This window comes from Streptomyces sp. NPDC019531 (genome assembly GCF_044903305.1).
In the GTDB taxonomy this organism is placed as follows: Bacteria; Actinomycetota; Actinomycetes; order Streptomycetales; family Streptomycetaceae; genus Streptomyces.
Window position 1 is genome coordinate 1 of the sequence record NZ_JBJDQL010000017.1, and the last position, 115,108, is coordinate 115,108.

General features: G+C 70.2%; 98 protein-coding genes, 4 pseudogenes and 1 riboswitch (1 of these 103 cut by a window edge). Of the genes and pseudogenes, 31 read left to right on the plus strand and 71 right to left on the minus strand.

The annotated features are described in order from the left end of the window. Positions 1-156 precede the first annotated feature (156 nt). Together ACI2L1_RS20815 and ACI2L1_RS20820 are read left to right on the plus strand one after the other, a co-directional pair. Positions 157-447, plus strand: a complete 291-nt coding sequence (locus ACI2L1_RS20815) for a hypothetical protein (RefSeq protein ID WP_404740815.1) — start codon at positions 157-159, stop codon at positions 445-447. A gap of 486 nt (positions 448-933) precedes the next feature. Further along, a complete protein-coding gene (locus ACI2L1_RS20820) occupies positions 934-2,346 on the plus strand; it encodes a hypothetical protein (protein WP_404740816.1) in 1,413 nt (470 codons plus the stop codon). A 17-nt stretch (positions 2,347-2,363) separates the two neighbouring features. On the opposite strand, the gene ACI2L1_RS20825 is transcribed toward ACI2L1_RS20820, so the two are convergent. The 6 genes and pseudogenes from ACI2L1_RS20825 to ACI2L1_RS20850 form a co-directional block, all read right to left on the minus strand. After that, a complete protein-coding gene (locus tag ACI2L1_RS20825; RefSeq protein ID WP_404740817.1) occupies positions 2,364-2,732 on the minus strand; it encodes a hypothetical protein in 369 nt (122 codons plus the stop codon). Beyond that, positions 2,732-3,978: pseudogene (locus ACI2L1_RS20830) on the minus strand (IS256 family transposase). The gene ACI2L1_RS20825 and the pseudogene ACI2L1_RS20830 overlap by 1 nt, the downstream one beginning before the upstream one ends. A gap of 245 nt (positions 3,979-4,223) precedes the next feature. Beyond that, complete coding sequence (locus ACI2L1_RS20835) at positions 4,224-5,312, minus strand: tyrosine-type recombinase/integrase (RefSeq protein ID WP_404740818.1); 1,089 nt, start codon at positions 5,310-5,312, stop codon at positions 4,224-4,226. A gap of 66 nt (positions 5,313-5,378) precedes the next feature. Next, the gene (locus tag ACI2L1_RS20840; protein WP_389983356.1) at positions 5,379-5,585 is read right to left on the minus strand and encodes a helix-turn-helix domain-containing protein; all 207 of its coding nucleotides are present in this window, start codon (positions 5,583-5,585) and stop codon (positions 5,379-5,381) included. A 228-nt stretch (positions 5,586-5,813) separates the two neighbouring features. Then, on the minus strand, positions 5,814-6,317 hold the full coding sequence (locus ACI2L1_RS20845; RefSeq protein ID WP_404740819.1) for a tyrosine-type recombinase/integrase: 504 nt from the start codon (positions 6,315-6,317) through the stop codon (positions 5,814-5,816). A 455-nt stretch (positions 6,318-6,772) separates the two neighbouring features. Then, positions 6,773-7,070: pseudogene (locus ACI2L1_RS20850) on the minus strand (transposase family protein); the annotation flags it as partial. 600 nt (positions 7,071-7,670) lie between these two features. On the opposite strand from ACI2L1_RS20850, the gene map reads away from it, so the two are divergent. Next, a complete protein-coding gene (gene map, locus ACI2L1_RS20855) occupies positions 7,671-8,486 on the plus strand; it encodes a type I methionyl aminopeptidase (protein WP_404740820.1) in 816 nt (271 codons plus the stop codon). 117 nt (positions 8,487-8,603) lie between these two features. Here map and ACI2L1_RS20860 read toward each other — a convergent pair whose 3' ends face one another. The 3 genes from ACI2L1_RS20860 to ACI2L1_RS20870 all read right to left on the minus strand — a co-directional run bounded on the left by ACI2L1_RS20860 (position 8,604) and on the right by ACI2L1_RS20870 (position 11,067). Further along, positions 8,604-9,158 (minus strand): helix-turn-helix domain-containing protein, encoded by a 555-nt coding sequence (locus ACI2L1_RS20860; protein ID WP_404740821.1) that lies wholly within the window; start codon positions 9,156-9,158, stop codon positions 8,604-8,606. Beyond that, positions 9,155-9,709, minus strand: a complete 555-nt coding sequence (locus ACI2L1_RS20865; RefSeq protein ID WP_404740822.1) for a cupin domain-containing protein — start codon at positions 9,707-9,709, stop codon at positions 9,155-9,157. Before ACI2L1_RS20865 ends, ACI2L1_RS20860 begins: the two co-directional genes overlap by 4 nt. 152 nt (positions 9,710-9,861) lie before the next feature. After that, entirely contained in the window at positions 9,862-11,067 is a 1,206-nt protein-coding gene (locus ACI2L1_RS20870) for an aminopeptidase (RefSeq protein ID WP_404740823.1), read from the minus strand. Positions 11,068-11,111: 44 nt separating this feature from the next. Between ACI2L1_RS20870 and ACI2L1_RS20875 the strand changes: the two genes are divergently transcribed. After that, positions 11,112-12,443, plus strand: a complete 1,332-nt coding sequence (locus tag ACI2L1_RS20875) for an MFS transporter (RefSeq protein ID WP_404740824.1) — start codon at positions 11,112-11,114, stop codon at positions 12,441-12,443. Between the two features lie 44 nt (positions 12,444-12,487). On the opposite strand, the gene ACI2L1_RS20880 is transcribed toward ACI2L1_RS20875, so the two are convergent. The 15 genes from ACI2L1_RS20880 to ACI2L1_RS20950 form a co-directional block, all read right to left on the minus strand. Beyond that, the gene (locus ACI2L1_RS20880; RefSeq protein WP_404740825.1) at positions 12,488-13,744 is read right to left on the minus strand and encodes a hypothetical protein; all 1,257 of its coding nucleotides are present in this window, start codon (positions 13,742-13,744) and stop codon (positions 12,488-12,490) included. Positions 13,745-13,751: 7 nt separating this feature from the next. After that, on the minus strand, positions 13,752-15,245 hold the full coding sequence (locus ACI2L1_RS20885; protein WP_404740826.1) for an MFS transporter: 1,494 nt from the start codon (positions 15,243-15,245) through the stop codon (positions 13,752-13,754). Further along, the gene (locus tag ACI2L1_RS20890) at positions 15,242-16,063 is read right to left on the minus strand and encodes a methyltransferase domain-containing protein (protein ID WP_404740827.1); all 822 of its coding nucleotides are present in this window, start codon (positions 16,061-16,063) and stop codon (positions 15,242-15,244) included. Before ACI2L1_RS20890 ends, ACI2L1_RS20885 begins: the two co-directional genes overlap by 4 nt. Further along, positions 16,060-17,490, minus strand: coding sequence for an amidase (locus ACI2L1_RS20895; RefSeq protein ID WP_404740828.1), 1,431 nt, complete (start codon positions 17,488-17,490; stop codon positions 16,060-16,062). The genes ACI2L1_RS20890 and ACI2L1_RS20895 overlap by 4 nt, the downstream gene beginning before the upstream one ends. After that, a complete protein-coding gene (locus ACI2L1_RS20900) occupies positions 17,487-17,663 on the minus strand; it encodes a hypothetical protein (protein WP_404740829.1) in 177 nt (58 codons plus the stop codon). The genes ACI2L1_RS20895 and ACI2L1_RS20900 overlap by 4 nt, the downstream gene beginning before the upstream one ends. After that, the gene (locus ACI2L1_RS20905) at positions 17,653-19,140 is read right to left on the minus strand and encodes an aminopeptidase P family protein (RefSeq protein WP_404740830.1); all 1,488 of its coding nucleotides are present in this window, start codon (positions 19,138-19,140) and stop codon (positions 17,653-17,655) included. Before ACI2L1_RS20905 ends, ACI2L1_RS20900 begins: the two co-directional genes overlap by 11 nt. A 10-nt stretch (positions 19,141-19,150) precedes the next feature. Further along, on the minus strand, positions 19,151-20,101 hold the full coding sequence (locus ACI2L1_RS20910; protein WP_404740831.1) for an ornithine cyclodeaminase family protein: 951 nt from the start codon (positions 20,099-20,101) through the stop codon (positions 19,151-19,153). Further along, positions 20,098-21,354 (minus strand): aminotransferase class I/II-fold pyridoxal phosphate-dependent enzyme, encoded by a 1,257-nt coding sequence (locus ACI2L1_RS20915; protein ID WP_404740832.1) that lies wholly within the window; start codon positions 21,352-21,354, stop codon positions 20,098-20,100. Before ACI2L1_RS20915 ends, ACI2L1_RS20910 begins: the two co-directional genes overlap by 4 nt. Further along, positions 21,333-22,310 (minus strand): alpha/beta hydrolase, encoded by a 978-nt coding sequence (locus ACI2L1_RS20920; RefSeq protein WP_404740833.1) that lies wholly within the window; start codon positions 22,308-22,310, stop codon positions 21,333-21,335. The genes ACI2L1_RS20915 and ACI2L1_RS20920 overlap by 22 nt, the downstream gene beginning before the upstream one ends. Before the next feature lie 7 nt (positions 22,311-22,317). After that, on the minus strand, positions 22,318-23,229 hold the full coding sequence (locus tag ACI2L1_RS20925) for a hypothetical protein (RefSeq protein ID WP_404740834.1): 912 nt from the start codon (positions 23,227-23,229) through the stop codon (positions 22,318-22,320). 77 nt (positions 23,230-23,306) lie between these two features. Continuing rightward, positions 23,307-24,155 (minus strand): HpcH/HpaI aldolase/citrate lyase family protein, encoded by an 849-nt coding sequence (locus ACI2L1_RS20930; RefSeq protein ID WP_404740835.1) that lies wholly within the window; start codon positions 24,153-24,155, stop codon positions 23,307-23,309. After that, complete coding sequence (locus tag ACI2L1_RS20935; RefSeq protein ID WP_404740836.1) at positions 24,152-25,105, minus strand: isopenicillin N synthase family dioxygenase; 954 nt, start codon at positions 25,103-25,105, stop codon at positions 24,152-24,154. The genes ACI2L1_RS20930 and ACI2L1_RS20935 overlap by 4 nt, the downstream gene beginning before the upstream one ends. 16 nt (positions 25,106-25,121) lie before the next feature. Further along, the gene (locus tag ACI2L1_RS20940) at positions 25,122-25,628 is read right to left on the minus strand and encodes a MaoC family dehydratase (protein WP_404740837.1); all 507 of its coding nucleotides are present in this window, start codon (positions 25,626-25,628) and stop codon (positions 25,122-25,124) included. Continuing rightward, positions 25,625-27,352, minus strand: a complete 1,728-nt coding sequence (locus tag ACI2L1_RS20945) for a 2-isopropylmalate synthase (protein ID WP_404740838.1) — start codon at positions 27,350-27,352, stop codon at positions 25,625-25,627. Before ACI2L1_RS20945 ends, ACI2L1_RS20940 begins: the two co-directional genes overlap by 4 nt. Positions 27,353-27,571: 219 nt before the next feature. After that, entirely contained in the window at positions 27,572-28,210 is a 639-nt protein-coding gene (locus tag ACI2L1_RS20950; protein ID WP_404740839.1) for an Lrp/AsnC family transcriptional regulator, read from the minus strand. 175 nt (positions 28,211-28,385) lie between these two features. Between ACI2L1_RS20950 and ACI2L1_RS20955 the strand changes: the two genes are divergently transcribed. The 7 genes from ACI2L1_RS20955 (at position 28,386) to ACI2L1_RS20985 (ending at position 35,395) form a co-directional block, all read left to right on the plus strand. Continuing rightward, a complete protein-coding gene (locus ACI2L1_RS20955) occupies positions 28,386-29,972 on the plus strand; it encodes an ABC transporter substrate-binding protein (RefSeq protein WP_404740840.1) in 1,587 nt (528 codons plus the stop codon). Beyond that, positions 29,947-31,050, plus strand: coding sequence for an ABC transporter permease (locus ACI2L1_RS20960; protein WP_404740841.1), 1,104 nt, complete (start codon positions 29,947-29,949; stop codon positions 31,048-31,050). The genes ACI2L1_RS20955 and ACI2L1_RS20960 overlap by 26 nt, the downstream gene beginning before the upstream one ends. Then, positions 31,047-31,913, plus strand: a complete 867-nt coding sequence (locus tag ACI2L1_RS20965; protein ID WP_404740842.1) for an ABC transporter permease — start codon at positions 31,047-31,049, stop codon at positions 31,911-31,913. The genes ACI2L1_RS20960 and ACI2L1_RS20965 overlap by 4 nt, the downstream gene beginning before the upstream one ends. Next, complete coding sequence (locus tag ACI2L1_RS20970; protein WP_404740843.1) at positions 31,910-32,725, plus strand: ABC transporter ATP-binding protein; 816 nt, start codon at positions 31,910-31,912, stop codon at positions 32,723-32,725. Before ACI2L1_RS20965 ends, ACI2L1_RS20970 begins: the two co-directional genes overlap by 4 nt. Then, the gene (locus tag ACI2L1_RS20975; protein ID WP_404740844.1) at positions 32,722-33,660 is read left to right on the plus strand and encodes an oligopeptide/dipeptide ABC transporter ATP-binding protein; all 939 of its coding nucleotides are present in this window, start codon (positions 32,722-32,724) and stop codon (positions 33,658-33,660) included. Before ACI2L1_RS20970 ends, ACI2L1_RS20975 begins: the two co-directional genes overlap by 4 nt. 62 nt (positions 33,661-33,722) lie before the next feature. Further along, entirely contained in the window at positions 33,723-34,853 is a 1,131-nt protein-coding gene (locus ACI2L1_RS20980) for a M24 family metallopeptidase (protein WP_404740845.1), read from the plus strand. A 158-nt stretch (positions 34,854-35,011) separates the two neighbouring features. Further along, positions 35,012-35,395 (plus strand): DUF4440 domain-containing protein, encoded by a 384-nt coding sequence (locus tag ACI2L1_RS20985; RefSeq protein WP_404740938.1) that lies wholly within the window; start codon positions 35,012-35,014, stop codon positions 35,393-35,395. 156 nt (positions 35,396-35,551) lie between these two features. Here the strand turns inward: ACI2L1_RS20985 and fdxA are convergent. The 4 genes and pseudogenes from fdxA to ACI2L1_RS21005 form a co-directional block, all read right to left on the minus strand. Continuing rightward, a pseudogene (gene fdxA, locus ACI2L1_RS20990) lies at positions 35,552-35,869 on the minus strand (ferredoxin); the annotation flags it as partial. Further along, positions 35,866-36,315 carry an ATP-binding cassette domain-containing protein gene (locus tag ACI2L1_RS20995; protein ID WP_404740939.1) on the minus strand — a complete coding sequence of 150 codons (450 nt, stop codon included), beginning with the start codon at positions 36,313-36,315 and terminating at the stop codon, positions 35,866-35,868. The pseudogene fdxA and the gene ACI2L1_RS20995, both read right to left, overlap by 4 nt. 845 nt (positions 36,316-37,160) lie before the next feature. Further along, positions 37,161-38,489, minus strand: coding sequence for a class I SAM-dependent RNA methyltransferase (locus tag ACI2L1_RS21000; RefSeq protein ID WP_404740846.1), 1,329 nt, complete (start codon positions 38,487-38,489; stop codon positions 37,161-37,163). Positions 38,490-38,569: 80 nt separating this feature from the next. After that, on the minus strand, positions 38,570-40,621 hold the full coding sequence (locus tag ACI2L1_RS21005) for an APC family permease (RefSeq protein WP_404740847.1): 2,052 nt from the start codon (positions 40,619-40,621) through the stop codon (positions 38,570-38,572). Positions 40,622-41,021: 400 nt separating this feature from the next. Here ACI2L1_RS21005 and ACI2L1_RS21010 point away from each other — a divergent pair, with 400 nt between their 5' ends. Then, positions 41,022-41,693, plus strand: coding sequence for an NAD-binding protein (locus ACI2L1_RS21010; RefSeq protein ID WP_404740848.1), 672 nt, complete (start codon positions 41,022-41,024; stop codon positions 41,691-41,693). Further along, positions 41,693-42,367 (plus strand): potassium channel family protein, encoded by a 675-nt coding sequence (locus ACI2L1_RS21015; protein ID WP_404740849.1) that lies wholly within the window; start codon positions 41,693-41,695, stop codon positions 42,365-42,367. Before ACI2L1_RS21010 ends, ACI2L1_RS21015 begins: the two co-directional genes overlap by 1 nt. A 61-nt stretch (positions 42,368-42,428) precedes the next feature. Here ACI2L1_RS21015 and ACI2L1_RS21020 read toward each other — a convergent pair whose 3' ends face one another. From ACI2L1_RS21020 to ACI2L1_RS21040, 5 genes are all read right to left on the minus strand, one after another. After that, the gene (locus tag ACI2L1_RS21020) at positions 42,429-43,193 is read right to left on the minus strand and encodes a DUF3159 domain-containing protein (RefSeq protein ID WP_404740850.1); all 765 of its coding nucleotides are present in this window, start codon (positions 43,191-43,193) and stop codon (positions 42,429-42,431) included. A gap of 3 nt (positions 43,194-43,196) precedes the next feature. Beyond that, positions 43,197-43,595 (minus strand): OB-fold nucleic acid binding domain-containing protein, encoded by a 399-nt coding sequence (locus tag ACI2L1_RS21025; protein ID WP_123763560.1) that lies wholly within the window; start codon positions 43,593-43,595, stop codon positions 43,197-43,199. Positions 43,596-43,641: 46 nt separating this feature from the next. Further along, entirely contained in the window at positions 43,642-44,325 is a 684-nt protein-coding gene (locus ACI2L1_RS21030) for a response regulator (RefSeq protein WP_404740851.1), read from the minus strand. Next, positions 44,322-46,919: an ATP-binding protein gene (locus tag ACI2L1_RS21035; RefSeq protein WP_404740852.1), complete on the minus strand. Its 2,598-nt coding sequence runs from the start codon at positions 46,917-46,919 to the stop codon at positions 44,322-44,324. The genes ACI2L1_RS21030 and ACI2L1_RS21035 overlap by 4 nt, the downstream gene beginning before the upstream one ends. Before the next feature lie 118 nt (positions 46,920-47,037). Then, a complete protein-coding gene (locus ACI2L1_RS21040; RefSeq protein ID WP_404740853.1) occupies positions 47,038-50,661 on the minus strand; it encodes a hypothetical protein in 3,624 nt (1,207 codons plus the stop codon). Positions 50,662-50,780: 119 nt separating this feature from the next. Between ACI2L1_RS21040 and ACI2L1_RS21045 the strand changes: the two genes are divergently transcribed. Continuing rightward, complete coding sequence (locus tag ACI2L1_RS21045) at positions 50,781-51,017, plus strand: hypothetical protein (RefSeq protein ID WP_404740854.1); 237 nt, start codon at positions 50,781-50,783, stop codon at positions 51,015-51,017. Positions 51,018-51,034: 17 nt separating this feature from the next. Here ACI2L1_RS21045 and ACI2L1_RS21050 read toward each other — a convergent pair whose 3' ends face one another. From ACI2L1_RS21050 to ACI2L1_RS21070, 5 genes are all read right to left on the minus strand, one after another. Then, a complete protein-coding gene (locus ACI2L1_RS21050; RefSeq protein WP_404740855.1) occupies positions 51,035-51,727 on the minus strand; it encodes an ABC transporter ATP-binding protein in 693 nt (230 codons plus the stop codon). A 79-nt stretch (positions 51,728-51,806) separates the two neighbouring features. Then, positions 51,807-52,973, minus strand: a complete 1,167-nt coding sequence (locus ACI2L1_RS21055) for an alginate lyase family protein (RefSeq protein ID WP_404740940.1) — start codon at positions 52,971-52,973, stop codon at positions 51,807-51,809. A gap of 194 nt (positions 52,974-53,167) precedes the next feature. Continuing rightward, a complete protein-coding gene (locus tag ACI2L1_RS21060) occupies positions 53,168-53,932 on the minus strand; it encodes a DUF3710 domain-containing protein (RefSeq protein WP_404740856.1) in 765 nt (254 codons plus the stop codon). Position 53,933: 1 nt separating this feature from the next. Then, entirely contained in the window at positions 53,934-54,485 is a 552-nt protein-coding gene (dut, locus tag ACI2L1_RS21065) for a dUTP diphosphatase (protein WP_404740857.1), read from the minus strand. Then, positions 54,482-55,066: a PaaI family thioesterase gene (locus ACI2L1_RS21070; protein ID WP_404740858.1), complete on the minus strand. Its 585-nt coding sequence runs from the start codon at positions 55,064-55,066 to the stop codon at positions 54,482-54,484. Before ACI2L1_RS21070 ends, dut begins: the two co-directional genes overlap by 4 nt. Before the next feature lie 113 nt (positions 55,067-55,179). On the opposite strand from ACI2L1_RS21070, the gene ACI2L1_RS21075 reads away from it, so the two are divergent. Beyond that, entirely contained in the window at positions 55,180-55,644 is a 465-nt protein-coding gene (locus ACI2L1_RS21075; RefSeq protein WP_404740859.1) for a DUF3093 domain-containing protein, read from the plus strand. Positions 55,645-55,774: 130 nt separating this feature from the next. Here the strand turns inward: ACI2L1_RS21075 and ACI2L1_RS21080 are convergent, their stop codons facing one another. The 4 genes from ACI2L1_RS21080 to ACI2L1_RS21095 form a co-directional block, all read right to left on the minus strand. Then, the gene (locus ACI2L1_RS21080) at positions 55,775-56,698 is read right to left on the minus strand and encodes a hypothetical protein (protein ID WP_404740860.1); all 924 of its coding nucleotides are present in this window, start codon (positions 56,696-56,698) and stop codon (positions 55,775-55,777) included. 13 nt (positions 56,699-56,711) lie between these two features. Further along, positions 56,712-57,008, minus strand: coding sequence for a DUF4193 domain-containing protein (locus ACI2L1_RS21085; protein ID WP_005481602.1), 297 nt, complete (start codon positions 57,006-57,008; stop codon positions 56,712-56,714). Between the two features lie 405 nt (positions 57,009-57,413). Beyond that, positions 57,414-58,652, minus strand: a complete 1,239-nt coding sequence (locus tag ACI2L1_RS21090) for a sensor histidine kinase (protein WP_404740861.1) — start codon at positions 58,650-58,652, stop codon at positions 57,414-57,416. 4 nt (positions 58,653-58,656) lie between these two features. Then, the gene (locus ACI2L1_RS21095) at positions 58,657-59,310 is read right to left on the minus strand and encodes a response regulator transcription factor (protein WP_030605557.1); all 654 of its coding nucleotides are present in this window, start codon (positions 59,308-59,310) and stop codon (positions 58,657-58,659) included. Positions 59,311-59,724: 414 nt separating this feature from the next. Here ACI2L1_RS21095 and ACI2L1_RS21100 point away from each other — a divergent pair, with 414 nt between their 5' ends. Further along, positions 59,725-59,889 carry a hypothetical protein gene (locus tag ACI2L1_RS21100; RefSeq protein WP_330263955.1) on the plus strand — a complete coding sequence of 55 codons (165 nt, stop codon included), beginning with the start codon at positions 59,725-59,727 and terminating at the stop codon, positions 59,887-59,889. A 111-nt stretch (positions 59,890-60,000) separates the two neighbouring features. On the opposite strand, the gene ACI2L1_RS21105 is transcribed toward ACI2L1_RS21100, so the two are convergent. After that, positions 60,001-60,816 carry an inositol monophosphatase family protein gene (locus ACI2L1_RS21105; RefSeq protein WP_404740862.1) on the minus strand — a complete coding sequence of 272 codons (816 nt, stop codon included), beginning with the start codon at positions 60,814-60,816 and terminating at the stop codon, positions 60,001-60,003. A gap of 8 nt (positions 60,817-60,824) precedes the next feature. Beyond that, positions 60,825-61,952: a ferrochelatase gene (locus ACI2L1_RS21110; RefSeq protein WP_404740863.1), complete on the minus strand. Its 1,128-nt coding sequence runs from the start codon at positions 61,950-61,952 to the stop codon at positions 60,825-60,827. Positions 61,953-62,146: 194 nt separating this feature from the next. Here ACI2L1_RS21110 and ACI2L1_RS21115 point away from each other — a divergent pair, with 194 nt between their 5' ends. From ACI2L1_RS21115 to sepH, 3 genes are all read left to right on the plus strand, one after another. Continuing rightward, on the plus strand, positions 62,147-63,385 hold the full coding sequence (locus ACI2L1_RS21115; RefSeq protein ID WP_404740864.1) for an MFS transporter: 1,239 nt from the start codon (positions 62,147-62,149) through the stop codon (positions 63,383-63,385). After that, a complete protein-coding gene (locus tag ACI2L1_RS21120; protein ID WP_404740865.1) occupies positions 63,345-64,664 on the plus strand; it encodes a D-arabinono-1,4-lactone oxidase in 1,320 nt (439 codons plus the stop codon). The genes ACI2L1_RS21115 and ACI2L1_RS21120 overlap by 41 nt, the downstream gene beginning before the upstream one ends. 431 nt (positions 64,665-65,095) lie before the next feature. After that, the gene (sepH, locus tag ACI2L1_RS21125) at positions 65,096-66,127 is read left to right on the plus strand and encodes a septation protein SepH (RefSeq protein WP_404740866.1); all 1,032 of its coding nucleotides are present in this window, start codon (positions 65,096-65,098) and stop codon (positions 66,125-66,127) included. Between the two features lie 66 nt (positions 66,128-66,193). Here sepH and ACI2L1_RS21130 read toward each other — a convergent pair whose 3' ends face one another. After that, positions 66,194-67,051 (minus strand): sulfurtransferase, encoded by an 858-nt coding sequence (locus ACI2L1_RS21130; RefSeq protein WP_404740867.1) that lies wholly within the window; start codon positions 67,049-67,051, stop codon positions 66,194-66,196. A 321-nt stretch (positions 67,052-67,372) separates the two neighbouring features. Here ACI2L1_RS21130 and ACI2L1_RS21135 point away from each other — a divergent pair, with 321 nt between their 5' ends. Continuing rightward, positions 67,373-68,164: a VOC family protein gene (locus ACI2L1_RS21135; RefSeq protein ID WP_404740868.1), complete on the plus strand. Its 792-nt coding sequence runs from the start codon at positions 67,373-67,375 to the stop codon at positions 68,162-68,164. Between the two features lie 51 nt (positions 68,165-68,215). On the opposite strand, the gene ACI2L1_RS21140 is transcribed toward ACI2L1_RS21135, so the two are convergent. Beyond that, positions 68,216-69,373, minus strand: coding sequence for a nucleotide disphospho-sugar-binding domain-containing protein (locus ACI2L1_RS21140; protein WP_404740869.1), 1,158 nt, complete (start codon positions 69,371-69,373; stop codon positions 68,216-68,218). Positions 69,374-69,499: 126 nt separating this feature from the next. Between ACI2L1_RS21140 and ACI2L1_RS21145 the strand changes: the two genes are divergently transcribed. Beyond that, positions 69,500-73,144 (plus strand): ABC transporter ATP-binding protein, encoded by a 3,645-nt coding sequence (locus ACI2L1_RS21145; RefSeq protein WP_404740870.1) that lies wholly within the window; start codon positions 69,500-69,502, stop codon positions 73,142-73,144. Positions 73,145-73,716: 572 nt separating this feature from the next. Here the strand turns inward: ACI2L1_RS21145 and ACI2L1_RS21150 are convergent. From ACI2L1_RS21150 to ACI2L1_RS21165, 4 genes are read right to left on the minus strand one after another with little or no spacing between them, the layout of a single operon-like run. After that, positions 73,717-74,376, minus strand: coding sequence for a thymidine kinase (locus ACI2L1_RS21150; RefSeq protein WP_404740871.1), 660 nt, complete (start codon positions 74,374-74,376; stop codon positions 73,717-73,719). Between the two features lie 50 nt (positions 74,377-74,426). After that, a complete protein-coding gene (locus ACI2L1_RS21155; protein WP_404740872.1) occupies positions 74,427-75,623 on the minus strand; it encodes an alkaline phosphatase family protein in 1,197 nt (398 codons plus the stop codon). Continuing rightward, positions 75,623-76,210 (minus strand): DUF5998 family protein, encoded by a 588-nt coding sequence (locus ACI2L1_RS21160; RefSeq protein WP_404740873.1) that lies wholly within the window; start codon positions 76,208-76,210, stop codon positions 75,623-75,625. Before ACI2L1_RS21160 ends, ACI2L1_RS21155 begins: the two co-directional genes overlap by 1 nt. 51 nt (positions 76,211-76,261) lie before the next feature. Next, positions 76,262-79,234: a GNAT family N-acetyltransferase gene (locus ACI2L1_RS21165; RefSeq protein ID WP_404740874.1), complete on the minus strand. Its 2,973-nt coding sequence runs from the start codon at positions 79,232-79,234 to the stop codon at positions 76,262-76,264. A gap of 208 nt (positions 79,235-79,442) precedes the next feature. Between ACI2L1_RS21165 and ACI2L1_RS21170 the strand changes: the two genes are divergently transcribed. After that, positions 79,443-79,724 carry an HPr family phosphocarrier protein gene (locus tag ACI2L1_RS21170; protein ID WP_007385204.1) on the plus strand — a complete coding sequence of 94 codons (282 nt, stop codon included), beginning with the start codon at positions 79,443-79,445 and terminating at the stop codon, positions 79,722-79,724. Between the two features lie 159 nt (positions 79,725-79,883). On the opposite strand, the gene ACI2L1_RS21175 is transcribed toward ACI2L1_RS21170, so the two are convergent. The 4 genes from ACI2L1_RS21175 to ACI2L1_RS21190 all read right to left on the minus strand — a co-directional run bounded on the left by ACI2L1_RS21175 (position 79,884) and on the right by ACI2L1_RS21190 (position 84,695). Continuing rightward, the gene (locus ACI2L1_RS21175; protein WP_404740875.1) at positions 79,884-80,579 is read right to left on the minus strand and encodes a GntR family transcriptional regulator; all 696 of its coding nucleotides are present in this window, start codon (positions 80,577-80,579) and stop codon (positions 79,884-79,886) included. A 187-nt stretch (positions 80,580-80,766) separates the two neighbouring features. Beyond that, the gene (locus tag ACI2L1_RS21180; protein ID WP_404740876.1) at positions 80,767-81,519 is read right to left on the minus strand and encodes a M23 family metallopeptidase; all 753 of its coding nucleotides are present in this window, start codon (positions 81,517-81,519) and stop codon (positions 80,767-80,769) included. Positions 81,520-81,532: 13 nt separating this feature from the next. Further along, a riboswitch (cyclic di-AMP (ydaO/yuaA leader) is annotated at positions 81,533-81,700 on the minus strand. A gap of 209 nt (positions 81,701-81,909) precedes the next feature. Beyond that, entirely contained in the window at positions 81,910-83,298 is a 1,389-nt protein-coding gene (locus ACI2L1_RS21185) for a M16 family metallopeptidase (RefSeq protein ID WP_404740877.1), read from the minus strand. Continuing rightward, complete coding sequence (locus tag ACI2L1_RS21190) at positions 83,295-84,695, minus strand: M16 family metallopeptidase (RefSeq protein WP_404740941.1); 1,401 nt, start codon at positions 84,693-84,695, stop codon at positions 83,295-83,297. Before ACI2L1_RS21190 ends, ACI2L1_RS21185 begins: the two co-directional genes overlap by 4 nt. Before the next feature lie 328 nt (positions 84,696-85,023). Between ACI2L1_RS21190 and ACI2L1_RS21195 the strand changes: the two genes are divergently transcribed. Next, positions 85,024-87,477 carry a DNA topoisomerase (ATP-hydrolyzing) subunit A gene (locus ACI2L1_RS21195; protein WP_404740878.1) on the plus strand — a complete coding sequence of 818 codons (2,454 nt, stop codon included), beginning with the start codon at positions 85,024-85,026 and terminating at the stop codon, positions 87,475-87,477. Here ACI2L1_RS21195 and ACI2L1_RS21200 read toward each other — a convergent pair. After that, a complete protein-coding gene (locus tag ACI2L1_RS21200; RefSeq protein WP_404740879.1) occupies positions 87,474-88,559 on the minus strand; it encodes a CobW family GTP-binding protein in 1,086 nt (361 codons plus the stop codon). The two genes, ACI2L1_RS21195 and ACI2L1_RS21200, sit on opposite strands and share 4 nt — an antisense overlap. A gap of 357 nt (positions 88,560-88,916) precedes the next feature. Here ACI2L1_RS21200 and ACI2L1_RS21205 point away from each other — a divergent pair, with 357 nt between their 5' ends. Next, positions 88,917-89,435, plus strand: a complete 519-nt coding sequence (locus tag ACI2L1_RS21205; RefSeq protein WP_404740880.1) for a DUF6082 family protein — start codon at positions 88,917-88,919, stop codon at positions 89,433-89,435. Positions 89,436-89,684: 249 nt separating this feature from the next. After that, entirely contained in the window at positions 89,685-89,924 is a 240-nt protein-coding gene (locus ACI2L1_RS21210) for a hypothetical protein (protein WP_404740881.1), read from the plus strand. A gap of 156 nt (positions 89,925-90,080) precedes the next feature. Here ACI2L1_RS21210 and ACI2L1_RS21215 read toward each other — a convergent pair whose 3' ends face one another. Next, positions 90,081-91,247, minus strand: a complete 1,167-nt coding sequence (locus tag ACI2L1_RS21215; RefSeq protein WP_404740882.1) for a citrate synthase/methylcitrate synthase — start codon at positions 91,245-91,247, stop codon at positions 90,081-90,083. Positions 91,248-91,359: 112 nt separating this feature from the next. Here ACI2L1_RS21215 and ACI2L1_RS21220 point away from each other — a divergent pair, with 112 nt between their 5' ends. From ACI2L1_RS21220 to ACI2L1_RS21235, 4 genes are all read left to right on the plus strand, one after another. Continuing rightward, a complete protein-coding gene (locus ACI2L1_RS21220) occupies positions 91,360-92,622 on the plus strand; it encodes a citrate synthase (RefSeq protein WP_404740883.1) in 1,263 nt (420 codons plus the stop codon). 95 nt (positions 92,623-92,717) lie between these two features. After that, positions 92,718-93,662: a sucrase ferredoxin gene (locus ACI2L1_RS21225; RefSeq protein ID WP_404740884.1), complete on the plus strand. Its 945-nt coding sequence runs from the start codon at positions 92,718-92,720 to the stop codon at positions 93,660-93,662. A gap of 90 nt (positions 93,663-93,752) precedes the next feature. Further along, the gene (locus ACI2L1_RS21230) at positions 93,753-95,426 is read left to right on the plus strand and encodes an ATP-binding protein (protein WP_404740885.1); all 1,674 of its coding nucleotides are present in this window, start codon (positions 93,753-93,755) and stop codon (positions 95,424-95,426) included. Continuing rightward, positions 95,426-96,106: a response regulator gene (locus ACI2L1_RS21235; protein WP_404740886.1), complete on the plus strand. Its 681-nt coding sequence runs from the start codon at positions 95,426-95,428 to the stop codon at positions 96,104-96,106. Before ACI2L1_RS21230 ends, ACI2L1_RS21235 begins: the two co-directional genes overlap by 1 nt. Positions 96,107-96,121: 15 nt before the next feature. Here the strand turns inward: ACI2L1_RS21235 and ACI2L1_RS21240 are convergent, their stop codons facing one another. From ACI2L1_RS21240 to ACI2L1_RS21250, 3 genes are all read right to left on the minus strand, one after another. Beyond that, on the minus strand, positions 96,122-97,192 hold the full coding sequence (locus ACI2L1_RS21240) for an ABC transporter substrate-binding protein (protein ID WP_404740887.1): 1,071 nt from the start codon (positions 97,190-97,192) through the stop codon (positions 96,122-96,124). Positions 97,193-97,266: 74 nt separating this feature from the next. Further along, positions 97,267-98,130 (minus strand): ABC transporter permease, encoded by an 864-nt coding sequence (locus ACI2L1_RS21245; RefSeq protein WP_404740888.1) that lies wholly within the window; start codon positions 98,128-98,130, stop codon positions 97,267-97,269. A 4-nt stretch (positions 98,131-98,134) separates the two neighbouring features. Continuing rightward, the gene (locus ACI2L1_RS21250) at positions 98,135-98,950 is read right to left on the minus strand and encodes an ABC transporter ATP-binding protein (RefSeq protein WP_404740889.1); all 816 of its coding nucleotides are present in this window, start codon (positions 98,948-98,950) and stop codon (positions 98,135-98,137) included. A gap of 161 nt (positions 98,951-99,111) precedes the next feature. Between ACI2L1_RS21250 and ACI2L1_RS21255 the strand changes: the two genes are divergently transcribed. After that, a complete protein-coding gene (locus ACI2L1_RS21255; protein WP_404740890.1) occupies positions 99,112-99,807 on the plus strand; it encodes a response regulator in 696 nt (231 codons plus the stop codon). A 93-nt stretch (positions 99,808-99,900) separates the two neighbouring features. Here the strand turns inward: ACI2L1_RS21255 and ACI2L1_RS21260 are convergent, their stop codons facing one another. From ACI2L1_RS21260 to ACI2L1_RS21285, 6 genes are all read right to left on the minus strand, one after another. After that, complete coding sequence (locus tag ACI2L1_RS21260; protein WP_404740891.1) at positions 99,901-101,493, minus strand: cation acetate symporter; 1,593 nt, start codon at positions 101,491-101,493, stop codon at positions 99,901-99,903. Further along, complete coding sequence (locus ACI2L1_RS21265; RefSeq protein WP_404740892.1) at positions 101,490-102,053, minus strand: DUF485 domain-containing protein; 564 nt, start codon at positions 102,051-102,053, stop codon at positions 101,490-101,492. The genes ACI2L1_RS21260 and ACI2L1_RS21265 overlap by 4 nt, the downstream gene beginning before the upstream one ends. 69 nt (positions 102,054-102,122) lie before the next feature. Continuing rightward, the gene (locus ACI2L1_RS21270) at positions 102,123-102,806 is read right to left on the minus strand and encodes a response regulator (RefSeq protein WP_404740893.1); all 684 of its coding nucleotides are present in this window, start codon (positions 102,804-102,806) and stop codon (positions 102,123-102,125) included. Beyond that, a complete protein-coding gene (locus tag ACI2L1_RS21275; protein WP_404740894.1) occupies positions 102,803-103,954 on the minus strand; it encodes a sensor histidine kinase in 1,152 nt (383 codons plus the stop codon). Before ACI2L1_RS21275 ends, ACI2L1_RS21270 begins: the two co-directional genes overlap by 4 nt. Beyond that, positions 103,951-104,463, minus strand: coding sequence for a DUF1453 domain-containing protein (locus ACI2L1_RS21280; protein ID WP_404740895.1), 513 nt, complete (start codon positions 104,461-104,463; stop codon positions 103,951-103,953). Before ACI2L1_RS21280 ends, ACI2L1_RS21275 begins: the two co-directional genes overlap by 4 nt. A gap of 485 nt (positions 104,464-104,948) precedes the next feature. After that, entirely contained in the window at positions 104,949-107,072 is a 2,124-nt protein-coding gene (locus tag ACI2L1_RS21285) for a type IIA DNA topoisomerase subunit B (protein ID WP_404740896.1), read from the minus strand. 443 nt (positions 107,073-107,515) lie between these two features. Here ACI2L1_RS21285 and ACI2L1_RS21290 point away from each other — a divergent pair, with 443 nt between their 5' ends. Then, positions 107,516-107,743 (plus strand): hypothetical protein, encoded by a 228-nt coding sequence (locus ACI2L1_RS21290; RefSeq protein WP_404740897.1) that lies wholly within the window; start codon positions 107,516-107,518, stop codon positions 107,741-107,743. Between the two features lie 119 nt (positions 107,744-107,862). On the opposite strand, the gene ACI2L1_RS21295 is transcribed toward ACI2L1_RS21290, so the two are convergent. From ACI2L1_RS21295 to ACI2L1_RS21320, 6 genes and pseudogenes are all read right to left on the minus strand, one after another. Further along, positions 107,863-108,726 carry a serine protease gene (locus ACI2L1_RS21295; RefSeq protein WP_404740898.1) on the minus strand — a complete coding sequence of 288 codons (864 nt, stop codon included), beginning with the start codon at positions 108,724-108,726 and terminating at the stop codon, positions 107,863-107,865. A gap of 120 nt (positions 108,727-108,846) precedes the next feature. Continuing rightward, positions 108,847-110,388 carry an RNA polymerase sigma factor gene (locus tag ACI2L1_RS21300; RefSeq protein WP_404740899.1) on the minus strand — a complete coding sequence of 514 codons (1,542 nt, stop codon included), beginning with the start codon at positions 110,386-110,388 and terminating at the stop codon, positions 108,847-108,849. 426 nt (positions 110,389-110,814) lie between these two features. Next, complete coding sequence (locus tag ACI2L1_RS21305; RefSeq protein WP_404740900.1) at positions 110,815-111,702, minus strand: FadR/GntR family transcriptional regulator; 888 nt, start codon at positions 111,700-111,702, stop codon at positions 110,815-110,817. Positions 111,703-111,864: 162 nt separating this feature from the next. Next, positions 111,865-113,820: an ATP-binding cassette domain-containing protein gene (locus tag ACI2L1_RS21310; RefSeq protein WP_404740901.1), complete on the minus strand. Its 1,956-nt coding sequence runs from the start codon at positions 113,818-113,820 to the stop codon at positions 111,865-111,867. A gap of 40 nt (positions 113,821-113,860) precedes the next feature. Then, positions 113,861-114,619 carry an NUDIX domain-containing protein gene (locus tag ACI2L1_RS21315; RefSeq protein WP_404740902.1) on the minus strand — a complete coding sequence of 253 codons (759 nt, stop codon included), beginning with the start codon at positions 114,617-114,619 and terminating at the stop codon, positions 113,861-113,863. A 131-nt stretch (positions 114,620-114,750) separates the two neighbouring features. Beyond that, positions 114,751-115,108 (minus strand): annotated as a pseudogene (locus ACI2L1_RS21320) (glycogen debranching protein) (its annotated part continues 161 nt past the right edge of the window); the annotation flags it as partial.

Sequence of the window (115,108 nt, forward strand, 5' to 3'; positions counted from 1 at the left end):
CGAGGCCGAGGCTTCTTCTTCCCCATGCTCTCCATGATGGACATCCTCCCGGGGCAGAACCCCTGATCTCGGATGTCCGTCAAAGCGGATCAAGCCCACTACATCAACAGGACGGGCTGACATGCGATCTCCACACAGGAGAAAGGGGCCCCTCACGTGAACTCGCCCAACTCACCCGACTCGCTCACCCGGTCCGTCGCCGAGAGCATCGCACGACGTATCGCCGACCAGACGAGACCGGCAAGGTCACTGGCATCAGTCGTCAATCTGATCGAGAACGACGAGACCGAAGAGGCCCTGGACGATCTAGCGCACGTGATCGAGTACTTCCGCATCTCCATCCACCGCACTGAGTACGACCAACTCGTCGCAGCAGCAGAGCAGTTGGATGCGATGGACTCGCTCACCAACCTGAACGTGGAGCAGTTCGTGACCGAGCAAACCTGATCCGGGTATCCACTCGCAGAACAGGGGGCTCGGCCGAACATTCGGCCGAGCCCCCTTTCACGACCTCGAGCAACGAACCCGCACACAGACCCCGGTCGAGATCCAACGAACCCGGACTACCCGTCCGACTGAGTGACAGGCCAACCGAACAGCCAGAGAAGCAACGTCCTTCGAGACAGCCGACGCGACAACCTCCGCGCAAGGGCCGGAGCACCAACTCGGGCGCCTCAGGCGACATACGCCACGAGCCGGCCCACACCTCTATTCGCGCAAGCCAAGCACGCGTCGTGGCACTTCGGCGCCGCTGGGTGTTTTTGACCCTCGCATCAGGTTTCCAGAGTCGGATGTCCCATACTCGTTTTCCCCTCCCCGTGACGGCTGCTCCGGGGACATGAACCCATACGCGCGACGCCGTATGGCCACACGTCACTTCGCTCGCTCTACCGTGGCGGTTCCGCCTGCCGTGAGTCGAGTGGAGCCCAGGTTGTGAAGTATGCGCTGACGGAGCCGCAGGTCGCGTTGCTCCACGAGATCGCGGCCGCCTCCGGTTCCGTACCTATCCAACCCGCCCGGATCCAGACCTCCTGGGCACTGGAACAACGTGGGCTGGTCAAAAGGACCTGGCGCGGCAGCAGACACACCGCCGTGGTCACTGCGGAGGGCCGCTACTACCTCAAGCACGGCAGGCATCCTCGGCAGGTGGAGGCCGAGAAGGAACGCTTGAAGGGCGATGCCGCACAAGCCGCCCGTGCGCCGGCCGATGGAGCCGAGTTGATCGCCCGACTGCAGGCGGCTCAAGCGAAGATCACGGTTCCTGATCCTGCCACGAAGACCCGGGGTCGGTGGCGGTCGGCGTACTACGACGCACTCCACCACGGACACGTGCCGGAGGGGCACAAGCTGCGGTGGAACGGCCGTCAGCGCGGCGACTGTGTCTTCATCCTGGTCGACGAAGAGACCGAGAAGGCCACCCAGCCTCGTCCGGTGCCGACCATCGACGTACCGGAGACCCTGGATCGACCTCATCGTCTCGTTCGTGCCACGCGCAAGGCGCTCGGCCGGGCCCAGCGCGTGATCGACACCCGGGGCAAGCCGGAAGTCATCCCGCTGCACCTGTCACGTCCACTCGCCGACCGGGCCCTACTGATCATGCACGCGCTGTTGACTGAGGCCGAGATGCGCGCCTACTCAGTGGAGGCCCAAACCGAGCTGAAGGAAGGCGAAGCCGTCCACACGGTGGCGATCGTGATCCGGGGCCGGGCCTTTCCGCTCGTACTTACCGAGCAGACGGCCAAGGTCCCGCACGAACCGACCCCGCAGGAACTCCGCCAGCAGGGGCGCAACCCCTGGACGTGCATCCCCAAGTACGACGAGGAGTTCAACGGACGCCTCGCCCTCGGTGCGCCGACCGGAACGTGGTACGAACATTCGTACTCCTACAGCGACGGTGCGCGGTGGACTCTGGAGTCGCGGTTGGGACATCTGCTGCAGGATCTCGAACGTATCGCGGAGGAAGCCGAACGCCGGGAGCGGGAGCAGGAACTGCGCGAGGCCGAGCAGCGGCGCCGCTGGTACGCGGCCGTCGCGCAGGCCCGCGAGACACAGATCGAGCAGCACCGGGCGACGATTCTGGCCGGGCAGATTCGGGACTGGCAGAAAGCTGCCGAGATCCGCGCCTTCTGTCAGGCCGCCCGTGCCCGAGCCGACGACACACCGGTTCCGAAGGACGAGACGGACTGGCTGGAGTGGGCCGAGGCGTACGCGACACAACTCGACCCGCTCCAGGGCCCCTTGCGTACTCCGCCGGATCCCCCGGCCGGGCGAAAGGTGCTGTGTGAGCTGGCGAAGGTAGACGCCTACACCTACCCGTGGCCGTTCGACACCGCCCGACGCGAGTAATAGTCAATAGTTGTGGATCACTTCACTTCTTGGTTGTCCTCCGCGCCGGTGTCCTCCAGTTGTCGGCGTAGGCGCCTGACTTCGGCGACGAGGCGGGGGATGTTGTCGCGGGCAGCGGCGATGAAGTGCGCGTTCTCGTCCCAGCGCTCATCGGCGGCGTCGACGTAGCGGGGCTGCTGGATGAGGGTTGCGGCCACGATCTCGCGATGGTCGAAGCCCGGCCACCGCTCACCGAGGCCGGTGTCGGGCAGGGTGCTCACGGCGACGAGGCTCATGGCGTCGACGTCGTCGAGGCTTCGGACGAACCACGGGCCTGGGGTCGCGGCCCGCGCGAGTTCGTCGAGCTCGTCCAGCTCCTCGTCAGTGGGCGGTTCCGGGGTGGTCATCAGGCCGCCAGCTCCTTTCGCTCCACGAGCTGGCCACGTTCGAAGCGTGCTCCCGTGCGGAGCAGGGGCACCAGGTGGGCTCCGGTGATCGCGCGCCAGCGGGCCTGTGCGGACTCGACGAGCTTGAACACCATGGCGAGGGCCGCGGCCGGGCTGCCGGCGCCGCGGGTGACTTTGGTGCGGAGCTTGACCGTGGAAAACGTGGACTCGATCGGGTTCGTGGTCCGCAGGTGGATCCAGTGCTCGGCCGGGAAGTCGTAGAACGCCAGCAACTCCTCGGCGTCGTCGGTGATCTTCGCGACTGCCTTGGGCCACTTGGCGCCGTAGGTCTTGGCGAACGCCTCGATCGCCTTCTCGGCGTGCGCGCGGTCCCCGGCGTTGCAGATCTCCTGCATCGCCTTCGCCGCGCCCGGCTGCGCGGACTTCGGAAGGGCGTTCGTGACATTGCGGGCCTTGTGAACCCAGACCGTTGATGCCTGGCGGCGGGGAACACTGCGGCCAGTGCCTTCCACAGGCCCATCGCGCCGTCGCCGACCACCAGCTCCGGGTCGCGCATGCCGCGGCGGCAGCAGTCGCGCAGCAGGTCGGCCCATGACTCGGTGGACTCCCGCAGTCCCTCGGCCAGCGCGATCAGCTCCTTGGTGCCGTCAAGGCGGACGCCCAGCAGGACCAGTACGCACGAGTGCGACTGCCCGAGCCGGACCTTGAGGCGGACGCCATCGGCCACGTAGACGGAGTCGCGGTCGGACAGGTCGCGGTTCTGGAAAGCGGCGTGGTCATCGGCCCACTGTTTCGTCAGCCGCGTCACGGTCGCCGCCGACAGCCCGGCAGCTGAGCCCAGGAACTGCTCCAGCGCGGGCACGAAGTCCCCGGAGGAGAGCCCGTGCAGGTAGAGCAGCGGCAGGACCTCGGAGACCTTCGGGGACTTGCGGCACCATGGCGGCAGGATCTTGGAGGAGAACCGTCGCCGCTCGCCGCTCTCCTCGTCGATGCGGCGGTCGTTCACCCGCGGGACCTTCACCTCGATCGAGCCGGCCGCGGTGACCACGCTCCGGGGCCGGTGGTGGCCGTTGCGGACCACAAGGCGCCGTCCCCGCTCGTCGGTCTCGGCAGCCAACTCGGATATGTACTGGTTGACTTCCGCTTCCAGCGCGGCGGCCGACATCCGACGGGCGCCCTCGCGGACGATCTCGTCGATCAAGGAGCCGTCTCGCGTCGAGGCGTCGTCATTCACTACGGTGAGCACGGGCGTGCCTTCCCGACGGGCGCTGCGAACGCCGGCCTACTCGGTGACCATCACAGGATCATTCGGGAAGGTACGCCCTCCGTGTGCCTCCCGGAACCGATCCACAAGTCCTGAGCATTGCTCACCGACGGCCGCTGGAGGCTTCCCGATGACCGACCAACCGACCGGCCCCCATAGCCCGGACCCTGCCCTGACTGCCCGCAAACATCTTCGCCCTGTCCACGAAGGACAGGGCGAAGAATCGTTTATGCGGTGATGGTGAGCGGAGTTTCCATGCGTTGCCAGGCTCCGAGGACGGCCTTGTGGGCGTCCGGCTGGAGGTGGGCGTAGCGCTGGGTGGTCTGGAAGCTCTCGTGGCCGAGGAGGTGCTGGACCTCGTAGAGCGAGACTCCCTTCTGAACCAGCCACGAGGCGCAGGTGTGGCGCATGGAGTGCGGCGGGTAGTGCGGGACGAGCTGCAGTTCACCGTCGTCGCCGAAGTGGTAGGCGGCCTCGACGGCGGGCCACCAGGTCTGCCGGCGCCAGTTACTGTCGGCGAGCAGGCGCCCGGAGCGGCCCTTGGTGATGGTGGTGAACACCACCGCGTCGCGGTCGAGCCGGTGGATGTGGCGTTCGAGGGCCTCCAGGACATGGGGCGGGAGCGGGACCTCCCGGCGGCTCTTGGAACTCTTGGGGTACTCCTTGATGCCGCTCTTGGTGTTGACCTCCACCACGAACAGGCGCGAGCGCCGTGTGTCGATGCGGTGGCGGTGCAGGCCGGAGAGCTCTCCCCAGCGCAGTCCGGTGTAGAAGCCGAGCAGGCACATCGTCCGCCAGGCGGGGGCGAGTCCGTCGAGGATGCTCTGGGCCTGGTCGGGCGTGAACCACTGTGGTGGTTTGACCGCGATGGGCGGCAGGTCGATGCTGCGGCAGGGGCTCACCGCGATCACGTCGTCGTCGACCGCCGCGCGCATGATGGACGACGTCAGGTTGTAGGCCCGCTTGATTGCGGCAGGGCCTGCGCCCTTCTCAACCAGGGAGCGGATCCAGCTCTGGACGTCCATGCGGGTGATGGCCCGCATCTCCCAGTCCGCCCAGTAGGGCATGACGTGGTTCTTGATGCTCGACGCGTCGCCCCGCAGGGTGTGGGGTTCGACGATGCGGGCGTTCCACCACCGGTCGTGCCACTCCCGGAACGTGATTTCACCGGCCCGCGGGTCGCGCATGCCTCCGCGAGTGAACTGGGTCTCCAGCTCGATGCCCCAGGCCCGCGCCTGGGCCTTGAGGGGGAAGGACTCGCTGAACCGGTCTCCTGCCCGGTTGCGTACGGTCGCCTGCCACTTGCCGGACTTCAATTTGCGCAGGTACGCGGTACTACTCCTTCGTTCGGGAACGGTGAGGGCCGGACAGGCGGCGAAAGATCACCGGCGGGCGCGCGGGGAGGCGACCAGCCTGCTGGCGATGAACTCCTCCAGCCCGGCAGCGGGGACACGGACACGGGAGCGTTCCGTCCCGGTGCGCAGATCGACGACGGGGAGGTCTCCGGCGGCGATGAAGCGGTAGACGGTGCGGCGGTCGACGTCCAGCGCGGCGGCGACAGCGGGGATGGACAGCAAGCGGGCAGGCATGGGCGAGTCCTCGGGAACAGGGGTGGGATGGCCAAGCCGGCGAATTGATTCAGCGCCCAGCGGTCCAGGGCGAAGGTCAACCAGCCCTGTCAGGGCAGTGGGACCACATCGCCGAGAGATTGAGTCACGTGACACGGTGGTCGCAGCGAGGCATGGACCGCCGACGTTCGGGATTCGTGTGGCGGGAGGGCCCGCGCTCGGACCGTGAGTCCGAGCGCGGGACGGAACTTACCGCTCTGGAGTGTCCGGAAGGCGCAGGATCTCTTCGAGGTGATCCCAGTCAATCTCTACGTCTTCCAGCCGGAAGCGGTGCGGGTAACGCAGAGCAATCCAACTCGCGCTCACACCAGCCCACTTGGCGACGCCCCACGCAGGAACGCCCGCCTTGAGCCAGGCGTCCAGACAGGAGTCACGCAGGCTGGAGACCTGCTCCCCCGCGCCCGCTTGGACCTCGTCCGGACTCAACACCGCCTGGCGAGCCCGCCTCCACACCCTCCGGTACTCGGAGGACGCCAACGGCCCGCCCCGCTCACCGGGGAACAACAGATCACCCGTCTTCAGGTCCGCGCTATCGATCCAGCGCCTCAGCACACCCACGAGTTCCGGCGTGAGAGGGACCCTTCGGCCCTCGCCGGAGCGGACCAGCACTTCCCCGAACTCCCCGTCCGGGAGCGTCACGTCGTGCACCCGAACCGAGGCAGCCTCGCCTGGCGACAGCGCGGTACCCGCCATGGAGGCAAGGAAGGGAAACACGGCTCCCGGAGATTCCTCCTGGATCCATTCCAGAAGAGCGCGGACGTGGTCCACGGAGAGCAAGGACGATTCATCTATCGCGGGCTGCGACAAGCTACTTGGCTCCTCATACGAGACAGCGGGACGCGTCGGCGTCCCCTGGTCATTCAATGGTCCGAAGAAGCGCCGGTTTGGCCAACCGGCGATCGTCGGCTATGTTGCGCGCGCGACGCACCACTCACGGATCGGCTGATGCATAGAGAGCAGGTGTCAGATCGTCCGGATTTCCGAGACCGCTCTAGGTTTGCTTCCTTCGCCGAGTTAATCCAGTCCGTACGGGACTCAATGTGTCTGCCGTCGGCGAATCGGCACGAACCCACCCAGGGCTGGGCATCGGAAGCCGAGGGAACACGAGAACAGAGCAGGCGCCTTCTAAGCGCTTGGCCGCAGGTTCCCAGGATCACGAAGGCTTTCGCCCGTACGGTCTTCATCGCCTCGGTCAGGGTCGGCGCGGCAGCGGCCAGGACGTCGATCACCTCACATATGTATCGGTACACGGTCGCGACGCCGATGCCGAACCCGGCGGCGAGCCGCGCGTAGGTGTCCTTGCACGGCAGGTGGGCGAGGACGAGCAGGGCCTGACGGCCGACAGGCAGCCGTCGCCACCGGGTCCCGATCTCGGGCATGCACCCGTGTGGCCAGGAAGCGCAGGGTGCGGCTGGACAGATCGATCGACGATGGGTAGACAAGCACGCGAAGCTCCTGGCGGACACGGGTGATCTTGGTCGAGCCCGAACTGGCCATCACACACAACCTCGTTCGCGCCTTCGGCGGGCGCCAGCGGGCCAGTACCTGACCGGCCCCTCAGAAGAGGCTCGAGTTCCGCACGCGGACGCTGAACCCGTCCCGGACTGACCGGCGACCCCGATGCCGTCACCGCCGGGCTCGCGCTCCGCTGTGGTTCCGGCGGCACGGAGGGCGCCGCCAACAGCATCAAAAGGGCCAAAGGGGGTATGCCGTCAAGTCGAGTTCGTTCTACTCAGGAAGATGAGCCTGGTGAGTGGCCCTGACGGTGGGCTTGCGGAAAATTGCCGAGCCGCAGGCCAGCGGCTTCTGTCTCAGCGCCAGGAACGCCCCTCCCTGACTTCGGGAACGCGCGGGGCATCACAGCACGTCAATGCGTTGCAGGCGGGTGACGTCAGGGGCAGAGCCAACGCGTCCATTACATCCCCGCTTTGCCACCGACCCCGCCACAGCTCCACTCCCGGCTATTCAGCGGTACGGGATGCGCCAAGGTGTTCACGACAGAAGACCTCATCTGACCGTCATTTCAATACCGGTATAGTAATTGGCATGATCAAGCTGAAGACCGGGGCGTCGATCGACGCCATGCAGGAGGCCGGGCAGGTCGTCGCCCGTGCCCTCGCCGCCGTTCAGAAGGCGGCCGACGTGGGCGTGTCCCTGTTGGAGCTGGATGAGGTGGCACACGACGTGCTGCGGGCGGCGGGCGCGAGTTCGCCCTTCCTCGGTTACCGGCCCTCGTTCGCCCCCACCCCTTTCCCCGCCGTCATCTGCGCGTCCGTCAACGACGTGATCGTGCACGGGATTCCGGACGGCTACCGGCTGCGCGACGGGGATCTCCTGTCCGTCGACTTCGGCGCCCGGCTCGGCGGCTGGGTGGGCGACTCGGCGATCAGCCTGACCGTGGGGACCGCGCGAGCGTCCGACGTCCGGCTGATCGAGACGGCCGAGCGCGCCCTGGCGGCAGGCATCGGGGCGGCCCTCGTCGGCAACCGCGTCGGCGATATCTCGCACGCCGTCGGCACGGTGTGCCGCGCCGCGGGATACGGCATCCCGGACGGTCTCACCGGGCACGGCGTCGGCCGTCAGATGCACGAGGAGCCGTCCGTGCCCAACGAGGGTCAGCCTGGCCGCGGGCCCCTGCTGCGGCACGGCATGGTCATCGCGATCGAGCCGATGCTCGTAGCCGGCGGCACCGACGGATTCCGCGACGACCCCGACGGCTGGACTCTCCGGACGAACGACGGCTCCCGCGCGGCCCACACCGAGCACACCGTGGCGATCACGAACGCGGGCCCGCGCGTCCTGACGGCCCGCCGCGAGCACACGACGGCGGGCCAGGGGCAGGTCCGGGCAGACCGCCCCTGATCCGAAGCCGCAAGGGACCTCGCCCGGTGGAGTGGCGGCCGGTCTCAGGACCGCGGAAGGCCCGTTCCCGGCCTCACGCCCCGGCCGGCTCAGCGCCATAGGCCCAGCGCCCCCGGCTCACCGCCGTCGGCTTGGACACGAAACCCAGGTGACCTCGGACGCCACCGGGCTCCGCCATGTCGCCTCGCTCAGTTCCGTCACGTCCAGCGCGTCGCCCGTGTCGAGGGTGTACTCGGTGCCGTCGACGCGGACGACGACGGCGCCGGTGACGACGTAGAGGAAGAGGCCGCGGTCCTTCAGGTCGACGGGGCAGGTTCCCTCGTCGCCCGCGGCGGCGGAGACGATGGACGCTCGCAGGGTGAGCAGCGGGTGGGAGACCTCGGCGGCCGACGACGGCTGGCGGGGTATGGCAGACAGGCGGATCGTCTCCTGGCCCTCATCCGCGACGACTGTGCGGATGCTGACGCCGAGCGCCTCGGTGATCGCGGCGAGGGTGTGCAAGGAGGGGTGGTTGACGCCCTTCTCGACCGCGGAGAGATAGGAGACCGAGACTCCGCAGGACCGGGAGAGGGCGGCGAGGGTCAGGCCGCGGTCCTGGCGCAGCCCGCGCAGCCGACTGCCGACGCGGGAAGCCAGCGCGTCCTCGTCGAAGGCGGTGTCCTCGGCGCTCACAGGACCGCCGGGGTCACGACCCACAGAATCTCCGCGGGTTCCTCCGAGGTCACCTTGAGCTGGTGCTCGGGGTGGGAGGAATAGTGAAGGGTGTCGCCGACGCCGAGCCGGTGCACCGCGGTGCCGATGCGCATCTCGATCTCGCCCTTGAGTACGAGCGCGAGCCGCTCCCCGAAGTGGGAGACGGACATGGTCGAGTCCGACGGCGTGATGTGGTCGACCAGGCCGGTGAAGGCCGGGTCGGCGGAGCGTGCGGACAGCACGGTGTAGACGCTGCTGCTGTTCCTGCCGACCCTCAGGTTCTTCAGCTGGGCGGCGCGGTGTATGTGCACGTTGGTGCGTTCCGTGGCGGGGAAGAACGCCGACATGTCCGTGCCCAGCACGGCGGCGAGGGCTGCGAGGGAGCTGAGGCTCGGTGTGGTGACACCGTTCTCCACGTTGGCGAGGTAGCCGGCGGTGAGGTTGGCCTTGTCGGCGAGTTCGGCCAGCGTAAGGCTCCGCGCGCGGCGCAGCCGACGGAGCCTGCCGCCCAGCTCGACGATCTCGTCCACGCCCCACCTCTCAGCCGGTTCCCAGGGCGTCACCCACTCCTGGACAGCCCGAAGCGGTGCTGCGACGCACGCTGATCACATCCATCATAGGCACGCCCTCGTGCGCACCCCCTCCGGCCTCTGCGAATCCAGGCCACCCCGTCCGGTGCTGGTCAGATCCGCCAGTCACCTCGGTCGAGGACGGTCACCGCCGCGCCGTCGGATGTCAGCCCCTCCACCGTCATCTCCGCCGACCCGATCATGAAGTCGACGTGGATCGCGGAGGTGTTGACGCGCGCATGGTCGCCCGGGTCCGCGACCGGGGCAAGGTAGCCCCAGCCGAAGGCGAGGTGGGTGGCCGCGTTCTCGTCCAGGAGGGTCTCGTGGAAGACCGTGCCGAGCGGCCCGATGCGGCCAAGGCCGTCCACCAGGGCGAGTTCGCCCAGTCGCGCGGCACCGGGATCGCGGGAGGTGTAGCCCTTGAGGACGTCCGCGCCACGGTCGGCCTCGATCGATACGGCCCGGCCGCCCTCGAAGCGGATGCGCATGCCGTCCACCGTGGCACCGGCCAGAGTCAGTGGGCGTGAGGAGGTCACCATGCCGTCGACGCGTTCCGGGTCGGGCGTGGTCAGCAGTTCCTCGGTGGGCAGGTTGGCGAGGTGGCCGACGCCATCGCGGTTGGTCATGGCGGTGGTCAGCCAGCGCGAGCTGGGCAGCAGGCCGACGGTGAGGTCGGTGCCGGGGCCGCGCAGCCGGATCGCGTCGAAGCGCCGTTCGGTCAGCCGGTCACCGACCCCGGCGAGCGTGGTCATGCGCTCGCGCCAGGCTACCGCGGGGTCGGGCTCGTCGAGGCGGCAGACATGGGAGAGCTCGTCGACGAGCCGGACCAGAGCCTCCTCGGGCGGCAGCTCGGGGTGGGCCACGGCGGCCCAGCCGGGCGAGGGGTGCGGGACGAGGGTCCAGTTGATGCTGCGGTCGTTGATCACGGTCCGGCGCTCGGGCAGCATCGGCAGCATGTCGCGGCCCGCGAGCGTCGGGTCAAGACCGTCGAGCGCGCCGGGCCGGGTCGGGCCGGTGATGCGCACCGTCGCGGCTCCCGCCTCGCCCTGGGCGAGGACGGAGTTCGGCAACCACGGCGGAACGAAGGTGAGGGTGTCGGGTTCGGCGTGCTGCACACGGACCCGCTTGAGCAGCGGGTCGAACACGCTCACGTCGACGAAGCGGGCCCCGCGGTCGTAGGCGGCCCGGGCTATCTCGCGGGCGAGCGGCAGATGGTCCGGTTCGGCGGACACGACCACGATCTGGCCGGGCTGAACGTTGGCTCCCACGGTCACGGCGAGTTCGGCCATGCCCCGTGTGAAGTCCTCCATGATCCCCATGAGAGGGACTGTACGCCGGAATTCCTGTATGGAAAAGTATTGTTATGGCAGACAGGAATTACCGCCCCGTCCTCGGCATGCCCTCCAACCCCGCCATCACACCCGACTCCCGCGCCCGTCACGGCAGGACGCCCCTCGTGGCGGCCTCCATCGGCAACTTCGTGGAGTGGTACGACTACTCGGTCTACGGCACCCTCGCGGTCGTCCTGGCCACGCTCTTCTTCCCCGGACAGAGCGCGACCGCAGCGCTCCTGCTGACCTTCGCCGGATACGCGGTCGCCTCGGTGCTGCGGCCCGCCGGCGCGCTGCTGTTCGGCGCGCTCGGGGACCGCCTCGGCCGCCGCTCCGCGCTGTCCGCGGTGGTCCTGCTCATGTCGGTCTCCACCGCGGCCGTCGGGCTGCTGCCGACCTACGCCGACATCGGCGTCTGGGCCCCGGTCCTGCTGTTCACCTGCCGCGCCCTGCAAGGGCTCTCGGCGGGCGGCGAGTACGGCGGTTCCGCTTCCTTCCTGGCCGAGTACGCGCCCCCGGGCCGAAGGGCCCTCTACACCAGCTGGCAGACCTTCACGATCCTGCTGTCGTTCCTCGTCGGCGCGCTGCTCGGCGCCCTGCTCACCCGTGGCCTCGGCCAGGACGCTCTGCTGTCCTGGGCGTGGCGCATCCCGTTCCTCGTGGCCCTGCCGCTCGGCGTGGTGGGCCTCTACCTGCGGCTGCGGCTCCAGGACACCCCGGCGTTCGCCGCGCTCCACGACCGGCAGGAGGTGTCCCGCAGCCCGCTGAGGGAGACCGCCCGCGAGCACCGCGGCGCCCTCGCCCGGGTCTGGGGGCTGGCGTTCTTCGGCACTGCGGCGACCTTCGTGTTCCTCACCTACTCCACGACCTATGCCGTCGTGACGCTGAAGTCGTCCCTCGACACGGCGCTCACCGGCCTGAGCATCGGGCTGGCCGTCGGGCTGGTGCTGTGCCCGTTCGTCGGGATCGCCGCCGACCGCTGGGGACGGCGCCCGGTGATGATCGGCTCCACCGCCCTGGTGCTGGTGCTCACCTACCCGGCGTTCCTGCTCATGGGGAAGGGCTCCGCACCGGCGATCGCCGCCGGGTTCGTCCTGTTCACCGTGCTGATCACGCTGTACACCGGGGCCGCGCCCGCGGTGCTGACGGAGGCGTTTCCGACCCGGGTCCGCTACTCCGGGCTGTCGATGGGGTACAGCGTCGCCGGGTCGCTGACCGGGCTGGCCACACCGTTCGTCCTGGAGTGGCTGATCGGCCACACCGGTACGGCGATCGGCCCGAGCCTGTGGATCTTCGCCACCGGCGCGGTCGGTCTGGTGGCCGCGTTGCGGCTGCCGGAGACGCGGGGAATGGAACTGCCCTGACGGCGGGTGGCGGCGACCGGCTCCCCACCCGGCCGCCGCCACTGCTACTCGGTGAACGCCCATGACATTCCGCCGCCCCGGGAGAGGTTGACCACCGCGGATGCCGCGGTGCCCCGCACCAGCAGGCCCGCGGTCTCGTCGCCGTAGAGGTACATGCCGAGGACGAGGTGGAAGGGGGCCGTCGAGCCGTCCGTCAGGGGCAGGTCCAGGGGCGGGGCCGGTATCCGGCGCTGGGCGATCCAGGTGGTCGCGTCCCGAGTGAGCAGCTCGCGCAGCTGCTCGGGCGGGTGCCGGTCGCCGAGGAGGACGCCCTCACCGCCGTAGGAGTAGCTGCGTTTGAAGACCAGGCGGTCCTTGTCGCCCACCGCCGCGTCGAGACCTTCCGGGGTGAGGACCGCGGTGTGCGGGACGTACCGGTCGACGGCCGCCGCCTCCTGCCCGGTGAGCAGGTGACGGTGGGCCGGGTCGCACAGCAGGGCCAGCCATCGCCGGTGCATCTTCAGTTCGGCCTCGAACATGCAGGCGACGGTGGCGCCGCTGTCCCGCACCGCGACGAGGAACTCCCCCCGGTCGGTGGTGTCCTGAAAGGTGAAGAGCCGGTGGATCAGGGTGCGGGCGGCCTCGTCCGGCTTCAACCAGCGCTCGGGATAGGTGAGTTCGGTGTGGTAGGCGAGTTCGATGTCGGGCGCGAGGAGCCGGACGTACCGCTGCAGCATCAGGTGTTCGCCGAACTCCTGGCGCCGGTGCTCGGTGGTGTCGAGGACGACGACGCGGGTGAGCCCCGCACGCCGGCACTCCGCCACGTACTGGAGGGCGAGCCCGCGGAACGGCGAGACGCCGGCGACCGGGCGGCCGAGGATCTCGGCGTAGGTGCGCGCGCTGTGGTGGCCCTCCCCCGCGCCCACGCCGGAGAAGTGGTTGAGTTCGCAGAACCAGTAGCCATCCGCGCCCGGGACGATGTCGGCGCGCAGCATCCGCAGCCCCGAGGCGGGCAGGGTCGGCCAGTCGAGGTGCTGGGCCATGTCCGGCGGTACGTCGAACATGGCCACGAGTTCCTCGGCGCTGCGGGTGGCGCAGAGGTGGGCCAGCACCTTGTCCTGGGCGTCGGCCAACAGGCGGGTGGCCGACGCCAGTTCGGCGTGGGTCGGTGCGTCGACGCGGAAGTGGCAGGGCAGCGTGCGGTACTTCATGCCCAGGTCGGCCAGGAGCCGGTCGGCGGCCGCCACGGCGAGCGCGTGCCGCCGGGGGCCAGGGGTGGTGCGCTGGTCGGCGACGAAGGCGCGGTTGAGTTCTGCGAACACGGTGGGATCACCCGTCTGTCGTTCTGGCCGCCCCTCGCGTCCCCAGCCGGCGCAGCAGATAACCGGCCAGGAGGGTGAGCGCGAGCAGGAGGAGAATCACGAAGGCGACGCCGAGCACGTCGTGCAGCGCCGGCAGCCTCGCCTCGGCCGCCGTGTGCTGCGCGTCGGTGTGGTACGCCTGCCGGATCGCCAGGAACGCCGCGCACAGCGCCGCCCCGACCGAACCGCCCAGGCTGCGCGCCATGTTGAACAGCAGCGACCCGGACGAGGCCTGGCTCGCGCCGAGCGCGCGGGTGGCCATCAGCCCCAGCGCGGCGAGCAGCAGCCCGGCCCCCACCGAACGGGCCATCAGCGCCAGCACGATCACGGCGTACGGCGGTGTGCCACCGGCCAGGAACGGCAGCAGCGCTGCGGCGGAGAACACGCCGGCGCCCGTGGCGGTGAGGAGGAAGGTGTCGGCCCTCCGCAGCAGGACGGGCAGGCCCAGCGCGATCACGAGCTGGACCGTGCCGCCGTAGAGCGAGACGGTGCCGATCTCGCCGGTGGAGAAGCCCAGGGTGGTCAGGTACAGGGGGATCAGTACGAGGCTGGAGTAGACCGCGCCGCCGGCCACGACGTTGAACACACAGCTGGCCAGGAAGGGCCGCAGCCGCAGCAGCCGCAGGTCGACGAGCGGGTTGCGGCTGCGCAGTTCCGACCACGCGAACAGCGCGAAGGCCACCACCGCCGTGCCCACCCCGACGCTCACCACCGCCGAGGAGAACCAGCCCCGGTCCTGGCCGGTGTCCAGGGTGTACTGAGTGCAGAACAGACCCACCACCACCGCCACGACGCTCACCGCGTTGAACCGGCGGCCGAGCGACGACTCGTCCGGCCGCATGGCCCGCAACGCCGGCAGGGCCAGCCACAGCGCGAGCGCGCCCGCCGGCGCGGCCACGCAGTACAGGGCCCGCCAGCTGATCCACTCCCCCAGAGTGATGCACAGGATCGGGGCGAGGACGTAGGAGCCGGTGACCGTGATGGAGAACGTGGAGATGGCCTTCGGGTGCTCGTCCAGGGGCAGCAGGACGACGATCGCGTAGTAGGCGAACGGCATGATCGCCCCGCTGGCCGCGCCCTGCACGAGCCGTGCCACGAGCAGGCTCTCGAAGTTCCAGGCGCTCGCCGAGAGCAGGGCCCCGGCCACGAACAGGCAGACCAGCAGGACGAGATACGGCCGCGGACGCATCGCCCGGGTCAGATAGGCGCTCAGCGAGAGGGTGATGAGCTCGGCGGTCGCGTACGCCGTGATGACGAGTGAGCCCTTGCCGAGCGAGGCGTGGACGCCCTCCTGGATGCTGCCCAGTGCGGTGCTCGTCATGGACAGGTCCAGGACGGTCATGGCGGCGGCGAGGATGCAGCCGAGGACACCGCGCCATCGCAGCGGGGAGAGCTCCGGGCGGACGACCGGTCCCTGCGACGCGTGCGCGTCGTGAGGGGAGGGACGGGACGACGCCGTCATGGGCCTTCCTTCGGGTCGAGGGGTTTGCGCCCCCACGTGTAGACGGTGATCGAGCGGATGTCGGTGAACCCGGGGTCCGCGCACAGGTCGGTGACCTCGTCGACCTCGGCGGGGGTGAGCAGGCCGGCCCCGACCAAGTAGGCGCCCTCCTGCCGGATGTTGGCGGCGGCGAGGGCACCGTAGGGGCCCTGGTCGCCGAGGAGGTTGATCCGGGAGAGGACGTCGATGTCCCGCAGCCCGGCCCGCGCGAGCCGGGCCGGGACGGTGGTCGCCCACCGGGTCATATCGGAGCCCTGTGCCGTCCAGCCCGCTTCGAGGGCGCCGAAGAAGCGGCGGATCGGCGCATGGGCCGAGAAGTCGGACGGCACGCACATGACGTCGCCGAGGACGAGCCATCCGCCGGGCTTGAGCCACCGTACGGCCCGGGCGAGGAGTTCCTCGCGTTCCGGCAGGTGACAAAAGGTCAGGCGGGAGTGGACCAGGTCGAAGGTGCCGGGTGCGAAGTCGAGGGCGCGGATGTCGCCGGTGCGCCATTCGAGGTGGGCGCGTTCCGTGTCGCCGAGGTACCGGGTGTCGATGTCGACGGCGGTGACAAAGCCGTCGGGGCACCGGTCGGCGATCCAGCGGGCCACCGACCCGGCGCCTGCGCCGATCTCCAGGCACCGCCAGTCGGGGCCGAGACCGACGGCCTCCAGCGCGGTACGGGTGTCGGGGTCGCCCCACTCCTGGAGCAGCCGCAGCCGCTCCCGCTCCTCGGGGGTGTCCTTGCTCAGCGCGCCCGAGGCGTAGTCGGTCGACAGTGTCGTGTCGCGGCTCATGAGACCGTTTCTGTGGTGGGGGATGACGGCGGGCGACGGTGGCGCTGCCCGAGTGCGGTTTCCAGCGCGGACGCGACACGCAGCACGGTCGTCTCGTCGAAGGCCCGGCCGACGATCTGGAGGCCGATGGGCAGGCCGTTCGCGGCGAAGCCGATCGGCAGGGAGAGCGCCGGATGGCCGGTGACGCTGAACGGGATCGTCTGCATGTCGTTGGCGAGCCCGGGCGGCGGCCAGTCCTCGGGGAAGTCGCTCCAGCGGGCGGCAGTGGTCTGTCCGCACACCGTGACCAGGACGTCGTGCTCGGCGAAGACGGTCTCGTCGAGCCGCCGCCGCAGTCGGCGCCGCATCTCGCGGGCGCGCAGCAGATCGGCCGCCGCGACCCCGGCGCCCGGCATCACCCGCTGGTAGGTGTAGCGCCCGAAGTCCCGCGGCCGACGGCGGAGTTCGTCCTCGTGGGCCGCGAAGGCCTCCGCCGCGAAGATCAGCCGGCCGCACGCGTTGAACAGGTCGTACGGCGGTGGCGTCACCTCCTCGACCTGTGCGCCGAGGCCGTCGAGCGCGTCGAGCGCCTGCTTGATGCCACCGGTGATGTCGGGCAGCGTCAGCGGGTCGTCGGCGTACCAGCCGGGCGAGTGGGCCACCCGCAGACCGGCGACCTCGCCGGTCAGCTCCCCGCTGTAGTCCGGGACCCGGCCCTCGGCGGTGCGCGGGTCGGCCGGGTCGTGGCCCGCGATCACCTGGAGCGCGGCGGCCGCGTCGGCGACCGTCCAGGTCAGCGGACCGAAGTGGTCCAGGGTGTGGGAGAGCGTGCGAGCGCCGTGCCCCGACACCAGTCCGTACGTCGGCTTCAGCCCGACCGCGCCGCAGTGGAACGCCGGGCCCCGCGTGGACCCGCTGGTGTCGGAGCCCACGGTGACGCGCAGCAGTCCGGCGGCGACCGCCGCGCCCGAGCCCGACGAGGAGCCGCTGGGCACGTGGTCCGCGCTCCAGGGGTTGCGGGCGGGCGGGTACGGCAGGTCGAAGCTCGGGCCGCCGACCGCGAACTCGAACGTGGTCAGCTTGCCGAGACCGACCGCGCCCCCGGCCCGCAGCCGCCGTTCGACGGTGCTGTCCGCCGAGGCCACCGTGCTCGCGCACAGCCGGGAGGCGTTCGTGGTGGGCACGCCCGCCACGTCGAAGATGTCCTTCAGCGCGTACGGGATGCCGTGCATGGGTCCCCGGTCGAAGCCCGCCCTCAGATCCCGGTCGGCCGCCGCGGCCCGCTCCAGCGCAGACTCCTCCGTGACCAGGATGAAGGCGTGCAGCGCCGGGTCGAGCCGGGTGATCCGGTCCAAGGCGTTCCGGGTGAGCTCGGTCGACGTGAGCTCACCGGAGCGCAACAGGGCCCCGGCCGCCGGCACGGAGAGCTCGTGCGGTGCGTCGGTCACGCGGCCTCTCCCCCTTCTCCGCCGTGCCCGGTGTCCGCCTCGCGCAGCAGCTCGGCCATGGCCCGAAGGCCCTGATAGCCGCGCAGCACACCGCCCTTGAGGTCGGCGGGCACCTCGATGCCGAGTCGTGCGGTGCACATGTCGAACTCGGCTTCCGTGGCATCAGCCGGCATCGGCGCCCGGCTCCCTCGGACCCGCCTCGCGCTGGGCGGCGAGCCAGGACTCGACCGCGTAGGACTCGGTGGGCAGCGCCTCGGTCAGCAGCCGGTGGCCGGTCGCGGTCACCAGGACGTCGTCCTCGATGCGTACGCCGATGCCGCGCAGTTCCTCGGGCACCAGCTCGTCGTTCGGCTGGAGGTACAGGCCCGGCTCCATCGTCAGCACGTGGTTCTCGCGCAGGACACCACCGGCGTAGTGCTCGGGGCGGGCGTGGCCGCAGTCGTGCACGTCGAGGCCGAGCATGTGGCCGAAGCCGTGCAGGGTCCAGCGGCGGTAGGCCATCGTCTCCGGGTCGAGCACCTCGTCGACGCTGCCCTTGAGGATGCCGAGGCCGCGCAGCCCCTCGGCCAGTACCCGGGTGCAGGTCCGCTGGATCTCCGCGAACGCGACCCCCGGGGCGAGCGCGGCGAGACCCGCGGTGCGGGAGGCGTGCACGATGTCGTACACGGCGCGCTGTGCCGGGGTGAACGTGCCGGAGACCGGCAGGACCCGGGTGACGTCCGCGGTGTAGCCCCGGTTGTTCTCGATGCCCATGTCGAGGAGCAGGACCTGGCCGGGCGCGATGCCGCCGTCGTTGCGGTCCCAGTGCAGGATCGTGGAGCGGGGGCCGCCGGCCACGATGGAGTTGTAGCCGACGCTGTTGCCGTCGACGCGGGCCCGCCAGGCGAAGACGCCCTCGACGAAGCGCTCGGCGGTCGGCGCGTCCGGGCGCAGCCTTCGGGCCACGTCCTCGAAACCGCGGATCGTGGCGTCCACCGCGTCCTGGAGCTGGGCGATCTCCCACTCGTCCTTCTCCAGCCGCAGCTCCGACAGCACGCTCGCGAGCAGCGCGTCCCGCTCGGTGTTGTCGGCCGTCACCGGGAACACTCCCGGTTCCAGACCGCCGTCGAGCCCGGCGTCGTAGCCGCGCAGCACGCGCAGCCTCGGGGACGAGGTCAACGAGGCCAGCACGGCGGGCAGTTCGTCCAGGGAGTGGGTCTCGATCTCCAGGACGGTCGCCTTCTCCTCCGGCGAGAAGCGCCGGCCGTGCCAGATCTCGCCGTCCATCCGGTCCAGGTACTGGGCGCCGGAGGCGATGTCGGAGCGGGGGCGGGCGTAGAGGACGGCGTCGTGGCCGGTGGCCGTCGGGTGCAGGACCAGTACGCCGTCGGGCTCCATGTCCCCGGTCAGCCACAGGAAGTCGCTGCCCGCCCGGAAGGGGTGGGGGGCGCCGAAGGTGCGGGAGTGGATGGTGCCGGTGGGGATGACGAGGGTGTCGCCCGGGAACGCCGCCGAGAGCTGGGCCCTGCGCCGGGCCAGGTGTTTCACCTGCGGGACAGGGGTGAGGTCGACCTCCTCGGTGCGCCAGCCGGTCGTCATGAGGTCGAGGAACGGCTGGGGGATCGCCCGGTCGTGGCTGCCCGAGCGCTCTTCCCGTCCGATGTTGGTCAAGGTGGTGTCCTCATTCGTGTGTGGTGGGGAGATCGGTGTGGCTGTTCAGGTGGGCGCAGGTGATCAGGTCGAGGTAGGCGCACCCGGTGGAGGCGAAGACCGTGCGCCGTCCGGCGAAGTCGTCCGACGCGGGCCCCACCAGGACGTCGAGTTCCACGGCGTGGACGTGGCTTCCGCCCGCCTCGGCGACGGCCGTGCCCAGGTCCTCGACGACGACCACGCTGGTGCGCAGGAGTTCGGCGGGCAGTTCGCGGGACTCGGTGGTGTGCGCGCCCATGCAGTTGATGTGCGCGTGGTCCGGGAGGCCGTCCGCCGGGACCGGCAGGGGTGTGGTGGACGTGGTGGCGGTGGACAGGATGTCGGCGCCCCGGCTCGCCTGCTCGGCGGAGTCGCACACCACGACCTCCACGGGCGAGCCGGCGGTGGCCGCCATGGCGCCAATGTCGCGGGCGAACGCGGCGGCGCGGCCCGCGTCCCGGGAAAAGACCCGTACCTCGGCGAGGTCGCGCACCGTGGATACGCCGAGGAACTGCTGACGGGCCTGGACCCCCGCCCCGATGATCCCGAGGACCCTGCTGTCCGGCGCGGCGCACCGGTCGGTCACCAGGGCCGTCACCGCCGCGCACTTGAGGTTGGTGACGGTGGCGCCGTCGAGCGCGCCGAGGTAGCGGCCGGTGGAGACGGAGAACATCGGCACCAGGGAGGTGACGGTGGAGCCCCGGCCCGGCACCGGCGACGCCACGATGGTGGCGACCTTGTTGACGTACAGGTCGTGGTCGGGCGACACGGCGGGCATGGAGATGAACCGCGTGCCCGCCGTGTCCTCGACGGTCTCGCGCGGCGGGACCAGCATCCGTGTGACGGAGCCGCCGCGCAGCGCGTCCCCCATTGCCTTGGCCAGCGAGCGGACGAACCACACGGACGAGGTCGGCGCGGTGCCCGTGGCGTCCGTGGCCGTCACAGGAAGCCGTCCAGTACGTCCTGGAGGGCGTCGATGAACTTCTCGGTCATCTCGGTCGTCATGTCGCCGCGCAGCATCAGCCGGATGCCGGCCTGTCCGCGCGGGACCACCGGGAAGAACATCGCCGAGCAGTAGTAGCCGCGCCGGTACAGCTCGGTGGCCAGCTCCACGGCCCACTCGTTCTCGCCCACAGTGACGAACTTGATGTGCGAGCCCGTGCCGCGGATCGGGCGGTCCTTCATCCGCTCGTCGAACAGGGCGATGTTCTCGGCGAGTTGGCGCTGGCGTTCGCCGAGTTCCGGGGAGCGGTGGACGGATATGCTGCCCAGGGTGGTGCCGATGGCGGCGGTGCGCAGGCCTTGGGACCAGCCCATGGGCCCTGAGCGGTAGAGGAAGTCGAAGACGCTGTCCGAGCCGAGCATGGCGATACCGCCGGTGCTGCCGAACGCCTTGGCGGTGGAGGCGACGATCATCGTGCGCTCGTCGAGTTCCCGGAAGACCGAGCGCGCGTAGCCCTCGCCGTTTTCCCCCTGGGTGGACAGGGCGTGCGAGTCGTCCATGTAGACGTACATGCCGTACCGCTCCTGAAGGGACTTGATGCCCTCCAGGTCAGCGAGGCCGCCGGTGGAGTAGGCGCCCTCGCAGACGTAGGCGACCCGCGGGTACTTGCGGCAGACGTCCTGGAGGAACTCCATGTCGTTGTGCGGGGAGGTCAGGACGAGGGTCTCGTCGGCGACGACCGGCTTGACGAAGTTCATGGAGAAGTGCGCGAACCGGTCGAAGACGACGACCAGCGGGTCGGTGCCGGTGATGTGCCCGGAGGCCAGCATCGGCAGCACCGCGGAGCTGATCACCCCGCAGGAGATCGACGGCAGCACGGGCGTGCCGAACAGCGCCGAGAGCTCCTCCTCCAGCCGGTGCGCGGCTTCCAGACGGATCCGGAACTCGGCCATGGCGAGGCCGGTGACGTTCTCCGCGCGCAGGGCGGCGACACCAGCCTCGACGACCGTGGGGTGGCTGTTGAGGCCGAGGTAGGAGCAGGAGGCGAGGTTGAGGAACTCGTGGCCGGTGCGCACGTCCCGCAGCCGGTTCTGGCCGTTCGTGGCGTCGACGCGGATGTCGAGCATGCCGTGCTCGCCGGCCAGCTTCCAGGCCGCCTCGCCCGCCGGGACCATGCGCTGGTTGTTGCGGAACCGGTGGGGTCCCATGGTGGTGTCGTACGGGGTGCCGGTCACCGTGTCGCGGGTGTGCATGCGTCTCCTCGTGGCGCGGGGGAGGGGGAGGGGACGGCGGACGCGGGCGCCCGCAGGAAGGCGCCGAGCCGTGCGAGCGCCTCACGCGCCTTCGCCAGGCGGGTGTGGTGCAGATGCCAGACGTGGACCATGCCCGGCCAGACCTCCAGCCGGACCGGCACCCCGGCGGCGGCGAGCTTGGCGGCGAAGCGCTCCGCGTCGCTGTGCAGCATCTCCCGCTCGCCGACCTGGATGAGCACGGGCGGGAAGCCGTACGGATCGCCGTAGTGGGGTGAGGCGTACGGGGTCTCGGGGGCGGTGCCGGCCAGGTACGCCTTCTGAACGTCGGCCACCACCGACCGGGTGATGAGCGGGTCGATGGCCTCCTTCGAGGCGAAGGTCTCCCCCGTGCCGGCCAGGTCGGTCCAGGGCGAGACACAGGCCGCGGCCCCGGGCATCGGCAGTCCCCGGTCCCGGGCGGCGAGCAGCAGCGCGAGGACCAGCCCGCCGCCGGCCGAGTCCCCGGCCACGACGACCGACTCCGGCGCCCGGCCCTCGGCCAGCAGCCCCGCGTACACGCTCAGCGCGTCCTCCAGGGCCGCCGGGTAGGCGTGCTCGGGGGCCCGGCGGTACTGGGGATGCAGGAACGGGATGCCCGCGGCGCGGGCCGCCTCGCCCACCATGCTGCCGTGGCTCCGCTGCGAGCCGAACACATAGCCGCCGCCGTGCAGCCAGAGGCCGACGTGGTCTCCGTCGGCCTCCGGCGGCGTCAGCAGAAAGCCCGGCACACCGCCCACCCGCGCCTCGGACACCTTGATGTCCTCGGACACGGGGGTGCCCCACCGGTCGTAGAACTCACGCCCCTCGAAGAGATCCTCGGGCCAGTCGTCGGCCTGCAACAGGTCGAGCAGGTCCGCCAGTTCGGCCTCGTCGACGGTGTCCATGCCCGGCACGGGCGGGCGGTGCGGCGCAGTCATGCGGGCCTCAGCTCTGCGCGGCGGGCACGGCGCCGACACCCAGGTGGTAGCGGTCGTGGTCGGGGGTGTCGACGTCCGGCACCGTGACGTGGACCTCGGGGAGGGGAAGCCGGTAGTGGCGATACCAGTTGTCGAGGTTCTCGCCGTCCTCAAACTGGAGTTCGATGTGGCGCAGGGGGCGCTTGCCGGGCTTGGCCGGGTCGGTCAGGCGGGGGGTGGTGCCGGCGTGGGCGAGCCCGCCGGAGACCTCGTTGTTGAGGACGACCATGACCATGTCGGCCTCCAGGTCGACGTCCAGGGCGAGCGAGTGGTCGGCGAGGATCGCCTCGGTGTACTCCTGCTTGACCGCGACGTTGTAGCTGTGCGGCATCAGCTCGACCAGGTCGGCCGGGTCCACACCGCTGACCCGGCAGAACTCCCGGGTGTCGCTCACGATCGGCAGCCCGCCGGTGATGTTCGTGTACGGGCCGTAGACGTTGCCGATGAAGGTGGTCGCCGCGTCGAAGTGGACGCACTTGGTGGTCAGGAACTCACGCGACTCGGTGTGGTCGGAGTTGGGCGTGAAGCGGGTGTTCTTGTTGAACCCGTCGACGTCCATGCTGGCGACCTGGTCGTATCCCATGACGACCGGGGTGTGCAGCGAGAAGTCGACCTCGGCGCTGAACTCCTTGAAGACCGCCTCGAAGTAGTCGCGGACGAGGGCGGCGTCGGCCTCGTCGCGGATGTCCCGTCCGTGCTTGGCGAGCAGCGCGCTCGCGCCGCGCAGGACGGCGAGGCCCGCGCCGTCGGCGACGAGGTCCACGAGGCGGGTGACGAGCTCGCCGGGTACGTTGGTGAACCTGCCGTCCACCAGGCTCACTTCGTAGGCGGAGACGTCGATGTCGGCCTGCTTGACGATGTCGGTGATCGTGGTGCTCACTGTGTCCTCCACGGTTGCCGGGGGTTGGTCTCGGCTAGCGGGTGCGTGGTCGTGGGCGGGCGGGCGGGCGGGCGGGGTCAGCGGATCGGGCGCGCCTGTCCGTCGTGCAGCGCGAGCATGCGGCGGGCTCTGAGGACGAAGGGCGGGGCGAGGACCCGGTCCTTGCCCACGGAGAAGCCCCGGTCGTCGGCCTCGTAGTCCTTGATCGTCTGGCGGAACCCGTCCAAGTCCCCTGGGTCGACGGTGAACGTGTCGAGGATGGGCGCGAGGTGCTTGGGGTGGATGGCCGCCTTTCCGGTGAAGCCGCACTGCTTGGCGGCCTCGCACTGGGCGCGCACGACGTCCATGTCCCACAGTTCGAAGGAGTTCGTGTCGATGACCGGCAGGCCGTAGCGGGACGCGGCCACGCACATCCGGGCCCGGGCGTGGGCCAGGTACGACTCGTCCGGCGCCCACATCTCGGCGACCAGGTCGGCCTGTCCGAAGCAGAGTCCGTCGCTGGCGGCGGCGATGTCGAAGGCGTTCTCGACCGCGTCCACCGTCTCGACGAAGCTACAGATCTCCGGCGGGTCGGCGAGGCGCGACAGCAGGGAGCGGTAGATGGCCACGTCACGTCCGGCGGCGACCTTGGGCACCAGGACCGTCCGCAGCGGAACGCCGCCGATCTCCCCACCGAGGGCGAGGATCGTCTGGATGTCGAGCAGTCCGTCGGGCGTCTCCACACTGTTGATCCGCAAGGAGACCCCGGACAGTCCCGTCCCGGTCAGGTCGACGTCGGCGAGGCGCTCGCGCGCGGTCGGCTTCGCGTGTTTCGGTACCGAGTCCTCCAGGTCGAGGACGAGCGCGATCGACTGCCGGGGCACGTTCTTCAGAAGGGTGTCGGCGCGGGACGCGGGCACGTAGAAGAGGCAGGGGTCGACCTTCACGACCGGGCCCCACGTCCGAACAGCGCGTCCATCTTCTCCAGCGAGAACGTCTCGTAGCGGATCGGGTCGTAGAGGGCCTCCCGATCCCGTGTGAACATCGGGAAGCACTCGATGACCGCGTCGTCGTTGGCCAGCTTGAAGAAGACGATCGACTGCCGCGGCCGGTCCACGAGTTTGACCCGGTGCGGGGTCGAGACGTATTCGTCGTTGGACCAACGCGCCATGAGATCACCGATGTTGACGATGAACCAGTCACGTTCGGGCACGTCCACGTCGATCCACTCGCCCGACAGGTCCCGCAGCTGCAGTCCCGGGCCGTCCTCGGTGAGCAGGGTGATCAGCGTGCCGTCGGTGTGCTCGCCCATGCCCTGGTCGTTGCGGAACTCCGTCTTCACGCCCGGGTAGAACTGGGAGCGCAGCGAGTCGTTGGAGCGGTCGGTGCGTATGGCGAAGAAGTCGCGCGGCAACTCCAGGGCGACGGTGAGCAGTTCGGTCAGCCGGGCGGCGACGCTCTCGCAGGCCGCGAAGTAGGTCTTCAGGGCGGTGCGCAGGGCGTCGCCGTCCGGGTCGGCGGGGAAGGGCAATTCCTCGGTGTCGTCAAGGACGAGCCGGCCGACGCTGAACTTCTCGACATAGTCCGAGGGCATGCCCTGCCGGCCGGTGTAGGCGTAGGCGTTCTCGGAGAGCAGGGCGCTGTAGCCGTAGGGGCTGTAGTCGTTGTCGCCGCGGGCGGTACTGGTGCGCATCGGCAGCGCGTTCTTCTGCCCGGCCGGCCGCCGGAAGAAGTCGAGGGACAGCTCGTAGGCGTCGTCGAAGACCTTCCTGTCGATGCCGTGGTCGCGCACGATGAAGAAGCCGACCTCGGTGCAGGCCCGGGAGATCTCGTCGGCGACCTTCTTCTCGTCTCCGTACCGGGCCGGGTCGAGGCTGATGACCGGGAGTGCCGTCATGGTGGGTCTCCTGTTCTCAGGGGGTGCGCACGGAGGCCAGGAGCGTGCGGTCGAACTCGATGACCTGGACGCCGTCCTGGTTGCGGCCCACGGTGTGGACAGTGACGATGCCCTCGCCCTGCCGGGTGGCGGACAGGCGCTTGGCGACGATGGTGGTCTCGGCGTAGAGGGTGTCCCCGACGAACACGGGAGCGTTCAGCCGGACCTTGTCCCAGCCCAGGTTGGCGACGGCCTTCTGGCTGATGGTCCTGACCGTCATGCCGTTGACGATCCCGAAGGTCACCAGGCTGGAGACGAGCAGCTTCTTGAAGGGGGTGCCGGAGGCGTAGACGTCGTCGATGTGGAGCGGGTGCTGGTTGAGGCTGAGCAGCGAGTTCCAGATGTTGTCCGTCGTGGTGATCGTGCGGCCCGGGCGGTGCTCGAAGACCTGGCCGACCACGTAGTCCTCGTAGTGCAGGCCGACGTCCTCGCGGAAGCGTCCCGGTTCGATCTCGACGTAGGCCGACGGTGTCGTGTCGCTCAACGGGCCGCCTCCCTCGGTCCGGCCAGATGCGGCAGGGGATCGCTCCCATGGGTTCGGACACCACCGCGGTGCAGTGCGGCGCGCACCGCCAGGGCCACGGCGCCCCGGTGCGTATCGGCGAGGCCCACGCCCCACACCGGGCGGTCCTCCACGAGCAGCCGGGCGTAGCAGGCGTGCGCGGCACCGGTGGGGGGTCCGGCCTCGCCGGGGGTCAACTGGTCCACCTCCGCGCGGACTCCGCGGGCGCGAGCCGCGGCGAGCAGCTGCTCGACCGGGTCGTCGGCGCCTTCGGCGGGGGCCGGGAGTCCGGGCCGGCCTCCGGTGCAGTACTCCGTCCGGAAGGTGTCCCAGATCCGGTCCGGCTGCACCTCCACCCCGGTCACGTCGGTGATCCGCTGGATCACCCCGGCGAACTCGACCCGCAGCTCGACGGGCAGGTCGAGCCCCCAGCGGGAGCGCAGCACATGGGCGATCCCGCCCTTGCCCGACTGGCTGTTGACCCGGATGACCGCCTCGTAGCTGCGGCCGACGTCCTTGGGGTCGATCGGCAGGTACGGCACGTCCCAGGGCAGTTCACGGGCCGGCAGCTGCGCTTCGGCGGCCTGCCGGTCGAGGTCGGTGAGGCCTTTGGCGATGGCGTCCTGGTGGGTGCCGGAGAAGGCGGTGAAGACGAGTTCGCCCGCGTACGGGTGGCGTGGCGGCACCGGCATCTGGTTGCACTCCTCGACGACCCGACGGATCTCGGGGAGGTCGGAGAGGTCGAGCTGGGGGTCGATGCCGCGGCTGAACAGGTTCAGCGCCAGGGTGACCAGGCAGACGTTGCCGGTCCGTTCGCCGTTGCCGAAGAGGGTGCCCTCGACGCGGTCGGCGCCCGCGGCGAGCGCGTATTCGGCGGCGGCCACCGCGGTGCCGCGGTCGTTGTGGGGATGCACCGACAGGATGATCGAGTCGCGCCGGTCGAGGTGCTGGTGCATCCACGCGATCTGGTCGGCGAACACATCGGGTGCGTGCATCTCGACGGTGCTCGGGAGGTTGAGCGTCAGGGGCCGCTCCGGGGTGGCGTCGACGATCTCGGCGACCGTGTCGGCGATCTCCAGCGCGAAGTCGGGCTCGGTGACGTTGAAGGTCTCCGGCGAGTACTCGAACCGGATCTCCCCGTCGGCGCGTTCCGCGAGCCGCACCATGTGCTCCGCGCTCTGCCGGGCCAGCGCCAGCACCTCCGACGGCGTCATCCGGAAGACGACCTCGCGCCACAGGCAGGAGGTGGCGTGGCACAGGTGGACCACGGCGCGGTCCGCTCCCCGCACCGCCTCGAAGGAGCGGTCGATGAGTTCGGGGCGGGCCGGCGTGAAGACGGTGACGGTGACGTCGTCCGGTATACGGTCGCCGGTCACGAGGTGCCGTACGAAATCGAACTCCGCCTCGCTGGCCGAGGGGTAGCCGACCTCGATGTCCTTGAACCCGAGGCGGAGCAGAAGGTCGAACAGCTTCCTCTTGCGGCGCTGGTCCATCGGGTTGGCCAGCGCCTGGTTGCCGTCGCGCAGATCCACCGAACTCCACAGTGGGGCGTGGTCGAGCGGACGGTCCAGCCAGGTGCGCGGGCCGGGCCGGTGCGGTTCCAGCGGTCCGGGCCGGTGGTAACGGTGGATCGGCATCCCGGACGGCTGCTGCGGGTTCCACCAGGCTTGAAGAGTCGAACTGAGGGCGGGCGATGGTGACTTCATAGATTTTCCCCTTGGCGAACCTGCGCGTTACTCACGAACGCTCTGAGCGGCGGCACACTGGGCTCTACGCTGTCCACATAAGCATTTCCTGCAGGAGAAGCGCTTGCCTCTCCATGCAGGAAATTAGACGCATTGCGATTCTCCAATGTCAAGATATTCCAGCTGTGCGTGCGTCGGCCTGGCTCAACTCGCCTGCGACTCACACCCTTTGACGGATCGTCAGGACTTGTCGCGGTCCATGTCGGCGCGGCCGTCGGTCGCGCGGATGAAGCGCGTCATCCCGAACTGGCTCGCACCCGGGGGGTCGGCGGGCGCGGTCGTCGACGACTCGCCGGCCGGCCCGTCGGAGGGCAGGACGTAGGGGCGCCGGAACACCTCGTCGAGGATGAAGACGGTCTCGGTGGCCCGCACTGCGGGAACATTCGCGAGCCGCTCGGTGACCAGTCGGTGCACGGCCGCCACGTTGGGCACCCGGATCTGGATCATGGCGTCGTGCTGGCCGGTGGTGACCGCGCAGTACTCGACCTCGGGCATCGCCGCGAGCGTCGCCCGGAACTGCTTCCACATGTCCTGGCGGACCGTGACGAAGACCAGGGCACAGATGTCCAGGCCGACCCGGGCGGGGTCGACGCGGGCGGTGAAGCCCTCGATCACCCCGTCGTCGACCAGGGACTCGAAGCGGGTGTAGGCGCCGGCCCGGGAGATCCCGACCCTCTGCGCGAGGGCCGCGACGGAGATCCGGCCCTGAGTCCGCAGGACGTCGAGGATCTTCAGGTGGACGGCGTCGAGGGTCAGACCGATGCCGATTCGTCCAGTCCGGTCGCCGGATGACGAGTCACCTCTGGACACATCTCCCACGGCAGCCCCTTTCCCAAGACTTCCATCCAGAAGGCTCCCATTTCACTGGAACTTCTGTGTAGCTTCACCCCACCCTAGCGATGAATTGTCCAGGGCGTTCCCTTCCTCCGCCGTCGGCGACGTTGCCCGGCCTCCCCCTCCCCCGCTCAGCCCTGCCCCAAGCACGGAGAGACGCATGTCGAGACTACGTACCGGTCCGTCCCCGGTCACCGCCCTGTCCCTGCTCGCGGTCGCGGCGCTCACCCTGAGCGCCTGCTCCGGCGGGTCCACGTCGGGTTCCGCCGGTGGCGGCAGGACCCTGGTGATCGACACGTCGTTCAACCTAAAGACCGCCGACCCCGGGCGGGAGTTCGAGCCGACCGGCCAGATCGTCGACAAGGCGCTGTACCAGACCTTGCTGACGTTCAAGGGCGGCGACGTCACCAAGCCCGTCCCGGAGCTGGCCACCTACCAGCAGTCCTCGGACGGTAAGACGCTCACGCTGAAGCTGCGCTCGGGCGCGAAGTTCTCCGACGGCAGTGCGGTCACCGCCGACGACGTGGTCTTTTCCCTGAACCGGGTGATCGGCCTCAAGGGCAACCCGTCCTTCCTCCTCGACGGCGTGACCGTGACGAAGACGGACGCCACCACGGTCACCCTGACCTCCAAGAAGGCCAATCCGGCACTGCCGTTCATCCTGCCCAACCCGGCGCTGGGGATCCTCGACAGCAAGACGGTCAAGGCCAACGGCGGCACCGCGACCGCCGCCGACAAGGCGGAGACCTACCTCAACGCCCACTCGGCGGGCTCCGGCCCGTACACGCTGACCTCGTTCAACACCAACACTCAGGTCGTGCTGGAGAAGAACCCGAAGTACACGGGCTCGACGAAGCCGACGTACGACAAGATCGTGATCCGCAACGTGCAGGCGCCGACTCAGAAGCTGAACGTGCAGCGCGGTGACAGCCAGATCGCCCTCGACCTCACGGCCGACCAGGTGCAGGGGCTGGCCGGCGGTCTGAAGGTGCTCAGCGGCACCTCCTCCGACGTGGTGTTCCTGCTGCTCAACCAGGACAAGAAGATCAGCTCCACCACCTCGAACGCGAAGTTCGCCGAGGCCGTGCGTAAGGGCGTCGACTACGCCGGCCTGCTGTCCCTCGCGGGCAAGGGCTCGGTCCAGGCCTCCGGGGTCATCCCGTCGACCTTCGTCGGCGCGCTGCCCGCTGCGCGGGCGACCTCCAGGGACCTGGCCGGGGCCAAGGCCGCACTCGCCGCGAGCGGGCTCAAGAACCCGTCGGTGACGCTCGGCTACCCGAGCGACCTGACCGTGGACGGCCTGTCCCTCCAGACGATCGCCGAGCGCCTCCAGGCCCAGCTGAAGGAGGTCGGCATCACCGTGAACCTCGCCCCGGCGCCGACCACGACGGAGCTGGACAAGTACCGGGGCGGCAAGGAGGAGGCGGGGCTCTGGTACTGGGGCCCGGATTACCCGGACCCCAGCGACTACCTGGTCTTCCTGCCCGGGAACCTGGTCGGTCTGCGCGCCGGCTGGAAGGCGGGCGCCGACCCGGAGCTGACCGCCCTGGGCGAGAAGGCCGCCACGACCATCGGCAACGACGCCCGCAAGGCGCTGTACGAGCAGATCCAGACGAAGCTCAACGCCTCCGGGCCGTTCGTCCCGCTGCTCCAGCCCAGCCGCCACACCGTGACCGCCGCCTCGGTCACCGGCATCACCTACAACCCCGTCTGGACGATCGATGTCGCAGCCGCCGGCAGCAAGTAAGTCAAGCAGGGGTGGGGCCGGGCGGCTGCGGGACCGGGTCGCCACCGCCCGGCACCGCCACCCGTTCGCGTACTTCCTGGCCCGGCGCACCGGCACGGCCGTCCTGCTGATGCTCGGCGTCACGCTGGTGACCTTCGTCCTCACCAACCTGGTGCCGGGCGACCCGGCCGCCGCCGCCCTCGGGCAGCGGGCGGTCGGGGACCCGGCGATCGTCGCCCGCTTCCGGGAGCACTACGGCCTCGACAAGCCGCTGCCCGTCCAGTTCCTGACCTACCTCGGCAACCTCCTCCAGGGCGACCTCGGCGAGTCCCAGCAGAGCCACCAATCCGTCCTCACCGACCTGCGCGCGGCGGTGCCGGCCACCGTGGAACTCGCCGGCACGGCGATCGTGCTGTCCCTCGTCATCGGCGTGGCCTTCGGGGTGATCGCGGCCCTGCGCCGGGACCGGCTCACGGACCAGGTACTGCGCGTGCTCAGCCTGTTGGGGGTGTCGGTACCGACCTTCTGGCTCGCGCTGCTGGCCTTCTACATCTTCTTCTACCGCCTGGGCATCGCTCCCGGCAGCGGACGCCTCGACCCCGGCATGACCGCGCCGCCGGACATGACCGGCCTGTACACGGTCGACGCGACGCTCGCCGGACAGTGGCCGGTCTTCTGGAGCGCGGTACGCCATCTGATGCTGCCCGCACTGGTCCTGACCGCCTACACGGTCGGCCTGCTCACCCGGTTCACCCGGTCCGCGGTGCTCGAAGTGCTGGGCCAGGACTACGTCCGTGCCGCCCGCGCCAAGGGGCTGCCCGGCCGGACGGTGCTCTCGCAGTACGTGCTGCGCGCGGCCCTGGTCCCGGTGATCACGGTCGCCGGACTGGCCTTCGGCGCGCTGCTGTCGGGGACGGTCCTGGTGGAGGCCATCTTCGCCTGGCCCGGCCTCGGCGCGTACGCCTACCGCAGCGCGACCACGCTCGACCTGCCCGCCGTGATGGGCGTCGGTCTGGTGGTCGGCGTGATCTATCTGCTGGTCAACCTCGCCGTGGACGTGCTGTACGGCGTGATCGACCCGAGGGTGAGGGTGAGTTGAGGTTCAGCGTCCTGAAACGCCTGCCGAGCGCCTGGCGCCGGCCCCTGGCGATCACCGGAGGTCTGGTCACCGTCTTCTGGCTCGTCGTCGTCCTCGCGGCGCCGCTGCTCGCCCCGCACGACCCGCTCGCCCAGGACCTGCCCCGGCTGGCCTCGCCCGGCGCGGGCCACTGGTTCGGCACCGACGAACTGGGCCGGGACGTCCTGAGCCGGGTGCTCTACGGAGCCCGGATCTCCATCCCGCTCGCGCTGCTGCTGGTCGTGCTGTCCCTTCTGGTCGGCGGGACGCTCGGTGCCTGCGCCGGGTTCTTCGGCCGGTGGGTGGACGAGACCGTCATGCGCGTCGCCGACCTGGTCTTCGCCTTCCCCACGGTCATCCTCGCGATGGTCGTCGCGGCGGCGCTCGGCGCCAGCCTCCAGAACGCCGTACTGGCTGTCCTGGTCGTCTCCTGGCCGTCGTACTCACGCGTCACCCGGGGTCTGGTGATGGGCATCCGCTCCCGGGAATTCGTGCTCAGCGGACGGCTGTTGGGGTTCTCGCCCTGGCGGTCGCTGCGGATCGACGTGCTGCCGAACGTCCTCGGGCCGCTGCTGGTGCTGGCCACCCTGGACATCGGCACCGCGACGCTGCTGCTGTCCGGGCTGTCCTTCCTCGGGCTCGGCGCGAAGCCGCCCGCCCCCGAGTGGGGCTCGATGGTGGCCGCGGGCACCCAGCAGTTCGACAAGTGGTGGATCGGGGTCTTCCCGGGCCTGGCCATCCTCACCGTGGTCCTGGCCTTCAACTTCCTCGGCGACACGCTGCGGGATGCCCTGGATCCCACCGCCGCGCGCACGATCGGCGCGGAGAAGGAGCGGGTGGCATGAGCGCGCTGGAGATCACCGGGCTGACCGTGGACCTGCCCTCGGGCGGCCGGATCCTGCACGGCGTGGACCTCGTGGTGGAGGCCGGCCGGATCCACGGCCTGGCCGGGGAGAGCGGCTCGGGCAAGACGATGACCGGCCTCGCCGCGCTCGGTCTGCTGCCGCAGGGCGCACGGACGGGCGGCCGGATCCTGCTGGAGGACACGGCCACCGACCTGCTCACGATCTCACCCAAGCAGCTCAACTCCCTGCGCGGGAACGCGATCAGCATGGTCTTCCAGGACCCGTCCACCAGCCTGCACCCCATGCTGAGCGTCGGGCACCAGCTCACCGACCACCTCCGCCACCATCTGCGCCTGAACCGCAAGGCCGCCCGCGCGCGGGCGGTGGAATTGCTCGGCCAGGTGCGCATCCCGGGCCCCGAGGAAGCCCTGGGGCGTTACCCGCACCAGTTCTCCGGCGGCATGCGCCAGCGCATCGCGATCGCGGTGGCCCTCGCCTGCGATCCGAAGGTCCTGATCGCCGACGAACCGACGACCGCCCTCGACGTCACCGTCCAGGCGGGAGTGCTACGGCTGCTGCGCCGCCTGTGCGACGAACTGGGCCTCGCCGTCCTGCTCGTCACCCACGACCTAGGCGTGATGTCCGCGCTCGCGGACACGGTCAGTGTCATGCGCCACGGCCGGGTCGTCGAGACGGGACCGCGCGCCCGGGTGCTCACCGCGCCGGAACACGCCTACACCCGCAGTCTGCTCGACGCGCTTCCGGACCACGCAGCCACGGGCCCGGTCGATTCCTCCAGGAGTACATCATGACCCCGCCGCTGCTGTCGGTCTCCGACCTCGTCGTCCAGTACCACCGGTCCGGTGCCCCGCCGGTCCGGGCGGTGGCGGGCGTCAGCCTGGACGTCGGCCCCGGTGAAGTGGTCGGTCTCGTCGGCGAGTCGGGCTGCGGCAAGTCGACGCTGGCCCGCGCGGTCTGCGGCCTGACGGCACCCTCCGAGGGCGGCATCGACTTCGACGGCACACCGGTGCGCCCGCTCGGCATACGGCGGCGCGACCCCGCCCTCACCCGGATCCAGATGGTCTTCCAGGACCCGTACGGCTCGCTCAATCCGCGCCGCCAGGTGGGCGCGCAGATCGCGGACGGTATCCGTACGGCCGCCGAGCGCGGGGAAGTGACGGGCGACGCCACTCCGGACCAGTATCTGACCCGGGTGGGGCTGCCCGAGTCCGCCGCCGGACGCTATCCCCACGAGTTCTCGGGCGGCCAGCGCCAGCGCATCGCCATCGCCCGGGCCCTGGCCGCACAGCCACGGCTGCTGGTCGGCGACGAACCGATCTCCGCGCTGGACGCCTCCGCGCAGGCGCAGGTCGCCACGCTGATGCGGTCCCTGGCAGTGGAGTCCGGGGCCGGGCTGCTGTTCATCAGCCACGACCTGTCCGTCGTACGGCTGATCGCCGACCGCATCGCGGTCATGTACCTCGGGCGGATCGTGGAGACCGGGCCGACGGCCGAGGTCTGGGACGCCCCGCGCCACCCGTACACCAAGGCACTGCTGGCCGCTGTCCCGCGGCCCGACGGCGCCGGGATCCTGCCCACCGAACTCCCCGGGGACGTGCCCGACCCCGCCGCCCCGCCCGTCGGCTGCCGCTTCCATCCGCGCTGCCCGGCCGCCTTCGACGGCTGCGACCGCGAGGAACCACAACTGATCGCGGGGGGCGTGGCCTGCCGCCTCTACGCGGCGTGAGATCCCCCGTTTCCCCCACCTGAACCCGTGCCCGAACTCGAACCTGTACGGAGACCCCCCAAGTGAGCACCGTCCAAGCAAGCGCCAAAGCTCTCCACCTCACCGACCGGCTGGAGCGCGCCCGCCAGGCCACCGCGGCTGCGGGGCTCGACGCGCTGCTGATCAGCCCCGGCGCCGACCTGCGCTATCTCACCGGCTACGACGCCAAGCCGCTCGAACGGCTCACCTGCCTGGTCGTGCCCGCGGACGGCGAATCCTTCCTCGTCGTACCAGAGTTGGAGCGGGCCGCCGCGCACGCCTCGCCGGCCGGGAGCCTCGGCATCGAGATCACCGGCTGGGGCGAGACCGAGGACCCCTATGCCGTGGTCGCCGCGCGACTGCCCCGCGGTGCCGCCCGCGTCGCCGTGGACAACCACATGTGGGCCGAGAAGACCACTGCGTTCCGCACCGCGCTCCCCTACACCCACCAGGGCCTCGCCGGAGCCGTGCTGAACGACCTGCGGATCCGCAAGGCGCCGGACGAGGCCGAGGCGCTGCGCCGGGCGGGTGCCGCCATCGACCGGGTGCACTCCCGGATGGGCGAGTGGCTGCGAGCCGGGCGCACCGAGCGCGAGGTCGGCCGCGACATCTCAGACGCGATCGTGGCGGAGGGCCATGTCCGGACCGACTTCGTCATCGTGGCCTCGGGCCCGAACAGCGCCAGCCCGCACCACGAGGTGTCCGACCGGGTCATCCGGCCCGGCGATCCGGTCCTGGTCGACATCGGCGGCACGACCGAGGACGGTTACTGCTCCGACTGCACCCGCAACTACGCGGTCGGGCAGCCGTCGCCGGACTATCTGCGGCTGCACGAGGTACTGCTGGCCGCGCAGCGTCTCCAGACCGTCAGTATCCGCCCCGGCATCACCGCCGGTGAACTCGACGCGATCGGCCGGGACTTCATCGCCGACGCAGGCTACGGCGCGTACTTCATCCACCGAACCGGGCACGGCATCGGTATGGAGGGCCACGAGGAGCCGTACATCGTCACCGGCTCGGACCTGGTGCTGGAGCCCGGTATGGCGTTCTCCGTCGAACCGGGCATCTATCTTCCCGACCGGTTCGGCGCCCGTATCGAGGACATCGTCATCTGCTCCGAAGACGGCGGTGAGCGGCTCAACCGCACCGACCGGGAACTGGTCGTCCTGCCCTGACACGGCGCACCGGCCCATCCGCCCGAACCCCGAGCGTCTCTCCCCCCTTTGCACAGGAGCCATCGCACATGCACGTTGCCGTCCCGTCCCCCACCGGCGGCGCCCGCCCCGGCGGATCCCCCGACGACATCTCAGCCGTGTGGGCAGTGCTCACCGGGATGTACCGCGCGTTCACGGCAGGGGACCGGCCGGGGATCGACTCCTTCCTTGATCCCGACGCGACCGTGTTCGACTCGGCGACCCCGGGCCTCATCAGCGGGAAAACGGAGCTGGACGAGGTACGCGACCAGCGTCCCCCGGCCGAAGCGGGGCCGCGGGAAACCGGTCTCGAAGCCCACGGCGAGACCATCGACGTCTTCGGACACCTCGCCCTCGCCCGGTACTGGCTGCGGGTCGACTACATCGCCCACCCGGCCCGAATGATCCGCAACACCGCCGTCCTGCAACGCGCCCACGGCTCGTGGCGAATAATCCACCTGCACGAGGACCTCCAGCAGGATCTCGTGAGCGGCATCCCCTGCGAGACGCCTGGCAGCCGATGAGACAGCGATGCCCCCGAGCCGTCTTCTCTGGGACAGGTCACGGGATGTGCCGGCCGGGTCCTGCCGAGCGTGATCGGGTGCGCCCGATCGCGACCCGTCAGCGGAATCCGACTGCGGGTGGTCAAGGAGTGCACCGGCCGACGCGGTTCTGCTCTGGACGAAGGGCGTGTCGACACCGATCGGTCCGAGCGCCTCCGCACCGCCGGGCGTGCCCAGCGGCTCGACCCGTCCGGGCAGCACCGAGGTGAAGAAGCGTGCGTTCTCGGCGACGAACGCGGTCTGCTCCGGCGGGACTTCGTCCTCCATGGTGATCGCCTCGACCGGGCAAACGGGTTCGCAGGCACTGCAGTCGATGCATTCCTCGGGGTTGATGTAAGCCATACGTCCCCCGACGTAGATGCAGTCCGCCGGGCATTCGTCGACGCAGGCGCGGTCCATGACGTCGACGCACGCGGCCCCGATGACGTAGGTCATGACGAAGTCTCTCCTTTGCTCTGTTGGGGTTCAGGCGCTGTTGGCGAGGGTTCAGGCACCGTCGGTCGCGAGCGCGGCCGACGGTGCCGGGCCTCACCCATCGAGGCGAGGATCACGTAACGGCGACGGGTGAACTCGGGCTCGAACTGCGCGCCGGGCCGTCGCGAGTTGGGGATGTCGACGACGTTGCTGACCTTGGCGGGGCGGGGTGTCAGCAGCACGATCCGGTCGGCCAGCAGCAGCGCCTCGTCGACGTCGTGGGTCACGAAGAGGATCGTGGTCTCGTACTGCTGCCAGACGGAGATCAGCAGTTGCTGCATCTCCGAGCGGGTCTGGGCGTCGAGCGCGCCGAACGGCTCGTCCATCAGCATCACTTGTGGGCGGGTGGCCAGCGTCCGGGCGAGTTGGACGCGTTGCCGCATGCCGCCCGACAGCTGGCCGGGCAGGTGGTCGGAGAATCCCTCGAGTCGACCTGGAACAGCAGGTCCTCGGCCTGTCTGCGTCGTTCCCTACGCGGTACGCCGCGCAGTTTCAGGGCGTACTCCACATTGCGTACGGCCGAGCGCCAGGGCAGCAGCGCATCCTCCTGGCGCCCCTCTCCGGTGTGTCGATCTCCAAGAGCCGGACGCGGGCCACGGTGCCTTTCGGCACGATACGGCCGTCTCCGCGCACTTCGATGGTGTCGCCATCGATGACGCGCAGCACGACCACACCCGATGGCGCCGTATCCGGCGGTGGCTTCGTAGTCGGAGGGGGCGAAGATGTCGGAGGGGGCGAAGATGTCGGAGGGCTTGTGTCCGGCTGTGAGGTGACGTCGCGCGGCTGGGAGGGCACCGACGGCTACGGTGCCAAGCTGGTGGAAGTCTCCGTCGTCGGGACGCTGGAGGCCGTCGTATCGGAGGTGGTGGATTTCCGGTCCTGCTCTTCCAGGAGTGCTCCAAGCCCACCGATGGCCACGAGGAGACCGAGCACGACCAGGACCGCTGCGATCCATGGATGCTTGACGTATCTGGGCCGCGGCGGACGGGACGGGCTCGATCGGCGGCGCCACGCGCCCCGATCGGGAGGAGGCGGGGGACGCATGCCGCCTTCCCGGGGCGGGGAAATACTGCCTCTTCAGTACAGCATCGTCCCGCTATGGCCGCCCATGCGGGTGCCCTGACCAGCCCGAAAACGTACCTGACATCTCATCAGAACGAGCGTCAAATGAGCGTCACGAGCGTCATTTCAGCGTCAAGATATCGCCCGTAACGCCCACATCGCACATAATGCGCACGCGCAAAACCGCAGGTCAGGAGCCCTTCACGGCCGGTTCAAGGACCGCGACACACTCCACGTGATGCGTCATCGGAAACAGATCGAACACCCGCAACGACCGCACCCGATACCCCCCGTCCCGGAAGTACCCCAGATCCCGGGCCAGTGCCGCCGGATCACAGGCGACGTACGCGATCCGCCGCGCCCCCAGCGACGACAGATGCGCGACCGTCTTGCGCCCGGCTCCCGCCCGCGGCGGATCCAGGACGATCAGGTCGACCTCCGTGATCCCGGTCCGCGGCAGCACGGACTCCACCTTGCCCTGCTCGATCCGCACGCGGTCGAAGTCGGCGAGGTTGTGCCGGGCGTCCTCGACCGCACGCTTGCCGGACTCGATACCGAGGACGGCACCCTTCTCGCCGAGGCGGTCGGCGAGGGCGCCCGCGAAGAGGCCGACGCCGCAGTACAGGTCGAGCGCCATGTCGCCCTTGCGGGGCAGCAGGCCCTGCATGACCGCGGTCACCAGGGTGTCGGCGGCCTGCGGGTGAACCTGCCAGAAGCCGCCGCTGCCCACCCGGTGGGTACGGCCGTCGGCCCGCTCGCGGACGAACGCGCGGCCGTGGACGCGGTGGATGCCGCCGTCCTTCTCCTCGACGCGCATGACGGAGACGGGCTTGTCGAGTTCCACGAGGGGAAGTCGAGCGCCGGGAAGGGGCTCCAGGATGACCATGCGGTCCTGCGAACCCGTCGCCGCGATCGCCTCCACCGACGCCATCCCGGACCAGTCGCGCTCCTCGATGCCCAGCTCGCTCACCCCCGGCGCCGCGATCATGCAGTGCTCGATCGGCTCGACCTCGTGCGAGCGATGCCGGCGCAGGCCCGCACGACCGTCCGGGGACACCGCGTACTGCACGCGCGTGCGCCACGCGGGCACCTCGCCCGCGGGCAGCTTGTCGCCCTCGGCCGGCATCACCGTGCCGTCCCAGCCGGCCTCCTCGGGGGTGAGGCCCGCGAGCCGCTTCAGCTGCTCGGCGACCACCTCGCCCTTGAGGCGCCGCTGCGCGCCCGGCTTGGCGTGCTGCCAGTCGCAGCCGCCGCAGCGGCCGGGACCGGCGTAGGGGCAGGGCGCCTCGATCCGGTCCTTGGACGCCTCCAGAACCGAGACCGCGTCCGCACGCAGGAACCGCGCGCCCTCCTCGCCCTCCGTCACCCGCGCCACGACCCGCTCACCGGGCAGCGTGTGCCGGACGAACAGCACCTGGCCGTCGGCCGTACGGGCGATGCAGTGCCCGCCATGGGCGACGGGCCCCACCTCGACCTCGTACTCGACCCCCACCAGCGATTTCTTCGGTTCTGCCTGCATGGCGGGGTGACTCCACAACGTCAAGGGGGAAAGGCCGGACACCGGAGAACGGACGGCGGCCGGAACGACAGCCTACGAGTCTACTTCGGCGCCGACGTCTCCTTCGCCCGGTCCACAGCGGCCGGCCCCCGCCGCACCGCACCCGGCGCGTTCCACTCCTGCCGCTTCCTCGCGCGGTTCTTCGCCGCCTCCGAGGACTGGAGCTGGTAGGGCACCGAGGTCACCATGACCCCCGGCGTGAACAGCAGCCGGCCCTTGAGCCGGAGCGCGCTCTGGTTGTGCAGCAGGTGCTCGTACCAGTGGCCGACCACGTACTCGGGGATGATCACGGACACCGCGTCCCGCGGCGACTCCTTCCTGAGCCCCTTCACGTAGTCGATGATCGGCCGGGTGATCTCCCGGTACGGCGAGTCCAGGACCTTCAGGGGTACGGTGATCCCGCGCCGTTCCCACTCTTCGCGCAGTGCCTTGGTCTCGGCCGGGTCCACGTTGACGCTCAGGGCCTCCAGCGAGTCCGAGCGCATCAGCTTGGCGTAGGCGAGGGCGCGCAGCGCCGGGCGGTGGATCTTGGAGATCAGGACGACGGAGTGCACGCGGGACGGCCTCAGGGTGTCGTCGCTCGGGCCCTCGGGGGCGGCGATCTCCTCGGCGACCCGGTCGTAGTGCTTACGGATCGCCGTCATCGTCGCGTAGAAGATGCACATGCCGAGCAGCGCCACCCAGGCGCCGTGCGTGAACTTGGTGACGAGGACGACGACCAGGACCAGGCCGGTGAAGAAGGCACCGAAGGCGTTGATCGCGCGGGAGCGGATCATGTGGCTGCGCTTCGCGGCGTCCTTCTCGGCGGCCAGGTGGCGGTTCCAGTGCCGGACCATGCCGGTCTGGCTGAGCGTGAAGGACACGAACACGCCGACGATGTACAGCTGGATCAGCCGCGTCGAGTCGGCGCCGTAGATCCACACCAGGAGCCCTGCCGCGCCGGCCAGCAGCACGATGCCGTTGGAGAAGGCGAGGCGGTCACCGCGGGTGTGCAGCTGGCGCGGGAGGTAACGGTCCTGCGCGAGGATCGAGCCGAGCAGCGGGAAGCCGTTGTAGGCGGTGTTCGCGGCGAGGAACAGCACCAGCGCGGTGGCCGCGGCCAGCACGATGAACAAGAAGCTGCCCTTGCCGAAGACGGCCTCGGCGACCTGGGAGATCACCGGGTTCTGGACGTAGTCGGAGCCGAGGGCGACACCGTTGTGGATCAGGTCGACGGCCGGGTTCTCGGCCATGCGGACCTTGGTCACCATGGCCAGCGCGATGATCCCGCAGAACATGGTGACCGCGAGGAGGCCCATCGCGGCCAGCGTGGTCGCCGCGTTCTTCGACTTGGGCTTGCGGAAGGCCGGCACGCCGTTGGAGATCGCCTCGACACCGGTGAGCGCGGCACAGCCGGACGAGAAGGCGCGCAGCATCAGGAAGACCAGGGCGAAACCGGCCAGGCCCTGGTGTTCGGCCTTGATGTGGTAGTCCGCCGTCGGCGCCCGCATGGTGTCGTCGAGAACCAGCCCGCGGAACGCGCCCCACGCGATCATGACGAAGACGCCCGCGACGAAGACATAGGTCGGGATCGCGAAGAGCGAGCCGGACTCCTTGACCCCGCGCAGGTTCATCAGCGTCAGCAGGATGATCACGGCGATCGCGCAGAGCACCTTGTGCTCGACGACGAAGGGGACCGCGGAGCCGAGGTTCTCGATGCCGGAGGCGATGGAGACGGCGACGGTGAGGACGTAGTCGACGAGCAGGGCGCTGGCGACCGTGAGGCCCGCCTTGGGACCGAGGTTGGTGTTGGCCACCTCGTAGTCGCCGCCGCCGCTCGGGTAGGCGTGCACGTTCTGCCGGTAGGAGGCGACCACCGTGAACATCAGCACGACGACCGCGACGGCGATCCACGGGCTGTAGTGGTACGCCGACACACCCGCGATGGACAGGACCAGCAGCACCTCGCCGGGCGCGTACGCCACGGAGGACAGCGGGTCGGAGGCGAACACGGGAAGGGCGATGCGCTTCGGCAGGAGCGTTTCCCCGAGCCGGTCACTGCGCAGTGCGCGCCCGATCAGGATGCGTTTGGGCACGTCGGTCAGTTTGGACACAACAGAGAAGCGTAGGCGTTCGAACGGGCGCCCAACCACCCGGCACCCCGCATCTGCTCTCCGGGTGAAAACAAGACACTCTTCGGCTACGGATTCCGCAGGTGGACAGATCGGCATGCCTATATGACAAGACCCCGTCCATCGCCGCCCCCGGAGGTCCCGTGCACACGACCGCAGAGCTGATCGGCGCCGCCGCCACCGTCGTCGGCCTGGGAATCCTCATGCTCGCCAGCGTCCGCAGCATCAGCCGCCGCTGATCGACACGAAGAGACAGATCGACAGGGAGACACGGGCAACCGTGCACAGGGGTGCCGTCGTCCTACCGCGCGTGTGTAGCTTGGGCGTCGGTCTGAGACCCTGATGTGGCTGAGCAGTAATTATTGACACCGGAAGGACGGTCGTGCACATCGTCATCATGGGCTGCGGGAGAGTGGGTTCCGCTCTCGCCCAGACCCTGGAGCAACAGGGGCACACGGTCGCCGTGATCGACCAGGACCCCACCGCCTTCCGACGACTGGGCTCCGGTTTCGGCGGTCGTCGTGTCACCGGAGTCGGCTTCGACCAGGACACCCTGCGCGAGGCGGGCATCGAGGAGGCCGGCGCCTTCGCCGCGGTCTCCAGCGGCGACAACTCCAACATCATCGCCGCCCGTGTGGCCCGCGAGATGTTCGGCATCGAGAACGTCGCGGCCCGCATCTACGACCCCCGCCGCGCCGAGGTCTACCAGCGCCTGGGCATCCCGACGGTGGCCACGGTCCGCTGGACGGCCGACCAGATGCTCCGCCGACTGCTGCCGTCCGGCGCGGAGCCGCTGTGGCGTGATCCCACCGGTGGGGTCCAGTTGGCCGAGGTGCACGCCTCGACCGCCTGGGTCGGCCACAAGATCAGCAAGATGCAGGAGGAGACGGGCGTCCGGGTGGCGTTCCTGACCCGCCTCGGCGAAGCGATTCTGCCCACCTCGCAGACGGTGCTGCAGGAGGGCGATCTGGTCCACGTGATGATGCGCACGGACGACATCGAGAAGGTCGAGGCGACCTTCTCCGAGGGCCCCGAGGAAGAAGGCGGTCACTGATGAGGGTCGCCATTGCCGGTGCCGGTGCGGTCGGCCGCTCGATCGCGGGCGAGCTGCTGGAGAACGGCCACGAGGTCCTTCTCGTCGACAAGGCGCCGACCGCCATCTCGGTCGAGCGCGTCCCCCAGGCGGAGTGGTTGCTGGCCGACGCCTGTGAGATCACCTCCCTGGACGAGGCCGCGCTCCAGCGCTGCAACGTCGTGATCGCCGCGACGGGCGACGACAAGGTCAACCTGGTCGTCTCTCTGCTGGCGAAGACGGAGTACGGCGTTCCGCGGGTCGTCGCCCGTGTGAACAACCCGAAGAACGAGTGGCTGTTCAACGAGTCCTGGGGCGTGGACGTCGCCGTCTCCACCCCGCGCCTGATGTCGGCCCTGGTCGAGGAGGCGGTGAGCGTCGGCGACCTGGTCCGGCTGCTCCGCTTCAGCCACGGTGACGCGAACCTGGTCGAGCTGACCCTCCCCGAGGAGTCGGCCCTGGCCGGCACGCAGGTCGGCGACGTGGAGTGGCCCGAGGACACCTCCCTGGTCACCATCATCCGCGGCACCCGAGTCCTCACTCCGTCCCAGGAGGACTCCCTGGAGGCAGGCGACGAACTCCTCTTCGTGGCCGCCCAGGCCCGCGAGGAACAGCTGGAGGACCTGCTGTCGGTGCGCAGGGAAGACGCCTCTTAGGCTCTACGACGACGGAGGGCGCCCTGCACACGCAGGGCGCCCTCCGTCGTCGTAGAGCGATCTAGGCCTCGCGCCGGTGCCGCCCGCCCGCGGCTTCGGTGTCCCCGCGCTCCGCGGCCTGCGCCGCCTTGCGCTCCTCCTCGGCCTTCTCCTCGGCCTCCATCTCCGCAAACACATCGATCGGAGCCGGCGCCTTCGCGAGGAAGACCCACGTCAGCCAGACGGCCAGCAGGAAGGGCGGGATCTTCAGGGCGACCAGGACCCAGCCGAGTTGAGCCGTGTCGGCCCACCAGTACAGCGGGAAGAGGATCGCGCACTTGGCGAGCAGGATGCCGCCCCAGGCGTAACTGGCCTTGGCGTACGCCTTCTTGCGGCCGGGGTTGCGGGTGCGCCAGGAGAGGTTCTCCTTGAAGACCGGGCCGAGGATGAGCCCCATCAGCGGCACACCGGCGAGCGTCGTGATGACGTATGCCAGGCCCAGGCCCAGGGTGTACAGCATGCCGGGCAGGTAGAAGTTCTTGGCGTTGCCCGTCATCATCGCGAAGACGACACCGAAGGCGACGCCGAAGACCCCGCTGAAGGCGTGCTTGACGGTGTCGCGCATGACCAGGCGGACCACGACCAGCAACAGGGACACGGCGAGCGCGGCGAGCGCCGACAGGTGCAGGTCCTTGTTGATCGTGAAGATCGTGACGAAGAGCAGGCCCGGCAGAACCGTCTCGACCATGCCCCGGACGCCGCCGAACGCCTCGAACAGGGCGGCCTCGGTCACCGCCCGTGCGTCGTCGGTCTGAGTGTCTTGGGTCGGCTTGTCGAGAGACGTCACCGGCTACTCCCGTCCGAGGGGTCGGAGTTCGTACTTCGGATTGAACAGCACCCGGCGGCCCCGGCTCATCGAGATCCGGCCCGATGCGATCAGCTTGCGCCCCGGTTCTATCCCGACGATGGAGCGCCTGCCGAGCCACACCACGTCCAAGGCGGCGGAGCCGTCGAACAACTCGGCCTCCAGGGCCGGGACGCCCGCACGCGGCCGCAGGGTGACCGTGCGCAAGGTACCAGTAACGGTCACGATCTGGCGGTCGTGACAGTCGCCGATTCGGGTACAGCCGGCGGTCTCGGTGTCCTCGCGCAATTCCTCGGACTCCAGGTCCTCCTGCGACGAGGAGAGCCGGTCGAGCATGCGCCGGAACCGGCCCACCGGCTTCTCGGAACGAGGAACAGCACTCATATCCGAAAGCGTACCGGGGTGCGCCGACAGCCTTGTACCCGCAGCACTAGCGTTCGAACCGGTATCCCATCCCCGGTTCCGTGACGAAGTGCTTCGGATGCGAGGGGTCCGCCTCCAGCTTCCGCCGCAGCTGGGCCATGTAGACCCGCAGGTAGTTCGTCTCGGTCCCGTACGACGGCCCCCACACCTCCTGAAGGAGCTGCTTCTGGCCGACCAGCCGGCCGGTGTTGCGGACCAGCACCTCCAGCAGGTGCCACTCGGTGGGAGTGAGACGTACGTCCCTGCCTTGCCGCTGGACCTTCTTCGCGGCCAGGTCGACGGTGAACTCGTCGGTCTCCACGAGGACGTCGTCCTCATCGCCCCCGGTGGGCTCGGCGCGGCGCACGGCGGCCCTCAGGCGGGCGAGCAGCTCGTCCATGCCGAAGGGCTTGGTGACGTAGTCGTCGGCGCCCGCGTCCAGCGCCTCGACCTTCTCGTCGGAGGAGTGTCGGGCGGACAGCACGAGGATCGGCACTCGGGTCCAGCCGCGCAGCCCCCTGATCACCTCCACGCCGTCCATGTCGGGCAGGCCCAGGTCCAGGACGACCACGTCGGGGTGGCGGGCGGCGGCGAGCCTGAGAGCGGTGGTGCCGTCGTGCGCCGCGTCGACCTCGTACTTGCGCGCCTTGAGGTTGATCACGAGGGCGCGCACGATCTGCGGCTCGTCGTCGATGACCAACACCCTGGTCATGTGGCCTGCCTTTCGGGTTCTGCTGCTGCTTCTGGTTCTGCTGCTGGCTCTGCTGCTGGCTCTGCTTCCGCGAAGGGTTCTTCGAGGAGCTCCACGCGTGTGTGTGCCGCGCGGAGCGTCAGCACCATGGTGAGGCCACCACCGGGAGTGTCCTCGGCGTTGAGGGTGCCGTTCATGGCCTCCGCGAAGCCACGGGCCACCGCGAGCCCGAGCCCGACCCCGGCACCGCGCGGGGCGTCGCCGTAGCGCTGGAAGGGCGCGAAGATGCGCTCCTTGGCTTCGTCGGGGACGCCGGGCCCGCGGTCCACCACCCGCACCTCGACCCGGTCGGCGATGGCGCTGGCGGAGACCCAGACCGTGTTGCCGGGCGGGCTGTACTTGACGGCGTTCTCGACCAGGTTGGCCACCGACCGCTCCAGGAGCCCAGGATCGACGGCGACCATCGGCAGGGACTCCGGCACATCCAGCTCCACGCTCCCGTCGGGCACCCCGCCGAGCGCCATCGGCACCACCTCGTCGAGGTCGATCTCCCGGATGATCGCGGTGACCGTGCCGGTCTGGAGGCGGGACATGTCGAGGAGGTTGCCCACGAGGTGGTCGAGTCGGTCGGCGCCCTCCTCGATGCCCTCCAGCAGCTCCGCCTGGTCCTCCTCGGACCATGCCACGTCGTCGGACCTGAGCGACGAGACGGCCGCCTTGATCCCGGCGAGCGGCGTCCGCAGATCATGCGACACGGCCGCCAGGAGCGCCGTACGGATGCGGTTGCCCTCGGCGAGCGTGCGCGCCTGGTCGGCCTCCTCCTGGAGTCTGCGCCGGTCCAGGACGACGGCGGCCTGGGCGGCGAAGGCGGCCAGCACTCGCTGGTCCTCCGCGGGCAGTACCCGGCCGGTGAGCGCGAGCGCCATGTGGTCGCCCACCGGCATGTCGACGTCGGCGTCCTCCGGCCGCTCCACGGGCGCTCCGAGCCCTGCCCGGCCCGCGCAGGTCCACGGGTCGACGTCGCCCGCCCGCTCCAGCAGGGCCGCCGACTCCATGCCGAAGGTCTCCCGGACCCGCTCCAGGAGCTCCTCCAGGCCCGTTTCGCCGCGCAGCACGTTCCCGGCGAGGAAGGACAGGATCTCCGACTCGGCACGCAGCCGGGCGGCCTGGTGGGTGCGGCTGGCGGCGAGGTCGACGACGGAGGCCACCGAGATGCCCACGCCCACGAAGATCACGATCGCGACGATGTTCTTCGGGTCGGCGATGGCCCAGCGGTGCAGGGGCGGTGCGTAGAAGTAGTTCAGCAGCAGCGAGCCGACCGCGGCCGAGGCCAGCGCCGGGAACAGTCCGCCGAGCAGGGCCGCCGCGACCACGACCGCGAGGAACAGCAGCATGTCGTTGGCGAGGCCGAGGTCGACGGTGGTGAGGAGGATCGTCAGAAGCACCGGCCCCGCTACGCCGACCAGCCAGCCCCACAGGATCCGGGCCCGGCCGAGCCGCGCGCCCCTGGCGACGGGCAGTCCACGCCCCTTGGCGACCTCGTCGTGGGTGACGATGTGCACGTCCAGGTCGGGCCCGGACTCCCGGGCCACGGTCGCGCCGACGCCGGGTCCGAAGACGTACTGCCAGCTCTTGCGGCGGGAGGAACCTAGGACGATCTGGGTGGCGTTCACTCCGCGCGCGTAGTCGAGCAGTGCGGCCGGTATGTCGTCACCGACCACGTGGTGGAAGGTGCCGCCGAGGTCCTCGACGAGGGTGCGCTGGACGGCGAGTTCCTTGGGCGAGGCGGAGGTCAGGCCGTCGCTGCGGGCTATGTAGACGGCGAGCACCTCCCCGCCGGCGCCCTTCTCCGCCAGCCGCGCCGCACGCCGGATGAGGGTCCGCCCCTCCGGCCCGCCGGTCAGCCCGACCACGATCCGCTCCCTGGACCCCCAGATCTTCGAAACACGGTGGTCACTTCGGTACTGCTTGAGGTACTCGTCGACCCGGTCGGCCACCCACAGCAGCGCGAGCTCGCGCAGGGCGGTCAGGTTGCCTGGCCGGAAGTAGTTGGAGAGCGCCGCGTCGACCTTGTCGGGTCTGTAGATGTTGCCATGCGCCATCCGCCGCCGCAGCGCCTGGGGCGACATGTCGACAAGCTCGATCTGGTCGGCCCGTCGCACGAACTCGTCGGGCACGGTCTCCTGCTGCCGCGCCCCCGTGATCGACTCGACGACGTCACCGAGCGACTCCAGGTGCTGGATGTTCACGGTCGAGACCACGTCGATCCCCGCCGCCAGCAGTTCCTCCACGTCCTGCCACCGCTTGGCGTTGCGCGAGCCCGGGACATTGGTGTGGGCGAGTTCGTCCACCAGGGCGACGGCGGGAGCCCGCCGCAGGACGGCGTCGACATCCATCTCGGTGAAGACGGAGTCCCGGTACTCCAGCTCCCGGCGCGGGATCTCCTCAAGCCCGTGCAACATCATCTCGGTACGCGGCCGCCCGTGATGCTCCACGAAGCCCACGACGCAGTCGGTGCCCCGCTCCATCCGGCGATGTGCCTCGGACAGCATCGCGTACGTCTTTCCGACGCCCGGTGCCGCACCGAGATGGATCCGAAGCCTGCCACGTCCCATGGGTTCATCGTCTTCCGGTCACTACTGCCTGCGCAGCGTCGACCTTACGGCCAACCATCCCGGCAAAGGGGCCAGGACCAGCCCAGGGGCCGGCTTTGACGCAACTCTGACGCGGTCCTCAGGCGGAGGCCCGGCCGGGGTGCCCGGAAGGTACCGGGGGCTGCGCCACCGGCCCCGCGCCGTCCGGGAGCAGCGCCCCGAGACCGGGTTCGGCGGTGACGAGCCACGCGAGCGACTGCCGCAGCCGCAGCTTCTCCGGTGCGGGCCTGTCCGGGTCCCCGATCAGTTCGGCCAGCCACATCACGGCGTCCTCGGTCGCGCCCGCTGCCTGGAGGTCCAGCAGCAGCTGTGGCTCACCGCTGCGCGGAGGGTGCGGGAAGGCCAGGACGTGCCGCCAGAGCGCCAGCGCGGCATCGCGCTCGCCGAGGGCCGCGAATTCCCGGGCCAGGATGCGCCGCTCGCTCCAGTACAGTCGGCGGTGCGTCATCGCCTTCTCCAGCACCCAGGGCACCACGGCGTGGCCCTCGCAGCTCAGCAGGAGCTGCAGTCCTCGCAGCACGTCGGAGACCCTCGCTGTGGGCAGGCCGACGAGCTCACGTGCCAACCGCCCCACGACGGCGTCCGTGACGCGATTCTCAAAACGCGGCAGCGCGTCCAGCACGCCGTTCAGCCAATTGGCGTCGGCCCCCAGCAGGGGTTGAGCGCACCAGAGTTCCTCCAGCTGGACGACCGCGTCATCGCCGCCTGTCTTGAGGAGCACCTGGGCGGCTTTCTCATAGAGATCCCTGCGCATGTTGGGGGTGCTCAGCGCGAGCCGTGCCATCTCGGCCGCCGGTTCGAGCGCGCCGGCCTCGAACAGAGCGTTCGCCGCGATCGCACGGTCGTACGAGGAGAGCAGCCGCCCACGGTCGAGACGCTGCATGATCTGCTCGGCGCCGTCGGCGCCGACGGCGGCCAGCCAGGTCTCCACGGCGTAGCCGCTCCCGTACACACCCCACCGCTCCTCACCGAACACTCCGCGCGCCCAGTCGGCCGGGCCCTCGTCCTCGGCGAGGGGGGCCATGACGCGCAACAGCGCGGCCGGTTGCCAGTAGTAGTGCCCCAGGTCGGCGCTGCTGCGGTCGACGGCCGCGCGGATCGCCTCACATGCCTCGGTGCCGCGGGCCTTGGCCCACATCTCGGCCGCCCACTCCTGCGTCTTCGCATAAGTCGTGTCCGCTGCCAGCACGCGCTCGGCGAGACGCGCGGCAGCAGCCTCGGCACCGAGCTTGTCGAGGATCTTGCCCACGGCCCAGATGTGCGCTTGGTCGATGCCCGGCAGCGCGAGTGCCAGCCTCTCGGCCTCCGCGACCGCGCGATCCGGTGCCGATGTCAACCATGCCTCGACGGCCCGCTCGATGTCGCCGGTGTGCGCGGTCGGCTCCTGGAGCACCCGCCGGGCAAGCTGCTCCGCCTCGGACATCCTGCCCAGAGAGGCAAGTGCCTCCGTCGCGAGTGACATCTCCCAGGCATTGGCGTCAGGCCGCTCCACCATCTGCCACGCCCGTCGCTGTACGGCCTCCCGGGCACCTTCCCCGAGGGTGCAGGCGATCCGTGCGGCGCGGCCGAGCAGGCCGAGGACACCACTGACCACGAGCCCCAATAGCTCCGCGGTGGTCTCGGCCGGGCCTGCCTTCCCGTACGCCTCGACGGCGTAGAGCCGTATGCCCCCGTCGAGGAAGTCGCAACGCGCGATCCGCTCCAGCCGCGCCAGCACCCCGGGCTGTCCGCCCAGCGCCCCGAGCACCTGTGCCGCGCGCTCCCTGTACTCATCGTCCACGGCGCACCGGGCGACGGTCTCCAGGCGGTCGAAGACCCGCTCGCGGTCGGCCCCGCCGAAGCCCACGCCCTCCGCCGCCAGCAGCCCGGCCAGCAACGGCCGTTCATGGCCGCCCACGGCTCCCGTGCGCAGCTGTTCGGCGAGCCGGCCCGCGTCGCAGTCGTCGCGTTGGGCCCACAGACAGAGCACGAACATGGCGAGGGTGCGTTCGTCGTCCTTGAAGGCACGCAGGATCCAGTCCTCCGCCTCGGGGAACGAGGGCGGGATCTGCCGGGCGTACGACTCGGCGGCGAAGTACTCGGCGAAGGAGTGGTGCAGGAAGCGGTAGTCGTCCTCGTCCCGGACGAGCAGCCCGGTGCCCTGGAGGAACTCCCGCAGGTCGGCCTTCCGGTCCGTGCCGGCCCAGTCCTCCCGCAGCTGCGATCGCACCCATTCCACGGCCGCCTCCAGGAGCGAGGACTCCCCTTCGAGCCGGCACCTTCCAAGGACGCCCAGGACGTCCCGCTTGCGCTGGTTGAGCCACAACTGCAGCTCCCGCCGCCCGGGGTCGTCCCGGTAGCGACGGGCCAGCTCCCGCCGTACGGCGCCCTCGCTGCCCGCTCCCCGGGTCAGCAGATGCTCGAAGAACCGCTGGTAGAGACTGAGCCTGCTGGTGGGCAGAGGATGGGTGGGCGCCGCCGTCGCGGTGACCGCGGCGATGGTGGCGAGCAGCGGGTTGCGGACCAGATCACGCAGCCGGCCGTCCTCGGTCTCCCCGAGGAAGCGGTCCGCCGCGACCCGGGCCTGCTGCTTGTCCTGGTGCTGCGCGGCGAACCACTTGGCCGCGAAGTCGCGCAGTTCCTCCGTGGCAAAGGGCTCCATGAGGTATTCGCCGATCAACGCCCCTCGCAGCGGGGCCAGTTCGGCGTCCGACAGCGGGCGACTGGTGATGACGAAGCGGTAGTCGCTGTCGGAGCGTGCGTGCTGGGCGATCATCCGGACGACCTCGGCACGCGCGTCGCGGTCCGCGATCTCGTCGAGCCCGTCCACCAGGACCATCCAGCGCGCCCCGTGCACGCGCCCCAGGAACAGCCGCGCGTCGGGGTCGGCGACGAGGCTGTGTCCGAGGGTCCGCCTCAGGGCCTGGCACAGCACCGTGCTCCATGAACCGGGCTGGTCGACGAGCGCGCGGGCGGCGACCCGGACGGGGAGCACCGGCTCGGTCACGGGCGCTTCCAGACTGGTGTCCTCGCGCAGCCAGATCCGCGAGAGGGTCCACGCCAGATGGCTCGACAGCGTCGATTTCCCGGCCCCCGGCTCACCGGTGATCAGGAGGTGTTCATGCCGGGCGAGGGCTTCCGGAACCGGCAGCTGCGCGTCGCCGACCTGCTTGTCCTCCCGCGCCGCGGAGTCCTCCTGGGCCGAACCGCTGTCGAGCTGCGCGGAGTTGCGGGCACCGCTGTCCGCGGAATGCATCCGGGCCCGCATGCTCTGGCGTACGTAGACCGCCGACAGCGGCGGCTCGGCGACGCCCAGCATGTCGTACGGCAGCCGCTCCACCGCGGTCGCCTGGGCTTCGAGGAGGTTGCGGACGGCCGGGTTCGGCAGCGGCAGTTGCGTCCATTCGCGCAGCCGGGGCGCGGTCGCCTTGCGGCTCTCGGCGCCGGCTCGGTCCACCGCCTCCTTGGCCCTGACCCACAGCGGGACGACATCGTCGGGGTCTCGCTCCAGGGCGACGGCGAGCGACCGCAGGACGGGCAGCTTCAGGAGTCTGGTGCCACTGCAGGCGCCGTAGACGACGTTCTTGTGGGCGATCTCCGCGCGGACCACGCCGTTGGGGTTGCCGTAGCCCGCGTCGGCTATCGCCTGGCGGAACCACGCGGCGAGTGCTTCGAGTTCCGGGTACCGCTCCGCATCACCCTTGGGCGGACGCCCCCCAGCCATACGCCCCCCTGTACACGGCGGCACTCGGTTTCTCGCGGTTTCTCCAGCGTAGTCGGAAACCCTTGCCTGCTCGGAGAGTTGGGACAAGCCCACCGCCGTCCGACACCGAGGAGCGCCTGATGACCGCCGTCGATCCCTTCGCCTTCGTCCCCGCCTCTCTGCTCACCCTCGTACCGGGCGTACTCGCCCTGGCGCGCTGCTGGATCAGGCACCGCACCGTGGTCCGTACGGAGGAGGAGAACACCCTCCGCACCCGGATCGCCGTCCAGGGCTCGGACCCCCTGCGACGCGCGGAGGTGGTCAAGGCGAGCGCCGAGCTCCACTCTCCGGTGGGGCGCACGCGGAGGGGACGGTGAGGACCGGCGGAGCGCGGTCAGCGCCCCACGATCTCCCCGTCCCCCAGCTCCAGCACCCGGTCGGCCAGGTCCAGCAGGGTCGCGTCGTGCGTGGCGACCAGTGCGGTGACGTTCTCGCTGTGTACGACGGCGCGCAGCAGCTCCATCACGGCGTGGCCGGTCTCCGCGTCCAGTTGGCCGGTCGGCTCGTCGGCGACCAGGAGCGCGGGGTTGTTGGCGAGGGCGCGGGCGATGGCGACGCGCTGTTGCTGGCCGCCGGAGAGCTCACCGGGCCGCTGCCCGGCGTGGTCGGCGAGGCCGACCAGGGCGAGCAGCAGCTCGACGCGCTCCTCACGCGCGCGTGCGTCGGCCCGGCGCAGCCGCATCGGGACGCCGACGTTCTCGGCGGCGGTGAGGATCGGGATGAGCCCGAAGGACTGGAAGACGAAGCCGATGCGGTCCCGGCGCAGCGCCAGCAGCCCGTCCTCGTCCAGCCCGGCGATGTCGACCCCGTCCAGTACGACCCGCCCCCGGTCGGGCAGGTCCAGCCCTCCGACGACGTTGAGCAGCGTGGTCTTCCCGGAGCCCGAGCGCCCCTTGAGGGCGACGAGTTCACCGCGCGGCACCTCGAAGGAGACTCCGCGCAGCGCGTGCACCGCGGCGGCCCCCTCGCCGAACGACCTGTGGATGTCCTCGACGCGCACCATGGTCTCGGTGACCACCTGAGTCATACGCCCTCCCCCGTGAAACCGGTCAGACCCGTGGAACCGGGCGCCAGTATCACCGTACGGCGCCCGGCCTTCAACGCTTTCAGCTCGGGTTGTCCCCGTGGGTGAGGGTCTCCCAGGCCACGAAGAGGTTGTTGCTGCCGGCCGGGCGGTTCCGTTCGGTCAGCGCCTGTGTGTTGGTCATAGCCATGCCAAGCCGATTGTGCAGTGCGTTGTACCCGACCTCGGTCACCGGCCCGAGCCCCAGCTTCAGGGAACCGCCGCACAACCAGCTCGGCACGGCCGTCCCCAGCTCGTACTTGGCCTGGAACCCCAGCGCCTGCCGCAGCCGCTCGCCCACGTCGGTGCCGTACAGGTCCTGCCCCTGGATCCGGCTGGTCTCGGCGACGTGCGAGATCGCGGAGATGCCGTACCCGGTGTGCGTGAGGTCCCGGCAGGTCTCCTGGGTGAGCCCGGTGACGAAGGTGGACTGCCCCTGCCAGTAACCCACGATCCTGTCCCGGGTGTTGAGGTTCTGGCTCGGGACGGTCTTCGGCAGTGCGCCGTCGGAGTCCAGGTAGACATAGGCGGCGGTACGGGTGCGGAACTTCGCCATGGCCTTGTCGTACGACGACTTGTCCTCCAGGAAGACGGAGATGCCGACGGCCGCCTCCATCATCGACAGCTCCCAGTTGCCGTTGGAGTTCGAGCCGTTGATGACCTCCGGCAGATAGACGTTCCGGAGCATGGTCGCGAAGCGTCCGGAGTTCGCCCAACTCCCGCCGTACGTGTACTTGATGATCTCGGCCGCCCTGGGCCACGACGAGCCGGCCCAGCCGGTCTGCAGCGGCGCGTTGCTGTTGGTGTGGTCCGTGATCACCGCCGACCAGGCGTCCATGAGCTGGATGGCCTTCTTGGCGTACCGCTCGTCCCGGGTGACGTACCAGGCGAGGGCGTCGGTGTACGCGGCGATCGCGTCCTCGCGCTCGTCGGTGCAGCCGTAGTTGGGATTCGAGTACGACCCGCACTCGACGACCGCACGCGGCTTGGGCGTGCGGTTCAGATCTGCGTACTTGCTCGCCAGCATCTGGTCGAAAGCACCCTTCCAGGGCTGGGCGCCAGCGTCGACCTTGCCGCGGACGAAGTCCAACTGCCCCTGGGAGACGGTGACTCCGGGGTGCACGAAGGTGACGGGAGCGGCATCGGCGGGCCAGGCGAGGGCACCGGCGACAAGGGCGGCCGAGGCCGCGAGGAGAGCGGTTCTGCGCATCGTGGGGGGCCTTTCGTTCTCGTACATGAACGGAAAGCGCCTTTATGAACAGAGGCGTTGAGCGGAGAAGTTAGGTACAGACCAATCAACCGTCAAGGTCCCGCGCACACCGCGTACGAAAAAGCCGAGCACGACGAAGCCGCGCACGACGAAGGGCCGCACCCCTGACGGGTACGGCCCTCGACGTCGTACGACTACCGGACCTCGGTGATCTCCGGTCCGCGCTGGAGCTGGCCCATCCCGCCGGAGAAGCGGGAACCCTCCTCATGCTGCTGGACGCCCTCGGGAACCATCTGGGCGTCGTTCGGGAGCTTGAGGACGATCGGGTCTCGGGGCGCCATCGGACCCTCGCCGCGGACCACGACCGTGTCCCTGAAGATCTGTTCCAGAAGCCCGGCCGCCTGCGGCTGCACCGCACCCTGGCCCGAGATCACACCGCGCAGGAACCAGCGCGGGCCGTCCACACCCACGAACCGCACGACCTGGAAGCCGCCCGTGCCGTCCGGCAGCTGCACCGGCACCTGGGCCCGCAGCTCCCAGCCCAGCGGACCCTCGACCTCGTCGACGATGCCGCCCTGCTGGGTGATGCCGGAGCCGATCTCCTCGCGCACCTCGCCCCAGATGCCCTCGCGCTTGGGAGCGGCGAAGGCCTGCAGCTGGATGGCGCTGTCGCGCAGCACGACGGTGGCCGCGACGATCGCGTCGCCCGCGACCTCGACCCGCAGCTCCATGCCGTCGACACCCGGTACGAACAGACCGCCCAGGTCCACCCGGCCCTCGGCGGGGTCACGGACCTCGGTGTCGTCCCAGGGTCCGTCGGGGCGCGGTTCCGGCTCCAGCCGTACGCGCTCACGCTCGCCCTCTACGTCGTCCGCCTCAGCGTCGACACTGTCGACGACCTGCTCGGCCTCGCCGGCCGCGTCCTCGGCGGCACCCTTCTTCTTGCGACGTCCGAACACGTCACTGTCCTTCCCGGTCGGATACGACCGAAGCGTATCGATTCCCACCCGTTGTGCCGCCCATGGCGGCCTCAGCGCTTGTATCGCCCCCGTCGCCCACGGCGGCGTGACCGCCGGTGGACCCGAAGCCCCCCTCGGCCCGCGCCGATTCGGGAAGCTCCGCGACCTCCTGGTAGCGGACCCTCTCGACCTGCTGGACGACGAGTTGGGCAATCCGGTCGAAGCGCTCGAACCGCACCGACTCGTGCGGGTCGAGATTCACCACGATCACCTTGATCTCCCCACGGTACCCGGCATCAACCGTCCCCGGGGCATTCACGAGAGCGACACCGCAGCGGGCGGCGAGACCGGATCGAGGGTGCACGAAGGCCGCGTACCCCTCCGGCAGCGCCACAGACACCCCCGTGGGCAGGACGGCCCGCTCCCCCGGCTTGAGTTCACGGCTCTCGGTGGTCCGCAGATCGGCCCCCGCGTCACCGGGGTGCGCGTACGCCGGAAGCGGTACGTCCGGGTCGACGCGGCGGATCAGCACGCTCAGGGGGTCACGGCTCACGGGTTCACCTCGAAGGCACGGGCACGCCGGACCTGGTCCGGGTCGTCCATGGCGGCCCGGATCTCCTCCGGACGGCCGTTGTCGATGAAGTGGTCGAGCTTGACCTCGATGAACAGGGCGTCCGCGCGGAGCGCCACGGGCCCCTCGGGGCCGCCGATCCGGCCGGTGGCGGTCGAGTAGATCTTCCGCCCGGCCACCGCCGTCACCTCGGCCTCCAGGTACAGCACCGTGCCGACCGGGACCGGCCGCACGAAGTCGGTCTCCAGGCGTCCGGTCACGGCGATCGTGCGCAGCAGCCAGTTGAGCGCGCCCAGGGTCTCGTCGAGGGCGGTCGCGAGCACCCCGCCGTGCGCCAGCCCGGGGGCGCCCTGATGGGCCGGGCGCACGGTGAACTCGGCGGCGACCGAGACTCCCTCGCCGGCCCGTGCCTCCAGGTGCAGCCCGTGGGGCTGCTCGCCGCCACAGCCGAAACACTGGCCGTAGTGCGCGCCGAGCAGCTCACCGGGCGCGGGGGCGTCCGGGTGTCGCACAGGTTGCGCCGCGTCGGCGGGAGGCTTGAGAACCGGGGAAGTACCACTCACAGGCGCAGACCTTACCCGCCCGCCCGTCTCCCACCGGCACCCTGCCTGACAGCGCTGCGCGCTGGCTCCCCCTGACATCGGCCCCATCAGGACACCGTGCCAAGCTTGGTTTCATGCAGCCCTCCGCCGCCCCGTACGACGAACGCCTCACCGCCCCCCGCTCCTGGTGGCTGATCTCCTTCCTGGTCGGGGTCTCCTTCGCGCTGATCCTGCTCCCCTTCGGGACGCTTCCGCTGCTGGGCGGCCTGGTCGGCGGCACCGCCGTGGCGGCGGTCTGCGCCAGTTCCTACGGCTCGATGCGCATCCGGATCGTGGGTGACTCCCTGATCGCCGGCGAGGCGAAGATCCCGGTGTCGGCGTTGGGCGAGGCGGAGATCCTGGACCCGGAGGAGGCCCGGGCCTGGCGGACCCACAAGGCCGACACCCGCGCCTTCCTGCTGCTGCGCTCCTACATCCCCACCGCGCTGAAGGTGGAGGTCACGGACCCGCAGGACCCGACGCCGTATCTGTACCTGTCGACGCGGGAGCCGGAGCGGCTGGCCGAGGCGCTGAAGACGGCCCGGACGGCCGCCGCCTAGAACGTTCGTGCAGCGCTTCACCCGACGGTGGAGCCCCAAGTCTCACGGAAGTCTTACCGGACGGCGGTCTCGCCCGGGATTTCCGTCCGGGCCGGTTTCGCTTCCGGTCCGGTTTCGCGTCCGCCCCGGTTCAGCGTCCGAGTTCCTTGGCGATGTCGCCGATCTCCAGCGGGTTCGCCGGAGCCTCCAGGGCCGGAAGGCCGGACAACTGGTCCCAGGACACCTGGACCTTGCGCAGGTCCCTGCGGATCCGCTCGGCGAGCTTGCGGGTGTCCCTGCGGTTCATGACCGCCCCGACGGCCGCGCCGACCAGGAACGGCATCAGGTTCGGCAGGTCGCGGATCGTCCGCTTCATGATCTGCTGCCGCAGCTGCTGCTTCATCTGGCTGCTGAGCGCGCCGCTCACACTCGACGGCTTCATCACGTCGATCCCGCGCTCCCCCGACCAGGAGTTGAGGTACGCGGTGCTGCGCTCCTTGAGGTTTCCGGGCGGCCGTACGCCGTAGACCTCGTGGAGTTCGGCGATCAGTTTCAGCTCGATCGCGGCCACGCCGGTGATCTCGGCGGCCAGTTCGGTCGGCATCGCAGGCGGCACGGGAAGCATCGCCGCCGCACCGACCCCCGCTCCGACCGTCGCGGTGGCGCTCGCGGCGCCCGTGACGAGCTTGTCCGCGAGTTCCTCGGGGCCGAGGCCGGGGAACTGGCGGCGGAGGGTCGCGAGGTCCCGTACGGGGACACGCGGGGCGTTCTCGATGATCCGGTCGGCGAGGTACGCCAGGCCCGCTCTGGCCCGGCTGCCGCCCTTGCGGACCCCTTCCCGGGCCCTGTCCCGGATCGCCGCCACCCGTCGTCCTGCGACGGGCGCGGGCTGTGCAGGTCCGTTCGCTCCGGTCGGTGCCGGGAGGTCAGCCCGGGCGGCCGCCGGTTCGAGCGAGGCTCCCGGATCGGATGAGCCCCGCTCGTCGTCACGCGCGCCATGGGGGCCGTCGGACGGCCCCTGGTCCGCTCCCGACAGGGGGGAGCGGCGCTTCCAGGGAGGGGTCGAGCCAGTCATGCCCGACCCCTCCTCAGTCGCAGTCGCGGCAGATCGGCTGGCCGTTCTTCTCCCGGGCCAGCTGGCTGCGGTGGTGCACCAGGAAGCAGCTCATGCAGGTGAACTCGTCCTGCTGCTTGGGCAGCACCCGGACGGCCAACTCTTCGTTCGAGAGGTCCGCTCCGGGCAGTTCCAGGCCTTCGGCGGCCTCGAACTCGTCCACGTCCACGGCGGACGTCGACTTGTCATTACGCCTGGCCTTGAGCTCTTCAAGGCTGTCCGAGTCGACGTCGTCGTCGGTCTTGCGTGGGGTGTCGTAATCCGTTGCCATGTCGCTCTCCCCCTCTGGGTGTCTGCGGTGTCTCCAGCGCACGTAACGCGTGAGAGGCCGGACTTGTGCCCGACCCGAGGCGGAGATTTTGCCTCACATCAAGGTCTGTTACTCAATCGACACCCAACCGGACTCCTCTTTAGTGATCGGGTTGGATGGCGATCGGGACCGTACACGGTCCGAATCCCGCACTTCAAAGGCGTCTCACCGTGTACTTCCCGTGATCAGGACCCCCGAAAACCCGGATTTTCCCGGCTTTCCGACAGGGTGCATGATCACTGAGAGTAGATGGCTGGAAAATCTCCCTTGTGATCGATCACACACGGAATGGTCCTGTCGGTGCCTTGGAAATTCCGCGCAAAGCGAACATCCCCGTGTGTGGGTCTCAGTGCGGGGGCCATGATCTCAGACCGGCAGGGTGACTCGCATCACGAGTCCACCCCCTTCGCGCGGCTGAGCCGTGATGTGCCCGCCGTGCGCCCGCGCCACGGACCGCACGATGGACAGTCCGAGGCCGACGCCCTTGTCGCTGCCGGTGCGGTCGGCGCCGCGCAGCCGCTTGAACGGTTCGAAGAGATTGTCGACCTCGTACGCCGGCACGACCGGGCCCGTGTTGGACACCGTGAGCACCGCGTGGCCGTGCTGGACCTCCGTGGTCACCTCGACCCAGCCGTCCTCGGGCACGTTGTAGCGCACGGCGTTCTGCACGAGGTTCAGGGCGATGCGCTCCAGCAGGACGCCGTTGCCCTGGACGACCGCCGTCTTCTGCTCGCCGCGGATCGCCACGCCCTTGGCCTCCGCCTCGCCGTACACCTGGTCGACCGCCTGCTCGGCCACCTCGGCGAGGTCCACCGGCTTGCGCTCGACGATCTGGTTGTCGCTGCGGGCGAGCAGCAGCAGGCCCTCCACGAGCTGTTCGCTGCGCTCGTTGGTGGCCAGCAGCGTCTTGCCGAGCTGCTGGAGCTCCACCGGCGCGCCCGGATCGGACAGGTGCACCTCCAGGAGCGTGCGGTTGATCGCCAGCGGTGTCCGCAGTTCGTGCGAGGCGTTGCCGACGAAGCGCTGCTGGGCCGTGAAGGCCCGCTCCAGGCGCTCCAGCATGTCGTCGAAGGTGTCGGCCAGTTCCTTGAGCTCGTCGTCAGGGCCGTCCAGCTCGATACGGCGGGAGAGGTCCGAGCCGGCCACCGCGCGCGCGGTGCGCAGGATCCGGCCGAGCGGTGACAGGACCCGCCCCGCCATCGCGTAGCCGAAGGCGAAGGCGATGATCGCGAGGCCCAAGAGCGCCAGCAGCGAGCGGCTGAGGAGGTCGTCCAGGGCGTGCTGGCGCTGGTCGTTGACGCACCTGTCCATCGCCTTGTTCATGACCTCGGAGGTGCCGCTCGAGGGCAGGTTGCTGCAGATGTCGCTGGTGACACTGCCCGTGGTGATCTTGAAGGGCAGTTCACTGCCGACGTTCAGCGCCTGGGCGGCGATCAGGTAGATGATCGACAGCAGCAGGATGCCGGCGATCAGGAACATACCGCCGTACAGCAGGGTGAGCCTTATGCGGATGGTCGGGCGCAGCCAGGGCAGCGGCGGCGCCGGCCTCCTGGGGTCCCAGGTGGGCTTGGGGGGCGCCTGGGGAGGCGCGGGAGTCGAGGCCACGGGATCAGATCCGGTAGCCCGAGCCGGGGACCGTGACGATCACCGCGGGTTCGCCCAGCTTGCGGCGCAGGGTCATGACGGTCACCCGCACGACGTTGGTGAAGGGGTCGGTGTTCTCGTCCCAGGCCTTCTCCAGGAGCTGCTCCGCGGAGACGACGGCGCCCTCGGAGCGCATCAGCACCTCCAGCACGGCGAACTCCTTGGGGGCGAGCTGGACCTCCTTGCCGTCGCGGAACACCTCGCGGCGATTGGGGTCGAGCTTGATCCCGGCGCGTTCCAGGACCGGCGGCAGCGGCACGCTGGTCCGCCGGCCGAGGGCACGCACGCGTGCCGTCAGCTCGCTGAACGCGAAGGGCTTGGGCAGATAGTCGTCGGCGCCGATCTCCAGGCCCTCGACGCGGTCGCTGACGTCGCCTGAGGCCGTGAGCATCAGCACGCGCGTGGGCATACCGAGTTCGACGATCTTGCGGCAGACGTCGTCGCCGTGGACGAGGGGGAGGTCACGGTCGAGGACGACCACGTCGTAGTCGTTGACGCCGATGCGCTCCAGGGCGGCCGCACCGTCGTACACGACGTCGACGGCCATGGCCTCCCGGCGCAGTCCGGTGGCCACCGCATCGGCGAGCAGTTGCTCGTCCTCGACGACGAGTACGCGCACGTCGCTTGTCCTTCCTGTGTCCACCCGCGTAGCGCGCTCAGGGCACGCACGGGCAGGCGTTCGGGTGAGTGTTGGCCTCCATCCTGCCCTTTTCGGCCATAAGTCGGCTGTAAGGCGGGTGAGGGGCAGCTGAAAGACGGGTGTGAGAGCGGGAATGCGGGATTTTCTCGCGTGGTTGAGGTTTCCGTCGGAGGGAGCGGGGGGAGGACGGCTTTACACCCCGCGATCACGCTCTGCATGTGCCGTACCACCATGCGGCACGACGCGATCCCGCTTGTGCAGAGCGGGCGTGGGTGTCCGGCACCGTCGCCGCCCGGCAGGGCAGCGCTGGGCACCCGCAAGAGACGTGATCGCCCCTTCCGAACGGCACACCCCCGTGCCACCGACTCACGACCCAGGACGAGGGGGCGCAGCATGGACGCATTCACCGCAGGACTTCTGCAGCGCATAAGGGCGACCGAGACCGACCTGACGCGGGCTCGCAACGAGGGCGACGACTTCCTCGTCGAGGTGGAGCAGGGCGAACTCGACGACCTGCGCCGTCTCGCCGCCGAACACGGTGTGGAGGTCGGCGCCTAGCGTCTGATCGGCTTCGCGGCACGACGGCGGACCCCCGGCGAATCCAGCGCCGGGGGTCCGCCGCGTCCGAGCACGAACCTGTCAACCGTGGGTTCGTACGGAGTCGGCCTGTCAGTCGTGCCAGGCTCCGAAGTCCTCCAGGAGCCGCTGGAGGGGCTCGAAGACGCCCGGGGTGCCCGCGACCGTGAGGGCCAGGTTCGGGCGTTCTCCGGGGCGTCCACCGGTCAGGGCGCCCGCTTCTCGGGCGATGAGGTCGCCCGCGCCGTAGTCCCAGGCGTTGAGGCCCCGCTCGTAGAAGCCGTCGAGGCGGCCCGCCGCCACGTCGCACAGGTCGATCGCCGCCGAGCCGCCGCGCCGGATGTCACGAAGGAGCGGGATCAGCTTCCCGGCCACCTCGGCCTGGTGGGTGCGGACCTCGGTGACGTAGTTGAAGCCCGTCGAGACCAGGGCGTGTTCCAGGGGCGGGGAGGGACGACAGGCCAGCCTTCGCTCGCCCTCCCAGGCGCCCGTGGCCCAGGCGCCCGCACCGCGGACCGCGTGGTACGTCTCCCCGCGCATCGGCGCCGCGACCACCCCGACGACGGTCTCACCGTCCTGCTCCGCCGCGATGGAGACGGACCAGGTCGGCAGTCCGTAGAGGTAGTTGACCGTGCCGTCGAGCGGGTCGATCACCCAGCGGATGCCGCTCGTGCCCTCGGTGGCGGCGCCCTCCTCGCCGAGGAAGCCGTCGTCCGGGCGGTGCTCGGAGATCAGGTCGGTGATCAGTTTCTCCGCCGCGATGTCCATCTCGGTCACCACGTCGATGGGGCTGGACTTGGTCCTGGCGACCGCGAGGTCGGCCGGACGGCCGTCCCGCAGCAGGGTGCCGGCGCGACGGGCCGCCTCCTGGGCCAGCTGAAGCAGTTCGGCGTGCAGGGGGTCGGTCACGGGGCTCCTCATGCGTACGGGCTGTCGACGCCCGCGGCGGCGGGCTTGGTGGCGCGGGCCGGGCAGCAGCCGACCGGGCAGATGTTGTGGTCGGCTCCGAGGGCGCCCAGGACGCAGGGCGTGACCTCCTGGCCGCGCTCCACCGCGGCGCGCTCCAGGACCAGGTCCCGGACCGCGGCGGCGAACCGCGGGTCGTCGCCGACGGTCGCCGAGCGGCGCATCGGCAGACCCAGCTCCTCCGCCTTGGCCTTGGCCTCCGTGTCGAGGTCGTAGAGGACCTCCATGTGGTCGGAGACGAAGCCGATGGGGGCGATCACCACGGCCGGGACACCGGACTCGTGGCGCTCCTCCAGGTGGTCGCAGATGTCGGGCTCCAGCCACGGGATGTGGGGGGCGCCTGAGCGCGACTGGTAGACGAGCTGCCAGGGGTGGTCGACGCCGGTGCGCTCGCGGACGGCGTCGGCGATCAGCCGGGACACCTCCAGGTGCTGCGCGACGTACGCGCCGCCCTCGCCGTGGCCCTCCACCGGGCCCGAGGTGTCCGCGGAGGCGTTCGGGATGGAGTGGGTCGAGAAGGCGATGTGGGCGCCGTCGCGGATGTCCTCGGGGAGCTCGGCGAGGGATTCGAGCACCCCGTCGATCATGGGCTCCAGGAAGCCGGGGTGGTTGAAGTAGTGCCGCAGCTTGTCGATCTTCGGCAGCTCCAGGCCCTCGGCCTGAAGGGCGGCCAGCGAGTCCGCGAGGTTCTCGCGGTACTGGCGGCAGCCCGAGTAGGAGGCGTAGGCACTGGTGGCGAGGACCAGGATGCGGCGGTGGCCGTCGGCGACCATCTCGCGCAGGGTGTCGGTGAGGTAGGGGGCCCAGTTGCGGTTGCCCCAGTAGATCGGCAGACCCAGGCCGTGCTCGGCGAAGTCCTTGCGGAGGGCGTCGAGGAGGGCGCGGTTCTGGTCGTTGATGGGGCTGACCCCGCCGAACAGGAAGTAGTGCTGTCCGACTTCCTTCAGGCGTTCCTTGGGGATGCCGCGCCCCCGCGTCACGTTCTCCAGGAAGGGGACCACGTCGTCCGGGCCCTCGGGGCCTCCGAACGAGAGCAGGAGCAGGGCGTCGTAGGGGGTGGCGTCGAGCGCGTCTCGCATGGGTCGATCCTGTCATCCGGTACTGACAGCCGGGAAACGGCGGGGTGACCACCCGGGTTCCCGGACCGTCCGAGCGGGTGCGTTAGGGTCACCTCACTCGTAAGCTGTATGAGCTGCGCTGACGCCTTACCCGAGCCTTTGCGCCCCTCTTTGCCGCCAGCCGCCTCAGCTGCCCCTGCCCGACCGGAGACCCCGTGCCCAGCCCCTACCGCGCCCTGTTCGCCGCCCCCGGCTCCAAGGGCTTCTCCACGGCGGGGTTCCTCGGCCGGATGCCGCTGTCGATGATGGGCATCGGCGTGGTGACGATGGTCTCCCAGCTCACCGGGCGCTACGGCCTGGCCGGCGCCCTCTCGGCGACCATCGCGCTGGCCGCGGCGGTGGCGGGTCCGCAGGTGTCCCGGCTGGTGGACCGGTACGGGCAGCGGCGGGTGCTGCGGCCCGCGACCCTGATCTCGCTCGTCGCGGCGGCGGGGCTGCTGTTCGCCGCGCACTACGGCTGGCCGGACTGGACGCTGTACGTCTTCAGCGCCGGCATCGGGTGCGTGCCCAGCATCGGCGCGATGATCCGCGCACGCTGGGCAGCCCTGTACCGGGGCACCCCGCAGCTGCACACCGCGTACTCCTTCGAGTCCGTCGTCGACGAGGTCTGCTTCATCTTCGGGCCGATCATCTCCATCGGTCTGTCGACGGCCTGGTTCCCGGAGGCCGGTCCGCTGCTCGCCGCCTGCTTCCTGGCGGTCGGCGTCTTCTGGCTGACCTCGCAGCGGGCCACCGAGCCGGCCCCGCACCCGCGCGAGCACCACGACGGCCGTACGGCTCTGCGCGCGCCGGGCCTGCAGGTCCTGGTGGCCACCTTCGTGGCGACCGGAGCGATCTTCGGGGCGGTGGACGTGGTCACCGTGGCCTTCGCCGACGAACAGGGGCACAAGGGCGCCGCGAGCCTCGTGCTGGCCCTCTACGCGGCGGGTTCCTGCGTCGCGGGCCTGGTCTTCGGGCTGTTGCGCTTCACAGGAACCCCAGAACCTCGCTGGCTGCTGGGCATATGCGCGATGGCCGTGAGTATGATCCCCCTCCTACTGGTCGGAAACTTGCCGTTTCTGGCCGTGGCGCTGTTCGTTGCGGGTCTGTCCATCGCTCCGACGATGATCACGACGATGTCCCTGATCGAGCAGCACGTACCACGCGCGCAACTGACCGAGGGCATGACCTGGATCAGCACCGGCCTTGCGGTCGGCGTCGCGCTCGGTTCCTCCATCGCCGGCTGGGTCATCGACGCGGCCGGTGCGCGGGCCGGGTACGGGGTTCCGGCGGTGTCCGGCGCCGTCGCGGTCGCGGTCGGTTTCCTGGGGTACCGCCGGCTCAGCAGGCCGGCTCCACGTCGGGGAGGCACTGTTGAGCACGGCAGCGAGCGCGAAGAACGGCACGTGGCGTAACTGGGGCGGCAATGTCGCCGCGCGTCCCGCGCGGGAGGTCACGCCGGCCTCGGTCGACGAGCTGGCGGCCGCCGTACGGAAGGCGGCCGAGGACGGTCTGAAGGTGAAGGCCGTCGGCACCGGGCACTCCTTCACGGCCATCGCCGCCACCGACGGAGTGTTGATCCGCCCTCAACTGTTGACCGGCATCCGCAAGATTGATCGCGATGCCATGACGGTCACGGTCGAGGCCGGCACTCCGCTCAAGAGGCTCAACATGGCTCTCGCGCGCGAGGGTCTGTCGCTCACCAACATGGGCGACATCATGGAACAGACGGTCTCCGGGGCCACCAGCACCGGCACCCACGGCACCGGCCGCGAGTCCGGCTCGATAGCCGCCCAGATCAGGGGCCTTGAGCTGGTCACGGCGGACGGCTCGGTGCTCAGCTGCTCCGAAAAGGAGAACCCCGATGTCTTCGCGGCCGCCCGGATCGGCCTGGGCGCGCTCGGCATCGTCACCGCGATCACCTTCGCCATCGAGCCGATCTTCCTGCTCACGGCCCGCGAGGAGCCCATGAGCTTCGACAAGGTCACCGACACCTTCGACGAACTCTGGGCCGAGAACGAGCACTTCGAGTTCTACTGGTTCCCGCACACCGGCAGCACCAACACCAAGCGCAACAACCGCAGTGCGGGCCCCGAGAAGCCGGTGCCGCAGGTGAAGGGCTGGATCGAGGACGAGTTCCTCTCCAACGGCGTCTTCCAGGTGGCCCAGTGGGTGGGCCGAGCGGCGCCGGGCACGATCCCCTCGATCGCCCGTATCTCCAGCAAGGCGCTGTCCGCGCGGACGTACACCGACATCCCGTACAAGGTCTTCACATCGCCCCGCAGGGTGCGTTTCGTGGAGATGGAGTACGCCGTTCCGCGCGAGGCCCTCGTCGAGACGCTGCGTGAGCTGAAGAGGACGGTCGACCGCTCCGGACTGCGGGTCAGTTTCCCCGTGGAGGTGCGCACCGCGCCCGCCGACGACATCACGCTGTCCACCGCGTCCGGCCGCGACAGCGCGTACATCGCGGTCCACATGGTCAAGGGGACGCCGTACCAGGCGTACTTCACGGCCGCCGAGCGGATCTTCACGGCGCACGAGGGGCGCCCGCACTGGGGCAAGGTGCACACGCGGGACGCCGAGTACTTCGGCGGGGTCTACCCGCGCTTCGGCGAGTTCACCGCGCTCCGGGACCGGCTGGATCCCGACCGGCGCTTCCAGAACGACTACCTGCGGCGGGTGTTGGGGGCGTAGCGGGGCGAGAAGCGGACGTACGCGCGAAGGCGGCAGTTCCGTTTCTGGCGATTCCGTGACGTACGCCACCTTCAAGATCCCGAGAACCGCTCAACGGACGGCCGGGTGTCATTTCTTGAACGAAGTTGAGTGGCGCGGCAATCCACGCACGTGGCCCGGATGGAGTACTGTTGCGAGCCCTGGGTCCGGTCTCCCGCCAGGGCGTCCGTGGCCTTCAAAGGGCGCCAGGAGGGGGCTAGTTGCACAGGGTGACGGAGTTGGTCACTTAGCGTTGCGAATAGGTAACCGTGCCATAACGGCGATCCAGGGCCCGTGCCCGACACGCCGGGCAACTCGGCAAGGTTGTGGCAGGCTGCACCCGGGCAGGCCACACTCGACTAGCGGAAGCAGCGACGCACGTGACGTCGGCAGGCACCACCCGGGAGGTCCCCATGCCCGAACTGCGTGTCGTGGCCGTCTCGAATGACGGCACACGGCTGGTGCTGAAGGCTGCCGACTCAACGGAGTACACGCTTCCGATCGACGAGCGACTGCGCGCTGCGGTGCGTGGCGACCGTCCCCGCCTCGGTCAGATCGAGATCGAGGTCGAAAGCCATCTCCGTCCCCGCGACATCCAGGCGCGTATACGCGCGGGTGCCACCGCGGAAGAGGTAGCCCAGCTCGCAGGTATCCCCGTAGACCGTGTACGGCGCTTCGAGGGCCCTGTGCTCGCCGAGCGCGCCTTCATGGCCGAACGAGCCCGCAAGACCCCGGTCCGCCGGCCCGGCGAGAACGCCGGACCGCAGCTCGGCGAGGCCGTGCAGGAGCGGCTGTTGCTGCGCGGCGCCGAGAAGGACACCGTCCAGTGGGACTCCTGGCGCCGTGACGACGGCACCTGGGAGGTTCTGCTGGTCTATGCCGTCGCGGGCGAACCGCACTCGGCGAGCTGGACCTACGACCCGCCCCGGCGGCTCGTCCAGGCCGTCGACGAGGAGGCGCGCTCGCTGATCGGCGAGTCCGACGACCTCTCCGCTCCGGAGCCCAGCTTTCCGTTCGTACCGCGCATCGCCCGGCTGCCGCGCGACCGGCCGCTGGACCGCGCGCTCGACCGGCCGAGCCTGCCCCCGGCCGAGCCCGTCGAGGAGGCCGTCGGTGAACGGGACTCGCTGACCAGCCTGTTGGAGGCGGTGCCGAGCTTCCGGGGCGACATGGTCGTACCGGAGCGGCCGTCCGAGACGGCGACCGTGGAGGAGCCGCCCGCTCCGGAGGAGCCCGAGGTGGAGGAGCCGCCGGCCCCTGCGGCCTCGGCCGGTTCCGCCTACGCGGACGTCCTCATGCCGCGTTCCGTGGCCAGCCACCGCGACCGTCTCATCGGCGCGACCGACCGCCAGGCCGAGGCCGACGGTGTCCGTCCGGGCCGCCGGGCGGCGGTCCCGAGCTGGGACGAGATCGTGTTCGGCACACGCAGAAAGAAGCAGGAGTAGTCAGTTGTACGAGGATGAGGGCCGCGCTCGTGGAGTGCGGCCCTTTCCCGTCGTACGGCGTGGGGATTACTGGGGATCCGGGCCCACGGCGACCGGTCGCGCCGGGTCCGAGGACCACTCCGACCAGGAACCGACGTACAGGGCCGCCGGAATGCCCGCGACCGCCAGAGCCAGGACCTCGTGGGCGCCGGAGACTCCGGAGCCGCAGTAGACGCCGACCTCGGAGTCGTCGGTGGCACCGAGGGCCTTGAAGCGGGCGTTCAGCTCCTCCGCGGGCAGGAAGCGGCCGTCCGGGCCGACGTTGTCCGTGGTGGGCGCGGACCAGGCGCCCGGGATGTGGCCGCCGACTCGGTCGATCGGCTCCACCTCGCCCCGGTACCGCTCCCCCGCGCGCGCGTCCAGCAGAACCCCCGCACGGGCCAGCGCCGCGGCTTCGTCGGCGTCGAGGAGGCCCGTCGCGCCGGGCACCGGCTCGAAGTCGCCCTCGGCGCGAGCGGAACCGGGCAGGGAGGACTGGAGTCGCCCCTCCCAGGAGGTCAACCCGCCGTCGAGGACTCTCACGTCCGGGTGACCCGTCCAGCGCAGCAGCCACCACGCGCGGGCGGCCGCCCAGCCCTGTCCGCCGTCGTACACGACCACCGGCGTCCCCGCTGAGACTCCCGCCCGGCGCATCGCGGCGCCGAACTCCGCGAGGTCGGGCAGGGGGTGCCGCCCACCGGTGCCGGCCGGGCCGGCCAGCTCCCGGTCCAGGTCGACGTAGACCGCGCCGGGGATGTGCCCGGCCGCGTACTCGGCCCGGCCGTCGAAGGGCGGCTCGCCGGCCGCCTTGGCCACGCTCAGCTGCCAGCGGACGTCGAGCAGGACGGGCGGGTTCGGGCCCGCGAGGGCGCTCGCCAGTTCGGATGCGGAGATGATGGCGTTCATGGCCACCATCCTTGCGCACGGGGTGGCCGCATCCGCCGTGTCCGGCTACTCTGCTCCGCCGGACAGGCCCGATCACGAGGCGTACGGGAACGGGCACATGCTGTACAGCCGATCGCCATCCGTCCGCCATCGCACGGCAACGGACAGACAGCCGCGCGGCAGGCAATCTCGGGGCACGGGAGGCCCTGCCGAACCCGCCTTCGAGTACGGGGACGCGGCGCGCCCGGAGCGCGCGGCACCACGGGTGGTGCGAGCATCGGCACGGAGGTCCGGACGGCGGACACGACACGGCCCGCACGAAGGGCCGAGGAGAGAGTGACGATGACCGAGGCAAGGGGGTCGACCGCCCCACCCGCTCGGCACACGCCCGGTACACCCTGCTGGGTGAGTCTGATGGTGCACGGGATGGCCGCGACCCAGGAGTTCTACGGATCGCTGTTCGGCTGGGAGTTCGTGCCGGGACCGCAGCAGCTGGGGCCCTACGTCCGGGCACTGCTCGACGGCCATGAGGTCGCCGGGATCGGCCAGCTGTCGCCCGACCGCCGGCTGCCGGTCGCCTGGACGCCCTACCTCGCCTCGGACGACATCGACCTGACGGCCAAGACCGTACGGCTGTGCGGCGGCACGGTGGGAGTGGGACCGCTGGACGCCGGTGAGGCGGGCCGCCTGGTCATCGGTTCGGACCCCTCCGGCGCCGTGTTCGGTGTGTGGCAGGCGGCGGCGCACCTCGGCACGTCCGTCGCGGGCGTACCGGGCACTCCGGCCTGGCACGAACTGCTCACCTACGAGACCGTGGGCGTCGCCAAGTTCTACGAGACGGTGTTCGGCTTCGAGGAGGAGCCTGTGGTCTCCGCCGACCTCGACTACGTCACGCTCCACGCCGGCGGCCGCCCGGCGGCGGGCCTCCACGGCGTCGGCCACAGCCTCCCCCGCGACCGGGGACCGCACTGGATGACGTACTTCGAGGTGGCCGACGCGGCCGCGGCCACCCACCTCCTCGTCGACCTCGGCGGCCATGTCCTGCGCCCACCGCACGACAGCCCGCACGGCCGCGTGGCCACGGTGGCGGACCCGGAGGGGGCACGCTTCTCGCTGATCGAGAATCCGCACTGAGGACCGATCCTCGGGTCGCCGCCGGCGCCTTGAGGGAGGACGGTCAGTCCGTCACCTCGGCTCCCCTCCCGTCCGCGCCAGTTCCACCAGTCGCTGCACCGTCTCCGCCGGGCTCGGCATGGACGCCATCTCGCGGGCCGTGTCGCGGGCCGCGGTGCGCAGCTCCTCGTCCGTGAGGAGGCGGTCGATCAGCTCGGTGGTCAGGTCCGCGGGGCCGTCGGGTACCAGGCCGCAGCCCCGTTCCCGTACCGCCGCCGCGTTCGCCGGGCGGTCCGCTCCCTCACCGAGGACGATCTGGGGCAGGCCGGCGTCCAGGGCCGTGAGGGTCGTACCGGAGCCGCCGTGGTGGACGACGGCGTCGCTGTGGGAGAGAAGGGCGCCCAGCGGCATCCAGTCCACCGGCCTTACGTTGCCCGGGAGTTCGCCAAGGTCGGACAGGTCTCCGCCGCCCAGCGCGAGCACGAACTCCGCGTCGGTCCCGCGGGCCGCGTCCACGACCCACTTGACCGGTGAGACGCCGTCCACGACGGGACGGACCGTGCCGAGTGTGACCGTGATCCGGGGCTGGGAGCGGTCCGCGGTGAGCCAGTCGGGCAGTCTGCCGCCGCCGTTGTAGGGGACGTAGCGCATGAACCAGCGGCGCGGTTCGGCGGTGGTGCTCATGCTCGGCGGGGCGATGTCCAGCCAGGCGGCAACCGGCGCGGGGCCCGGCAGTCCGTGCCTCTCGTACGCCGGTGCCAGGGTGTTGTTGATCATGTGGACGTGTGCCGACGTATGGCCGAATCCCACCGCGTGCAGAACCGAGGGGATCCCGGCGCGGGCCGCCACCAGTTGGCCGGCCACGCCCAGCGGGGTGTGGACGACGAGGTCGGGCCGCCAGGAGTCGGCGAGTTCGACCATGCGGTCGGCCATCTCGTCGCTGAAGAAGGAGAATCCGCCGCCCCGGGAGCCCTTCGGCGCCTCGCCACGCTCGCCCGGGCCCGGCGGCCTGCGGTCCCCCTTCGCCTTCTCCATGCGCGCGTAGAGCGCGTCGGGGTCGATGCCCGGCGCACAGTCCACGGCGATCAGACCGGCATGTTCCGCATGACCGACGGCCGCGCCGCACGTGGCGACGAGGACCTCATGACCGGCGGCACGCAGCGCGTGGGCCAGCGGAACCATGGGATAGAGCAGCCCGAAGAACGGCGGGCCGGCGAACAGGACGCGCATGGTTTCCTCTTTCGCCCTGCGCACGGTCTGCGTCAACCTGCGCAGGAGTGGGGGAGTTGAGGCATGACAGGAAGGCAGTCGGCAAAATCGTCAACACTGCGACTTAGGTTAGCCTAAGCTAAGAACATGTCCACCGGATCACCCCCACACCCGGGTGGAACGCGACGGCTCGCCGCCGCCTGCCGCCACCACCCCGGACTTCTGACCGCCCTCGTCCTCGGCTCGGTCCTCGGCACCGGCCTCGAAGCCTTCGGACCGCTCATCGCCGGCATCGCCGTGAACGACGCCGTGGCCGGACACACGCATCGGGTCGCCGTCCTCGTCGGCATCCTGTGCGCCCTGGCCGTCGTACAGTTCGGCGCCGAGTTCACCCGCCGCTTCTTCGCCGGGAAACTCGCCCTCGCCGTCCAACACGGCCTGCGCACCGCCGTGTTCGGTGCCGTGCAGCGCTACGACGGCGTGAAGCAGGACGAGTTGCGCACCGGCCAGGTCGTCTCCCGCGCCAACAGCGATCTGACGCAGATCCAGATCATGCTCGGCATGCTGCCCATCCCGATCGGCGTCACCGCGCAGTTCGCCGTCGCGGTCGTGGCCATGCTGTGGCTGTCCGCGCCGCTCACCCTCATCACCCTGACCGTGGTCCCCGCGCTGGCCTTCACCGCGGCCCGCAGCCGGATCCGCCTGGTCCCCGCGACCAGGGACGCCCAGGCACAGGCGGCCACGATCGCCGAGCACGTCGAGGAGACCGTCACCGGGGTGCGGGTCGTCAAGGGCTTCGGCCAGGAGGACACGGAGACCGAGCGGATGGCCCGTGCAGCGCGGGGCCTGTTCGCCCGCCGGGTCGTTGTCGCCCGGCTCCAGGCCGGGGCCACCGCCACCATGTCCGCGCTGCCCGCGGCCGGCCAGGTCGGCGTCCTCGCCCTCGGCGGCTGGCTCGCCCTGCGCGGCAGCATCGACGTCGGCACCTTCCTCACCTTCGCCAGCTATCTGACCCTGCTCTCGGGCCCGGCCCGGCTGCTCGCCAACTTCACCGTCACCGCGCAGCAGGCCCGCGCAGCCTCCGAACGCGTCCACGAACTCATCGACGCCAAGCCCGACATCACCGACCACCCGCACGCCAAGGACCTGCCCGAAGGCCCCCTGGAACTCGAACTCCAGGACGTCACCTTCGGGTACGCACCCAGCGATCCGGTGCTCAAGGGCGTCTCTGTCACCGTCCGCCCGGGCGAGACCCTCGCGGTCGTCGGCCCGCCCGGTTCCGGCAAGTCCACGGTGTCCCTACTGGTCAGCCGCTTCTACGACCCCCAGGCGGGCCGTGTCAGGATCGGGGCGCCCGGGGAGACGACCGACCTGCGCATGCTGCGGCTCGCCTCCCTGCGCGCGGCCGTCGGCAGCGTGTTCGAGGACCCCTTCCTCTTCGCCTGTTCGATTCGGGACAACATCGCCCATGGCCGCCCCGAGGCGACCGACGCCGAGGTGGAGGCCGCGGCCCGCGCCGCCGACGCGCACCGGTTCATCAGCGCGCTTCCCGAGGCGTACGACACCGAAGTGGGCGAACGCGGCATGTCCCTGTCGGGCGGGCAGCGGCAGCGCGTCGCGCTCGCCCGCGCCCTGCTCACCGATCCGCGCCTGCTCGTCCTCGACGACGCCACGTCCGCGGTCGACCCGGCCACCGAGGCCGTCATCCACAACGCCCTGCGCACCGCGGCCGAGGACCGCACCACCCTCCTGATCGCCCACCGCCGCTCCACCCTCGACCTCTCCGACCGCATAGCCGTCCTGGACGGCGGCCGTCTCGTCGACGTCGGCACCCAGGCCGAACTCACCGAGCGCTGCGCACTGTTCCGCGAACTGCTCGCGGGCCCGAGCGGCAGCCTCGACGAACGCGTGGCGCCCGTGTCGCACGACGCCACGGAGGACGGCGTCACCCCCGAACTCTGGCCCCCGGTCGCCCCGAAGGCGCCCGACACCGTTTCGGACGACCAACCCGCCCTCGACGAAGAGGAGTTGCGCACCTCCACCGAGCCGGTGAACCTCCGCCGCCTGCTGCGCCCCGTCCGCGGCCCCCTCCTCCTCGGCCTCGCCCTGCTCGCCGTGGACACGGTCGCCGCCACCGCACTGCCCCTCCTCGTACGGCACGGTCTGGACGACGGCGTGGCCGAGAGCGACGGCGGCGTACTCGCCCTGTGCGCCGTGCTCGCCGCGGTCGCGGTCGCGGTCAGCTGTCTCGCGCTGAACAGCCAGTCCCGCGTCACCCGCCGCTCCGGCGAGCGGATCCTGTACGGTCTGCGGGTACGCACCTTCGCCCAACTCCAGCGTCTCGGGCTGGACTTCTACGAGCGTGAGCGCGGCGGTCAGGTCATGACCCGGGTCGTCAACGATGTCGACGCGCTGTCCCAGTTCCTCCAGAACGGGCTGCTCACCTCCGTAGCCTCGCTGGCCACGATCACCGGCGCGGTGTGCGCCATGATCGCCGTCCACCCGCCGCTGGCCCTGGCCGCGCTGGCGCTGCTGCCGCTGGTCCTCGGCGCGACCTTCGTCTTCTGGCGGCTGTCTTCGGCGGCCTACGACGAGGCACGCAGGCGGATCGGCGAGGTCAACTCATCGCTCCAGGAGAACGTCAGCGGGCTGCGCACCTCCCAGGCACAGGGCCGCGAGCAGGGCGCCGCCCGCGACTTCGACAAGCTCTCCGACACCTACCGGACATCCCGGCTGCGCGCCCAGCGATACGCCTCGGTCTATTTCCCGAGCATCAACCTCACCGCCGAACTCTCCCGCGCACTCGTCCTGTTGGTGGGCGCGCACCGGGTGGCGTCCGGTGACCTCTCCCCCGGTGTGCTGGTCGCCTTCATGCTCTACCTGGGCATGTTCTTCTCACCGATCCAGCAGCTGTCCCTCACCTTCGACAGCTACCAGCAGGCCTCCGTCGGTCTGCGCCGCCTCTTCGAACTCCTGCGGGCCACACCCTCCGTGCCGGCGCCCATCGATCCGGACGCACTACCCGAACGGCTCATCGGCGAGATCGAGTTGCGGAGCGTCGGACACACCTACCCGGGCGCCGACCGCCCCTCGCTCAGCGGCATCGACCTGCGCATCGCCCCCGGCGAGACCGTCGCCCTGGTCGGCACCACCGGCGCCGGGAAGTCCACGGTCGTCAAACTCCTCACTCGCTTCTACGACCCCGGCGAGGGCAGCGTCCTCGTCGACGGCACCGACCTGCGCCGTTGGCCGGCCTCCGGGTACCGCCGGCTGATCGGCTATGTCCCGCAGGAGGCCCACCTGTTCAGCGGTGACATCGCCTCCAACATCCGCTACGGCAGGCCGGATGCGACCGACGCCGAGGTGGAGGCCGCGGCCCGGGCCGTGAGTGCGCTGGAGGCGGTCGCCGCGCAGCCGCACGGGTTCCGGCAGCCCGTCGGCGGGGGCGGCAGGGCCCTGTCGGCCGGTCAGCGCCAGCTGATCGCGCTGGCTCGCGCCGAACTCGTCGATCCCGCCGTGCTGTTGCTCGACGAGGCCACGTCCTCACTCGACCCGGCCACGGAGGAGGCGGTCGCGCTGGCCGGCGAACGGGCGGCTCAGCGTCGTACCACTGTCGTCGTCGCCCATCGCATGACGACGGCGGCACGCGCTGACCGGATCGTGGTGCTCGAAGGCGGACGGATCGTCGAACAGGGGCCGCACGAGGAGCTGTTGGCGGCCCGCGGGGCGTATGCCCGGCTGTGGAACCACGGGGCCGAGGATTCGACGCTGTCGGGAGCGGCCCGGCCGTGAGGGGGGTGGGGCTGGGGAGCGGCCCGGCCGTGAGGGGGGGGTGGGGCTGGGGAGCGGCCCGGTCGTCAAGGAGCCCGGTCCCGGAAACACCCCGGCCCTCAGCGAGCCGGGGCTCGCAAACAGCCCGGCGCCGCGATCGGGGCGGGTCTCGGGGAGCGGCCCGGCCTCAAGGAGCCCGGACTCGGGAACACCTCGGCCCTCGGCAAGCCCGGGGCGGCGATGGCCCGCGCTCGGGCAGCCTTTCGCGGTTCCGTGGTCGGTGGTGCGGGTCCGTGGCGGTGGTGGCGGTTGGTGCGCCGGCGCAGGGCCGATGGCGGCGGGACATCCCGCCCGGCCTCGGAGCAGCCCGGCTACGAGCGAGACGACTCGCGGGAACCCTCAGCCGCCAGCCCGTCCCGGAAGCACCACCGCCCCTCAACAAGCCGGGCCTCTCGACCAGACCGGCTACAAGCCAGACGGCCCTCGGCAACCCCCCAGCCGCCAAAGAGCCCGGTCCCGGAACACCCGGCCTCGCAAACAGCCCCGCTGCGAGCGAGACGGGTCCGGGAGCGCCCCGTTCTGAGGACGTCAGGTCAGAAGCGCGCCCCGGGCGGCGGAACCGGTAGTACGTCCGGGGACAGTGCCGCCGCCCGGGCCGTCGCCGCGGTCATACGGCGGCGGTGGTGCCGTCGGCACAGGACCTCGTAGCCGATGTCGTCGCCCTGGTCGACGTCCCCGACGACGACCTGGGCGCCCTCGACGACCATCTCACCGCTTATCGTGCGGGCGTTGTGCGTGGCACGGGCTCCGCACCAGCACAGGGCCTCGACCTGGAGGACCTCGACCCGGTCGGCCAGTTCGACGAGGCGCTGGGAGCCGGGGAACAGCTTGGAGCGGAAGTCCGTCGTGATGCCGAAGGCGTAGACGTCGAGGTCCAGGTCGTCGACCACGCGGGCCAGCTGGTCGATCTGCTCCGGCACCAGGAACTGTGCCTCGTCGGCGATCACGTAGTCCGCGCGGCCGCCCTGGGAGAGGTGGTCGACGAGGTAGGCGTACAGGTCCTGGCCGTCCTCGACCTCGACCGCGTCCGTGACCAGGCCGAGCCGCGAGGACAGCTTGCCCTCGCCGGCCCGGTCGTCACGCGTGAAGATCATGCCGGTCAGGCCGCGCGCCGAGCGGTTGTGCTCGATCTGGAGAGCCAGCGTCGACTTCCCGCAGTCCATCGTTCCGGAGAAGAACACCAGCTCGGGCATGGAAGGTCGAGCACCTTTCGGTTTTCATGGAGGACCCGGCCGGGTCTGCGTCAGGAGCGTACTTCGAGCAGCGGGACCAGCTGCTCGGCAGGGGTCATCGAACCGTGGTTGCCGACCATCGCCGACTCCTTCGGCTCCCGCTCGGAAGCGACGATGAGCACGTCGTCGCGGGCAGCGGCGACCACGTCGCCGATCCGGCCGAACACCCGCTCGTCGAAGCGGTCCGGCGGCCCGAACCAGCCCGCCGCGATCGCCTCGTCCCGGGAGGCGATCCAGAACTGCTCCCCGAGGACCTCGCGCCAGCAGGTCAGGACGTCGCTCGCGGCGCCAGGGACGGCGTAGACATGGCGGGCGCGGCCCTCGCCGCCCAACAGGGCGACCCCGGCGCGCAGTTCCCAGTCCTCGTCGAAGTCGATGCGGTGTTGCTCGTCGAACGGGATGTCGACCATGCCGTGGTCGGCGGTGACGTAGAGGGCGCTGTTCGGTGGCAGTTGCTCGGCCAGGCGCTGGACCAGCCGGTCCACGTACATCAGTTGGCCGCGCCAGGTGTCGGAGTCGACACCGAAGCGATGGCCTGCGCCGTCGACCTCGGCGTAGTACGTGTAGACCAACGAACGGTCAGCGGCGGCCAGTTGCTCTGCCGCCAGATCCATGCGCTCCTCACCGGACAGCCGCCCGTGGAAGGCGCCGCCGCTGAGCGCGACCTTGGTCAGCGGGGTGTTCTGGAAGGTGGGCGAGGTGACCTGGGCCGCGTGCACCCCGGCCTGGTCGGCGAGTTGGAAGACGGTGGGGTAGGGCTGCCAGACCTGCGGCTTGGTCCAGGGCTGCCAGCGCAGCTGGTTCATCAGCTCGCCGGTGGCCGGGTTGCGCACGGTGTAGCCGGGCAGGCCGTGGGCGCCGGGTGGCTGTCCGGTGCCGACGGAGGCGAGGGAGGTCGCGGTGGTTGCCGGGTAGCCGGTGGTCAGGGGGCGCCCGGTGCCGCCGCGCGAGGTGGCGAGCAGGGAGGTCATGAAGGGCGCCTCGTCCGGGTGCGCCCTCAGCTGCTCCCAGCCGAGGCCGTCGATCAGGAACACGCAGTTCCGGTCAGCGGGCGTGAGCTCGGGAATCGCGGCGGTCATGCCCGGTACGGCCATCCCGGCGGCCAGGGTGGGCAGGAGGTCGGCGAGGGAGCCGGTGCCGTACTCGGGGACGGGGGCGGTGTCGAGGGCGAGGGGTTCCGGGTGGTCCCAGGCGGCGGGCTGCGCCATCAGCGGGCGACGTCCGCGGTCGCCTCGGAGATGGCCTGGGCGAAGACAAGCGCCTGGCGCACGGTGTCCTCGCCGTCGCCGGCCTCGCTGACCCGCAGGCTGAGGTCGTCGGCCGTGGAGCTGCCGGTGTAGCCGTGGTCCGCCTCGCAGTTGGGGTCGCCGCAGGCGGCGGGCTCCAGGTCGATACGGGAGACGGCACCCCAGCCGATGGTCAGCACGACCTCACGGGGCAGGGTGCCCGGCTGGTACTGCTCGGGGTTGGCGACCACCCGGCTGACCACGACCGACGAGATCCGGCCAAGCTTCACGGACTCGGTGGAGGTGGTGGCGTACGGCGTCGGGGACGTACTGTCCGCGGCCTGCTCGTCGGTGTGGCTGACGATGAAGCGGTTGCCGGTGAGGACGAGCACGGTCACGTGCCGCCGCACCTCGTTCTGGTCGAACGTCGTCTCCTGGTGGACCAGGTACGACCGGATGGGCTCGCCGCCCAGCGCGGCCTCCACCGCCTCGGCCACGAGGGCCGGGTAGTAGCCGCTGCGCTCGATCGCCGCTCGCAGCCCCTGGGTCGTCGTACTGGTCTTGGCCATGACGTCCATCCTACGGTGGACCACTGACTGCGAGGCACCGCTCGCCGCAGCTCAGTACGCGGGGAGGGTCCGCGGGCCGAGGTCGTCGCGGGCGGGCGGCGGCGCGAGCCGTACGGAGGCGCCGAGGACGCTCAGGCCGCGCGAGGCGACGACGACCGGCTCCAGGGTGACGGCGACGACCTCGGGATGGCCGTCGACCAGCCGGGACACCCGCAGCAGGAGCTCTTCCAGAGCGGGCGTGTCGACCGGTGTGGAGCCCCGCCAGCCGAACAGGAGCGGTGCGGTCCGGATCGAGCGGACGAGGGTGGTCGCCTCCCGGTCGGTGACCGGAATCAGCCGGTGCGCGGTGTCGCCGAGCAGTTGCGAGGCGGCCCCGGCGAGCCCGAAGGAGAGCACGGCGCCGGCGGCGGGGTCGATGACGGCCCGGATCACCGTGTCCACCCCGCGTGGTGCCATGCCCTGCACCACGGGCCGCAGGTCTTCGGGCGGGCCGAACAGCTCGGTCAGCTCCGCGTACGCCCGCCGCAGCTGCTCCTCGTCCGCGAGATCGAGGCGTACGCCACCGAGGTCGGCACGGTGGCGCAGGTGCGGGGCGGTGGCCTTGAGGGCGACCGGGTAGCCGAGGGTGCGGGCGGCCTCGGCGGCGGCGTCGGGGGTGGGGGCGGGCAGTGCGCGGTGGACCTGGACGCCGTACTTGCCGAGCAGGTCGCAGGTCTCCTCGGTGCCGAGGGTGAGGCCCTGTCCGCGCGTGAGCAGGCCGTCGATCAGGGACGCGGTGCCCTTCTCGTCGATGTTCTCGTATTCGGGCACCTTGCCGGGTTCGGCGGCCTCCCGGCGCCACTGGGCGTACTGCACGGCGTCGGCGAGGGCGCGCACCGCGCGTTCCGCGGCGGGGTAGGCGGGGATGAGGCGGGGGGTGGTGGCAGGGGCGGGCTGGATTCCGGGGGCTTGCGTTCCTGGGCTGGTCGGTGCCTGGGCAGGGGCCTGGGCTCGCAGTCGGTCCAGAGCGCGGAACGGATGGTCGGCGCGGACGGCTCCGGACGCCGAGGCCGGAGAAGGCCTCGCAGATCCGCCGGCGGTCCGTGCCGCGGCGCCCGTCGCGCCCTGGGCCACGGTCCCGGGCGCCGTCGACGGTGCCGTGCTCGTCGCGGCCGACAATGCCTCCGCGAGGCCGCCCAGTTCGACGTGCACCACCAGCACCGGCTTGCCCGGCACCTGTTCGGCCGCCGTGCGCAGCGCCTCCGCCAGGGCCGCGTCCCCGGTGGACCCCGCAGTGCCGGAGGCCGAGGCGATGCCCTCCCCCACGGCCGGGATCGCCGTCACGATCACCGCGTCGCAGCCGTCGTCCGCCAACGCGCGCGCGAGGGCGGCGTGGAAGTCGTCCGGGGAGGCGGCCGTGGTCAGGTCCAGAGGGTGCGTCGGCCTTAGTCCTTCGGCCATGCACGCGTCGTACGTCAGCAGCCCCAGCGACTCGGAGTTGCCCAGGATCGCCACCTTGGGCCCTGTGGGCAGCGGCTGGCGGGCCAGCAGCAGGCCGGTGTCCACCAGTTCCGTGATGGTGTCGACGCGGATCACACCGGCCTGCCTGAGCAGCGCGGACACCGTGGCGTGCGGCAGCCGCGTGGCGCGGACCGCGTGGCCCTGCGGGGCGGTTCCCGACCCCTGCACGACGACCAGGGGCTTCGCCGCCGCCGTACGCCTGGCGAGGCGGGTGAACTTGCGGGGGTTACCGATGGACTCCAGGTACATGAGGACGACGTCGGTGTCCGGGTCGTCGTACCAGTACTGCAGGACGTCGTTGCCGGAGACGTCCGCGCGGTTGCCGGAGGAGACGAAGGTGGAGACGCCGGTCACGCCGGTGACCCCGCCGCCGCGCCGGTGCAGCCGGGAGAGCAGGGCGATGCCGATGGCGCCGGACTGGGCGAACAGGCCGATCCGTCCGGGGCGGGGAGTCTCGGGGGCCAGTGAGGCGTTCAGCCGGACGTCCGGGTTGGTGTTGATGATTCCGAAGGCGTTCGGGCCGATGATCCGCATGCCGTACGCGCGTGCGTGCCGCACGAGTTCACGCTGGCGCTCGCGACCTTCGGGGCCGCTCTCGGCGTACCCGGCGGAGAGCACGACGAGGCCCTGCACGCCGTGTGCCCCGCACTCGGCGACGACCTCGGGGACGTGCTCGGCCGGTACGGCGACCACCGCGAGGTCGACCGGACCGTCGATGTCGCGCACCGAGCGGTGCGCGGGGATGCCGTCGAGCTCCTTCTGCTCCTCGGGGAGCGCCTTGTTCACGGCGTGCAGACGGCCGGTGAACCCGGCGTCCCTGATGTTGCCGAGGACGCTGCGGCCCACGCCGCCCGGGGTGCGGCCGACGCCGACGACGGCGACGGAGCCGGGGGTGAGCAGCCGCTGCACGGACCGCGACTCGGCCCGCTGTTCGCGCGCGTACTGCACGGCGAGCGAGCGGTCGGTGGGCTCCAGGTCGAACTCCAGGCGTACGACACCGTCCTCGAAGCTGCGCTTCTGGGTGTACCCGGCGTCCATGAACACCTTGATCATCTTGACGTTGGCGGGCAGCACCTCGGCGGCGAAGCGCCGGATGCCGCGCTCGCGCGCGACGGCCCCGATGTGTTCGAGGAGAGCGGAGGCCACGCCGCGCCCCTGGTGGGCGTCCTGGACGAGGAAGGCGACCTCGGCCTCGTCGGCGGGGGCCGAGGCGGGCATGCCGTCCTCGCCGATGCGGTCGTAGCGTACGGTGGCGATGAACTCGCCGCCGACCGTGGCGGCGAGTCCCACCCGGTCCACAAAGTCGTGGTGCGTGAAGCGGTGGACGTCCTTGGCGGACAGGCGTGGGTAGGGCGCGAAGAAGCGGTAGTACTTCGACTCGTCCGAGACCTGCTCATAGAAGCTGACCAGGCGATCGGCGTCGTCGACGGTGATGGGCCTGATGCGCGCGGTGCCGCCGTCGCGCAGCACCACGTCGGCCTCCCAGTGGGCGGGGTACTCATGCCGGTCCGACGCGCTCTGCATGGGCCCCAGAGTACGGCTCGCGTACGACAACGGCGCGAGGCAGCCTGTGGGGTACGGGCGGGAGCGCACAAGGGCTCGCCAGGACGGAAGTCGGACCGAGGCCGCGGTCCGACTGCTCACCCCGGAAGGGACTTCGGGTCCTTACCGGAGACGCTTCACGTGTGGGAAACTGGTCTAGACAACCCTGAACACCGAAGGGCAGCATCACATGGCTGAGCGCCGCGTCAACGTCGGCTGGGCCGAGGGCCTCCACGCCCGCCCCGCTTCCATCTTCGTCCGGGCCGCCACGGCCGCAGGTATCCCGGTGACGATCGCCAAGGCCGACGGCAACCCCGTCAACGCGGCCTCCATGCTGGCCGTTCTCGGCCTGGGCGCGCAGGGCGGCGAGGAGATCGTGCTCGCCTCCGACGCCGAGGGCGCGGACGCTGCCCTCGACCGGCTCGCGAAGCTGGTCGCCGAGGGGCTGGAGGAGCTTCCCGAGACCGTCTGAGTCTTCGGAGGCTTGGCACCGTTAAAAACCGCGCATGGCGCCGTTTAAAAACCACCGAAGGGCTCGCCCGAATTACCGGGCGGGCCCTTTGCATTTCCCTTTTACGGGCAGCGGAAATAACCCCCCGCGAATTACCCCTCTTTGTATACGGCGCCCATGTTAATGCCGCAGACCCGTCACGTTTACAGGATGTTGCGAGGTCCTCACACGGTCCGCGCGATCGGACCCCGAGGTGAACCTCAGACGGTGCACCGCGCTGGAGCGCTCGGTGTGCAGCGCAGTGATCGTCCGCGCGCGGTCACCGTCCCCGCGCGCCACCGCGTCCACGATCGCGCCGTGCTCCGCCCAGGACTCCACCGGGTTGGCGGGTGCCTCCACCACGTACATCCAGGCGATCTTGTGACGCAGTTGGGTCAGCATCGAGGCCAGCGCGGGGCTGCCGGAGGACTGGGCGAGCGTCTCGTGGAACCAGCTCCCCAAAGAGCGCAGATCCTCGCTGTTACCACGCTTGGCCCGCTCCTGGCCCAGCCGGACCAGGCCGCGCAGCACCTTGAGATGGGCCTCGGTGCGCCGCTGGGCGGCCCGTGAGGCGCCCAGCGGCTCCAGGAGCATGCGCATCTCCAGAAGGTCGGCGCCCTCCTGCTCGGTCGGTTCCGCGACGCACGCGCCCGCGTGCCGCCGCGTCACCACGAAGCCCTCGGCCTCCAGTGTTCGCAGGGCCTCGCGAACGGGGACGCGGGAGACGCCGTAGCGGCGAGCGAGCAGTTCCTCGGTGAGCCGGCCGCCGCGCTCGTAGACACCGGCGACGATGTCGTCCCGGATCGCCGTGCATACCGAGTGCGCCGGAATACGCATGTCCGACCTCCGTCTTAATCCCCACGAAACGTCGCCGATTGACGTGTGTTCAGTGACTCTATTGCAATCAGCGGGAATTTCCGACGGCGGACCGGAATCCAGGGATATTTTTTGGACAGCAGCGGGACTGAAACGGCGAAAGCCCCGGCTCGTGGGAGCCGGGGCCTCGGGGTCTCGCGATACGCCGTCAGACGCTCACGCCGTGCGAGCGCAGGTAGGCGACGGGGTCGATGTCCGAGCCGTACTCGGCGGTGGTGCGGGCCTCGAAGTGCAGATGCGGCCCTGTGACGTTGCCGGTCGCGCCGGACAGGCCGATCTGCTGGCCCGGGGTGACCGACTGGCCCACCGAGACGCCGATGGACGACAGATGGCCGTACTGCGTGTAGGTCCCGTCGGCCATCCTGATCACGATCTCGTTGCCGTACGACCCGCCCCAGCCGGCCTCCACGACGGTGCCGCGGCCGACCGCGTGCACGGAGGTGCCGCTCGCGGCGTGGAAGTCGACACCGGTGTGGCTGCCGGACGACCAGAGGGAGCCGCCGGTCTTGTAGCCGGTGGAGATGTAGGAGCCGGAGATCGGGGCGACGAAGCGGTTGAGGCGCTCGCGCTCGGCCTCACGGGCGGCGCGCTCCTTGGCCTCGCGGATCTCCTTGGCCCGTGCCTCGGCCTTGCGCTTGGCCTCCGCGGCCGCCTTCTTCTTCGCGGCGGCCTGTTCCTGGGCCAGGGCCTGGGCGTCGATCTGCTCGGCGAGCGAGTCGCCGACGCTGACGACGGGCATGAGGCCGGTCTGTTCGACGGAGTTGTCGGCGGCGAGCGCCGGAGCGGCGATGGTGCCGATGACGCCGGTGGTGGCGAGGGCCGCGACTCCCGCCGCACGCGCGGAGGTGCGCTTCATCCGGCTGGGACGACGGTGCTTCCCGGTGGCGCAGGTGAACGCCATGTAGTGGCTGGTCCTTTCCTTCCTTCTCGCCTACCGGGTTAGCTGACGGGTTCGGAGCAGGAAGGTCTCCTACGGACCCCCTCGCGGCTCGCGCGGGCGTCCGATTCACCCCAGGGACAACGTGTTTGGGTCCCCGGCTCCCCTGGCTCGCGCCATGACGGGGACTCGGCGATGACTGTCCGGTGCCGCGGACGCGGCGCACTGCCTGAACGAACAGCCCGGATGACGCTAAGCGGGGCGGCTTTCAAGGCCCAAACGGATCACGGTTTTTGTAGCGCATCCCACAGGGCAGACAGGCAACCTCCCACCCAATTCGGACATCAAAGGGCCCTGGTGAAGCCGTCGTCACCAGGGCCCCTCCACGCGCGTGCCGCTACTCGGCGGTCACGACTACTCGGCGGTCACTACCTTGACTTCGCCGATGCCGAGGGCCTCGACGGGCTCCTTGATGGCGGCCGCGTCACCGACCAGGACCGTCACCAGCCGGTCCACCGGGAAGGCGCTGACGACTGCCGCGGTGGCCTCGACGGTGCCGGTCGCGGCGAGCTGCTGGTACAGAGTCGCCTGGTAGTCGTCCGGCAGGTGCTGCTCGACCTGGTCGGCCAGCGTGCTCGCCACGGCCGCCGCGGTCTCGTACTTGAGCGGCGCAACGCCGACGAGGTTCTGTACGGCGACATCGCGCTCGGCGTCGGTGAGACCGCCCTCGGCGAGCGTGCGCAGCACCTTCCACAGGTCGTCCAGAGCGGGACCGGTGTTCGGGGTGTCGACGGAGCCGCTGATGGCGAGCATCGCGGCGCCCGAGCCGTCCGGTGCGGACCGGAGGACCTGCCCGAACGAGCGGACGCCGTAGGTGTAGCCCTTCTCCTCGCGCAGGACGCGGTCCAGGCGGGAGGTGAGGGTGCCGCCGAGGCAGTATGTGCCGAGCACCTGCGCGGGCCACACGCGTGCGTGCCGGTCGGCGCCGACGCGGCCGATCAGCAGCTGCGTCTGGACGGCGCCGGGGCGGTCCACGATGACGACCCGGCCGGTGTCGTCGGCGGTCACCGGCGGTACGGGCCGCGGCTGGGCCGTGGAGCCGGTCCAGGAGCCGAGGGTGTCGCCGAGCAGTGCGTCCAGGTCGATGCCGGTGAGGTCGCCGACGACCACGGCGGTCGCGGTGGCGGGGCGCACGTGCTTCTCGTAGAAGCCGCGCACGGCCGCGGAGTCGATGTTCTCGACCGTCTCCTCGGTGCCCTGACGCGGCCGCGACATGCGGGAGTCCGCCGGGAACAGCTCCCTGGAGAGCTCCTTGGCGGCGCGACGGGACGGGTTGGCCAGCTCGTGCGGGATCTCGTCCAGGCGGTTGTTGACGAGCCGCTCGACCTCGCTGTCCGCGAACGCGGGCGCCCTGAGGGCGTCGGCCAGCAGGCCGAGCGCCTTGGCGAGCCGGGAGACGGGCACTTCGAGGCTGAGGCGGACGCCCGGGTGGTCGGCGTGCGCGTCGAGGGTGGCACCGCAGCGCTCCAGCTCGGCGGCGAACTCCTCGGCGGAGTGCTTGTCGGTGCCCTCGGAGAAGGCGCGCGCCATGATCGTGGCGACGCCGTCCAGGCCGGCCGGCTCGGCGTCCAGGGGCGCGTCAAGGAGCACCTCGACGGCGACGACCTGCTGGCCGGGGCGCTGGCAGCGCAGGACGGTGAGGCCGTTGTCGAGCGTCCCGCGCTCGGGAGCGGGGAAGGCCCAGACCTTGGGCTCGCCCGCCTGTGGCTGCGGGTGGAATTCCATCGCGGCGAGCTCGGTCACTTGGCCGCCTCCTCGTTCTCGTCGGTGGCTTCCACGGTGGCCGCGGACTCCGGGTCTTCGGCGCCCTGGGCGTCCTCGGGGCTCTGGGCGATCTCGGCCGGGGCGGTGGGTTCGTAGACGAGCACCGCGCGGTTGTCGGGGCGCAGCTTGGCCTTGGCGACCTTCTGGACGTCCTCGGCGCTCACCTCCAGGACACGCTGTACAGCGGTGAGGGCGAGCTGCGGGTCTCCGAACAGGACGGCGTAGCGGCACAGTTCGTCGGCGCGGCCCGCGACGGTGCCGAGCCGGTCCAGCCACTCGCGCTCCAACTGGGCCTGGGCGCGCTCCATTTCCTCCGCCGTCGGGCCCTCCTCGGCGAACCGGGCGAGTTCCTCGTCGATGGCGGCCTCGATGACCGGCACCTCCACGTCACCGGAGGTCTTCACGTCGAGCCAGCCCAGGGAGGGCGCTCCCGCCAGGCGCAGCAGTCCGAAGCCGGCCGCGACGGCCGTACGGTCGCGCCGTACGAGCCGGTTGTAGAGGCGGGAGGACTCGCCGCCGCCGAGGACGGTGAGGGCGAGGTCGGCCGCGTCGGCCTCACGGGTGCCGTCGTGCGGCAGCCGGTAGGCGGCCATCAACGCGCGCGCGGGGACCTCCTCCTCGACGATCTCGCGCAATTGCTCGCCGATCGTCTCGGGCAGGGAGCCGTCGCGGGGCGCGGGCTTGCCGTCGTGCGAGGGGATGGAACCGAAGTACTTCTCGATCCAGGCGAGTGTCTGCTCCGGGTCGATGTCGCCGACGACCGACAGGACGGCGTTGTTGGGGGCGTAGTAGGTGCGGAAGAACGCGCGCGCGTCCTCCAGCGTGGCCGCGTCCAGGTCGGCCATCGAGCCGATCGGAGTGTGGTGGTAGGGGTGGCCCTCCGGGTAGGCGAGCGCGGTCAGCTTCTCGAACGCGGTGCCGTAGGGGACGTTGTCGTAGCGCTGCCTGCGCTCGTTCTTGACGACGTCGCGCTGGTTGTCCATCGACTCGTCGTCGAGGGCGGCCAGCAGAGAGCCCATGCGGTCGGCCTCCAGCCAGAGGGCGAGCTCCAGCTGGTGGGTCGGCATGGTCTCGAAGTAGTTGGTGCGCTCGAAGCTGGTGGTGCCGTTGAGCGAGCCGCCCGCGCCCTGGACGAGCTCGAAGTGCCCGTTGCCGTGCACCTGCTTCGAGCCCTGGAACATCAGGTGCTCGAAGAGGTGAGCAAGGCCGGTACGTCCCTTGACCTCGTGGCGCGAACCGACGTCGTACCAGAGGCACACCGCCGCGACCGGGGTCAGGTGGTCCTCGGAGAGCACCACGCGCAGCCCGTTGGCCAGGCGGTGCTCCGTCGCTGTCAGGCCCCCGGTGCCTGCCTGGTCTGTGGCCGTGTGACCCATGGGCATGTACGTCCCTTCGATCTGCGGTCGCGGTCGTGGAAACCGCGGTTTTCCTGCCGGTCCTGCCACTGTATGCAAGCGTGCGGACCCTCGGTGAAGTTCCCGGGGCGCGTACGCCCACAGCGGATCGCGTAGCCTGCGGGCAACCGTGAGCAAGGCGCTGCGTGGGCGCCGGACCGGGCGGCTCAGCCGGGTCCTGGCCCGGACTGTCAGTGCCGCGGTCCACAATGGTCCGCGTCAGAACCCGTTCACGCTTCAGACAAGAGTGAGCCAAAGGGCCGACGTGAGCGACCCGTAGGCAAGCGCCAGAAAAGAGGAGCCGGCAGCGATGGCCCGCCGCAGCACGAAGACCCCGCCGCCCGACGACTCGTACGAGGAGCGGATCCTCGACATCGACGTCGTGGACGAGATGAAGGGCTCGTACCTCGAGTACGCGTACTCGGTCATCTACTCCCGCGCGCTCCCGGACGCCCGCGACGGACTCAAGCCGGTGCACCGCCGCATCGTCTACCAGATGAACGAGATGGGCCTGCGCCCGGATCGTGGATACGTCAAGTGCGCGCGCGTCGTCGGCGAAGTGATGGGCAAGCTGCACCCGCACGGCGACGCGTCGATCTACGACGCCCTGGTGCGCATGGCCCAGCCCTTCTCGATGAGCGTTCCGCTGGTCGACGGCCACGGCAACTTCGGTTCGCTGGGCAACGACGACCCGCCGGCCGCCATGCGGTACACCGAGTGCCGAGCCGCCGAGGCCGCGAGCCTGATGACGGAGTCGATCGACGAGGACACCGTCGACTTCGCGCCGAACTACGACGGCCAGGAGCAGGAGCCGGGCGCACTGCCCGCCGCCTTCCCCAACCTCCTGGTGAACGGCTCCTCGGGCATCGCGGTCGGTATGGCCACCAACATGGCGCCGCACAACCTCACCGAGGTCATCGCGGCCGCCCGCCACCTGATCCGCTACCCGAACGCGGATCTGGACGCCCTGATGAGGCACGTCCCGGGCCCCGACCTGCCCACCGGCGGCCGGATCGTCGGCCTCTCCGGCATCCGGGACGCCTACGAGACGGGCCGCGGCACCTTCAAGATCCGGGCGACGGTCGCCGTCGACACAGTGACGGCACGCCGCAAGGGTCTCGTCGTCACCGAGCTGCCCTTCACGGTCGGCCCGGAGAAGGTGATCGCCAAGATCAAGGACCTGGTCGGCGCGAAGAAGCTCCAGGGCATCGCCGACGTCAAGGACCTCACCGACCGCGCGCACGGCCTGCGTCTCGTCATCGAGATCAAGAACGGCTTCGTGCCGGAGGCGGTCCTGGAGCAGCTCTACAAGCTGACGCCCATGGAGGAGTCCTTCGGCATCAACAACGTCGCGCTGGTCGACGGACAGCCCCTCACTCTGGGCCTCAAGGAGCTCCTTGAGGTCTATCTCGACCACCGCTTCGAAGTGGTGCGCCGTCGCAGCGAGTTCCGGCGCACCAAGCGGCGCGACCGGCTGCACCTGGTCGAGGGCCTGCTCACCGCCTTGGTCGACATCGACGAGGTCATCCGCATCATCCGCTCCAGCGACAACTCCGCGCAGGCGAAGGAGCGCCTGATCGAGCGCTTCTCGCTGAGCGAGATCCAGACGCAGTACATCCTGGACACGCCCCTGCGGCGCCTCACCAGGTTCGACCGCATCGAGCTGGAGTCGGAGAAGGACCGGCTCAACGCGGAGATCGCGGAGCTGACCAGGATCCTGGAGTCCGACGCCGAGCTGCGCAAGCTGGTCTCCGCCGAACTGGCCGCGGTCGCCAAGAAGTACGGCACCGAGCGGCGCACGGTCCTGGTGGACGGGACATCGGGCGTCCCCGTGGCCGCCGTGCCGCTCCAGGTGGCGGACGACCCGTGCCGGGTGCTGCTGTCCTCGACGGGTCTGGTGGCCCGTACGGCGAACGGCGAACCGTTCCCGGAGGAGGCCGGCGGCAAGCGCGCCAAGCACGATGTGATCCTCTCGGCGGTGCCGGCCACCGCGCGGGGAGAGATCGGCGCGGTGACGTCGTCCGGCCGTCTGCTCCGCCTGAACGTCATCGACCTGCCGCAGCTTCCGGAGTCGGCCACGAACCTCTCGGGCGGTGCCCCGTTGTCGGAGTTCCTGTCCCTGGAGGACGACGAGACGCTGGTCTGCCTCATCACGCTCGACGAGTCCTCCCCCGGTCTGGCGCTCGGCACGGCACAGGGCGTCGTCAAGCGTGTGGTGCCCGACTACCCGTCCAACAAGGAGGAGTTGGAGGTCATCACGCTCAAGGAGGGCGACCGGATCGTCGGCGCGGTCGAGCTGCGTACGGGTGAGGAGGACCTGGTCTTCATCACCGACGACGCCCAACTCCTGCGTTACCAGGCCGCGCAGGTCCGCCCGCAGGGCCGTCCGGCGGGCGGTATGGCGGGCATCAAGCTCACCGAGGGCGCGAAGGTCATCTCCTTCACCGCGGTGGACCCGGCGGCGGACGCGGTCGTCTTCACGGTGGCGGGTTCGCGCGGCACACTCGACGACTCCGTCCAGACGACGGCCAAGCTGACGCCGTTCGACCAGTACCCGCGCAAGGGCCGTGCCACGGGCGGCGTCCGCTGCCAGCGGTTCCTGAAGGGCGAGGACTGTCTCTCGCTTGCCTGGGCGGGAGCCGTCCCGGCCCGCGCCGCGCAGAAGAACGGCACCCCGGCCGACCTCCCGGAGATGGACCCGCGCCGCGACGGCTCTGGGGTGTCGCTGGCGAAGACGGTGTCGGTGGTGGCGGGGCCGGTCTAGAACTCGGGGTCCTGCTCGTCGGGATCCTGTACGTAGCGAAGGACGCCCCACATGCCGTGCTCATCGGTGTGTGGGGCGTCCGCGTCTCTCTTGCACGCCTCCAGCTCCTTGCCGAGGGCAGGGGTGTCGATACCGGCGCCGATGAGGACGAGCTGGGTGAGACGGGGGTCTCCGGGCGCCCAGGCCTCCGGGTAGAAGCGCAGAAACCGCCCTATGGCATGGACGGCGTAACGGTTGCGGATGTCGTACGGCCCGAAGTCGACGTACCCCTTGATCCGGTAGAGGCCCTCTGGCCTGCTGTCGAGGAAGGCCATGAGCCGACGGGGATCGAGGGGGCTGTCGGAGGTGAAGGAGAGCGTGTCGTAGCCGGTGTGCAGGTGGCCGGTGTGAGGGTCGCTGTGGTCGTCGTGGTCGCGATCGGCGTCATGGTCGTGCAGGTCGTCGAAGGAGAGCTGTCCGATGCGCTCCTCGCTGGGCCGGCAGTCGAAGAGGAACTCGGGATCGACGCGGCCGTAGGTGGCGGGTACGACGGCGGCACGGTCGACGAGAGATCGGACGGTCTTGTGGACCCGCTCGGCGTCGGCGGCCCGGTCGAGCTTGTTGACCACCACGAGGTCGGCGAGGGCGAGATGCCGGTCGAGTTCGGGGTGCCTGGCGCGGGTGTCGTAGAACTCGGCGGCGTCCACGACCTCGACGAGACCGCCGTAGACGATCCCCGGCTGCTCGCTGGCGAGCACCATGCGCACGAGTTCCTGCGGCTCGGCGAGACCGCTGGCCTCGATGACGATGACGTCGATACCGGTGTCGGGGTGAGCGAGCCTGGCGAGGTAGCCGTCGAGCTCGCTGACGTCGACGGCGCAGCACAGGCAGCCGTTCCCGAGGGACACGGTGGAGTCACCGAGGGCTCCGGCGACGGCCATGGCGTCGATCTCGATGGCTCCGAAGTCGTTGACGACGGCGCCGATACGGCTGCCGCCGCTGCGGTGGAGGAGATGATTGAGGAGGGTGGTCTTGCCGGAACCGAGGAATCCGGCAAGGACGACGACCGGGATCTGCCGGTGGCTCCCGCTCGGCTGACTCACGTGCGACCTCTTTCGCGCTGCCGCGTGCACCGGATCGCGATCCCGGCGCACGTACGAGGTTTGAATGCCGGACCAGGATACGAGCCGGAATAATCACTGCGAAGTGAACGATTGTTAGCAGCACTTGCGGGGCAGACGTTGGGCAAGGCGCCGGTCCGTGCGACCCTCACTTCCCTCCGTGCGCCTCCTCTCCGCCTCCCCCGCCGATCAGAGCCGCTCGGCACCCTGGGAGACGGCAAGCGCCGCCCACCGCTCGCCGGTCCCCATCAGTCGACCCGCACCCCGACGACCGGCGCACGGCCGTTTGAATCGGGGGTTGACATGGCCACACAGAGCTCTTGGACGCGAGGACTGCGCATGGCCGCCTGGGTCGGCGTCGGCGCGGTGGCGGGTGCCGCCGCCTCCCTCGCCGCGCAGCGCCACGAGATGCGGTCGCTCCATGCGCGACTGGACCGATGGGAAGAGGCTGCCCGTTCCCATGAGCACGTCGACCTGGCGAGTCAACAGCACCAGCACTGGGAGCTGCTCAGCAAGGCCATAGACGATCCCGAACTCGCCGAGGTCCTGGATCTCTACGAGACTCCGGTGTCCCCCAAGCAGCGCCGCCAGTACCTGTTCGCCAATGCCTTGTACACGAACCTGCTCTTCTACTACCGCATCGGCAACCTCTCCAAGGAGGAGTTCTTCAAGCACGTCCGCGGCATCTTCCAGAACCCGATCGTCAGGGAGTACTGGTACGCCACCCAGCAGCAGCGGGCGAGCCTTGCGGACACCGACGAGGCGGAACTGGGCAAGCTGGTCGACGATCTGCTCCAGCAGTTGGAGGATTCGGACACCGAGGAGTGGTGGGTGGTCGGTGAGCCGCCTGGCGCGTAGCAGAACGCTCAAGCCGCCGTCCGTGGAAATCACACCCTCGGCCCATAACGAACAGGTCAAGTATCCCGTTGTCCCAGGCGCCGCTGAGGTTGACTCAGCCGCCGGGGTTGACTCACACGTGATCGCGTACGGCAGCCCCGCACCACCGCCGCCCACGTCGCCAGATGACGCGTGCACCCCACAGGGCCGCCTCGCTTCGCAGCCGTCGTGCGCTTGCTCATCACTCGTGAGATCAAAGGGAAACCAACAGTGAGTCAGATCATTCGCCGCCTCGGCGCATCGCCACGCGAACGGGGCAGCACGTCCGGCGCGACCTGTCCGGACATCTTCGAGTTGGCCGACGGGAACTTCGCCGTCATCGGCACGGACGTCACTGACTCTCTGGACTCCCATCTGCCCGCCGACGCCGGGAGGGCCGACTACGAGCGCATCGTCGTCATCACACGCGAGACGCTCCTACGAGCCAAGGCCGACATTCCGGATGCTTGAGACAGCCGCACTCGTCGGGCACTCGGCGCCTGAGCGGCATCGCTGCGGCCGCGATGGCAGCCCTCGCGGCCCGCAGGCACCCGTGCATCTCCGAGGAACCGCCCGGGTGAGGCCTTGAGGGGAGCCCGGCCCCGACGTGGCGCCGGGCTCCGTTCATCAGGCCATCACCGGCACCGCCATCGGCGCCACCGGCCCCACATACCGCGCCACCGGCCGAATGATCTTCGAGTCCGCCGCCTGCTCCAGGATGTTGGCGCTCCACCCCACCACCCGCCCCGACGCGAACGTAGGTGTGAACATCTCGCGGGGCAGCCCGCACAGCTCCATGACCACGCCCGCGTAGAACTCGACGTTGGTGTGCAACTCCCGCCCCGGCTTCAACTCCGCCAGGATCGCCTCGACATGGCGTTCCACCTCGACGGCGAAGTCCACGCGGGGCCCGCCGAAGCGCTGCGCGACCTCCCTCAGCATCCGGGAACGAGGGTCCTCCGTGCGGTAGATCGCATGGCCGAAGCCCATGATCCGCTCGCCGGCGAGGACGCGCTCACGGATCCAGGGGTCTATGCGGTCGGGCGTACCGATCGCGTCGAGGGTGTCCAGCGCCCTACTGGGCGCACCCCCGTGCAGCGGCCCGGACAACGCCCCCACGGCCCCCACGAGACACGCCGCCACATCCGCCCCCGTCGACGCGATGACCCGCGCCGTGAAGGTTGATGCATTGAAACCGTGATCAATGGTTGAGATCAAGTACTGCTCGACCGCCCGGGCCCGTTGAGGCTCCGGCTCCGAACCCGTCAACATGTAGAGATAGTTGGCCGCGTACGAGAGATCCTCCCGCGGCTCCACCGGCTCCAGCCCCTTGCCCAGCCGGTGCAACGCGGTGAGCAGCGTCGGCACGGCCGCGGCCGCCACGAGAGTGTCCCGTCGCCGCTCGTCCGCGTCGATGTCGTACACCGGCCGGAATCCCTTCGCCGCGCCGAGCAGCGACAACGCGGTGCGCATACCGGCCAGCGGCCCCGACCGCCCGCTCGCCGCCGCGATCGCCGGCAGCGCCGCCCGCACCTCGCCCGGCAGCCGCCGCAACGCCGCGCTCTCGCCACGGAAGGCCACGGCCTGTCCGGCGTCCGGCAGTTCACCGTGGACCAGGAGATGCCAGACATCCTCGAAACCGCGGGTCTGCGCGAGTTCGACGGCCGAGTACTGGCGGTAGTGATAGAACCCCTCACGCCCCCGGACGTCCCCGACCTCGGTGTCGGTGACGACGACTCCGGCAAGCCCTCGCGGCACGTCGACGAGTGTGGTTGCTGACCTGTTGACCGACATGATTCCTCCCTGGACTTGATTCGACTGTCCATGGTTGACTCGATTGATGTCAATATTGATTAGATCAATACACATCAATCAACCCACCCGGCTGCGGATACGGTGACCTCTTATGCGCGATCAACCCCCCCTCCCCGGCCCCGCCGTAGACCGGCTCAGCACCAAGGAAGCCGCCGACCTGCTGGGAGTGAAGCCCGAGACCGTCTACGCCTACGTGAGCCGCGGCCAGCTCAGCAGCCGACGTGTCCCCGGCGGCCGGGGCAGCACCTTCGACGCCAGGGAGGTGGAGACCCTCGCCCGGCGCAACCGCCGGGCGAGCGGCGGGAGTCCGGGGTCCGGCGGCGAACTGTCCGTACGGACCCGCCTCACGTTCATCGACGACGACCGCTATTACTTCCGGGGCGTCGACGCGACCGAACTCGCCGCGCGCCACTCCTACGAAGAGATCGCGGAGTGGCTCTGGACCGGACACCTGCGCCCCGGCGCCACCTTCACCGCACCGGACTCCGCCGTCGACGTGGCCCGCCGCGCGGCCGACGCACTGCCCGAACACACCGGCCCCACCGACCGGTTGCGGGTCGCCGCGATCGCCGCCGCGGCCGCCGACCCGCTGCGCTTCGACCTGTCCGAGGAGGCTGTGCTCGGTACCGCTCGGACCCTCATCCCCACCCTGGTCGCCGCCCTGCCACCCGTACTGCACGACCGCCGCCGCGACGACGGCCCGCTGGCCCACCGGCTGTGGACCCGCCTCAGCGGCCGCAAGCCCGACGAGGCGTCCCTGCGGGCCCTGGACACGGCGCTCGGCCTGCTCGTCGACCACGACCTCGCCGCCTCGACCCTCGCGGTACGCGTCGCCGCGTCGGCCCACGCGCACGCGTACGCCGCCGTCTCCGCCGGACTCGGCGTCCTGGAGGGCCCCTTGCACGGCGCGGCCAGCGGGCTCGCCCACAAGCTGCTGCTCGACGTGCTCGACCAGGGCGACGCGGCCCCCGTGATCGCGGAGGAACTGCGGGCCGGCCGCCGCATCCCGGGCCTCGGACACCGCCTCTACCCCGGCGAAGACCCACGCGCGCGTGCCCTGTTCGCCCTCCTGGCGGAGATCCCACGCGCCGAGCCTGCCCTCCTCGCGGCCCGCGACATCGTGGCCACCACCGCCCGCCACACCCCCCTGCACGCCAACGTGGACCTGGCCCTCGCCGTGTTCACGGCCTCCTCCGGCATGCCCTCCAGCGCGGGCGAGACGATCTTCGCCGTCGCCCGTACGGCCGGCTGGATCGCCCACGCGCTCGAGGAGTACGGGGAGCGCCCGCTGCGTATGCGCCCCAGCGGCATCTACGTGGGGCCGAAGCCGCCGCAGCCGCTGCCGGAACACTGAAGCACCCCGGCACGAGCGGCACGCCACACTGCCGGAACGCCGACTCGGACAGGGCCGGAAGTCACCGCAACCCAAGTCAGGTTAGGCTCACCTCTGTGAGTACCTGCTCAACGGTCTCGCACGACCTAGACGAGCCCGTTTCCGGAACCGCGGCCACGGCACGGACCTGGCTGCTGCTGGAACAGCCCGGTCCCTGGGGCGCCAAGGCGCTCACTTCGAGCCACCTGGACCCCGCGCTGGGCCGCGCCTTGGAGACCGCCGCGAAGGACACGGGCGTGCGCATCGCGCTCATCCGCCGCCCCGGACGGCACGCCGACAGCGGAACGCCCACGGACCGGCAGGTGTACGCCGCCCACACCGCGCCCGGCAACGTGTGGCTGCACAGCGCGACGACCCGCGACCCACAGGACCTGCTGGGCCTGGACTTCGCCGCGCTCGGCAGGGGCGAGCACGCCTCGTTCGACGCGGCGCTCCGGGGACGGCCCCACACCGGCGATCCGCTCGCCCTCGTCTGCACGAACGGCAAGCGGGACCGCTGCTGCGCGCTCCTCGGCCGCCCGCTCGCCGCGGAACTGGCCGCTTCGGGCGTCGAGGGCGCCTGGGAGGTCACCCATCTGGGTGGTCATCGCTTCTCCCCGACGCTGCTCGTGCTGCCGTACGGCTACGCCTACGGCCGCGCCGAGGCCCACACCGTCAAGCAGGTCCTGCACAGCGTCCAGGAGGGCCGGATCGTGGTCGAGGGGTGCCGCGGGAACTCCGCCTGGGAGCGCCCCGGCCAGGCCGCCGAGCTGGCCGTGCGCACGACGGTGGGCGAATACGCGGCCGAGGCGCTGACCGTCGTACGGACAGAGGGCGCGGCCCCGCACTGGGAGGTGACCGTCGCACACCTCGACGGCCGCCAATGGCGCGTCCTCGTGGCCCAGACGGCGTCCCTGCCGCCCCGCCCGGAGAGCTGCGGGGCGTCGGTGCTCGGCTCGCCCGCGCGGATGAACGTCACGGCGGTTCGCGAGCTGAGGACATCGACGGCACTGGCGAGCTGACAGGACCGACGGACCGGTCAACGCATTGATCAAGAGATCCATGCCACACCCCCTGCGGTGAATCCGGCACGTCCACGTACCGTCATGGGTATGAGCCGCACTCCCCCCGCCCGCCGTCTGCGCCTCGGACTCCCCCGCAAGGTCTTCTCGCAGGTGCTCCTGATGCAGCTGGCGATCGCCGCGGGAGTCGCGGTGCTCGCGACCGGTCTCTTCCTGGCGCCTCTGAGCAACCAGCTGGACGACCAGGCGATGCGCCGGGCGCTCGCCATCGCGCAGACCACCGCCGCCGAGTCGCAGATCGCCGAAGAGGTCAAGGACACGCCCCCGCTGCCCAGCGGCCCCGTCCAGAAGGAGGCGGAGCGGATCCGCAAGGCGACCGGGGCCGAGTACGTCGTGGTGATGGACTGGCGGGGCGTGCGCTGGTCACACCCCACCCGCAGCGAGATCGGCAGGAACGTCTCGACCGACCCCGGCCAGGCCCTGGCCGGCCAGGAGGTCATGCAGATCGACAGCGGCACCCTGGGCCGCACCGCCCGCGGCAAGGTCCCGCTGTACGACAGCGAGCACGAGATCGTCGGGGCGGTTTCCGTCGGCATCGCCTACGACAGCGTGCGCGCCCGGCTGATCCACGCGATCCCGGGGCTGTTCGCCTACGCCGGCGGGGCTCTCGCCGTCGGCGCGCTGGCCGCCTGGCTCATTTCCCGCCGGGTCCAGCGGCAGACCCGTGACCTGGCCTTCTCGGATATCTCCGCCCTGCTCGCGGAGCGGGAGGCCATGCTGCACGGCATCCGGGAGGGCGTCGTCGCCCTGGACCGCGCAGGGCGCATCCGCCTGCTCAACGACGAGGCCCGGCGGCTGCTGGGCATCGGCGAGGAGGCCGTGGGCCGCTCTCCCGACGAAGCGCTCGGTGACGGCCGTACGGCCGACGTCCTGGCCGGACGGGTCACGGGCACCGACCTGGTCACGGTCCGCGGCCAGCGGGTGCTGGTCGCCAACCGCATGCCCACCGACGACGACGGCGCCGTCGCCACCCTGCGCGACCGTACCGAGCTGGAGCAGCTCGGCCGGGAGCTCGACTCCACTCACGGTCTGATCGACGCCCTGCGTGCCCAGGACCACGAGCACGCCAACCGGATGCACACGCTCCTGGGGCTGCTTGAGCTGGAGATGTACGACGACGCCGTGGAGTTCGTCGGGGAGGTCGTCGGCGACCACCGGGCCACCGCGGAACAGGTCACCGAGAAGATCGAGGACCCGCTGCTCGCCGCGCTGCTGGTGGGCAAGGCGACCGTCGCCGCCGAACGCGGAGTCGCCCTGTGGGTCTCCGACCGGACCCGGCTGCCGGACCGGCTGGTCGATCCGAGCGGGCTGGTCACGATCGTGGGCAACCTCGTGGACAACGCCCTGGACGCCGTCGCCGGCGCACCGCACGCGCGCGTGGAGGTCGAACTGCGCACCGAGGGCTGTGCGGCCGTCCTCAGGGTGCGGGACACCGGGCCCGGAATTCCGGTGGAGCAGCGGGAGTTGATCTTCACCGAGGGCTGGTCGACCAAGGAGCCTCCCGCGCATCGGGGGCGCGGCCTGGGGCTCTCCCTGGTGCGCAAGCTCGCCGAGCGTCAGGGTGGCAGCGCGACCGTCGGGGAGGCGGGCGGCGGAGGCGCCGAGTTCACCGTCGTACTGCCCGACGCACTGACCGAGACTCAGCCACAGCCCGCTCTCACCGCACCGCTCGCCCAGCAGACCGCCACCGAGGAGGAGTCGTGATGATCGAGGTCCTGGTCGTGGACGACGACACCCGCGTGGCACGCGTCAATGCCGCCTACGTCGAGAAGGTGCCCGGCTTCCGCGTGGCCGGCGAGGCCCACAGCGCGGCGGACGCGCTGCGGCAGCTGGAGGCGCTGCCTCACGTGGACCTGGTGCTCATGGATCACTATCTGCCCGACGAGACGGGCCTCACGGTGGTCCAGGAGATGCGGCGGCGCGGCCACCAGACCGACGTGATCATGGTGACGGCGGCGCGGGACGTGACGACCGTGCAGGCGGCGATGCGACACGGCGCGCTGCAGTACCTGGTCAAGCCGTTCGCCTTCGCGGGCCTCAGGGCCAGGCTGGAGGCGTACGCCGAGCTGCGCCGCACCCTGGACGGCGGCGGCGAGGCGGAACAGGCGGAGGTCGACCGCATCTTCGGCGCGCTGGCCTCGCCCGCGGAGCCCGATCTGCCCAAGGGGCACTCCCCCACCACGGCCGAGCTCGTACGAAGGTCCCTGATGAACGCCGAAGGGCCTCTGTCCGCCCAGGAGATCGCCGACCGGACGGGGGTGAGCCGGCAGACCGCCCAGCGCTATCTGAAGCTTCTGGAGCGCACAGGGCGGGCCAGGCTCACTCTCAAGTACGGCGACGCGGGCCGCCCGGAACACCGTTACGTGTGGGCGACCCGCGCGTGACGAGGCTTCTCGCGTTCAGCCGGCGTTCTGCGCGGCCTTCTCGACGAACTCCGTCGTGTACGTCTTGTCGAGGTCGACGTCGGCGTTCTGGATGGTGGGGTTGAACGCCTTGAGGACCTTCTCGACGGTCTCGGGACCGTTCTCGGGCATCACGCCGTCCTTGGTGAACATGGGCAGAGTGTTCTTGATGGCCACCGCGTACAACAGCTTGTTGCCCTGCGAGTAGTCGGCGGGCATCTTGTCGGCGATCTGGGTCGCGCTGTGGGTGGACATCCACTTGAGCGTCTTGACGAATGCATTGGCCAACTTCTGGACGGTCTCCTTGTGACCGTTGACCCAGTCCGTCTGCATGTACAGGCTTGACGAGGGATACGGTCCTCCGAGCGCCTCGTCCGAGCCCTGAGGCGTGCGCATGTCCAGGAGGACCTTGCCGGCCTTCTTGTCCAGGATCGTCGCCACGGTCGGGTCGGTCGTCATCCCGCCGTCGATCGAGCCCTGTTGAAGCGCCGAGATGAACGTGGGTCCCGCACCGACGGCGACCGGCGTGAACTCGCTGACCTTCACGCCGTTCTTGACCGCGAGGTACTTGGTGAGGAAGTCGGTCGAGGAACCGAGGCCCGTGACGCCGAGTTTCTTGCCCTTGAAGTCCTTCGGCGAAGTGATGTCGCCGGCCGCCTTGTTGGAGACGATCTCCACCTCGCCGGGCGCGTGCGAGAACTGCACGACCGACTCCACGTCCTTGCCCTTCACCTGCAGGTCGAGGGTGTGGTCGTAGAAGCCGACGGCGCCCTGGACCTGGCCGGATACGAGCGCGGTCTCGGCCTGGACACCGGCGGGCTCGCTCAGCAGCTCCACGTCGAGTCCTTCGGAGTCGAAGTAACCGAGCCGCTGGGTCAGCATCGCGGGCAGGTAGATGACCTTGTCGAGGCCACCGACCATGATCTTGACCTTGGTGCCCTTGCCATCACCGTTGCTGCCGGAGTCGGCAGAGGCCGTGCTGGCGGCATCGTTGGCGCAGGCGGTGAGCGAGGCGAGGGCGAGCAGGCCGGCGGCGGCCAGGGAGGTGTATCTGGCGGTCTTGCGCATGGGGTTCACGTCCTTGTGAGGGGCGGTGCGGGAGGGGATGAGCGGGCGGGCCGGCGTCGGCAGCCGTTGAGGCCTCAGCTGTCGGAATTCGCCGGTTTCCAGCGGAAGATGCGGCTCTCGGCGAAGGTGAGCAGCCCTTCGGCGAGGAGCGCGACGACGGCGAGGATGACCATCGCGGCGTACACACCGGCCGCGTTGAACGTGCCCTGCGACTGCGCGACGAGCAGGCCGATGCCCTTGGTCGCGCCGATGTACTCGCCGACGATCGCGCCGATGAGGGCGAAGCCGAAGCTCACGTGCAGGCTGGTGAAGATCCACGAGGTCGCGGACGGGATGACGACCTGAAGCGTCACCCTGCGGTCGCTCGCGCCGAGGATCCGGGCGTTGGCGACCAGGTTGCGGTCGACCTCGCGGGCGCCCTGGAAGGCGTTGAAGAAGACGGGGAAGAAGACCAGGACGACGGCCGAGGCGACCTTGGAGGCCGGTCCTAGTCCGAACCAGATGACGAAGATGGGTGCAAGGACAATCCGGGGGATTGAGTTGAGCACCTTGATGTATGGACCAAGTACGTCGGCGAGCAAGGTGATCCGCCCCAGCGCAATGCCGAAGACCACACCGGCGACCACACCGAACACCCAGCCCAGCAGGGCCTCGTGGAGCGTGTACCAGATCTGTTCGCCCAGCGAGCCGAGTGCTGTTCCGTGTGTGAACCAGGTCCAGATCTGGTCCCAGATCTTTGAGGGCATGGAGAAGTTGAAGGGATCGATGACTTCGGCCCGGGCGAGCACCTCCCACAGACCGAGGACTGCGACCAGGAGCAGCACGCGGGACACAGCGACGACGATTCTGCGTCTGCGGGCGGCACGCGCGCGTGAGTGCGCGCGGTCGGTCTTGTTGCCGGGCTCGGTCATGGTCAACGCGACCTGGGCCTCAGGCATGACGTCAGGCGACATGGGCGGCGCCCCTCTCCCGGGTGATGCGGACCTCTTCGCCGAGGGACTCCCAGATCTCGCGGTAGATCTCGATGAACCGCGGCTCCAGGCGCACCGACTCGACCTTGCGCGGCCGCGGCAGGTCGATGTCGAAGACCTGCTTGACGGTGGCGGGCCCGGCCGTCATCACGACGACCCGGTCGGCCAGGGCGATGGACTCCTCCAGGTCGTGGGTGACGAAGACGACGGAGGCGCCCGTGCCCTCCCACAGTTCGAGGAGTTCGTCGGACATCAGGGCCCGGGTCTGCACGTCGAGCGCGGAGAACGGCTCGTCCATGAGCAGGATCTCGGGGTCGTTGACGAAGGTCGCGGCGAGCGCGACGCGCTTGCGCTGTCCCCCGGAGAGCTGATGGGGATAGCGGTCCTCGAAGGCCGTGAGCCCGACCCGGGCCAGCCACTCCCGCGCCTTCTGCTTGGCCTCCACCTTGGGCACACCGCGGAAGCGGGGTCCGGCCATGACATTGGACAGGACCGTGCGCCAGGGGAAGGTGGCGTCCTGTTGGAACACGAAGCCGACCTTGTCCCCGACTCCCCGCACCGGCTCCCCGACCACCAGAACCTCGCCCTCGGAGGGCTCCTCCAATCCGCTGACCAGGGTCAACGTGGTCGACTTGCCACAGCCTGTGGGCCCGACGACCGCCACGAACTCGCCGCGCCGAACCGTGAGGTCAAGCCCCCTGACGGCCGTGTGCAGACCCCCCGACGGGGTCCGGAATATCTTGCTCGCGCCCCGCAGTTCGATGGCGGGGCTGATGTCTGCGCTCATGGCCGGGGACGGTAGATGTGGCGCACGCCACGGCATCAGCCTTCTGAGCACATGCCGTTCTTTTGCTTGCAACGACCTGTTGTGCTCGTTTTGCTCGCGCTACAACAGCGAAGCCGAAACACGGGCGTGACGCCCGCCAGGCCTTGAGGGAAAGAGGCCCGATGATTGACGTCCTGGTCGTGGACGACGACTTCCGCGTCGCCGAGATCAACGCCAAGTACGTGGGAAAGGTTCCCGGTTTTCGGGTGGCCGCCCGCGCGCACAGCGCCGCCCAGGCGCTTGCCGCCGTACAGCGCGGGACCATCGACCTGGTCCTGCTCGACCACTACCTGCCCGACCAGACAGGCCTCGAACTCGTCCACCGCATGCGGGAACAAGGGCACGGCACCGACGTCATCATGATCACGGCCGCCGGGGACGTCACGACCGTCCAGACCGCGATGCGCCTGGGCGCCCTCCACTACCTGGTCAAACCCTTCACGTTCGCGGCCCTGCGCACCCGCCTCGATTCCTACGCCGCCCTGCGCCGCACCGTCGACCGGGTCGGCGGCGGCCGCGGCATCGCCGGCCAGGAACAGGTCGACCGGATCTTCAGCGCCCTGCGCACCACACCGGTTCCGCCGTCTCCCGGACTGCCAAGCGGCCACTCGGAGCCCACGACGGACCTCATCTGCCGCGTCCTCCACCACGCCGACCACCCGCTCTCCGCCCACGAGGTCGCCGCCGAGACCGGCCTGAGCCGCTCCACCGCCCAGCGCTACCTCCGCCACCTCGAACAGGCCGGCCGCCTCCGCCTGTCCCTCAGATACGGCGACACAGGGCGCCCGGAACACCGCTACGCGTGGGTCGCGCCTTAGCCGTACGCCAGGAAAAACCTGGTCGCCGGATGCCGTACGACGAAGACCCATGCCGTACGACGACAAAGGCGCCGCCGTTCGCGGCCACCGTTCCTACACGGCCCCCGCTCCTGTGAGCGACCGCACCTCGGTCTCGGCGTGCTTGGCCTCGTCGGCGACCTCCGCCGAGGTGACCGTGCCGAGCCAGCCCGCGACGAAGCCCAGCGGGATGGAGACCAGACCGGGGTTCTGCAGCGGGAAGTACTGGAAGTCGACGCCGGGGAAAAGCGATTCGGGGCTGCCGGACACGACGGGCGACAGCAGCACCAGGGCCATGGCCGGGATCAGCCCGCCGTAGACGGACCAGACGGCCCCCCTAGTGGTGAACCCGCGCCAGAACAGCGAGTAGAGCAGCACGGGCAGGTTCGCGGACGCGGCGACGGCGAAGGCCAGACCCACCAGGAAGGCGACGTTGAGGTCACGGGCCAGCAGGCCCAGGGCGATCGCGATCACACCGATCCCCACGGCAGCGGACCTGGCCACAGCTACCTCGCTGTGCGGCTTGGCCCGCCGACGCCTCAGCGAGGCGTACAGATCGTGAGCGACAGAGGCCGAGGAGGCGAGCGTGATGCCGGCGACCACGGCGAGGATGGTGGCGAAGGCGACGGCGGCGACGATCGCGAACAGAACCGTTCCTCCCGTGGAGTCGGCGCCACCGCCCAGGTCGAGGGCCAGGAGGGGGACCGCCGTGTTCCCGGCCGCGTTCGATCCTCGTACCGCCTCGGGGCCCACGATCGCCGCGGCGCCGAAGCCGAGGACGATCGTCATCAGATAGAAGCCGCCGATGAGCCCGATCGACCAGACCACCGAACGCCGTGCGGCGCGTGCCGTGGGCACGGTGTAGAAGCGGGACAGGATGTGTGGCAACCCTGCCGTACCCAGTACGAGCGCGAGCCCCAGGCTGATGAAGTCCAAGCGGGCGGTCCAGTCCCCGCCGTACTTCAGACCGGGTGCAAGGAACGACTCGCCATGGCCGCTGCGCTCCGCCGCCGTGAGCAACAGCTGGTCGAAGTCGCCGTGGAACCGCACCAGCACGAGCACCGTCAACGTGACGGTCCCGCCGAGCAGCAGGACGGCCTTGACGATCTGGATCCATGTCGTGGCCCGCATCCCTCCCAGGGACACATAGATCACCATGAGCGCCCCGACTGCGATGACGGTCCAGGACTGCGCCGCCTCACTGGTGCCCCCGAGCAGCAGTGCGACCAGGCTGCCCGCGCCCACCATCTGGGCCACCAGATACAGAACGGACACGGTGACCGAGGAAGTTCCCGCCGCGATCCGCACCGGCCGCTCACTCATCCGCGCGGCGATCACGTCGGCGAGGGTGAACCGCCCGCAGTTGCGCACCAGTTCGGCGACGAGGAACAGCACCACCAGCCAGGCCACCAGGAAGCCCACCGAGTAGAGCATCCCGTCGTACCCGAAGAGCGCGATGAGCCCGGAGATACCGAGGAAGGACGCGGCCGACATGTAGTCGCCCGCGATGGCAAAACCATTCTCCATGGGCGAGAACAACCGCCCGCCGGCGTAGAACTCCTCGGCCGAACCGTGCCGGTGACGGCTCACCCATGTCGTGATCCCCAACGTGACCGCGACGAACCCGCTGAACAGCAACAGCGCCAGAGTCTGGTGGTCCCCCGTCACGACGACGCACCTCCCCGGGCCGTGCGCGTCAGTTCCTGGGTGTCCCACCGCAGTTCGAGCGCGGCCCGGTCCCGGCGCAGCCTCGCGTGCCGTGCATACGCCCAGGTCAACAGGAAAGTGGTGAGGAACTGCCCGAGGCCTGCGAGCATCGCCACGTTCACCGCACCCGCCACGGGCCGCGCCATCAGCCCCGGCGCGCTCGTCGCCGCCACGACATAGGCCACGTACCAGGCGAAGAACCCGATGCCCGCCGGCACCACGAACCTCCGGTACCGGTTGCGCACTTCCCTGAAGGCCGCGCTGCGCTGCACCTCGAGGTAGACCTCGGCCGCCGCCGCGGCCCGTTCCTCACGCTGCCCGCGTGCCGTCGCAGCCGGAGGCACGGGGGTGCCGTCACCTCCCGTCTCGCCCCAGCCGGAGGCAAGCGCGTCGTACCAGGGATCGTCGTACCGCACACCGGCAGACGTCTCGGCGCGGGCCACCTCGGGACCGTCGTGGTTCTCGGCCGAACTCTCGGCATCACCCCCGCTTCCGCGAGGACGAGCGTTGCTTGACTGCATGCCCAAGGATGGACAGAACAGGAAGATCCCCGACCCTCCTTCCCCACGCTCTTCACCCCATCAGGTGATTCATCCCATCGGTGGCCGCACAAGCCCCTTGGCATAGGCATAACGCACCGCCTGCGCTCGGTCCCTGAGACCCGTCTTGGCGAAAAGGTTGTTGATGTGGGTCTTCACCGTGGCGGTGGAGACATGCAGCCTGCGGGCGATTTCCTGGTTGCTCAGCCCGTCGGCGATCAGCGCCAGCACCTCGACTTCCCGGGCGGTGAGTCCGTCGGGCGCCTCGGGTGACACCGGTTGTGGCGGCTCGGGGTCCGACAACCGCTCCAACAGCCGCCGCTGGATGCTCGGCGACAGTCCCGCGTCCCCGGAGAGCACGCTCTGCACGGCCCGCACGATCTCGTCGCCTCCGGCATCCTTGGTGAGATACCCGCGCGCCCCCGCCCTGAGCGCGGGGAACAGTGAATCGTCGTCCGCGAACGTCGTCAGCACCACGACCTGCGTCCCGGGGTGTTCGATCCGGATCCGCCGGGTCGCCTCCACCCCATCGCAGCGCGGCATGCGGAGGTCCATCAGCACGACGTCCGGGGCGAGTTCGGCGACGAGTCTCACCGCCTCCTCCCCGTCCCCGGCGGCGCCCACGACCTCGATCCCGGGCAGGAGGCCGAGCAGCATCACGATGCCTTCGCGGACCACCGTCTGATCGTCGGCGACCACCACCCGCGCGGACTTCGTCTCCACCCCCTCCGTCATGCCGGCACCTTCAACGTCACCACGAACCCTTCGTCGTCCGGCCCGGCGTCCAGCGAACCGCCCAGCAGTTCTGCGCGCTCCCGCATCCCCAGCAGACCGTACCCGGCTCCGGTGGCGGTGAGTTCACCCGGCGAACCGCCCGAGTCCCGCACTACCAGCGTGACTTGGTCCTCACCGTACTCCAGGCGCACCCCCACTTTGGACCCCGGCGCATGCTTGCGGACGTTGGTCAGGGCCTCCTGGGCGACCCTGCGCACGGCCTGCGACGCTTCGGCCGACAGCGGTCGGCGCTCACCCGAAAGGGTGGCTTCGGCTCCGTCGACCGTGCCCACGAGCTGGGCCAGGAAATCCTCCAGTGGGGTCATCTCCCCACGCAGGGCCGACAGCGCCTGCCGGGTCTCGGCGAGACCGTCGCGAGCCATGCCCCGGGCCGCCACCACTCTTTCGAGGATCTGGTCCCGGTCCGCGCCCCGCTCGATCAGCAACCTGGCCGCCTCCAGATGCACGAGCTGTGCCGAGAGGCTGTGCGCCAGCACGTCGTGGATCTCCCGGGCGATCCGGGACCGCTCCGCGAGTGCCGCCGAATCCGCCTCGGCCGCCCGAGCGGCCCGCTCCTGGGTGAGCAGCCGCTGAGCACTGCCTCTGGCCTCGGCGTCCAGCCGGAGGACATAGCCGGCGAGCGCGAGCCCCGTCGTAGTGGCCAGGGTGGTCAGCCACACGTCGTCGTTGACGGCGGCGTAGAGGGCGAGGGCGACCACAGTCACCGGCAGAGCGGCGGCGATCGGCAGCCGCTCCAGGGCGGTGATGGCGCAGCCGCACCACAGGACGAGGGCGACGACCCGGAAGTCGTCGACCTGGGCGACGGCCGCGATCGTAAGGAGGACGCAGTAGAGCGCCAAGGAAGGCCAAAGCCGGTGCGCCAAGGTGGTGCGGAAGAGCGCCCAGGAGACGACCGCGGACAGAAGGACCGCCACCACTGCTCCGAGCACGCCCCAGCCGCGCACATGAGTGCTGCTGAAAGCGCCCCAAAGGAGCATGGCGAGCACGAGCGACCGCGTGACCCAGCCGAGCACACGCCGAGGACGCGTGGCCGCCTCACGTTTGAGTGCCTCCCGGGAGGGCCAGCGGGTCCAGGCGTTCTCCGTCACACACGTTCCTTCCCCGTGGACCGGAACAAGGGCTCACCGTACGCCGGGGCGGGTGAGGTGGCAGGGCGCAGGGAGTTCGCACGCCAGACCAGGATCCCGGAGCGCACCAAGAGGGTGGCCGCCAAGGCGAGCAGCAACGCGGAGGAGTCCTGGTGGACACCGAGTGCCGCGCCAAGCGCGAAGAGGCCGACGCGCAGTCCGATGCCGACGCCCCAGACCGCCCCGCTCGCCTTGGTGCTCTTGCTCCACACCGCACCGTCCGGCTCCGTCCATATGCGGCTCGTCCAGGCCCAGCCGGCCCCGATGGCGAGGCCGGTGAGCAGCTCGACGGTGAGCAGGGCGACCGATGCCGTGCGGTGATGGGCATCTATCAGTCCGGGTTCGCGGAGTGCCACGACGGGGAGCAGCCACCAGCGCCGCCCGGTGTCGATCCGGCTTGCGCGGAACTGCCGGGCGATCACCACGACCACCGCGACCACGATCAGCAACGTGTCGATGAGCCCGGACATCACAGCCTCCGTGAGCGACGAGGAGTCAGTCGGCAGCTGATGCCGCCGACACCTTCGAAGCTACGGAAATCCGCAGGTCGGGAGATCGGAGCCGGGGTGGATCACGGGTGGATTCCCAGGCGGGCGTGCCCTCCACCCATGGGTGGAGACGCTCAGGCCGACAGCCGTCGAACCCACGGGGGTATCAGGCCAGGCCGTCGGGTCGACAGGCGCCAAGTCAAAGCAGTCGAGCTGATAGGCGCCAGGTCAAGGCCGGCGACCTGATAGGCGCCGGTTCGCGGCCGTCGAGTCGACATCGGCCGGGCTCACAGCGGGCCCTCGCCGACCCACGGCCGCCAACGGTGAGACGACCCACCCGCACGAGGGCCAGCCGTACCGCCCGACCACGAAAGCCGGACGGGCGGTACGGGCGGTACGGGCGGCAGACGAAACCGGCCGAAGGCGCAGGCGGGGCTATTGCAGACCGGCCTGAGCCCGCGCAGCGGCTACGCGTCGATGCGCGACCGATCCAAGGTCGCGGCCGATCCCGAGATGAACTCCTTCCGAGGCGCCACGTCGTTCCCCATCAGCAGATCGAAGACCTGCTCGGCGGCCTCCAGGTCGGCGAGGTTGATCCTCCGCAGCGTCCGGTGCCGCGGATCCATCGTCGTCTCGGCCAGTTGGTCGGCGTCCATCTCGCCCAGACCCTTGTACCGCTGGATGGAGTCCTTGTACCGGACGCCCTTGCTCTGGAAGTCCAGCAGCTTCTCGCGCAGCTCACGGTCCGAGTACGTGTAGACGTACTTGTCCTGCCCCTTCTTCGGCTGGACCAGCTCGATCCGGTGCAGCGGCGGCACCGCGGCGAACACCCGGCCCGCCTCGACCATGGGCCGCATGTAGCGCTGGAACAGCGTCAGCAGCAGGCACCTGATGTGCGAGCCGTCGACATCGGCGTCGGTCATCATGATGATCTTGCCGTACCGGGCCGCGTCGATGTCGAAGGTCCGGCCGGATCCCGCTCCTATGACCTGGATGATCGCACCGCACTCGACGTTCTTCAGCATGTCCGTGACGGACGACTTCTGAACGTTGAGGATCTTGCCGCGAATGGGCAGCAGCGCCTGGAACTCGGAGTTCCGGGCGAGCTTCGCGGTGCCGAGCGCAGAGTCGCCCTCGACGATGAACAGCTCGCTGCGGTCCACGTCGTCGCTGCGGCAGTCGGCGAGCTTGGCGGGCAGCGAGGAGGACTCCAGGGCCGTCTTCCGGCGCTGCGCGTCCTTGTGCTGGCGGGCCGCGATGCGCGTGCGGGCGGCGGCGACCGCCTTCTCCATGACGACCCGCGCCTGGGCCGCGGCGTCCCGCTTCGTGGACGTCAGGAAGGCCTTGAGCTCCTTGGCGATCACGGTGTTCACGATGCGGCGGGCCGCGGAGGTACCGAGGACCTCCTTGGTCTGGCCTTCGAACTGCGGTTCCGCCAACCGCACCGTCACCACGGCCGTGAGACCTTCGAGGGCGTCGTCCTTGACGACGTCGTCCTCGGCGACGCGCAGCATCTTCTTGGCGCGCAGAACCTCGTTGAGCGTGCTGGTCACGGCCGTCTCGAAGCCCGCGACGTGGGTGCCGCCCTTCGGGGTGGCAATGATGTTCACGAACGACTTCAGGGTCGTGTCGTATCCCGTGCCCCACCGCATCGCGACGTCGACGTCGAGTTCACGGGTGACCTGGGTGGGAGTCATCTGCCCGTGCTCGTCCAGGACGGGAACGGTCTCCTTGAAGATGCCCTGTCCGGAGAAGCGGAGGACGTCGTTGACCGGCTTGTCGGTGGCCAGGTACTCGCAGAACTCGCTGATACCGCCGTCGAAGCGGAAGGACTCCTCGCCCTTGCTGCCGCCCTCGCCCAGGCCGAACTCGTCGCGGACGACGATGGTCAGGCCGGGGACCAGGAACGCGGTCTGGCGCGCACGCTGGTGGAGGTTCTCCAGGGAGAGCTTGGCGTCCTTGAGGAAGATCTGGCGGTCCGCCCAGTAGCGCACGCGCGTGCCGGTGCGGGTCTTGGGGATCCTCTTGGCCTTGCGCAGGCCGCTCGTGGCGTCGAACTTGGAATCGGGGCCGCCGGCCGCGAAGGCGCCCGGCACACCGCGCCGGAAACTGATCGCGTGCGTGTGGCCGCCGCGGTCCACCTCGACGTCCAGCCGGGCGGACAGGGCGTTCACTACGGAGGCACCCACACCGTGCAGGCCGCCGGAGGCGGCGTACGAGCCCCCGCCGAACTTGCCACCGGCGTGCAGCTTGGTCATGACGACCTCAACGCCGGACAGGCCGGTCTTGGGCTCGACGTCGACCGGGATGCCCCGGCCGTTGTCCCGGACCTCCACCGAGGCGTCGTCGTGGAGGATCACCTCGATGTGGTCGCAGTACCCGCCCAGGGCTTCGTCGACGGAGTTGTCGATGATCTCCCACAGGCAGTGCATCAGACCACGGCTGTCGGTCGAGCCGATGTACATTCCCGGGCGCTTGCGTACGGCCTCGAGCCCTTCGAGGACGAGCAGGTGCCGCGCGGTGTAGTTGGAACCGTCCCGGTCTGCTCCTGCCAGCAGAGCTGTGGACGGCACGGACGTCTCGGCGGTCACGCGGTTCGCTCCTCGCTGAATTTCAGGTGGGGCCCTTCTGGGTAAGGGCGCGGCTTCGGTCGCCGCCAAGAGGGTACCGAGGCCTGGTAGGGCCGGTGTAACGCCACCCTCTGGTGGAACACAGACTAATCCAGAGTCGCATGCCTGTTCGATCCCTCGATGGGGTGAAGTACATATCACGTTCCCTTACAGGCATGAACCATTTAGGCTCCGGGCACGTCCTCATGAACAACCGGCAACCCAGCCGGCCGGACAGACCTTGACCGACAGCGCGAACCCGTAAGACACACAGACACGCAATACGGCACATTCGCCGCCAAACCGGCAGCAGCCGGCCGCCTCGGAGAAATTTCTCTCTGAGTGAAGCCACGAGCGGGAACGTTTTGAGGCTGGTTGGATGTTGACCCTGGTACGACAGCTCGTCGAGCTAGAGAAGAGGCGACGTGACTACTGTTCTGACCCCCGCGAGCCCGCTGACGGCCGCTGATCGCTGCGACCGCTGCGGCGCCCAGGCGTACGTGCGCGTGGTCCTGCTCAGCGGCGGAGAACTGCTCTTCTGCGCCCACCACGGTCGCAAGTTCGAGCCGGAACTCAAGAAGATCGCCGCTGAGATACAGGACGAGACGGAGCGGCTGACGTCCGTTCCGGTATCCGCCGAAGAAGAGCGCTGACACCTCGCGTCCACGACGAGCCAGCTCCGGCACAGGCCGGCACGAGGGCGGTCATCCCTGCTCAGGGAGACCGCCCTCGCTCATGGCCGCAGGAGGCACTCGGCGCCGCTGAGGCACTCTCAAGCGATCCCGTGGCGTCCGTCTGTCCCGTTGGCGCCATCCCAGTCCAACGTCCGCATGACATCGGACACACGGGCGTAGACGCCGGGCCAGCCCGCTCGCCCGCAGCCGCTGCCCCAGGACACGAGCCCGATCAGCTTTCCCCCGGCGACCAGCGGCCCACCGCTGTCCCCCTGGCAGGCGTCACGACCGCCCCGCTCCTCCCCGGCGCACAGCATGCTGTCGGCGAGATAGGTGCCGTCACCGCTTCCCGGATATGCCTCCTTGCAGCGCGCGTCGGGCTGTACGTGCACGCGTGCCGCCCGCAGACTGCGCGCGTAGTCACCGCCACTCGTGATGTCCCCCCAGCCATAGACCATGGCGCGGGTTCCCGGCTCGTAGGCGGGATCGCCGGCTGCCGCCATGGTGATGACCGCATTCTGCGGCAACGGCTCGGCGAGGGTGAGGACCGCGAAGTCGCCCGAGTTGCTTTCCGGGTCGTAGCCCGGATTCACCCAGGCCTCGCGTATGGCGATCTCCGCGCCCTGCTCCGAGAGGAGGTCCGTACGGCCCGCGGTGACACGGAGGTCACGCACCTGCTCCGGCGGCGCTCCCAGGACGTCCTCGCCCATGCAGTGGGCCGCGGTGAGCACCGTGGTCCGGCCGACGGCGACACCGCCACAGAACTGGCCGGCGCGCGTACCCCCGAACCGGTCACGGCTGGACAGGGCCACGGTCCAGGGCGCCGTGGACACATCGACCGGGAATCCCCCGACGACGACGCTGTCGGCGGCCACGGGGGCGGCCGACACCAGTGGTATGGCCGCCGCAACCGCCGCCAGAACCAGCGGCCGGGCCAGCGCCCGGGCAATGGGACTTCGCATACATGCTCCTCACTCCGGGTGGTGATCGGAAACCCAGAGTCACGCAGCGGGCATGTGTGCGCAGCACGAAGGCCCGGCCCCTGAAGAGGGACCGGGCCTTCCACGTCGTAGGACTACGACCTAGTCGAGGTAGTCGCGCAGCACCTGCGAACGCGACGGGTGACGCAGCTTCGACATGGTCTTCGACTCGATCTGGCGGATGCGCTCACGCGTGACGCCGTACACCTTGCCGATCTCGTCGAGGGTCTTCGGCTGACCGTCGGTGAGACCGAAGCGCATCGAGACAACGCCCGCTTCACGCTCGGACAGGGTGTCGAGGACCGAGTGCAGTTGCTCTTGGAGAAGCGTGAAGCTGACCGCGTCGGCCGGGACGACGGCCTCGGAGTCCTCGATGAGGTCACCGAACTCGCTGTCGCCGTCCTCACCCAGGGGGGTGTGCAGGGAGATGGGCTCGCGGCCGTACTTCTGGACCTCGATGACCTTCTCGGGGGTCATGTCGAGTTCCTTGGCCAGCTCCTCCGGAGTGGGCTCGCGGCCCAGGTCCTGGAGCATCTGGCGCTGCACGCGCGCGAGCTTGTTGATGACCTCGACCATGTGCACCGGGATGCGGATGGTTCGGGCCTGGTCGGCCATGGCGCGGGTGATCGCCTGACGGATCCACCAGGTGGCGTACGTGGAGAACTTGTAGCCCTTGGTGTAGTCGAACTTCTCCACCGCGCGGATCAGACCGAGGTTGCCCTCCTGGATGAGGTCCAGGAAGAGCATGCCGCGGCCGGTGTAGCGCTTGGCCAGGGAGACCACCAGACGGAGGTTGGCCTCCAGGAGGTGGTTCTTGGCGCGGCGGCCGTCCTCGGCGATGATCTCCAGCTCGCGCTTGAGCTTCGGCGCCAGCTTGTCGGCGTTGGCCAGCTTGTCCTCGGCGAAAAGGCCGGCCTCGATGCGCTTGGCGAGCTCGACCTCCTGCTCGGCGTTGAGCAGCGGGACCTTGCCGATCTGCTTGAGGTAGTCCTTGACGGGGTCAGCGGTGGCGCCGGCGACGGCGACCTGCTGCGCAGGCGCGTCGTCCTCGTCGTCGTCGGAGAGGACGAAGCCCTTGTTCTCGGCCCCCTCCTCTTCCTCCTCGCCAGGCTTGATCTCTTCGAGGACCTCGTCCTCGACGGCCTCGGCGTCGTCTTTCTTGGCGGTCGTCTTCTTCGCCGCCGCCGCGGTCTTCTTGGTGGCGACGGTCTTCTTCGCGGCCGCCTTCTTGGTGGCGACCGCCTTCTTGGCAGCGGCCTTCGCGGGCACTTCACCCTCGACGGCGGGCTCGGCGGCGGGAGCCGCCGGGGTTGCGGTGGCGGTGGCCTTCTTCGTGGTCACCGTCTTCGCCGCGACCGTCTTGGTGGCGGTGCGCTTGGCCGGACTCTTCGCTGCGACGCTCTTTCGGGTGCGCTTGGGCTCCGCGGCACTGACCATCAGCGTCACACCCTCTTCCTCGAGGATCTGGTTGAGGCTGCGCAGTACGTTCTTCCACTGAGTGGCCGGAATCTGGTCAGCTTCGAAGGCCCGACGCACGTCATCGCCGGCGATCTGCCCCTCAGCCTTTCCCCGCTCAATGAGAGCCATGACAGAGACGGACTCGGCGATCTCAGGCGGGAGCGTACGGGATGTGCTGGCCGACACGAACAACCTCTCGGAACGTTGGAAAACGGCTTCCGGCCCCGTCCATGGCGGACAGGAGCCGACCACCGGCCGGGGAGTGGCCGACGGCGCGGGCGGGGGCCGGGAAGATGCACAGCGCCTGAAACGGCGTCCGTATTCCCTCCGCGGCTGTCACCTCTTAGGTCATCGCGCTGCTCCCACAAGCGTTACGCCCAATCTCCGTGGCCCGAGTCACACCCCGTAAGCAACCAAAAGCTGTCAGATATGGACAGACAAGGTCACCAGCCTCCCCGACCAGCGACGCCCGGAGGTGCTGTCACCACGCCGCGCCGTCGGACCCCGCAGGATCAACGGTGATCCTGCGGGGTCCGACGGAAGCGGTTCGACGGCCGAACGATGCCGCAGGAGGGGAAGGACATCCTCGACCGCGCCGCCCGCTGTGCGCGGTCAGTGCTCGCGCGGCGCGGGCACCACACGCTCCACCTCGGGATGGACGGTGAGCAGTTGGCGCATGGCGGCCTCGGCGCCCGCTCCGTCGCCGGCGGCGAGGGCGTCGGCGATCCGGCCGTGGTGCGCGAGCGACGACTCGTTCGGCCGGTCACAGCCGGTCACCGGGCCTCCGGAAACCTGAAGGGCGGCCGAGACGATCCCGGAAAGGTGCTCCAGCATGCGATTGCCCGCCACCTGGATCAGCAGGGAGTGGAACTCGGCGTCGGCCCGGGAGAAGGTGAGCGCGTCACCCTGCCCCATGGCGTGCCCCATGATCTCGACCATGTCGCCGAGGCGCTGCTGGACGTCCTCACGGCCATGTCCGGCGGCCAGACGCGCTGCCAGCGGCTCGATCGTCCAGCGCAGCTCGCTCAGCTCACGGCGCTGGTCGTCGCGCTGCGGCCCGAAGGCCCGCCACTCGATGATGTCCGGGTCCAGGAGGTTCCAGTCACTGACGGGGCGTACGCGCGTGCCGACGTTCGGGCGGGCACTGACCAGGCCCTTGGCCTCCAGGACGCGGAGCGACTCTCGGACGACGGTACGGGAGACCTCGAAGCGCTGGCCGATCTCCTCGGGGACCAGCGGCCGGTCGGCTCCCAGGTCACCGGAGACGATCATCTGGCCCAGCTGCTGGACGAGTTGGCCGTGCAGTCCGCGCCCGCGACTGCCTGCGGCACGTCGGCCCACGCGGCCCAGCTCCGGTTCCGAGCCGTCCCAGACGGAGGCTCCGACGCGGTCGGCGGCCGGGGCCCCGGCGTAGGGGTAGCGGTCGAGTTCGCCCGGGCCGGCCAGACCGGAGTCGGCGGTGCGGGCGGCGGTCATCATGGTGTGCGCAAGGGTACTCACGGATCCTTTGTCGGCGTCGCCTCCAACTCCCTTGAGGTCTTTGGTGAAAAGCACACGAAAGGGTGATCGCTCACCCCGTCGCAATTGACGCCTTATCGGAAAGAAATGCGCTTTCGTCGGGGAGTTGTGCGCAGGTCGGGACCGGAAGGGCACGGACGGTCGTCATCGGGCCCTGCTGCGCAGGGTCGTGAGCAGATATGCGCAGAGCAGGGCGGTCAGCGACAACGTCAGCGCGCCGCCCACAGGTTGGGCGATCACACGCACCGCTCCGGCCAGATAGCGCTCTCCACCGAGGGGCCACTGCAGCAGGAAGACCTCCCGCAGCCGTGCGGGCAGCCCTGCCGCCGCTCGCACGGACGCTCCTTCCAGGGCTTTCTGTACGAGGGGTACGACGACGACGGGCACCGCGACCACCGCCGCGAGCCCGGCCGTGGTGGACCGGAAGATGCCGGCGGCCAGGACACCGGCCCAGGCGCACCCGACCACTAGTCCGAACCAACTCGCGCCCAATGCCAACCAGTCGGCGGGAACTTCCGTGAGCTCTTGTCCGTAGACGAGATAGAGCAATTCGGCGTCGCAGCCCAGCGTGAGGAAGGCCAGCAGCAGCGCGGTGGCCGCGGCGACGACGAGTTTTGCGGTGAGCAGCCCCAGCCGACGGGGCACAGTGCCGCGGTCCGTGGCCAGGGCGGGGTGGCGGAACTCATCGCCGAACGCGAGCGCGCCGAGCAGTCCCGCTCCAAGTGCCGCCGGAGGCAGCGGCAGTTCCCTGGGCCACGCGGCCAGCAGGCGCGCCTGCGGAGTGTGGCCGATTCCTGCCAGGAGCAGGGCGGTGAGGGCGGACGTGACGAGTACGGCAGCGCCGGTGAGGAAACCAGTGCCGATTCCTGCCGCGCGACGCAGTTCATAGCGCAGGGGCCGCAAAGGGCTGGGTGCGGACCTGACAGAGATGGGGGGCGGGAGGGGGGACAGGGGGGCGGGGGCCCTGGAGGCCGTGGCGGGACTCGACACAGCGGGACCGCTTCCTGCCGTCGGGCTGACATGGCTGGCCCGACTCGTGTGCGGCGCCTGGTCTTCGTTCGCTTTCGGACTGGCGTGCACGACCAGGTCATCCCGCATTTCCGGTCCGCTCTGCGCTTCGGGGCCGCCGTGGGTCTCTTCGCCGCCCCGCGGCTCCGTCTCTGTGACGTCCGCCTGCGGGTGCTGGGCCGCCTGGATGGCCTCGCCGGGAAGCGGGCCCGCGCCCGGGCCCATGTCGCCGGTCTCGTCGGCGAGTTGGTGGACCAGGACGCCGTGCCGGAACGCGGTCTCGCCGACGTCGGCACAGGTACTGCCGTACACGGACAGACGATTGCCGCCCTCCCGGACCACTTCGACGGAACGGTGTGCGGTGCGGGCCTCCTTCGCGAGCAGCGCGGCGAGACGGGCGGCGTGAGGGGTGCGGACCGCGACACGGGGCCGCAGCCTGGTGCGGGCGAACTCCGCGGCTTCCTGGTCGGCGACGAGTCTGCCCTGTTCGAGCGTGACGACGCGATCTGCGGCGCGCGCGGCCTCTTTGGGCTCGGGCGTGGTGAACAGGACCGTGCCGCCCTGGTCTGCGTGCGCCCGCAGCATGCCGTGCAGCCAGTGGCTCTCGCGGGTGGAAAGCCCGTCGGCCGGATCGTCCAGTACGAGTGTGTGGGGGTCCGACAACAGGGCACAGGCCAGGCCCAGGCGGCGGTCCATACCGCGCGACAGGGTGCCGAGCCGCTCGTCGCGCAGGCTGACAAGGCCCACCACTTCGAGCACCTCGTCGGCACGCCGGACCGGCACGCCTGCCGCGGCGCACAGCATGCGGAGGTGGCCGCGGACCGTGCGCGCGGGATGGCCCGGCACATCGCCCATGAGTACGCCGACCTCGCGCGAGGGATGCGCGATGCGGTGCAGTGGGCGACCCCTGAAGTAGGTGATGCCACGGCCCTGCTGGAGTTCGAGCATCAGTCTGAGCGCCGAGGTCTTGCCCGCGCCCGTCGCCCCGAGAAGCGCGGTGACGCGGCCCGCACGGGCTTCGAAGGACACGTCGTCGACCGCGGGCGGGAGGTCCTTGCGGGAGTTGCTGGTCAGTCCGAAGGCCTGGATCACCCGTAGCAAGATAGCGCGTTATGTCCGCTTTGCTGGCGTATCACACTTCGGGGCGCAGCATCGGAGGATTGAGAAGAGTGGCGCCACCGGCCCGGAAGAGCTGGGCAGGGCGGCCGCCCTGTCGTGTGGTCGTACCGCCGGTGGGGACCAGGAAGCCCGGTGTGCCCGTCACCTTGCGGTGAAAGTTGCGCGGGTCCAGTGCCACGCCCCACACCGCCTCGTAGACGCGACGCAGTTCGCCGACGGTGAACTCGGGCGGGCAGAACGCGGTGGCCAGCGACGAGTACTCGATCTTGGAGCGGGCGCGCTCCACCCCGTCCGACAGGATCTGCGCATGGTCGAAGGCGAGCGGCGCGAGCGGCTCCCCGTCCCGGCCGTAACCACCCTGCTGCAACAGTTCCTCGACGGGCGCCCAGCGCGCGTTGCTCGCATCGCCGCCCGCGCGAGGGGCAGGCAGGTCGGGGGCGAGCGCGAGGTGCGCGACGCTCACCACACGCATTCTGGGATCACGCTTGGGGTCGCCGTAGGTCGCGAGCTGTTCCAGGTGGGCTCCGTTGTCCTGGACGGGGACGGCCGCGTCGTGTGCGCGCAGCCCCGTCTCCTCGGCCAGCTCGCGGGCCGCGGCCTGCGCCAGATCCTCGTCGGCCCTTACGAAGCCGCCGGGAAGCGCCCAGCGTCCCTGGAACGGCGGCTCACCCCTGCGCACCGCGAGCGCGCACAAGGCGTGGCGTCGCACGGTCAGTACGACCAGGTCCACGGTGACAGCGAAGGGCGGAAAGGCTGACGGGTCGTAGGGCATGCGGCGATCATAGTCGTCTGCCTGACGATAAACACTCCCTTCGCCGGCCGCATCGACGGTTGATCCACTCCGGCCCGGAACGTGTCCGGTCCCTCGCTCCCGGCCACTGCCGGATGCGGTGTCGTTCGAGGTCATGAGCCCAGTTGCAGGCCTTCGGCGGCTTCCTCGACCATGGCGAGTCCGAGCCTGCTGACGCGCACGGAGAAGGGGGCACCCGCGATCCTCAGCCCGGTCAGACCGATCTCGCCGAGAGACGCATTGCGCACGGGGCGCAGCGTGACTGTTCCCGCCGGGGCGTCGGGGCGGATTCCCGCGATAGTGCTCAGCAACAGGACTCCGGCGGCCGCCGATGTGGCCGCAGGACGGCAGGCCGCGGGGTGCGGAAGGGGAGCGCTCCCCTCGGTGCGCTGTTCGCCGTCGTACATCTCGGGGAGCCGGTGGTTGAAGGTCTCGGCCGCCGCAAGCAGACCCCGCAGGAGCGAGCCCGCC

Coding starts and splice junctions, on each gene's coding strand:
- ACI2L1_RS20870 (WP_404740823.1), bottom strand. CDS start 11,067: ATGGGGATCATGGAGGACTTCACACGGGGCATGGCCGAACTCGCCGTG.
- ACI2L1_RS20885 (WP_404740826.1), bottom strand. CDS start 15,245: ATGACGGCGTCGTCCCGTCCCTCCCCTCACGACGCGCACGCGTCGCAG.
- ACI2L1_RS21215 (WP_404740882.1), bottom strand. CDS start 91,247: ATGTCGGTCAACAGGTCAGCAACCACACTCGTCGACGTGCCGCGAGGG.
- ACI2L1_RS21145 (WP_404740870.1), top strand. CDS start 69,500: ATGTCCACCGGATCACCCCCACACCCGGGTGGAACGCGACGGCTCGCC.
- ACI2L1_RS21180 (WP_404740876.1), bottom strand. CDS start 81,519: ATGGCGTTCACCTGCGCCACCGGGAAGCACCGTCGTCCCAGCCGGATG.
- map (WP_404740820.1), top strand. CDS start 7,671: ATGATCAAGCTGAAGACCGGGGCGTCGATCGACGCCATGCAGGAGGCC.
- ACI2L1_RS21205 (WP_404740880.1), top strand. CDS start 88,917: ATGGCCGCCTGGGTCGGCGTCGGCGCGGTGGCGGGTGCCGCCGCCTCC.
- ACI2L1_RS21055 (WP_404740940.1), bottom strand. CDS start 52,973: ATGCGCAGAACCGCTCTCCTCGCGGCCTCGGCCGCCCTTGTCGCCGGT.
- sepH (WP_404740866.1), top strand. CDS start 65,096: ATGCCCGAACTGCGTGTCGTGGCCGTCTCGAATGACGGCACACGGCTG.
- ACI2L1_RS21255 (WP_404740890.1), top strand. CDS start 99,112: ATGATTGACGTCCTGGTCGTGGACGACGACTTCCGCGTCGCCGAGATC.
- ACI2L1_RS21280 (WP_404740895.1), bottom strand. CDS start 104,463: ATGTCCGGGCTCATCGACACGTTGCTGATCGTGGTCGCGGTGGTCGTG.
- ACI2L1_RS21165 (WP_404740874.1), bottom strand. CDS start 79,234: ATGCAGAGCGCGTCGGACCGGCATGAGTACCCCGCCCACTGGGAGGCC.
- ACI2L1_RS21270 (WP_404740893.1), bottom strand. CDS start 102,806: ATGACGGAGGGGGTGGAGACGAAGTCCGCGCGGGTGGTGGTCGCCGAC.
- ACI2L1_RS21240 (WP_404740887.1), bottom strand. CDS start 97,192: ATGCGCAAGACCGCCAGATACACCTCCCTGGCCGCCGCCGGCCTGCTC.
- ACI2L1_RS21220 (WP_404740883.1), top strand. CDS start 91,360: ATGCGCGATCAACCCCCCCTCCCCGGCCCCGCCGTAGACCGGCTCAGC.
- ACI2L1_RS21150 (WP_404740871.1), bottom strand. CDS start 74,376: ATGCCCGAGCTGGTGTTCTTCTCCGGAACGATGGACTGCGGGAAGTCG.
- ACI2L1_RS21130 (WP_404740867.1), bottom strand. CDS start 67,051: ATGAACGCCATCATCTCCGCATCCGAACTGGCGAGCGCCCTCGCGGGC.
- ACI2L1_RS21040 (WP_404740853.1), bottom strand. CDS start 50,661: ATGGCTGGGGGGCGTCCGCCCAAGGGTGATGCGGAGCGGTACCCGGAA.
- ACI2L1_RS21230 (WP_404740885.1), top strand. CDS start 93,753: ATGAGCCGCACTCCCCCCGCCCGCCGTCTGCGCCTCGGACTCCCCCGC.
- ACI2L1_RS20840 (WP_389983356.1), bottom strand. CDS start 5,585: ATGCCTGCCCGCTTGCTGTCCATCCCCGCTGTCGCCGCCGCGCTGGAC.
- ACI2L1_RS21075 (WP_404740859.1), top strand. CDS start 55,180: ATGCAGCCCTCCGCCGCCCCGTACGACGAACGCCTCACCGCCCCCCGC.
- ACI2L1_RS21045 (WP_404740854.1), top strand. CDS start 50,781: ATGACCGCCGTCGATCCCTTCGCCTTCGTCCCCGCCTCTCTGCTCACC.
- ACI2L1_RS21315 (WP_404740902.1), bottom strand. CDS start 114,619: ATGCCCTACGACCCGTCAGCCTTTCCGCCCTTCGCTGTCACCGTGGAC.
- ACI2L1_RS21015 (WP_404740849.1), top strand. CDS start 41,693: ATGAGGGTCGCCATTGCCGGTGCCGGTGCGGTCGGCCGCTCGATCGCG.
- ACI2L1_RS20970 (WP_404740843.1), top strand. CDS start 31,910: ATGAGCGCGCTGGAGATCACCGGGCTGACCGTGGACCTGCCCTCGGGC.
- ACI2L1_RS20960 (WP_404740841.1), top strand. CDS start 29,947: ATGTCGCAGCCGCCGGCAGCAAGTAAGTCAAGCAGGGGTGGGGCCGGG.
- ACI2L1_RS20915 (WP_404740832.1), bottom strand. CDS start 21,354: ATGCACACCCGCGACACGGTGACCGGCACCCCGTACGACACCACCATG.
- ACI2L1_RS21265 (WP_404740892.1), bottom strand. CDS start 102,053: ATGCAGTCAAGCAACGCTCGTCCTCGCGGAAGCGGGGGTGATGCCGAG.
- ACI2L1_RS20900 (WP_404740829.1), bottom strand. CDS start 17,663: ATGCCGGCTGATGCCACGGAAGCCGAGTTCGACATGTGCACCGCACGA.
- ACI2L1_RS20985 (WP_404740938.1), top strand. CDS start 35,012: ATGTACCGCGCGTTCACGGCAGGGGACCGGCCGGGGATCGACTCCTTC.
- ACI2L1_RS20975 (WP_404740844.1), top strand. CDS start 32,722: ATGACCCCGCCGCTGCTGTCGGTCTCCGACCTCGTCGTCCAGTACCAC.
- ACI2L1_RS21085 (WP_005481602.1), bottom strand. CDS start 57,008: ATGGCAACGGATTACGACACCCCACGCAAGACCGACGACGACGTCGAC.
- ACI2L1_RS21025 (WP_123763560.1), bottom strand. CDS start 43,595: ATGAGTGCTGTTCCTCGTTCCGAGAAGCCGGTGGGCCGGTTCCGGCGC.
- ACI2L1_RS20955 (WP_404740840.1), top strand. CDS start 28,386: ATGTCGAGACTACGTACCGGTCCGTCCCCGGTCACCGCCCTGTCCCTG.
- ACI2L1_RS20935 (WP_404740836.1), bottom strand. CDS start 25,105: ATGACGGCACTCCCGGTCATCAGCCTCGACCCGGCCCGGTACGGAGAC.
- ACI2L1_RS21155 (WP_404740872.1), bottom strand. CDS start 75,623: ATGGCGCAGCCCGCCGCCTGGGACCACCCGGAACCCCTCGCCCTCGAC.
- ACI2L1_RS21035 (WP_404740852.1), bottom strand. CDS start 46,919: ATGGGACGTGGCAGGCTTCGGATCCATCTCGGTGCGGCACCGGGCGTC.
- ACI2L1_RS21295 (WP_404740898.1), bottom strand. CDS start 108,726: ATGCGAAGTCCCATTGCCCGGGCGCTGGCCCGGCCGCTGGTTCTGGCG.
- ACI2L1_RS21250 (WP_404740889.1), bottom strand. CDS start 98,950: ATGAGCGCAGACATCAGCCCCGCCATCGAACTGCGGGGCGCGAGCAAG.
- ACI2L1_RS21195 (WP_404740878.1), top strand. CDS start 85,024: ATGGCCCGCCGCAGCACGAAGACCCCGCCGCCCGACGACTCGTACGAG.
- ACI2L1_RS21175 (WP_404740875.1), bottom strand. CDS start 80,579: ATGCGTATTCCGGCGCACTCGGTATGCACGGCGATCCGGGACGACATC.
- ACI2L1_RS20920 (WP_404740833.1), bottom strand. CDS start 22,310: ATGACTGCGCCGCACCGCCCGCCCGTGCCGGGCATGGACACCGTCGAC.
- ACI2L1_RS21170 (WP_007385204.1), top strand. CDS start 79,443: ATGGCTGAGCGCCGCGTCAACGTCGGCTGGGCCGAGGGCCTCCACGCC.
- ACI2L1_RS21110 (WP_404740863.1), bottom strand. CDS start 61,952: ATGCGAGACGCGCTCGACGCCACCCCCTACGACGCCCTGCTCCTGCTC.
- ACI2L1_RS21190 (WP_404740941.1), bottom strand. CDS start 84,695: ATGGGTCACACGGCCACAGACCAGGCAGGCACCGGGGGCCTGACAGCG.
- ACI2L1_RS21080 (WP_404740860.1), bottom strand. CDS start 56,698: ATGACTGGCTCGACCCCTCCCTGGAAGCGCCGCTCCCCCCTGTCGGGA.
- ACI2L1_RS20845 (WP_404740819.1), bottom strand. CDS start 6,317: ATGGCGGGTACCGCGCTGTCGCCAGGCGAGGCTGCCTCGGTTCGGGTG.
- ACI2L1_RS21235 (WP_404740886.1), top strand. CDS start 95,426: ATGATCGAGGTCCTGGTCGTGGACGACGACACCCGCGTGGCACGCGTC.
- ACI2L1_RS21135 (WP_404740868.1), top strand. CDS start 67,373: ATGACCGAGGCAAGGGGGTCGACCGCCCCACCCGCTCGGCACACGCCC.
- ACI2L1_RS20825 (WP_404740817.1), bottom strand. CDS start 2,732: ATGACCACCCCGGAACCGCCCACTGACGAGGAGCTGGACGAGCTCGAC.
- ACI2L1_RS21050 (WP_404740855.1), bottom strand. CDS start 51,727: ATGACTCAGGTGGTCACCGAGACCATGGTGCGCGTCGAGGACATCCAC.
- ACI2L1_RS21160 (WP_404740873.1), bottom strand. CDS start 76,210: ATGGCCAAGACCAGTACGACGACCCAGGGGCTGCGAGCGGCGATCGAG.
- ACI2L1_RS21030 (WP_404740851.1), bottom strand. CDS start 44,325: ATGACCAGGGTGTTGGTCATCGACGACGAGCCGCAGATCGTGCGCGCC.
- ACI2L1_RS21245 (WP_404740888.1), bottom strand. CDS start 98,130: ATGCCTGAGGCCCAGGTCGCGTTGACCATGACCGAGCCCGGCAACAAG.
- ACI2L1_RS20875 (WP_404740824.1), top strand. CDS start 11,112: ATGGCAGACAGGAATTACCGCCCCGTCCTCGGCATGCCCTCCAACCCC.
- ACI2L1_RS21100 (WP_330263955.1), top strand. CDS start 59,725: ATGGACGCATTCACCGCAGGACTTCTGCAGCGCATAAGGGCGACCGAG.
- ACI2L1_RS21000 (WP_404740846.1), bottom strand. CDS start 38,489: ATGCAGGCAGAACCGAAGAAATCGCTGGTGGGGGTCGAGTACGAGGTC.
- ACI2L1_RS20945 (WP_404740838.1), bottom strand. CDS start 27,352: ATGAAGTCACCATCGCCCGCCCTCAGTTCGACTCTTCAAGCCTGGTGG.
- ACI2L1_RS20890 (WP_404740827.1), bottom strand. CDS start 16,063: ATGAGCCGCGACACGACACTGTCGACCGACTACGCCTCGGGCGCGCTG.
- ACI2L1_RS21140 (WP_404740869.1), bottom strand. CDS start 69,373: ATGCGCGTCCTGTTCGCCGGCCCGCCGTTCTTCGGGCTGCTCTATCCC.